The organism is Specibacter sp. BI4 (assembly GCF_056680095.1).
On sequence record NZ_CM155265.1, the window covers coordinates 4,300,774 to 4,416,116 of the forward strand.

Here is a 115,343-nt window from a genome sequence, read left to right on the forward strand (position 1 = left end):
CAGCTTCGCCACAACCTCCAGCACGCGGTGCCTCGCTTCGTCGCCGATGCGGGCACCGGGCTTGTTGTTGACGACCACCGATACCGTGGCGACGGAAACCCCGGCCGCCTTGGCGACATCCCGCATCGTCACGGTGTGGGCACCCTTGCCCTGTTCTACGCTGGTCATCCCTTGGTTGCTCCGCTCTCGAGGCCGCTGATCATGGCTTTGTTCAGGACAAGGAACACCAACAGCAGCGGCGTGACTGTTACGCAGACGGCGGCGAAAGTCGCTGTCCAGTCGGTATTGCCCATCGCTCCAATGTAGTTCTGCAAACCCAGTGGAATGGTCTTCAGCCCGTCGGAGAGCACAAACGTGTTGGCAAAGATGAAGTCGTTCCAGATAAAGATGCTGTTGACCAGCACCACTGTGATGATTGTATTCACCGACAGCGGGAACGTGATCTGGCCGAAAATGCGGAACGGGCCGGCGCCGTCCAGGGATGCCGCCTCATACAGTTCCCGCGGGATGTACTCATAGAACGAGCTGAACAAGTACACGGCCATGGGCATCGCAAACGCAGCGAGCGGGATGATCATGGACATGTGCGTGTCCAACAGGCCGATCTTGGAATAGTCGATGAACAGCGGGACGAGTGCAATCTGCACCGGAACAATGATGCCAAGGAGGAAAAGTGCGCGCACCAGGCCGCTGAGGCGGAAGCCAAGAACCTGCAGGGCGTAGGCCGCCATCATGCCGGCAACGACGATCAACACACTCGAGCCGAGCGTGACGATGAAGCTGTTGAGAATGTTCAGCCACAAGTTGCCCGTGGCAAAGGCGCGGGAGTAGTTTTCCAGCGTGAATTCCGAGGGCAGCGCAAACGGATTCCCGGAAGCAAAATCCGAGGCCGTTCGAAAGCTTGTCAGGAACAGCCACGCCATGGGATAAACCTGCACAACAACTATCAACACAATCGTCGCCGTCAGGAGCACCCGCTGCACGCGAATCCGCCTGGGCTTCCTGGCTTGCACGCGTGGCTTTACCGGCATGGGCGTGGTGGGCGCGGTGAGAACTGGCGCACTCATGAGTCGTCCCTTCGACGAAGGAGTAGGAAGATCAGGCCGACGGCGATGAGGCACTCAACAACAATGAAGACCGAAATCGCGCTGGCGTAGCCATAGTCGGTGTGCACAAAGGCTGTCTTGTACATGTAGGTGGTCAGCAGCTCCGAGGACTGGCCGGGGCCTCCGCTGGTGAGGAGGTAGGGGATGTCGAAGCCGCGCAGCGCAAAGGTCGTTGCCATGATCGTGGTCGTGATCCAGACGGGCCGGATGTACTGGAAACGGATCCGCCAAAATACCTGCCACCATGAGGCACCATCCAGGCGCGCCGCTTCCTCGAGCTCACGGGGAACGGCCAGCAGTGCTGCATAAATGATGAGCATGTACAGGCCGGTGAAGCGCCACCCTTCGGGAATGGATACCGCGGCAAGGACCGTCTGGACGTTGGAGAGCCAGGCTGTTTGCATCCCGCCCAGTCCAACCCATTCCAAGACCTGGTTGAGCAGGCCCACCGGTTCCAGCGAGTAGATGCGTTGGAATAAAAAGGCGATGGCGACGGTGGAGATGACGGCGGGGAGCAGGTAGAGCGTCTTGACGAGTTCGCGGGCCCGCCGGATTCCTGTCAGGAGCCCGGCCACCATGAGTGCCCCGCCCAATTGCAGCACCAGGCAGATCACCAGGTAGCCGATGGCGTTGCCGAAGGCCGTCCAGAACACGTCGTCGCGGGTGAACATCTTGGCGTAGTTGTCCAGCCCGATGAACTTCATGTCGGTAATGCCGTCCCAGCGGAAGAAGCTCAGGAACAGCGACTGCACGATGGGGAGCAGGACCGCCAGCCCGTACAGCACCAGGGGCGGGATGAGGAAGACGGCAACGGCGAGTTTGGATCGGCCCGGCAGCATGGTGGCCATGGGCTTGCCTTGCCGCGGTGGCCGGAGGGCCTTTCGGACCCGGCTTGTCTGGGCTGTACTAGCCATTGTTGTTCTCCGCCAGGCTTGCATCCATGGTGGCGATGAACTTCTCGGGCGTGATGTCGCCCTGGGCGAGGAGGGTCAGTTCCTGCTGCAGGCGGGTGTTCGTGGCCGGGTCCAGCTGGGTGTCCCACGGCATGGCGATGGCTTTGCCCACGGAGTTGGCTTGTTCGACGGATCGCTTGTACAGGTCTGTGGCGTCGGCAGGGATCGTGGTCTCGGCCGTCGTCGTCGGGGAAAGCGCACCGGTGCCGGCATAAACTTCCGGGTACTTCTTCAGGGCGAAGGCCAGGAAGTCGCGCACCAGCGGGTCGTAGGTCTTGGCATTGATGGCCATGCCAATGCCCGACGGCGTCACGTACTCGTTTGCCTCGGTGACGGCTCCGTCGATGCCGGGAAGGGTGAAGTAGTCCACGGAATCACGGACGCCGGCGTCAAGTTTTTCCGTGGCGAGGTTGCCCAATTCCCACGTTCCGGTGTTGTACACGGCCGCCTTGCCCGAGGTGAAGAGTGCCTGCGCATCGGCGTAACCGGTGGATGAGAAGCCTTCCTGGAAGCACCCTGCCTGGCCCAGGCTGTACAACCATTCCGCGGCTGCCTTGCCTGCCGGATCGGAGAACTTGGCTTTGCCGTTCTTCAGGTTCTGGATGAATTCGGGGCCGGCCATCCGGAACGGGTAGTAGGCCATGTAGCGTTCCAGCGGCCACTGGTCCTGCCCGTCCAGGGCGATGGGCGTGATGCCCTTCGCGCGGAGTGCCTTGCACATCTGCGGGAAATCATCGAGGGACTTGGGGGTTTCAACACCTGCACTCTTTAACAGTGCGGAGTTGTACCAAAAGAACTCGAGCTGGAATTCAAAGGGAACCATGTACAGGGAGCCGTCATCGAAGCGCTGGTAATCCAGGGCTGCGGGCCTGAAGTCCTTTGCCATGTCAAGGTCCTTCAGCAGCGTGTCAACATCGATCATGCGGTCCTGGCCGGCCAGCTTCTGTGCAAACGGCGTGGCGTCCGTGTCGAAGAGTTCGGGCAGCTTGTTCGCGGCCGCCAGCGTCTCGTACTTTTGAATGTACGAGGGCCGGTCGGGGGTGGTGATGAGGTTGAGGGAGAATCCCGGATGGTCTGTGGCGTACTCGGCGGCAATTTCCTTCATGGCCGCGATGACGCCGCCGTCGGCGGGCCGGGACAGGAGCCAGGAAATTTCGCGGGGAACAATCTCGCCCTGGGGGTCGACGTCGGTGGGCTGGGTGCCGCTGGCCGCTCCCGAACAGCTGGCGAGGGCCAGCGCGGCGGCAACGGCGGCGGCCAATAGGGCTGTCTTGCGCTTGGTAATTGTCATGGTCGTAATCTCCATTGATTGATCGATGCACAGTTGATGAAACGTGGGGTGGGTCTAGCTCAGGGAGGCGGCAAGCTCGGTTTCCGGGGAGGGTGAAGCCGGGGCGGAGCCGCGGATGAACAGTGAAAACTCGGTGACGGTGACGTCTCCCTCGCCGACGAACACACCAACGCGGCCTGTTGGCCGGTCGTAGATGCGGGTGCTCAGGACCGCGGTGTTGTCAACGGTTGCCACGCACAGGTCGCCGTCGACGATGACTTCCAGTTCGTGTTCGCCAGGTTCAAGGGTGACGGGCCGCTCAAGTTCGATGGAGTGCGGAACGTCGCCGGAGATCTGCCATTGTTCGGTGCCGGTGGAACGGCGCGGCCAACGGTCGAAGACAAGCCGCCCACGCTTTGGTTCCAGGCGCAGGCTGTACCCTTCATCGCCGTCGGCACTGGCCCGCAGGAGGATGCCGCATTCGCTCGTTTGCTCGGCAAGGTCAAAGCGGGCCACAACCCTGAATGCATCCGGGGCGTCCTCGTCAGTGAGGATGTCCGCGTAGCTGTCGGGGGCGGTGAGTTGGGCTGCGAAGGGGCTGCCTTCCATCTGTTCGGTGAAGGTCTCCCGCAGTTCCTGCGCCGGATGGAACGCCAGCGTGCCGTCTTTGCGCTGCTCGGCTTCAAGGACGGACATGGTGCCGGCCCATTGCCAGGCGCCGTCGTCGGTGGCGCCTTCACGGGATGCGATCCAGCCAAAGAAGAAGCGGCGTCCGTCCCGGGCGGCCGACTTGGCGGCATAGAAGGCGCGCCCGTCCAGCGAATCGTGCTCCGGCACAATCCAGGGGCCGGCCAGGCTTCGGGCCATGCGGTAGCGCGTTGTGAACGCCTCGCTGAATTCCGAATAGACGAGGTACCACCACTCCCCCCACTGAAACACCTCGGGGCATTCGTGGGCAATGTAGCGGCGCGGGTCCCAGAAGGGTGGGGCCGGCTTCCACTGGTTCAGGTCCTCGGACGTGCATTGGGCAATCACGCCACGACGCCGGGCCGGGCCATCGTTGTGGCGTGCGGTAATGAGCATCCGCCACAGTTGGGCGTCTTCGTCCCAGAAGACGAACGGGTCGCGCCAGTCTGCTGTTTCGTAGCCTGCGGTGGCTCCGAAGGTGTGTTCTTCGTGCCGCTGCCAGGACGCCATGCCATCGCTGCTGCTCGCATGCATCACGAGTTGGAGCGCCAAGCCGTCCTCCCCCGTGTTGCCCGGGTTTTGGCCCGTGTAGAAGGCGTGGTGCACGCCGGTTGCATCGAGCACAATGCTTCCGGTGTAAATGTTGAAGTCCGCAGATGCCGGCCCGTTCGATGCGATCGATTCACCGGTTTCGCGGAAATCAACAACATTTTCCGTCACTACGCGATGCCATGGCATGCCCTCCTTGGGGCTCCGGCGTGACTCGTGCAGGTAGAACAGGTGGAAGACGCCGTCCTCCTGCCAGGGGATCACATCCCCCACCCACGCCTCGGTTGGTTTGTAAAAGCCGCGCTGCTTCATAGTCGCCTCAAAATAGTTGGTTAACCGCTTATTCACGACCATAAGGGCACTCAGAGAAGTTGGTCAAGCGGTTAAGCAAGTATTTCTCCGAAAGATTTTTATCCGCTCGATGTGATTCACGCCATCTGCACGGAGGCCGGCCGCGGCGCCCGGCACGGCACGGCACCAAATCGTCATCACGTGACCGGCAGATTCAAACCCGTCAGGCCCTGGACCGCAAGTCCAAATATTCAGATCCGTCCAACCGGCGGGGAACCCCATGACACCCCCTTGACCCCATCCGTGACGCCGACAAGTGGACCAGCTCGCCCCTGCCATGCGCCTGGGCACCGTGGCAGGTGTGCAGCCCATCACTCACTCCCATCAACTGGCCGCTCTCGTCTTGATCAGATCATCAATCCAAACCGAACAGCCGCACCGGGCCCAGAAGTCCGAGACTTCAGTTCCCGTCCAAACGGGCAGGCGACTGCGTTGGTTGACCATGAAGTGCTTGGCAAAATCTTCATCCCCGCCGCCGCCTCGGAATGCCTTGCATCGCCTGAGCCATGGCCCGCAGGCGCCCTGGTCTGCAGACTTGGCCCCGGAACTGCAGGCTGAACGACGCTTCCCGAGCAAGAAGTGACGCGCCAGGATGGCAGCGGCATCAACTTGCTCTGGATCGAGTGAGTTCCCCCAGCCAAGAGTGGGCATGGCTTTTTTAGGTAGCAAAAACGGGTAGGTTCCGGATTGCAGAAATTGCGTCGAATGCGCATTGTGGGGTGGGTTGGGTTGGTTTGTGTGATGTGAGTCTCGTTGTGAGCGGTGGTTTTTGGGGGGTGAGCGGGTGGGTGTTGGGGGTGGGCGGTTGCCTGTGGTGGTGGGGTTGGGGTGGGAATATGGTTGTCTTTCAGCTGGCCCGGATGGGCGGGTGGACTCGTATTTTGCTTGGTGCGGCGGAGTTGCTGTGGTGGGCAGGCGGGTTCTTGATGGAGGAGGTGTGTAGTGACGGTTGCTGAAGAAGTGAAAACTGACGAGCGGTCTGAATTGCTGGCTTTGTATGGTCTGGATGGCCAGAACAAGGCCTCGATGGGTCGTGTGTTGTCAACGGGGACGATAGCTGCGGCGACAGAGCGTGCTGACGGGGTGATGGAGGCGACGATCAGGATCAAGGAAGACTCGGTCGCTTGGGAACCGGCAATTTTGGTGCTGCCTCGTGGCGGTGTCCTTGAGCTGACGGTCATCAATGATGACACGAACACGCATTCATGTTTGTTGCCCAGCAATGGGGATCAAAAGTTCTTGTGGCTGCTCAATCATTCCAAGGGCAAGGCCAGGCTCGTTCTGGACGGTCCCGGCTATTACTGGTACTCCTCCCCGGGTGGCAACGACGAGGGCCGTGGCTTGACGGCCGCGATTGTTGTCAAGGGCGAAGTGCCTCCTGAAGCACGGCTGGATCGACCCGAGCAGCCTCGACCGTAGAAAGGGATTGAACTAATGACTATTGAAGTTGAATATGTAGATGCTGGCGAAGCGGTCAACCACAGTGCACTCAGTGCTGTGCCGGGGATCGCGCCGGCGGTAACGAACGATGTCAATTACGACCGTCTCCTGAACGCCCGTTCAGAGTCGCATAACTGGCTTACTTATTACGGTAGCTACGACGGCCAGCGGTACAGCCTGCTGGATCAGATCAATACCGAGAATGTCACTAAGCTCACCCCGGCCTGGATCTTCCAGGCCGGTCAGTCAGGCCAGATCGCTGGCGCGTCTACGTACGCGTTTGAGACCTGCCCGTTGATCGTTGACGGTGTCATGTATGTCACCGGCTGGGATGGCTGGTTCTGGGCCCTGGATGCAGTCTCCGGCCGGGAACTGTGGCGCTACAAGCACGCCGTGCCTTTTGATGTGTCGCTGTGTTGCGGCAACGTCAACCGTGGTTCCGCGGTCGCCAACGGCAAGGTTTACTTCGTGACCCCGAACGCCCAGTTGCTGGCCCTGGATGCCACCAACGGCGACCTGGTCTGGCAGAAGACCATCGGCGATGTGCGTGCCGGTGAAAGTGCTTCGCTGGCTCCGACGGTCATCAAGGACATGCTCATCACCGGCAGTGCCGGCGGCGAGTTCGGTGTCCGCGGCCATGTCGATGCCTGGGACCTGGAAACCGGTGAACAGCGCTGGCGGACCTACATGGTGCCCAAGCCCGGGGAGCCCGGCTCGGAGACCTGGCCGGCCGACGGTGAGGCCTGGCAGCGCGGTGGCGGAAACCACTGGGTTACCGGCACCTACGACCCGGAAACGAACCTGTACTACGCCGGTACCGGCAACCCGGCACCGGACTTCGATGGTGAAGTCCGCAAGGGCGACAACCTCTACACCGATAGTGTCGTGGCACTGAACGTCGATACAGGCGCGATTACCTGGCACTACCAGTTCACCCCGCACGATCTGTGGGACTACGACTCCACCATGGAAATGACCCTGTTCGAGCGTGATGGCAAGAAGTTGATGGGCCACTTCGATAAGAACGGCTACTTCTTCGTCCTGGACCGCACCAACGGCGAACTCCAGCACGTGACCCCCTTCGTGGACCGCATCGACTGGGGAGTCATCACCCGCGACGGTAAAGTCACCCCGCGCAAGTACCCGGACAAAGAAGGCGAGCCCGTTCACTTCTACCCCGGCCCGGCCGGTGCCAAGGAATGGACGCACGCCGCGTACAGTCCCAAGACCGAAATGTTCTACGTGCCCGTCGCCGACGTCGGCGCCACCGCGACCCGGCGACGCCGCGAGTTCAAAGAAAGCATGCCGTATTGGGGTGCTGCTGTTCAGGTCGACATCGACGACATGGCCGGCTCCGTCAGTGCCTTCGACACCTATGGTGAAGAGAAGTGGCGCTGGCGCATCGATTACCCGATGGCTGCTTCCATCCTGGCCACTGCTGGAGACCTCGTCTTCGCAGGCACCCCGACCGGTGAGTTCGTCGCTCTGGACGCCAACACCGGAGAGAAGCTCTGGGAGTTCCAGTGTGGCAGCGGCCACCACGGCTCCTCCTCGACCTACAGCGTTGACGGCAAGCAGTACGTCGTCGTCCCTGTCGGTTGGGGCGGCTGGCTCGAAGGCATCATCCCCGGCATGCTCGGCGCAGGCCACGGCAGCGCCCTGATCGCCTTCGCCCTCCCCAGCTAAACCACACCCAACACAAGAAAAGGACAACACCATTATGAACAACACAACAACCACCTGGGAAACACCCACACTCAAGGAAATCCGGGTCTCCGCCGAGGTAACCGCCTACGTGGACACCATGGACAAATAAGTCCATACAAACAATAAGCAATAAATAAGCAACACCAGTGGGGTGCCGGGCCAAAAGGCCCGGCGCCCCACACCCCAATCCACGAAAGAACCCCCCAGTGACCCGGGCACACACGCGGAAGCGCAGCCGCCTCCCGTTGTCCATTGTGATGTACGCTAACAAGCAACGATGCCTCCCAGCGGACATCTCGCTGGGCATTCTTTCCACTTAGAGTCATTGGAGACTCACAGAGGAGTAGCCATGTCGGGAAACCCTGATGCCTACGTCGACCGTACTTACGGCCAGACCGTCACAGCGCGTCGCTCGTCCACCCGAGAGAGCCGTCCCGCGGACGCCGGGAGGCCAAATGAATGGTGGCGTCATGGGCTGGACCTGAGAACTTTGGCCCGCCCCCGGCGCTCCGCGAATCCGCTGGGCGAGGATTTTGACTACGCCAAGGAATTTCTCACCCTGGACCTTGATGATCTGGCACGCGATGTGGACGAGGTGATGACGACCTCACAAGACTGGTGGCCGGCAGATTTTGGGCACTACGGCCCGCTTATGCTTCGGATGGCCTGGCACAGCGCCGGCACCTACCGCGTAGGTGACGGCCGTGGAGGCGCCGCTGCAGGCATGCAGCGCTTCGCCCCATTGAACGGGTGGCCAGACAACCGAAACCTTGACAAGGCACGCCGCCTCCTGTGGCCGGTTAAGCAAAAATACGGCAACAAGATCTCCTGGTCAGATCTCATGATCTTCGCAGGCAACCGCGCTCTGGAATCGATGGGCCTGAAAACTTTCGGTTTCGGCGGTGGCCGGGAGGACGTGTGGGAGCCCGACGAGACCTACTGGGGTCCGGAAGACAAATGGTTCTCCGACGAGCGGCACAGCGGCATCCGGGATCTGCATGAGCCTCTGGCAGCAAGCGAGATGGGGCTTATTTATGCCGACCCGCAGGGCCCGGCCACGATGCCCGATCCTATCGGCTCTGCCCGCGACATTCGTCAAACGTTCCGTCGCATGGGCATGGACGACGCCGAAACTGTCGCACTGATTGCAGGCGGGCACACGTTCGGAAAGACGCACGGAGTGGCTGACCCGAGCTCTTGTTTGGGGCCCGAGCCCGATGCCGCACCAATTGAGAAACAAGGGCTGGGTTGGGGGTGTCCCTTCGGGGCAGGCTCTGGCGCCGAAACAACCACCAGCGGGCTCGAAGGAATCTGGACGCCCACGCCTATTACATGGGACAACAGTTTCCTGGAGACCCTGTTCGCCTATGAATGGGAGGTGGCTCTCAGTCCTGCCGGGATGTGGCAATGGATCCCGAGCAACGGGGAAGGTGCGGGCACTGTCCCGGACGCCCATGACCCTGACAAGACCCACGTGCCGACAGTGCTCACCACGGATCTGGCGCTAATCGAGGATCCGGCGTTCAAGGAGATCGCGTTGCGATTCCTCCACAATCCAGACCAGATGGAGGATGCGTTCACACGGGCATGGTTCAAGCTCACGCACCTCGATATGGGTCCCACCAGCCGCTATCTGGGGGCGCTAGTGCCCACCGAACCGCTGATGTGGCAGGACCCCCTGCCCGAGGTTGATCATGAGCTCATCGATGCTGAAGACATGGCTGCGCTGAAGCGCCAGCTGCTGGAATCTAGTCTGACGGTGGGCCAACTGGTCTCCACGGCGTGGGCTTCAGCAGCAACGTTTCGAAACAGCGATAAACGGGGTGGGACAGATGGTGCACACATCCGTCTGGAACCGGAGCGAGGCTGGGACGTCAACGAGCCTGCTGCACTGGCAGCTGTGCTGGACAAGCTCGAGCAGATACAGGCGGAATTCAACGAATCCCAGCACGGTGGCAAGCGGGTTTCTCTCGCTGACCTGATTGTGCTGGGCGGGTGCGCTGGAATAGAACAAGCAGCGGCCAGGGCGGGTCATCAGCTCGATGTCCCGTTCCGCCCGGGACGCACCGATGCGACGCAGGAGTGGACCGAGCCCGAGTGGTTCGCCGTGCTGGAACCGAAGGCCGACGCATTCCGGGGCTACCACGGCGACGGCGTCAAACTACCGTCGGAGGTTCTGCTCGTCGAGCGGGCCGCCCAAATGACACTCAGTGCCCCTGAAATGACTGTGCTGTTCGGTGGCCTGCGTGTGATTGGCATCAACAACAAGCAATCCACCGTGGGGGTCCTCACCACAGCACCTGGCGCGCTCAGCAACGACTATTTCGTCAACCTGCTCGACATGGGCACGACATGGGCCCCGACAGTGGGTGATGCCGCGGCGGAGGCTGGCTACGAAGGCCGCGACCGCCACACCGGCGAGCTCAGGTGGGTCGCAAATCGCACGGACCTCATTTTTTCGAGCAGCGCCGAGCTTCGTGCCATATCGGAGGTCTACGCGAGCCAGGAGGCCGGCGACAGGTTCAGGAGGGACTTCGTGTCTGCATGGGCCAAGGTCATGGATCTTGGCCGGTTTGACCGGTAATCATCATTTCTGCCCTTTGTGCGGGCTGGCTGGCCTTGCGGCTGGCCAGCCCGCACTCGTCTGGTGCCTCAGCCCTGCGGGATAGTCGGTTTGGTTTTTGAGGGGTTGGGCAGTGACTGGTCATTGCAGATCCTTCGTGACGACGTGCGCCAATGCTGTTGCCGCTTGTAGCCCGTTGCTGTCGGTGCGGGTTCTTCACCTGCTGTAGACGACTTCAATACACCCATGGTCACCCGTCTGGCGTCTTGACGGGTGACCATGCGGCTGTGGTGCCAGGACCCGTTTTCAATCGTCGAGAAGACGGGCTCGGCCAAGCTCGGCAAGCTGAGCGTCGCACCGTCCCGGCGACTTCCGGCAGCTCCCATGAACTGGTGGATGCTAATTCCAGCGCACCAGTCCCCGAATCTTTTGGCGGTGATGTTGCGCGTGAACGCCATGACCCGTGGTGGGTTTCCACGTCGGTTATGATTTCCATCATCTCGCCGGGTCAACGTCCCAGCGCCGATGGATGGTGGATGTCGTTCTCCATTTCCTAGTGGCCCCGGTCCAAAGAACCAATGAGTTCTGGACTCCCTTGCGCCGGCATCAGTGAGAGATGACGATGTGGACGGTCACGGGCGACCAGCTCTTGGTCGTACGTGGCCTGGAATTGCGGGTGATCCGGGCCCACCTAAGCTACGTGCCAAAATTAGAGTCCCGCCTCCACGCTGACGCACTTGACCGTCCACTCTTTTCCCACGGCCATTGGCAGTTTCGCGGGTCTTGTTCCCGGCCCGGACATCCTTCCACGGCAGGGCGCACTATTGCCTTCCAGGAGCGCTTTGAAATAAGTGTTCTCATTGTTCTTTTCGGACACATTGACCTGCGCCAGTACGGCCCCAGAACTGTGTTCAATGCCGACGAGCAAGTGGAATACTGTGCTGCTGCCATTCTTGGCACCTCGGACTTCCTTCTATCAATGGCTGCTGCATCCACGGTCATTTGGCTTTCTACCCACGCCCCGGCATTCTGTCCATGGCACCGCATCCGGATGCTGCGGGCCCCGGACAGCGTCGTCAGGTGCACGGGCACCGTTACCGCCCGCAGCGAGCTGGCTTCGTTCAGCGTCGGGAGCCATTCCGACGTTTCCACCATCGTCGTCACCCCGGTCACCAACGAGCAGTCCGTGACGACCAACAGAGGTGAGATTCGGTGCCGATATCCGCGTTTCATTCGTGGGTCGGGCAACTCACACAGTGCGGCCAGGATCTTGCCCGGGTCATTCTCCGCCGGCCCGATCCTGGTGAATTCGTCAATGAACAAGACGAGATGAGAGGACGGCATGCGAGAACTCCTGTTAATACAGAGGATTAGACACCTACTGTACTAACAGGAGTTCTAACTTCTTGACGGCCTTGGCCCCGTCCGTCTCACAAGTTAGGACATTGAATCTTCGTCCAGGACCTTGCAGAAGCACTGAGTCCATAAGAGGCACGGCATATGCTGGGACTGCCGTCGCCGAGTCTTTTCGCCTCTGAGGATCGTGCTCTACCACCCCAGCTTTGACCACCGCCAATACTCCAGGCTGGCCAACATTCACTATGTGGAAGCCTGCTGAAATCGCAGCGGCAACGCGCCCACAACGACGGGCTGCCGCTGGCAAGTGCCATGACCAACTTCAAAGGCCAAGCCGGCAACGACTCTCTGCTGCCTAACTCAAAACAAATCACTCACGTCCAAGGTCCCTGACACCCCAAGCATCGGTCCTCACGGCCGTCACTAATATGGAACCTTTTCCAGATCAGCGGCTTCGTGATCTGGAGAGTGAGCAGCGAGTGCCTTGTTTTTCGCGCGTCTCGATTCGTGTTGGGAATAGAACCAAATGGGTACGTATAGCACCAGTACGGTAAGGGCAACCCAAGTGGGAGCCCAGCCGATTTCCAGACTGTTCAGGTAAATCACACCGATAACACACAGCGGTACGTTGAACAGGCCAAAGACCAGGCCGACATGTTTCCAACCCCTGGGCGCCTTGAAGGGCCTTTCCACATTGGCAAAAGCCGGGTCTTTTTTAGATTTGACGTAGGCGAGGAGGGTGAGGCCGTGCGCAATGGTGTATCCAATTGCGGAGGCCCCAAGAACTGCCGAGGCGTTTCCCATGGAAATCAGCGCCAGGTTGAAGGCTGCGATGACCAGCAGGGCAACAAAGGGAGTTCCGTGGCGGTTTGTGTGACCGAATATCTTGGGAAGGTTGCCTTCACGAGACATGGAGTGCATGGCGCGGGAAGATCCCAGGAAAGCCGTTTGGATGATCAGGACCATGGCGGCCATCAACAGGATGATGGTGATGATGGAACCGGCGTGGCCGAAGACCGCCTCGGCGACCGGAATTAGAGGCGACACAGGTTCTGCAAGCACACCGTCAATACCCAGTACGCCGATCACTGACGATTGCAGCAGGACGAACAAGAAAAAGCAGATGATGCCGCAGGCAAACAACGCTTTCGGGGCATCCTTGGACGGTTTTTTGTACTCAGGGCCGTACATGGCTGCGGTTTCCCAGGCACAGGCACTCCAATGCGCAATTCCAAAGACGCCAAAGAGAATCAGGATATGGTGCAGATCCCAAGCCCAGTCAGTCGGCCACCAACTGCCGGTGATATTGGTCAGATCGACGTGTCCGGTGGCAAAAGGGGTCACGGCCAGGATGATCAGGGGAATCAAGGATATAGCCGCCAGGATGTAACCCAGGATGGCGCCTTCTTTCAGACCGAACCAGTTGACCACGAACAATCCGGTGAAAATCACCACACCTGCCATCAAAGACAGCTGATATTCAGTAAAGGTCTCGCCCAGCACAGGAAACAGCCCATGGAGGTAGCCACCGACGAGGATGGAAAAGATTGCCAATATGGGGTTCCAGCCAAACCAGTAGCTCCAGGCGGTGAATCCGCCAAGTAACTTGCCCTTGTTGTACCGCCTCTCGTGGTCTTCGGCATATATATGCTGGGCGAAACCTGGCACCCCTGAAACCTTGGGAAAGGCGGTGGCCATTTCAGCGTAGGCAGTGTTCTGCATGAAACCCTGCAGAACCGATAGCCCCCAGATCAGAATAGCTGCAGCAGACACATACATCGGGAGATACCCCAAAGACGGCAGAATTAGCAAGGGCACACCCAACGCAATGGCCATGCCCTGCTTCCAGTCAATGGACCTTTTCAGGTCATCGGATCCATCCAGACTATTTTTACTCATAACAATCTCCTTTGAACAACTTAATGTTGTTTGATTCTTTAGTTATGTAATTTGGTCCGTGAACTCCCATATAGCAGTGAAAGATGCCGCAACACGCCTGCCGGCAAGTGAAATTGGGGTGGCTTGCCATTGCTCTGCGGGGTTATTGGGACTGGTAGATTCAGGAAGCTGTGAATTCTGTGGCAGCTAGTACCGGGATGCATGAATGTGGGTTTCCCGTGGTTATGTCGTCATGGTGGCGAACATGAGGGCCATGATGGTGGCGGCGAGTGCTTCGAGTCCGTGTTCTAGGCGGGTGGATAGTTTGGGGGTTGGGTGTTTGTGGTGGGTGGTTTTCGTGGTCCGGGAACGTAGTAGAAGGATGATGAATACTATTGCGGCGGTTCCGAAGAACACTGTGAGGGGGATGGCGAGCTCGGGTGAGTGACTCATTGTTGCTGTGGGCGTGTTGGGGATGGGGGTTGCCATTGCGTGGTGGTGGTGGGACATGGCCATTGCGTCTTGGGGGGCGGTTTGATAGCCGTTGGTGGTGATTTGGCCCATCATGGCGATCATGAGGGCGGCACCGGCCATCGTGAGGCTGTGGTAGACGCATTTGAGGCGGCCGTGGCTGGCTGCGCAGAGTGTTTTGAGCTCGGGCCGGGCGATTGCTTGAAGGATGAACCACCAGGCAGCGCCGGTGAGCACTGCGATTTGAGCCAGCATGATCGTTGATCCGAGGTGCCACAACATGGCTGCCATCAGGACGTGCATGAGGGCGTGGAGGGTGTTGTTGATCTGCTCGGTGAGTTGGCGTGATCTGGTGGCTTGCAGGATCTGGTAGCCGCTGCTTAGTAGCAGGGCGGTCGTGAGGATCCAGGTTATTGCGGGGGTATTGAACATTTCGATCACGCCCTCACTACTGGTTGTGGGTTTGATTTAGGGACTGGTTCGGTCCCCGATGCGGCTGCCGACAGCATTGGCATCGGGGACCACCAGTGTGGAACTATTCCTTCTTCACTTCACTTCACTTCAGTTCGTTTGTTAGTTCTGGGTGCAGCAGTGTGTGGTGGTGGTGGTTTCGGTGGTGGTGGTGGTTTCCGAGCTGGGCAGGTTCAGGGTTGGGTTCTGGTCGAAGAAGCCGTGGGGTTCGAGCATGAAGCCGATGTTCTGGCGGGGCATGACGGGCCAGTCTTCGAGGCGGACGACGTGGTGCATGCCGAAGGTGTACCAGACCACGAGGTCTTCATCGACGATGTTTCGGTCTGCGCTGGTCCATGCGGGAAGGCCGTCATCGCCGCCGGTGCTCTGGTTCGGGAATTCCCCGGCCGCGAAGCGTTCGCTCCGGTTGTAAGGGGTGACCCAGAGATTGTTGCGGGCAAATTGTGCGCGTTGGCTCACGTATGACTGGTCGCCAGCGGCCAGGGTGATGCCGTTGGTGGGGATGAGGCGGTAGGCGACCGGTTCGTTCACGACGTTCTTGCTGTCGTGGTTGACGACCTTCCAGAAGCGGTGTTTGGACACGTCCGCCTTGCGGATTGCTGCTTGTTCGGTTTCCAGAAGCCGATCGACCGCACGGAAAGCGGTGTGGGTGGGGTTGTCTTCGGGGATTTCCATGTCGACTTCGTAGACGGCGTTGCGCGGACCGTCGACCTCGAAGTCCATCCTGACGTTGAACATGTGCTGGTGGATGGGCCCGTAGAGTCCTTCGTTGTTCAGTGCCTGCCCGTACGGGGTTTTCTCTCCCGGGTGCTGGGCTGCCGTGGAAAGGATTCCGGTGGCCTTGACCAGGAACTCGATGCTCCCGTCAAGGTAGAGGTGCCAGTAGAAGCCGTATTCGTAGTTGGCAACGGTGGCGATGAAGGAGATCACGAGCTTGCGGCTGCGTCGGACTTCAGCAGTGCCCTCGCGGAAGTCGAAGTGTTTCCACATGATGCTGTCGTCTTCTTCGTGCATGCAGATGGCATTGGCGATGGTCATCGGGTTGCCGTGGCTGTCAGTGGTGATGCCGTCGAAGTACTTGATCTCGCCCAGGCAGTCGCAGCCGAGCTTGAGGGAATTGGCCATGTTGCCGATATTGTATTCCCCGGAATCGAAGGCGTTTTTCTTCGCCTGCACAGGAGCCGGGTCGCCATAGGGGACGACCATCTCCGACAATGACGCCCTGTTGATAACGGGCCGGTCGGTGTCCTTGTCACGGAAACGCAGCTGGTGAAGGACGAGGCCTTCCCTGGGGGTGAAACCAACACGGAAGGACCAGTCGGCCCACCGGACATGGTTTCCCGTGACCTCGAAGGAAGGACCCTCGGGCTGGGTGATGGCAATCGGCTTCAGGTCCGTGCGGGCCGGCCCGACGTACTCGGGCAGGTAGTTCCCGCTGGCACTGGGTACCGGGATGGACTCGTTGTCCTCGACCTTAACAACCTCCCCGGAACTGAGGTCGTAAAAGACAACGAAGTTCTCGATCGGGTGCGCATAGGGACTGTCGGTAGGATTGTCGCGAACGAAAACCAGTGCGCGCATCAAACGCCGCCCCTGGGCGTCTTCTCCGAAATAACCGACCGACCAAGGCTCAAAGCAGACAAGATCCAGATCGGTCAGGCCCCGCTTGGCGAGGGCCTCAATGACGTTCGGATCCTGCCGGCAGGCGTCCTCACACTCGGCAAACTCATCCAACATAAACGGCGGCTGAACACCCGAAGCCAACTGCGTCCACCCCGTAACAATGCCAGCATCAAGATCAACAACGGCCTCGTACGCGTTTCCCGCGCCACGATCAACCAAGACCGCGTCAGCCTCACGCACCGTTTCACTGCCAGACCTCAACAACTCCTTAGACGGCTCACGCAACTCAACGCTAATAAAACGGAACGACTCCGCAGCAGCCTGGCCAGCCTTCAAAAGCGCGACCGCCCGAGAAATCTCGGCACGGGAAAGCGGATCCAAAGGATGCGCTACCCCTACAACAGAGTGAACTTCAGTATTGATAGACATATTATTCTCCTTGATTCTTCATTCAGGATGAGGGACCGGCCAGATTAGCCGGCCAGCAACCAGTCAGATGTGGATTTGCGGTAGCGAATATGGCCTGTGTAGTCGGCCATGATCACGACGTGGTTTCTACGTCCGATGCCGGGTGGATCCCGGCCCAACGCGCCACGCAAGGTGGCACTGATACTCTTTGGCCCACTCGCACCAGGACTTGATCTCGAGCCCAGTCCTGCAGCCGACATTGCCGCTTCTAGACCAAGTAGGCGTAAAGACCCTGGGATTGAATTGTCAGAACAGTTCCTTTTTGGGTGAAATTGAACAGTTCTGAAGATTGAGCCGAAACCCCTGTGGGGGCTTCGGGAGGGACAGCCCGTGAACTCGACATTCTCTAATTTGTAGAGGGTTAGCCGGGCTCTGCTCCGAGTCCAGCGGTCGTGATGCCAGTCACGTTCTTTTGTTCCTGACAGCAAAGCTACGTCACGGAATTCATTTATGCGAGCCTTTTTATGAACATTAATGTGAGAACTTTGGGGCCCTATTTTTCCATTGCAGTTAACATGTTGGAAACATTTGAAAATATATTCGCGACTGTTGTGACCCCGGCTGCGAGTGCTAGTGTTTTGCACTTCGGGCCGATGGTTTGCATGCCACATCAGCAAGGCGAGCCTGCCCAACGCATGGAAAGTCGGTTCCTAATGCCTGACCACGGTGATCGCTATATCACTGCCCGTTCTCCGGTAGAGGGCTTAAGACGGCGGAAACTTTCCTTCTTGCCCGTCTTCGCGCAATCCGTGGCCGCAGTGGCGCCTGCCGGCGCCATGTCCGTCATTCCCGCACTGATCCTTCCTGCTCTTTACTTTGGACCTACAGGACCAAACCTTGTGCTGATATTCGGTGCAGCCATGGCGATCATGGCGCTGGTCTCCTTCTGTCTGAGACCGATGGCAAAGCGCATGGCTGCCATCAGCGGTCTCTACAGCTACACGGCCAAGGGACTTGGGCAGCGGACGGCAATCACCGTCGGTTGGTCAGCCATATTCGGCTATTCCCTTGTGGCCATGGCCGCGCTGTTGGTTGTTGGCATCTATGTCGTTGAGCTGTTCACCAATTTTGGCGTCCCCATGGCGGATCCCAGCGTTACCGCGGTTCTGGTCATTCTTGCCGCCGCGGGTGCCGCCTGTTTACTCATGGTGAGGGGGATCCGGATATCCACGTGGTCCACATTGTTGATGGAGGCTGTTTCAATTGGAATCCTGGCTGTCCTGATGATTGTCTACCTCACCTTCACCGCGCCGAAGGTGAGTGTCGGGAGTGTTTTTGCCTGGGACGGAGATTTTGATGCCTTGTCGATCGGAATCGTCGTGGCTGTTAGTGCCTTTGTCGGCTTCGAGAGCCCGACCACACTAGGGGGCGAAGCATACAAACCCTTCGTCAGCATCCCGCGGGCCGTCACGTGGACCCCTCTCGTGACAGGCGTGCTTTATCTTCTTGCCGTGATCACCCAGGACCTCGCACTCAAAGAGGCACCACTAAACATTACGGCCAGTTCCACTCCTTTGTCTGACCTGTTTGCCATGAACTCCCCGGTGTTCGCCGCAGTCCTTGACCTGGGAATCGCAGCATCGTGGTTTGCGTGCGCGATTGCCTCGGTTAACGCCTTGGCCAGGATACTTTTTTGTATGGGCAGAGAAGGCGTTGCACCGCGAATACTCGGCCGAACCCATCGCGTCTTTCGAACTCCCTCATCGGCAATCGTGGCCGCAATGCCGGTAATTGCCATCGTTCCCATTGTCGTCATGATGTCCGGTGTCAATCCTGTGCAGGGCCTAATACACCTCTTCATGCTAGGTGCCTACGGATACCTTGGGGCCTACATACTTACCAGTGCGTCCCTGCCCTTCTTTCTGCACCGGATAGGGGAGAATACATACGCCAGCTGGGTACTCGGAGCCGTGACCTCCCTGACCCTCGGGCTCGTGCTCTGGAAGGCTGCGACGGTATCGATTCACTCAGGCAATCTGGAGATCTTCATCTACGGCGGAGTCCTCCTCGCCAGCGTCCTTTACTCCTCGTTCCTCCGTCTCCGCTTCCCGGAGCGGCTTGCGTCCGTGGGCATCTACGATGAGACCCGGGACTCAGACTTGTTTCATGGCAGGCCTACCCCATGAGCCTAAGGACCGCACACCACCGGCCGAGCACAGCGTCAAACTCGCTCAGAATTTTGGAGACTGTGGCACAACTCGGCACCGGGACAACGGCAAAAGAGATCACCGACGCCCTGCAGATGCCCTCGGCGACCGCCTATCGGCTGCTGAATTCGCTTGTCGGGGATGAATATCTGGCCCGCACCTCTGACCTCCGCGGATTCGCACTCGGACACGCAATCTCAGGCCTGATAACGGCTGCCAGCCCACCGACCGTTTCCACCGCAGCTCACACCGCAATGGCAGAGTTCCGAGGTGCGACGCGTTTCGCAGTGCACCTGATCATGTTCAGAAACGCTTCCCTCAGAATCGGTGATGAAGATCCGGATCATCCACTCCAATCGGCATTCGAAATGCTCCGGTACCCGCACGCCTCCGCCCCAGGGAAGCTGATGCTCGCTGAACTTGGCAGTTTGCCCCTTACTCTCCGGAGAGGGCCGTTGATGAAGCTGACACAGCACACCATCACAGACAAGGGGAAATTAGAAGAGCAACTCGCGAAAATACGGCTCAAAGACGAGGCCTCGGAACTCAATGAATTGGAACCAGGATCGGCCACGCTGGCACTTCCGGTAAGACGGCCTGATGGGACCGCTGGCGCAGCCCTTTGCCTCAGCGGTCCCTCAGATCGGTTCGCTGCTATCTGCGAACATGCCGAACCCGCCCGTGTTCTAAAGTCACGACTGGAACCTCTCTTGTTCTGATTGAAAACCGGCCCCCTCCCCCGCAGCGGCCACTTTTACACGCACCGTGCCGTCCCCAAAATAGTACCTTCCACTGTCTGGTAGACGGCCCGCACCTTTTAAAAGTCAGCTCGGATGTCGAGTGCCCGTCAGCAGGGCACGGGCGGCCAACCCCTGGTAGCACGAGGACCGCGACACTTGTAGAAGCCGCCCATCCAATCGATCTTGCCTCCGGCCACCTCCTGCTGGACAAGACGGCAGATGGTACCTGCCGTTGGTCCTTCGTGACGTGAGCCGACACTTTTTCAGGAATTCATTCTCCGTTTTCGCGTCCCGCAACCAGGCGTCCAGAGCCTGCCGCTTCGTCAGATTCCGGCACCGGCCTTATCTGCCGGCCAAATGAATCCACCAACGCGACAGCATCGACTCTGAACTCATCGCCACTACGTTGCCCGGGAAGAGAAGTAAACAACCCATTCAGGGACTGTCCCACAGCAGCGGTGAAGCTCAACGCTGCCATTACCCGCCCTGTCAGTTCCGGCACCTTGACCGGACAAGTCTTCGCGGATAAAACAGCACCAATCCTAAAGGGTAGGTAGAACCATCAGAAAACAGAGTTTCAACTACCCGATTGCTTCGGCAAGATGGATATCAACCAGGAAGCATCCAAGCGGCCCCTACAGGCCGATGACTGAAACGAATGGGACAAGACGTGAATCCAACAACTAGCACGATGCCCACAGTGCAGACCACAGCAGGTGACATTCGCGGCAATGTGACTATGGTCAGGGACGAGATCGCCGCCACTGCAGCCAAGATCAACGATGAAGAGATGGCCCGCCTGGCCGATCACCTCGGCCAGCCCGGCCGGATCTTCATTGCCGGGGCGGGGCGAAGCGGCCTGGTCCTGCGCATGGCAGGCATGAGGCTCATGCACTTGGGCCTGACCGTCCATGTAGCCGGCGACACCACGACTCCCGCCATCGGTGCCGGTGACGTCCTCTTGGTGGCCTCCGGATCGGGAACAACCTCCGGTGTGGTCAAGTCAGCGGAAACAGCTGCCAAGGTCGGGGCGCGCGTTGCCGCCTTCACCACAAACGCTGACTCACCGCTCGCGAAGCTTACCGACGCCCTGGTGATCATCCCCGCAGCTCAAAAAACCGACCACGGATCCAGCGTTTCACACCAATACTCCGGGTCGCTCTTCGAGCAGGTGCTCTTCCTCGCCACTGAAGCCATCTTCCAGTCGCTGTGGGACACCACCGACGAATCTGCCGAACAACTCTGGCCCAGGCACGCCAACCTCGAATAACCGAGGCCTCAGATTTCCACTTTCACCGCGGTACCCTACAGAAAGAAGAAAAATCATGAAACTCCAAGTAGCTATGGACCTCCTCACAGTCGAAGACGCCCTTGTACTGGCCGGCCAGGTCGCCGAATACGTTGACATCATCGAACTCGGCACCCCCTTGATCAAGGCTGCAGGACTCTCCGCCGTCACCGCCGTCAAGAAGGCACACCCGGACAAGATCGTTTTTGCTGACATGAAGACCATGGACGCCGGTGAGCTTGAGGCCGACATCGCCTTCAAGGCAGGCGCTGATCTTGTGACCATCCTGGGCTCCGCCGACGACTCAACCATTGCCGGTGCGGTCAAGGCAGCCAAGGCCCACAACAAGGGCATCGTCGTTGACCTCATCGGCGTGGCAGACAAGGTCACCCGCGCCCGCGAAGTCCGTGCACTGGGTGCCAAGTTCGTCGAGATGCACGCTGGTCTGGACGAGCAAGCCCAGCCCGGTTACGACCTCAACGGCCTGCTTCGCTCCGGTGAAGAAGCCCGCGTTCCGTTCTCCGTAGCCGGCGGCGTGAACATCTCAACCATCGCAGCCGTTCAGGCTGCCGGTGCTGAAGTTGCCGTGGCTGGCGGTGCCATCTACGGTGCTGCCGATCCCGCCTTGGCAGCCAAGCAGCTCCGCGCCGCCATCAGCTAGTCCCCGATCCACGGTGGCGTCCCGCAACTTTCGAGTCGCGGGACGCCACCTTCGGCTCCAGCACCCATAGCTTCAGAGGGCCCTACTCACAGTTGCGAACATTCATGACCGGGACCCAAAACTTTGGAAGGAAACTGATTATTTTGCGTAGCCAAGCCACTGCAAGCAGGGAGGTCCTCGTTACCGAACCTGGCCAACGTCAGGAGTTGTTCAACGAGGCTGAGACGGAGCTCCAACAGATAGCGATGGTTGAGCGATGCGCCGGCATCCTGGCCACCCGTCACACTCCCGGCAGGTACACCTTTGAACTCAGCACTACGGTTCCCTATGGGGAGACTTGGGAGCAGACACTCTCTTAACCTCATTAATGCGCGACGAAAGAACGTGGAGAACGCCATGCTTGTGTACTTGCCCGGCACCGCGACCTCGAAAATCGCCCAAGAAATTGCATTGCTGCGCCAGCAGGGCGCCGCGACGTCCTTGGGACGCGTGCTGACCCTGGTGATCATCACGCAGTTGGGGAGCGAGGAAGAGGCCCTCGAGGCTGCCTATCATGTCAGCCAGGACCGCCCCTTCCGGATCATCGTCCATGTCGACGCCGGCGTCGACGCCCCGAACCGGCTGGACGCCCAGCTCCGCATGGGCGGTGACGCCGGCCCGTCGGAAGTGATAGTGCTTTACGGGTATGGCGAGCTCGCCAGGGGAAGCGGTTCGCTCGTTGCAGCCCTCCTGCCTCCCGACGCGCCCATCGTCGCCTGGTGGCCCGGCAACGCACCTGACAACGTCGGCGACACCTCAATCGGGCGCATCGCCCATCGCAGGATCACCGACGCCGGCAACCAGGCCCAGCCTCACACCGCCCTGAAGAACATCCGGGACAGCTACAGGGCGGGTGACACCGACTTGGCCTGGACCAGATTGACCAACTGGCGGATCCAGCTCGCCGCAGTCCTGGACCAGGCCGATGGCACCCCGATCACTGCCGTTACCGTTGAAGGTGCCGTCGACGCCCCCAGCACCATGCTGCTCGCGACCTGGCTCACCGAGGCCCTAAACGCCGCAGTCACCATCGTTGATGCCCCCGACTCCACAGGGATCCGATCCGTTCAGCTCCACAAGATGTCCGGCGACGTTCGAATCTGCCGTCTTGGACCCGTCGCAGCCGAACTCACGCTCCCGGGTCAAGACACGCAATTCATCCCGTTCCCCAGCCGTACGCTGAGGGATTGTTTGGCCGAGGAACTGCGCCGCCTTGAACCAGACCAGGTGTTCGGCGAAACAATTCAGAGCCTTGATATTGTCCAGATGCGGATGCAAAGTCTCGCACCAATCACACGGAGCACCCTGCCGGCAAGGGAGCAGGCCAGGGCGTCACTGCTCCCCGTTTAGCAGGATCTCACCGGAGTCCATGGCTGTGCGCCAGTGCGATTGCCTCCGTGCGGGAGCCGACCTCGAGCTTCTTGAACAGGTTGCGCACGTGGAACTTGACCGTGTTCTCGCTGATGTGCAGTGTTCCCGCAATGGTGCGATTGCGTTGTCCGGCAGCCAGATACTGAAGCACCTCGAGTTCCCGAGGAGCAAGATTCCAGCCGGCAACGTCCCCTGAGGGGCGTGCCGGAAGGTCCAGGGGAAGCGTGACGAATACGTCAGCACCCCAGCCCGCCATGACGTCGACCTGCAAGTGTCCGGTGAGCGCCTGAACCCGCCGGTCCAGACGGGCGATGCTCGGCGCGTCAGGCGCCAGCTCCCCGCCGCCGTCGTCGCGGACATTGATCAGCAGGTTTTCCCCGTCGCAGTCCCACTGCGTCCGGACCCGGCTAACGGCGGGCTGTTCCATCATGGCCAGCAGAAGTCCCCGGACAATTGCCCGTGCCGCATGGGCAACTTCACCGGGCAGGTCCCGGCCGTTGAGGGGTGGTTCGATGAATTCCACCTCAATGCCGCTGAAGCGCGTCAGCGGTCGCAGATCCTCCCGCAGACGTTCAAAAGCTGTGGCAACCGGCTCCTTCACCAGGTCGGTGGTCCGGTCGCTGAGAGTGCGGATCCCGACCAAGGCCTTGGTGGCGAGGTCAATAACGGTTGTGCGCGCCGCTGCATCGTCCAAGGAGGACGAGCGCAGGGCTGCCAGAAGGGTCTCAAGGTTGGTGGAGTGCAAATCCGTCAGTTCCGCCGTCACCCGGACGCGCTCAGCCGAGGCCGCACGCGATTCCAGCAAGTACGACGGCGGCGCATCAACCACCTTCTCCTGGATGCGCAGGGCAGCAATGCGCCACAGATACTTCACAAGCTCCAGTCCGGAACTGCTGTCCGGATCGGTGGGGTTCGGATCCGTCAAGACGAGCAGTGCTTGGCTGGAGGCGTGTTTCAGCGCCAAGACAGTGCGGGGGCTCCCTGCCAGCACGGCCTCCCCGCTCCAAGGCAACTCATCCGAAAGGATAGTCCTAAGATCTTCAAGTTCAGTGATGGAAACCTTGGAAATGATCTCTTCCTCGCCCGCAGTTTTCTGCGGCCGCCCCGTACAGTCTTCGGTAAAGATCACCAAGGCGCTGCTTCGCAGGTAGGGGTAGGCGGCCTCACGCAGCCGCTCCGCTATCTTCAGCAATGGCGCATCGGCCAAGGCCGCAACTGACTGCAAAAGAGGCCATGGCAGTTCTGGGAGGGGCATAGCAGAATTCTTCAGGGGTTGGTTAGTTACTGCACTCATTCGCCCAGTGTACCCGGGACAAAATCCCATACCAACCCTTAAGGGTAGTTAGAACCGTCAGAAAACAGTATTACCCCTACCCGTTTACTTGGCAATGATGAGTATCAACCAGAAAAGATCCATGCGGTCACTCTGGACCGATGACCATATCAAAGGGGATAAATCGTGAATCCGACAGCAAATGCCACCGAGACCTTGTCCGGTGCAACAGCTTCAGCAACAACTCCCAAGTCAGCAACACTGACTTGGACGTCCGAGGATCAACGCGCAGTGGATACTGCCCGGGTATTGTCCGCGGACGCCGTCGAAAAGGTTGGCAATGGTCACCCAGGGACAGCCATGAGCCTTGCCCCGGCCGCCTACCTTCTCTTTCAGAAGGTCATGCGCCACGACCCGAAGCACCCCGACTGGACGGGCCGGGACCGCTTCATTCTCTCCCCCGGGCACAGCTCGCTGACCTTGTACATCCAGTTGTTCCTGTCCGGTTGCGGTCTGGAGCTCAGCGATCTGCAGGCCTTGCGCACCTGGGGCGCGTTGACGCCCGGACACCCGGAGTACAAGCACACCAAGGGCGTGGAAATCACGACCGGTCCCCTGGGCCAGGGTCTTGCCTCCTCGGTGGGCTTCGCCTACTCACAGCGCCGCATGCGCGGCCTCATGGACCCTGACGCCGAACTCGGCACCAGCCCCTTTGACCACACCATCTGGGTTATTGCCTCCGACGGCGACATCCAGGAAGGCGTCACAGCCGAGGCCTCATCCCTGGCCGGGCACCAGGAATTGGGCAACCTCGTGGTGGTATACGACGAGAACCATATTTCCATCGAGGACGACACCGACATCGCCTTCACTGAGGATGTGCTCACGCGTTACGAGGCCTATGGCTGGCACACGCAGCGTGTGGATTGGACCGAGACCGGCGAATACGTCGAAGACGTCCAGGCGCTCTACACGGCCCTGCTGGCTGCCAAGGCTGAAACGTCCAAACCTTCCATCATCTCGCTGCGCACCATCATCGGTTACCCGGCGCCGAAGAAGCAGAACACGGGTGCCATCCACGGATCGGCCCTGGGGGCTGACGAAGTTGCCGGGCTGAAGACAGTGCTCGGCTTCGACCCCGAGAAGAACTTCGACGTCGACCCGGCCATCCTTGCCCATGCTCGCAAGGTCATCGACCGCGGCGCCGAGACCCGGGCGGCATGGACCACCGAGTTCAACGCCTGGAAGTCCGCCAACCCGGAAAACGCGGCGTTGCTGGAGCGCATCGAAAAGAAGGAGCTTCCGGCCGGCTGGGAATCAAACCTGCCTTCCTTTGAGGCCGGCAAGGACGTCTCCACCCGGGCGGCTTCCGGAAAGGTTCTCAACGGGATCGGCGGGGTGCTCCCGGAACTTTGGGGCGGCTCCTGTGACCTCGCCGGTTCCAACAACACGACCATTGACGGATATGGCTCGTTTGTGCCAGCGTCGAAGCAGACCGATACCTGGTCCGGCGGCCCCTACGGCCGGGTGCTGCACTTCGGCATCCGCGAGCACGCGGCCGCATCCATCGTCAACGGCATTCACCTGGGCGGCCCAACCCGGGCCTTCTCGGGAACATTCCTGATCTTCAGTGACTACCAACGCCCTGCCATCCGTCTCAGCGCCCTGATGGGCGTCCCCTCCATCTATGTGTGGTCACACGACTCCATTGGACTGGGCGAGGACGGCCCCACACACCAGCCAGTGGAGCAGCTCGCCACCCTGCGTGCCATTCCGGGGCTGGACGTGGTCCGCCCCGGCGATGCCAACGAGGTTTCCACCGCATGGAAGAAGATCCTGGAAACCACTGACAACCCGGCAGGCATTATCCTGACCCGCCAGAATGTCCCCACTTATCCTCGAGGCACCGGCACGGCTACCGCCACTGAATTTGCCTCCGCAGACGGAGTGGCCAAGGGCGGCTATGTGATGGCTGAAGCCACGTCCATCGGCGCCGTCACCACCGCTCAGGTGATCTTGATCGCGACCGGTTCCGAGCTCCAGCTCGCCATTGAAGCCCGCGAAGCACTCCAGGCCAAGGGCATCGCCACCCGCGTGGTCTCCATGCCGTGCGTCGAGTGGTTCAACGCGCAGAGTGCCGAATACCGCGAATCGGTTCTTCCGGCCGCAGTCAAGGCGCGTGTCTCGGTGGAAGCCGGGCTGGCTCTGGGCTGGAAGGAATTCGTCGGTGACGCCGGCCGTTCCATCAGCCTTGAACACTTCGGGGCTTCAGCGGACTACAAGCGCCTGTTCACGGAGTTTGGCATCACCACCGAGGCCGTCGTCACTGCCGCCAAGGAATCCCGCACCGCTGCAGGCCAGTAGCAGCTTTTAATTGCACTGCGGTCGGCGACGCCGGGCGTCCCCGGCGTCGCCGGCCGCAGTCCCCCACCTGTCCACCATTTTTGAAGGAAGAAGCAGAAGCCATGACCAACGCAACACCCACCGCACAGCTTTCCGACGCCGGAGTGTCCATCTGGCTCGATGACCTCTCCCGCGAACGACTCGACAGCGGCAGCCTGCAGAAGCTCATCGACGAAAAGAGCGTTGTCGGGGTGACCACCAACCCCTCGATCTTCCAGGCCGCGATCACTTCCGGAACTGATTATGATGAAAAGATCGCCCAGCTTGCGGCCAAGGGGGCCAGCCTCGAGGAGACGATTTTCGAGATCACCACCACCGACGTCGCCGATGCCTGCGATCTCTTTGCCGCCATCTCCAGGGCCACCAAGGGTGTCGATGGGCGGGTCTCCATCGAAGTTGACCCCCGTCTGGCGTGGAACACGGAGGAAACCTTCGCCGAGGCCAAAAAGCTCCACAAAAGGGTCGCCAAGGACAACGTCCACATCAAGATCCCCGCAACGCTCGAAGGTCTCGCAGCCATCACCGCCACCCTGGGCGAAGGCATCAGTGTGAACGTCACCTTGATCTTCTCGCTGGACCGCTACCGCGCAGTCATTAACGCCTTCCAGTCGGGTCTTGAACTGGCCAAGAAAAACGGCCACGATCTCGCCACGATCCACTCGGTGGCATCCTTCTTTGTCTCCCGCGTGGACACCGAAATCGACAAGCGCCTCAATGCCCTTGGCACCGACGAAGCCAAGGCGCTTAAAGGCAAGGCAGGAGTTGCCAATGCACGCCTTGCCTACCAGGTGTACGAGGAGCTCTTCTCCACCGAACGCTGGACGGCCCTTGCCGCAGCTGGCGCACTCCCCCAGCGGCCGCTGTGGGCATCCACCGGCGTCAAGGACCCCGCCTACCCGGACACCCTCTACGTCACAGAGCTTGCTGCTGCCGGCGTCGTCAACACCATGCCGGAAAAGACTCTCGACGCCACCTTCGACCACGGTGTTGTCACAGGAGACACCATCACAGGCACCTACGAGGAAGCGAACGGCGTGCTCAGCGCCCTCGAAGCCCTCGGCATCTCCTACGACGAAGTTGTGGCCCAGCTGGAATTCGAAGGGCTGGACAAGTTTGTGTCGAGCTGGAACGAGCTCCTGTCCGACGTCGAAGGCGCCCTCGCAGCCGCCCGGGACGGCAGCCTCACCTCTTGATCCGCACCAACTGACAGCAACGAAAGGCAGTCACCATGTCCAATTCACATTTGCAGTGCTGCATCAACCCCAGCATCCTTTCCGCCGACTTCGCCAACCTCGAGGCCGAACTAGCCCGCATCAGCAATGCCGATGGAGTGCATGTGGATGTCATGGACAACCATTTTGTGCCCAATCTGACCATCGGCCTGCCGGTGGTGGAACGGTTGCAAAAAGTCAGTCCCGTTCCGATCGACGCGCACCTCATGATTTCCGACGCCGACCGCTGGGCTCCGCTGTATGCGGACTTGGGCCTTGACTCGGTCACGTTCCATGTGGAGGCCGCCAGCGCACCCATCAAGCTGGCCCGCGAGCTGCGGGCCAGGGGGACGAAGGCGGGCATGGCGCTGCGCCCTGCCACCAGCCTGGAGCCGTACTTGTACATGCTCACGGAGCTGGACATGCTTCTGCTCATGACCGTGGAGCCAGGTTTTGGTGGGCAGTCGTTTCTGGACTTGGTTCTGCCAAAGATCCGCCAGGCCCGTGCGGCGGTTGAAGGATCCGGGGCGCAGATAGCCATTCAGGTCGACGGCGGCATCACGGAGGAAACCATCGTCCGGGCCGCCGAAGCTGGTGCGAACGTATTCGTGGCGGGGTCTGCCGTGTACGGCAAGGCCTCGCCCGCGGACGCCATCGAATCCCTGCGGGCCAAAGGCCAGCTCGCCTTCGGCACAGCAACGTCCCAGGTCAACAGCACCGCGCGCTGACAGCACGGCGCCCCACCCACTACTGAAGGATACTCATGCGCGTTCATATCGCCACCGACCACGCCAGCATGGAGCTTAGCTCCCACCTCGTCACAGTACTGACGGCCAAAGGCTTTGAGATGGTGGACCACGGGCCCAAGGTTTACGATGCCGAGGACGATTACCCCGGTTTTTGCATCAACGCAGCTCTCGGCGTCGTAGCCGATCAGGCTGCCGGTGTGGATGCACTCGGTATTGTGCTCGGCGGATCGGGCAACGGCGAGCAGATCGCCGCGAACAAGGTCAAGGGCGCGCGGGCTGCCCTGGCCTGGAACCTGGCCACCGCCAAGCTGGCCCGTGAGCACAACAACGCCAACCTTGTGGCCGTGGGCGGGCGGCAGCACACGATAGAGGAGGCCACCTCCCTGATCGAGGCCTTTTTGGCGGAGCCTTTCAGCAATGCTGAACGCCACGAACGCCGCATAGGCAAGATCGCCGCCTATGAGGTCACCGGCGAGGTTGTCGGGTAACGTACCGCATCACATGGTTCGCGGATGCCGGCACTGACGGCATTGTTCCGGCTTGAATGCCCGGACGTTGACTAGGCGCCGTTGGGGTGGCCGGATCGGGTGTATTGACACCCGAACCGGCCATTCCTGCGTGGGGGCCGGTTTTGTTGGGGCCCGATTTCTTGGTTGCCGTGGCCTTCATGGCCGTTTACGCGGGCTCTGATGCTGCGGGAGGCTGTGTCCTGGCGCAGGCCGCGGGTGTTTCCGGCGACGGGCCACGCGACGCCAGGATCGACCATGGGCCGGTATTTCCGGCAGGCGCACCAGAAGTCCGGGCTCTTTGCAGCGGCCCGGTGGGCACGTTGGCACCCGTGAAGTTCGGTAGTGGCGATCCGCCGCACTGGCGGCCTTACGCCCGTTGTTCGAATTCGGGCAGGCCGGCGACCCGGTGTCCCGGTCGCGGGCGAAGTCGTTGAAGGTGCAGCCGCACGGAACGGCCAGGTGCAACGGCTAGTGCTTCATCAAGGCTTCGTGCCCGGCGATTCCCAGGACGTCGAGCATGCCCTAAGGAACCGCAGGCAGCATCCCCGAGAAGCTGACAATCCCCCATCCCCACCATCGTGGGTTGGGTCGCCGCCGACCAACCGTGCGCCAGGATGGAACCATCGAGGACGCCGGGACGGCGGCGGTTGCCATGTTCGACGTCGTCTGTCTTAGCTTGCTCCCACGGCGGCCAGGACCGGCACGGGCTCCCCCGCAACGTCCGCCACTGGGAAGACCGGATGCTTCACCCCGGCCATCTCTTCCATGATGCGGACCACCTGGCAGCTGTAGCCGAACTCGTTGTCGTACCAGATGTAGAGGATCAGGTTCTTCTCCGTTGAGACCGTGGCAAGGCCGTCCACAATGCCTGTTCTGCGGGATCCCACGAAGTCAGTGGAGACCACCTCGGGTGAGTCAATGTAGTCGATTTGCTCGTGGAGCTCCGAGTGCAGGGACATCTCGCGCAGATAGTCATTCACCTCGTCCCTGGTGGTTCCAGCTTCGAGGTTGAGGTTCAGGATGGCCAGGGACACGTCGGGAGTTGGCACGCGAACGGAGCTGCCCGTGAGCTTGCCCAGCAATTCCGGCAGCGCCTTGCCCACGGCAGTTGCGGCGCCTGTTTCCGAAATCACCATGTTCAGTGGGGCGGAGCGTCCGCGCCGGGGACCCTTGTGGAAGTTGTCAATCAAGTTTTGGTCATTCGTGAACGAATGAATGGTTTCCACGTGCCCGTGGATTATGCCGAACCTGTCATTGATGGCCTTCAGGACGGGCGTGACTGCGTTGGTGGTGCAAGAGGCTGCAGACACAATCTGGTCGGTGTCCTCGATGGTGCCGTGGTTGATGCCATGAACAATATTCTTCAGTGCACCCGTGCCCGGAGCAGTCAGCAGGACCCTGGCAACACCTTTGCTCTTCAAGTGCTGGGACAGCCCTTCGGCGTCTCTCCAGCGGCCGGTGTTGTCCACCACGAGGGCATTGTTGATGCCGTAGGCGGTGTAGTCGATGGTGGCCGGGTTCTCGGAGTAGATCACCTGCACCTGGACCCCGTTGGCCGTGATGACATTGGCCGCTTCGTTGATCCGGATGGTGCCCTCAAAGGGTCCGTGGATCGAATCACGGCGCAGGAGGCTGGCACGCTTGGCCAGGTCGTCGGCAGAGCCTCGACGGACCACAATGGCGCGCAGGCGCAGGCCATGGCCACCTCCTGCTTCCTCTATGAGGAGGCGGGCGAGGAGACGTCCAATCCGGCCGAAGCCGTAGAGCACGACGTCGGTACTGTTGCGTGCTGCTTCGCCGTGCCGGTCAACTATGCTGGCGAGTTCGGTGCGAAGAAATTCCTCAAGGGTGGCACCGTTGCCCTCTTGCTTGAATTTATGGTTCAGGCGCGCGATGTCGATCGCGGCGGCGCCGAGCTCCAGCCCCGCCAGAGCATTCAACAGCGGAGCAGTCTCTTCAAGGAGCAATTCCGTTTTGCTGATTCGGCGGGCAAAGCGGTGTGCCTTGAGTATGCTCATGGTCGATTTGTTGATCAAGCTCCGGCCATGAATGCTGGTAACCACGTTATTGTGTCGGTACAGCTGGCCGATCACCGGAATCATGGCTTCGGCGAGGGCCTCCCGGCCCATCCACGTATCAAGGTACGAATCTGAGGTTTGTATCATCGGACTGCCTTCCAAAAAGGGTTGACCTAACCTCCATCCTCCTGCCTTTTTGGGGTGGGGGGAACGCCAAATTGAGACGGTTAAAACCACCCTTTTGAGTAGGCGCACCTCCCGCGAGACGGCACAGAAAAGACCGGGCTCGATGAGCGGGCCCGGTCTTGACTGCTGAATCCCCGAAGCGGTGCGCCAAGGAGCTCCGCTGGGGGTTTTATTTGCCCCAGGCCTTGAGCCCAGCTTCAGCCACGGACTGATCCTGATCCCCGGATCCTCCGCTGACACCCAGGGCACCGACAACCTCGCCGTCGACAGTAATCGGGATGCCGCCGGCAAAGATGATGACCCGAAGATTGTTGCTGGCCTGAATGCCATAGAACTGCTGGTTCGGCTGGGAGTTGTCACCTAGTTCTTTTGTCGCAATGTCGAAAGCACGGGACGTATAGGCCTTGTTGATTGAAACGTCGATGCCACCCAGCCAGGCTCCGTCCATCCGGACGTGGGAGATGAGGTTCCCACCAGCGTCAACGACGGCGATGTTCATGGGCTGGCCGATTTTCGCGGCCTTGGCTTCGGCTGCTGCGGTGAGTTTACGGGCGTCTGCAAGGTTCAATGTCATGATTGTTCTCCTCGATCAGGTGCTGGCAGCGGACGGGTTCCGCTGCTGTTTGTTTGAAAGCGACACGCACACCCACCAAAAATCGGTGTTGTTATGCTGGGCGCCCGCTTACATCTTGTGGAGGGGTTGCTTCCAGCCCGGCGGCGCGCCTAGGCAAGTGCTCCCATGGGGTCCCAGGCAGGCAGCACGATGGGTGTGGTGTCCAAGGCCTTCTGCAGTTCCGGGGACAGCCGCGCCTTGTTGACAACCACTTCGAAGACGTATTCGTCGAACCAGTTGTCGGCCATGGTGAAGAACCCCTGTTGGCCGGCGTCTTCACCCCAGCTGTTCTCTACACGCCAGCGACGCGCTTCACCATCGCGCACGTCAACGCCTGTCAGGAGCATGGCGTGGGTCATGGCCGACTCGCCGAAGCGGACACGCGACTCCTTGTCCATGCCCCAGTCGGCATCATAGAGTCCCGCGTAGTCGTAGAGCCGGGCATCCCAGATGCCGTCCTTGCGGACCATGTGCGGGCCAACGTCACATCCGAACCAGACCGGTTCCCCCTCAACAATGGCGTCCTTGGCCAGCTGCTTGGCCAGGTTTATGTCGACATTGAGGTAGAGCACCGGATCGGCGTCGATAACGTTGCCGAGATGCTCCACAGTCAGGGTGGCTCCCTTCGCATGCTCCTGCCGGGGGTCGTCTACCAGGCAGACGTAGTCTTCGAGGTCAATGGCGGCGTACTTGCCCAGGAATTGTTGGGGCGTGAGCAGGCCTTCGCTGTGGAAAACCTTCTCATCGTCGGTGTAGTCCCAGTCGATCTCGGTCGGCGGCGTGCCCAGGTGCAGGGTGAGTATGCGGTGGACGTCGGCGATGATCCGTGCCTGGGCAATTTCCTGCCCGCCGGTGTCACCGTCGTGGCGGAGCTCGCGCAACTCCTGGGCGCCGCGGCGCAACACAGAGCGCAGGACGGAGTTCATCCGCCCCGTGTTGGACGAAGACTCGGTTTCCGGCATGGCCGACTTCGGCACGGCCCCGTATTTGCGGAAGATGTTCACTGCCATGTTCCACTGGCCGCCGTCGCTCACGACGTTCTGCAACAGGAATTGGACCAAACGGTCGCCCTCGTCCAATTCGGCGGTCTCAAGAATGGAAGCCAGAAAGTAGTTGGCGCGCTCCAGTTTGTCGAAATACATGGCGTAGTTCTGGGAGAACTCGAATTCCTTGACGCCCAAGGTTTGTTTGGCGCCGGCCCGCAGCAGATTCAGTGCCGCGAACAGCCAGCAACGGCCGGACTTCTTCTGGTGGGTGACTTTCCAGTCGTCAATGCGGTTTGAGACCGTGGTGGACAGGGCTGTGGCCCGCTGGTGGTCAATTGCGAGCTCATCAACACTGATGCGGACAATTGCATTTTGCTTCTGTTTTAGGGCGGGGTCAGCCGCGAAGGCCTCGTGCAGGGCGGTGAGCCGTGCTTGGGTCAGGCACGCGACGGTCTGGTCCAAGGAAATAGTCATGTCTTCCGTTGTATCCCGATAGGCACACGTTTGCAATGGTCTGGCAGGATTGCTCGCAATTGGTCGTATTTGGTCGGATGGTGATGTGCATCACGGGAATTGACCTGCTACCCTACAGCGCTGAAGTAACGGCTGTTACAATTACAGCTGTGACGCAAAATATTGAATGGCTGTTGATTCTGCCGCAAATCCCATCCGAACCATCCCGACACCGGGTGGCCGTGTGGCGCCAGCTGCGCAAGGCCGGCGCCGTACCCGTCTCCCCCGGCGTTTGGTTGCTGCCTGCCAGTCCGGCCTTCCAAGCAGATCTGGACCGCGCCGGTGAACTGTGCCGCAGGGGCGGTGGCACGTTTGCCGTCATTGACGCTTCCCCACGGGACCAGGCCACGGTGGATATGCTCCGGGACGTGTTCGCTGCGGCGCGCGTGGATGAGTGGGCCGAGTTCACCGCCGACTGCGGCAATTTCGAAGCGGAGATTGCCAAGGAGTTCCGGAAGCAGAAATTCACTTTTGCTGAACTCGAAGAGGAGGAGCAAAGCCTGGAACGGCTGCGGCGCTGGTACAGGGACCTCAAACGGCGTGACGTCCTGGAATTGCCGGAGGCAAGGGCCGCCGATGCGCGCTTCCGTGCGTGCGTCGCCGTTTTGGAGGGCTACGCAGAACAGGTCTATCAGGTCGTCCATGCAGCGTCCGGTGATGACGATTCCAGCCTGTCCGGCACCGCTTTGGATGACGTTCCGCAGGAGCAGGAAGGCCTGCGCGCATGAGAGTCCGCCAGAGTCCCAACAAATCGACGGCAACTGCGACGACAGCGCCGGGCCCCACCTCCAGGGCCCTGGCGCCGCTCTACGCCGCGGGATTTACCACAGCATTCGGCGCCCACAGCATAGCTGCAGGGCTCGGGGCCGAGAGCGGCGGCATCGGAATGGGGCTGCTGACTTTTGGTGTGCTGCTTGCCTTGTACGACGTCGCAGAGATAATCCTCAAGCCGCTTTTCGGCACCTTGAGTGACAAAATCGGCGCAAAACCCGTGATCGTGGCCGGCCTGCTCGGCTTTGCGCTTGCCTCGCTATTAGGTACGACGTCGGCCACCCCCCTCATGCTTGGTCTGGCCAGGCTGGGCCAGGGTGCGGCTGCCTCGGCCTTCTCCCCGGCGTCGTCGGCGGCAGTGGCACGGTTGGCGGGCCCAGCCGCGGTGGGCCGCTATTTCGGCAAGTACGGCTCATGGAAGGGGCTGGGCTACGTTTTCGGCCCGCTTTTGGGGGCCGGACTCATCTGGGTGGGCGGCTTCCCCGCGCTGTTCATGTCAATGGCAGTCGTCTCGGCGATAGCGGCGGGGTGGGTCTGGATCGCCATGCCCGCACTGCCGCCCCTCCCCCGTCCCCGCTACACACTGGCCGAGACGGTGCGTCAAAGCACCCGTCGTTCCTTCCTGGTGCCCACCCTGGCGCTGGCTGGTGCAACAGGAGCCCTGGGCGTCGCAGTGGGATTCCTGCCGCTGATGGGCCAGAGCCTGCACCTGGGCCTGTTCGCCAGCATGGCTGTGGTTTCAATCCTGGCATTGTCCTCCACCCTTACCCAGCCCGTGGTCGGCCGCCTGCGTGATCGCGGGCGGATATCCGCCCCCGCAGGAATGGGTTTTGGCTTGGCCTTGATTGCGGCCGGAATCATCTTGCTCGCCATCTTCCCCATGCCGGCAACGCTGTACCTGGCCGCATTGGTGGCCGGCTCAGGAATTGGTATCACCACGCCCCTTGGATTCGCCCACATCGCAAGCACGACGCCGGGAGAACGGATGGGCCGCACCATGGGCGCCGCGGAGATCGGACGGGAATTCGGCGACGCCGGCGGACCGCTGCTGGTCGGGGCTATCGCCACGGTGGCAAGTGTCGCCGCCGGCATGGCTACGCTGGGGATCCTGGTGGCCATCATGGCCGTCCTATGTGCCACGCTCCTGCGCCGACGCCCCATCAGCGAGGAAGATTACGATGAGTAGACCCGCACCCTTGCTAAAGCGGTTAGTTCGCAATATGATCATGCATTACACCAATGACACGTGTTCGTTGGATGCCTCGCGGGAACAACCCCGTCACCCACAGCTCCTATCCGGAGCTAAAAATTGGTCTGGACCAGCGCTGCCTGTCTGCGAAACTCGGTTGGCTGCAGGTAACTGGCAAACGGGGCAGACCGAGCGATTTTATGAATAACTCTAAGGTGGCCCCCATCTCAGTTCAACAGCATCTCCAGCCAATGACCCCCAACACGAACAGTACCGTTGTCCACGAAGCGTGGGAACGTTTTGTTCAGGGCGAGGATGACATCTACGGCGTGCGGCCGGAGGTGGCGATTTCGTGGCAGCGTTCCCGGGATCAATACAATATTGACCCGTATCTGTCCGAGGTGCCGAATGCTGTCTCCCCCGTCGCCCACTCCCAAGATCAGGATGTGGTTTTCGCAGAGCTGGGCTTTTGTGCTGCCACCATGGCGCACGAGGTCGCGAACGCCGGAGGGGTTGTCACCGTCGCTGACGCGAACGGACGGGTACTTACAGCGTGGGGCGACAAAAACACCCGCGCAGTAGCTACGGCGAACGGACTCGCCCCATGGTACAGCTGGTCCGAGGGCTCGGTGGGCACAAACAGCATGGGCACCGCACTCGAGACCCGGCGGGCGGTCATGATCCGGCGATCGGAACACTGGGCCAAGGCCTTCCATGAATGGTCCTGCGGGGCCATAGCGGTGAGGGACGTGGTTACCGGGGATCCGCTCGCCGTCCTGAATATCTCGTGTTGGCGCAGCGAACTTCCACTCTCCGCACGCAAGTGGTTGGAGAGCTCCTTCACCCACACCCAGAACAGTTTGCGCAAACGTGCCCACGACAGCGGCAGTGAACTGCTCGCCGCCTACGACCACGCCCGGCGGCGTTCAAACGAGCCCCTGGTGGCCGTCGACACAGCGGGCGCGGTAGTTATCGCCGATGACACCGCAAGCATCATCCTTGGTGTTCCCGCAAACACGCCCGCGGTTGACCCCGTGGTGCGCTGGACCCCGCAGCTCCCGCCGCTGATCCACGCCGCCCGATATGCCACCAAACGCGCCAACGCCGACGCCGGATGGACCGGTTCAACACAGATTTTTACGACTCTCTCTGACGAACCCTCAACCATCGGGATTAACCCCGTGTTCTATTATGGAAATCTGGTGGGCCACCTCATTTCGTTCGGCGACTTCAGTGGTGAACAGTTTTCCCAGGCAACACAAGGTGGGGTCCTGCTCGGAAAATCCCGTCGAATCATTGCACTCCGGGAAGAGAACCGGATGGTGTTGCTGGACACGGCCGAAGTCACAGTCGCCGAGGCTGACGGCAACGAAGTGTGGTTGCATGCCGATGACGGCAAACTGCGGGCTGCTTTGTCCGGGCTGGACAAACTCGAAAACGATTTGGCAGATACCGGCATTTTCCTGCGGGTACACCGTCAATATCTCGTCAACATGAGCCGCATCAGGGAAGTCGAGCGTCGGGAAAAAGGCGAGCTTGTCCTGATAATGGGCGACCCCGCGCATACGAGGGTCCCCGTGTCACGGCGAAACGCGCGGGCAGTGCGGGGAGCACTGAGCATCTGAGTCATTGGACTGGGCAGGGGAATACGCTCCCCTGCCCACTTCCATTCAGTGTTGGTGCACTTCGCAGGCGCAGTACATGTTCCTGCATGTGTAGCAGGCGGGCATTTGCTTGCAGCGTGGACAGACGGCCTCGCAGTCAACCAGGTCCGTATGCCTGCCGGCATCCTGGGAATCGTAGGACTCCCAGCAGTGATAGCACAGCGGCCTCTCGTTTTGGACGCCCTGAGCGTGAACTTCAGTGTTCGGCATCAGGCGTCACCCACGCCTACAACAACCAGACCAGCCATCACCAGGAAAGCGATTCCGGTTATCAAATCGGTGCGGATGCGGGGAATGAAGCTTGCAATCGTGCGGCCGATCTGATGTCCAGCTACCGACATCACGAAGGTGACCCCAGCGAACAGGACGGGGGCAAGCCATGGAGAGAAGCCTGCCAGGCCCAGCGCCGCGCCCGCAGCCAGGTTGTCCAGAGCCAACGGCAGTGGCAGCCAGCGCCGCGCAGTCTTCATATCCATGTCGGCATGATCGGGTGACCGAAGCGCCTTGACGGTGATCCACAAGCCGTATCCGGCAAGGACGACCACGGCGATCGTTTCGGCAATCTCAGAAATCCCGGTATGGGACATCTGCGCACCTAAGTACCCACCCCCGAGCATTCCGATGAGCGGTGTCAAGCCGTCCCAGGCAGCGAAAACCAGAGACGTCCTGACCGATTGGCGCCAAGTGGGTTTGAGCCCCCCGAGCACAATGGACGTCCGGAAGTTATCTAGGCCCAGGCCAAATCCGAGTGTGAGCAGAGCAATCATCACTTACCTTTCAGTTCGGTTGTCAGCAACGAGACGGGAATTGGCCCCGTCCCGTCTGTTACTGCAGAAGTGCCCCTTTGGCGCGCCCCAGAGTCGAGAAATCAACGGGCCAGGCGGCGGCCGATGAGGGTCGTTTGCTGCCGCTTCAACCAGCCCGTGGTCCGGGGAAAGCTGACAAACCAGGTTGGTCTTGGACGCCTCGCGGTGCCAACCGCCGCCGTTCGAATGGCAGATTCGTCCCAGTCGTTCAGGATGGTTGGCCGATACAAGCACCGTAAACGTTCCGAAGCGTTCAGCACTTGTGCATCCCCGCCGCACCCCCAAGGGGTGGCGCCGCGGACACGCAACCTCGAGGCCCTGCCCAGCAGCGCCGTCCGCGCGGTTCTTGCCGTCAACCATCGTCATGCTCTCCGTCAGTCCATCTCGATCGGCACAACGCCGAGTCCGAAGAAGGTCAGCGCCCAGTAACAGACGTACAGGCCCAGCAGGACGAATCCGTGCCATCGCCGGAGCTGACCCGTGGAGAGGAAGTAAGCACCGAGCGCGGTCAGCACGATTAGTGCGGGCAGGTGCCATGTGAGCACATAGGCATCGAGGACGAGGCTGCCGAGCAGCAGAATGATGCCCAGCTTGCCGGTGACCGAGAAGACGGCGCTGCCGATAACGTTCGCGACGCCGATCTCCGGCGCACCCTTGCGTGCCGGCGCCACCGACAGGAAGATGTCCTCGATGGTCAGGACGGCGGTGGCGATGGTCGCGCCGAAGACTGTTTCCTCGAGCCCGAATTGCTCCAGGATGCCCTCGGTTCCCATACCAGTCAGAGAAGCGCCAGCGATCACGCCGGCCAGTGCTATGACGGCCAGCAGTATCCACTTCCAGCCGGATCGCTCATGCAGGTTGGCGAACGGAATATTCTCGGAGAACTCCCTCCGTTCGCTCGCCCCGGAGGATCCTCCACCAGCTCCGCTACGTGTGGTTGGACGTTCCAAAACGGCAGTGCCGCCTCTGACCTCACGGGCCTGGGCATAGGCTTCGTACATCTCCGCATCCCGGAAGACCGGCCGGTCCGCTCGGGACTCCCGGACCGCAACATAGGTAATGAAGGCTACGAAGAGCCCAATCAATATGATGCCGTCAACGATGGTCATCGGTGGTGTCAGGATGAACGGGACCATGATGAGGGGTGAGAGCGCGAAAATCAGCAGGTAGTCGCGCGGTATGTTCACCTTGGACGGCGTGATGATCGCCATGAGCGCGAGCACGATTCCAATCATCGACAGCCCAGTCCCGAAAACGATGCCCACGGCAACCCCGTCCATGTCCTCAAGATTGAGGACAGCACCGAGAAAGATGTCATCGAATTCAATGCCGGTGAACACGATGGCGAGCAGGAACACCGAGACCCTGAGTCCACGCGCTATTCCAACCAGGTAGCCAATGAGCTTTTCGGCGGAGTAGATGAGCAGCACTGCCCCGAGGGCGAAGAGAAGAATCGAAGTCATGGCTTGGCTCCCTGTGTCACGGTCTCCCCTTGTGGAGCTGTGGTCCCCTGACCAGTGCTTGCCACCGGCGGGCGGGTCATCAACGAGACGGGAATTGGCCCCTTCCCATCTTTTGCTGCAGAAGTTCCTCGTTTAGTGCGTCCCATCTGCGGGCGGGGAATCAACGGGCCGGGCGGCGGCCGGTGCGGGTCGTTTGCTGCCGTTACGGCCGCTTCCACCAGCCCATGGTCCGGGGAAAGGTGACAAACCGGGTCGGTCCTGGACGCGTCGCCAGTGAGCGCAAAGGCCTGGCAGCGGCAACCGCCGAAGTCGATTTCCTTGCGGTCACAGCTGCGGCACGGGTCCGGCATCCATGCGTCGCCGCGGTACTCCTGAAACAGTGGCGACTCCTCCCAAATCCACTTCAGCGAGTGCTCTCGAATGGTGGCAGGGGGTAGATTCAGTCCGCGAGCCAGCTCATGGGCAGCCGGGCAGGGCAGCGCCTCGCCGTTGGGCACCACTGTGAACTGGCGGCTGGCCCAGCCGTCCATGCAGGGCTTCGGGAATTTGCTGTAGTAGTCGGGGACGACGTAAATGATTTCCATCTGGTCCCCGAGCTCCTCCCGCGCCGCCCGCACTACTGCTTCTGCGCGCTCCAGCTGGTCCCTGGTCGGCAGCAGCTCGGCCTGGTTGGGCCCGGCCCAGCCCGCATACTGGGTGTTGGCCAGCTCGATCCGGTCTGCACCCATCGTCGTCGCCATTTTGAGGATGCCGTCCATGCGGTCAATGTTTTGCCGATGCAGTACGACGTTGAGGGTTAGCGGCCACCCCAATTTCTTGACGCGCCGTGCGACTTCTTGTTTGCGCTCAAAGGAGGGGGTCCCGGCGATCTCGTCGGACAGGCCCTCCTCATCGGACTGAATGCTGAGCTGGACGTGGTCGAGCCCCGCCGCGCGGAGTTGTTCGGCGCGCCGGGTCGACAACCCGATCCCGCTGGTGATCAGGTTTGTATAGAGGCCAAGGTCGTGGGCAGTTTGCACCAATTCGACTATGTCGCGGCGTTGAAGTGGCTCGCCGCCCGAGAGATGCAGCTGAAGCACTCCCAGTCCGGCGGCCTCGGTGAACACCCGCTGCCACTCCTCTGTCGTCAGCTCGTTGTTATAGTCATCGAGTTGGAGCGGATTGGAACAGTATGCGCAATGTAGCGGACACGTATATGTGAGCTCAGCCAGCAGCCCGTACGGTTTATCCATGTTCTACCTCCATGCCGCGCTTGGTGACGAGTTCGGCCACGAAGCGTTGAACGTCGCCTTCGGCGACTAAGTCGTATCGGCCGCGCAGCTCGGCCGTGATTTCTGCGATAGTCCGCTGGCCGTCACACAACTCAACGATGGTGGCGCCAGTGGCGTTAATGGCCCAAATTCTCTCAGGTGAAAGCAGGGCATGTTCTTGGCGTGCGGTGTTGAAGACCATCCGCACGTGCGGGGCCAGTCGAGGCCGGGCGGACGGATCAGGGTTTTCCATAGCCCTGATCAATCGCATCGAGCATGCTCCACAACACGTCACACTTGAACGACAACGCCGCTATGGCGGCTGCCTGTGTTTCCACGGTGACGCAGTGCTTGCGTACAATCTCAAGACCGTGTTCCGAGTCCAACGGCGCCTGGGTGATGCGGGCTCGAAAGTAGGCAAGCCCCTGTGGGTCGATCCAGGTGTAGTAGCGTTCGAACGCGGCGAGCCTCTCGGCCATGAGGCTTGGTGCGAACAACTCGGTCAGCGAGGATGCCACTGCCTCCACCCAGGGGCGGGTGCGCGTGAAATTGACGTAGGCGTCGACGGCGAATCGCACGCTGGGAAGCAGGTGTCGGGAGTCCTCCACCTCCTCACGGGTCAGCCCAACAGCTTCGCTGAGCCGGAGCCATGACTCGATTCCACCAGTTCCCTCAGTTGTACCGTCATGGTCGATGACGCGCTGGATCCAGCGGCGCCGCACTTCGCGGTCCGGGCAGTTGCTGAGGATGTTACCGTCCTTGCGGGGGATGTTCAGCTGGTAGTAAAAGCGGTTGGCCACCCATCCGCGGATCTCCTCCGGGGTGGATTGTCCCTCATTCATCCGCTGGTGGAAGGGATGTTCGCTGTGGTACTGCTGGGCGTGCTGGCGGAGCGCTTCCTCAAGTTCATCGGGTGTGAGTACTGCCGTCATCATTGCTCCTTAAAATTCTATTTCCAGCCCGTCCACGGCGACTTCCATGCCATGCCGGTCCAGGTGCAGCCGTTCCGGTGAGTCGTCGAGCAAGATTGGATTGGTGTTGTTGATGTGGATGTAGATTTTGCGATCAATGGGTAAGGTCGAAAGCAGTTCAAGGCTGCCGCCCGGCCCATCGATTGGTACATGCCCCATGTCGCGCGAGGTCTTGCTGGCCAGGCCCAGGCTTGGCATTTCGTCATCCCGCCAGCAGGTGCCGTCCACCAGCAGAACAGCGGAGCCAGCCAGCTCCGCGAGGATGTCGGGGGTGATCGCCTGTACACACGGAAGATAAACCAGACTTCGTTGACTGGTGGTATCGGTGATGCGGTAGCCAACTACCCGACCATGTTCCTCGGCCCCCGGGAAGCGCATCCGTTTCTTGGTTGGGACGTCAAACGCGCGGTACGTCATCCCCTCCCCCAGTGCCACCTCTGCGCCGGGGACCACCTCCCGCCATGTGACTGGACAGTATGCTTCGAGGGTTTTCAGGATCCCTGTTCCCGTGGTGAGTGTTTGGTATACCGAGGCCGTGGCATGCACCTCGAGCCCGCGTCCCTCCCTCATGAGGAGCAGACCAAGCGTGTGATCGAGTTCCGCGTCCGTGAGCAGCACTGCCTGCATCCGGGCCACACTGCCATCGTCGGAGTGCAATGCCGGGAAAGCCTCTATTTGTGACTGGATGTCCGGAGAAGCATTAAGCAGGAACCACTGCTGCCGGTCAGCGCTCACCGCAATGGACGACTGTGTCCGTGGGGTGCTGGGTCGCGAACCGCTCCGTACAGCACGGCACGAAGGGCAGGCACAGTTCCACTGCGGGAACCCTCCGCCGGCTGCGCTTCCGAGTGTGTGTGCCCAGGTCACTGGTGTGGTCCTTTCGTGGATTGGGGTGTGGGGCGCCGGGCCTTTTGGCCCGGCACCCCACTGGTGTTGCTTATTTATTGCTTATTGTTTGTATGGACTTATTTGTCCATGGTGTCCACGTAGGCGGTTACCTCGGCGGAGACCCGGATTTCCTTGAGTGTGGGTGTTTCCCAGGTGGTTGTTGTGTTGTTCATAATGGTGTTGTCCTTTTCTTGTGTTGGGGTGTGGTTTAGCTGGGGAGGGCGAAGGCGATCAGGGCGCTGCCGTGGCCTGCGCCGAGCATGCCCGGGATGATGCCTTCGAGCCAGCCGCCCCAACCGACAGGGACGACGACGTACTGCTTGCCGTCAACGCTGTAGGTCGAGGAGGAGCCGTGGTGGCCGCTGCCACACTGGAACTCCCAGAGCTTCTCACCGGTGTTGGCGTCCAGAGCGACGAACTCACCGGTCGGGGTGCCTGCGAAGACGAGGTCTCCAGCAGTGGCCAGGATGGAAGCAGCCATCGGGTAATCGATGCGCCAGCGCCACTTCTCTTCACCATAGGTGTCGAAGGCACTGACGGAGCCGGCCATGTCGTCGATGTCGACCTGAACAGCAGCACCCCAATACGGCATGCTTTCTTTGAACTCGCGGCGTCGCCGGGTCGCGGTGGCGCCGACGTCGGCGACGGGCACGTAGAACATTTCGGTCTTGGGACTGTACGCGGCGTGCGTCCATTCCTTGGCACCGGCCGGGCCGGGGTAGAAGTGAACGGGCTCGCCTTCTTTGTCCGGGTACTTGCGCGGGGTGACTTTACCGTCGCGGGTGATGACTCCCCAGTCGATGCGGTCCACGAAGGGGGTCACGTGCTGGAGTTCGCCGTTGGTGCGGTCCAGGACGAAGAAGTAGCCGTTCTTATCGAAGTGGCCCATCAACTTCTTGCCATCACGCTCGAACAGGGTCATTTCCATGGTGGAGTCGTAGTCCCACAGATCGTGCGGGGTGAACTGGTAGTGCCAGGTAATCGCGCCTGTATCGACGTTCAGTGCCACGACACTGTCGGTGTAGAGGTTGTCGCCCTTGCGGACTTCACCATCGAAGTCCGGTGCCGGGTTGCCGGTACCGGCGTAGTACAGGTTTGTTTCCGGGTCGTAGGTGCCGGTAACCCAGTGGTTTCCGCCACCGCGCTGCCAGGCCTCACCGTCGGCCGGCCAGGTTTCCGAGCCGGGTTCCCCGGGCTTGGGCACCATGTAGGTCCGCCAGCGCTGTTCACCGGTTTCCAGGTCCCAGGCATCGACATGGCCGCGGACACCGAACTCGCCGCCGGCACTGCCGGTGATGAGCATGTCCTTGATGACCGTCGGAGCCAGCGAAGCACTTTCACCGGCACGCACATCGCCGATGGTGCGTTGCCAGACCAGGTCGCCGTTGGTGGCATCCAGGGCCAGCAACTGGGCGTTCGGGGTCACGAAGTAAACCTTGCCGTTGGCGACCGCGGAACCACGGTTGACGTTGCCGCAACACAGCGACACATCAAAAGGCACGGCGTGCTTGTAGCGCCACAGTTCCCGGCCGGAGACTGCATCCAGGGCCCAGAACCAGCCATCCCAGCCGGTGACATACATGACACCGTCAACGATCAACGGGCAGGTCTCAAACGCGTACGTAGACGCGCCAGCGATCTGGCCTGACTGACCGGCCTGGAAGATCCAGGCCGGGGTGAGCTTAGTGACGTTCTCGGTATTGATCTGATCCAGCAGGCTGTACCGCTGGCCGTCGTAGCTACCGTAATAAGTAAGCCAGTTATGCGACTCTGAACGGGCGTTCAGGAGACGGTCGTAATTGACATCGTTCGTTACCGCCGGCGCGATCCCCGGCACAGCACTGAGTGCACTGTGGTTGACCGCTTCGCCAGCATCTACATATTCAACTTCAATAGTCATTAGTTCAATCCCTTTCTACGGTCGAGGCTGCTCGGGTCGATCCAGCCGTGCTTCAGGAGGCACTTCGCCCTTGACAACAATCGCGGCCGTCAAGCCACGGCCCTCGTCGTTGCCACCCGGGGAGGAGTACCAGTAATAGCCGGGACCGTCCAGAACGAGCCTGGCCTTGCCCTTGGAATGATTGAGCAGCCACAAGAACTTTTGATCCCCATTGCTGGGCAACAAACATGAATGCGTGTTCGTGTCATCATTGATGACCGTCAGCTCCAGGACACCGCCACGAGGCAGCACCAAAATTGCCGGTTCCCAAGCGACCGAGTCTTCCTTGATCCTGATCGTCGCCTCCATCACCCCGTCAGCACGCTCTGTCGCCGCAGCTATCGTCCCCGTTGACAACACACGACCCATCGAGGCCTTGTTCTGGCCATCCAGACCATACAAAGCCAGCAATTCAGACCGCTCGTCAGTTTTCACTTCTTCAGCAACCGTCACTACACACCTCCTCCATCAAGAACCCGCCTGCCCACCACAGCAACTCCGCCGCACCAAGCAAAATACGAGTCCACCCGCCCATCCGGGCCAGCTGAAAGACAACCATATTCCCACCCCAACCCCACCACCACAGGCAACCGCCCACCCCCAACACCCACCCGCTCACCCCCCAAAAACCACCGCTCACAACGAGACTCACATCACACAAACCAACCCAACCCACCCAGGCCCGAAGACATCACGCAAGGCTGGAATCGCCGAGATCTAGGCGTCTTCGCCACGCCAAGCCAGGTGGCTGCATTAAGAAGAAATTCCCCTGGGGCGATCCCCCTGAAGAGTTGGACGACGGTATCGACCTCATCGCTGTCACCAGAACCACCCGCGGCGGAGCCGGAATCCAGGACCACCCAAAGACTTGGCACGGCATGCGCCAGCTCACGGTCCCTGACTTATGGGTCCGGCAAATTCGCGAACAGCACTCCGCCAAAAAGATCAGGGGCACTCCCGCATCGACGTCCACCCTCCCGTTCCTATCTGAGCGCCAGCCACGGGCGTTGCATGAAGTCTAGGTTTGTCCAAGGCCGCGCCGCGACAGCGATCTGATTTTGAAGCGTGAGTCCGGTCGACCGGATCGTAGCAAAGGTATAGCGGGACGTTTATGTGTTGTGTTCGGGCGGCTCCGGGAGGGCGCACCCCTCCCGGAGAGCAGCCAGGTACGAGACGGTCCTGGCTACTCTCCGGCGTCATAGCCGGCGAGAGTACGGGCAAGGCAAGCAACCGCCATCTGCACACAGTATTCGTATTGATCTGGCTCGTCGCTCTTACAAACCTTGGCACGAAGTAGGAACACAACACCTACCATTAGACGCGTCATGCGGACAGTCTAAGCAGAGGCCCCAGGTTTGAAACTGAGAAAAGGACTCTGGGACTGGCCCGGCATTCAGTGACTTTGATCGATCACCTTCAAACCGATCACGCAACCCACCAGCCCAAGAATGAGCAACACCTTAATCACTGAGGTGGACTCGCCGCCGAAAATCATCGCGTAGCTGACGGTGATCGAGGCCCCGATGCCCACCCACACGGCATATGCCGTTCCAATAGGGATCTCGCGCATAGCAAGGGCCAGGCCGACCATGCTGGCTAAAATGGTAACGGCAAAAATTATGGTCGGTCCAAGTTTACTGAAGCCCTCGGACTTACCGAGAGCAGTGGCCCAAACAGCTTCCAAAACACCCGATGCAACAAGAATGATCCACGCCATGATTATTTGTCCTTCAACTCTCCTGACAAAAGCCTGGGGTCAGGTACTAGGGGGCCTAGCGCCGGTTCTGTCACGTAAGATCTGAAACCTTTTCCAGATCTACAGACTTATGATCTGAAGTGAGAGCAGTGGCCGCTTTGTTTTTGGTGCGTCTCGATTCATGCTGGGAATACATCCAGATGGGGATGTAGAGCGCCAAAACGAGGAAGGCAACCCAAGTTGAGGTCCAGCCGATTTCCAGGCTGTTGAGGTAGACCACACCGACCAGGCACAGAGGCAGGTTGAACAGGCCGAATATTATGGCCACATTTTTCCATCCCTTGGGTGCTTTGAAAGGTCGTTCCAGATTCGCAAAGGACGGGTGTTTTTTGGCCTTGACATAGGCGAAGAGGCTGATGCCGTTGGCGCAGGTGTAACCAATCGCCGAGGCTGCAAGAATTGCCGCAGGGGTTCCCATGGAAATCAGGACCAGGTTGAAGGCTCCGATGACCAGCATGGCAAGGAACGGGGTTCCGTGGCGGTTCGTCTTCCCGAAGGCCTTGGGAAGGTTGCCTTCCGTGGACATGGAGTGCATGGCACGGGAAGAACCCAGGTAGGCCGTCTGGATGATCAAGATCATGGCGAAGATCAACAAGACGATGGTGATCATGGAACCGGCTTGCCCAAAGACAGCCTGGGCGACTGGAATCAGGGGCGAAACGGGCTCCGCCAGCACACCATCAACACCCAGCACGCCGATCACTGAAGATTGCACCAGTATGAACAAGACGAGACAGATGATGCCGCAGGTAAACAGCGCCTTGGGGATGTCCTTGGACGGGTTTTTGTACTCAGGGCCGTAGATGGCTGCTGTTTCCCAAGCACAGGCACTCCATTGTGCCATCGCAAAGAGGCCAAAGAGAATCAGGATATGATGCATGTCCCAGGCCCAGTCAGCCGGCATCCAGCTGCCGGTGATATTGCCGAGCTCAACTTTTCCGGTTGCAAAGGGAGCAACAGAAAGGACAACCAACGGAATCAGAGCAAAGGCACCCAGGATGTAGCCGAGGATGGCGCCGTCCTTGAGCCCGAACCAGTTGACCAAGAACAATCCGGTGAAAATCACTACACCTGACATCAACGCGAGCTGATATTCGCTAAATGTCTCTCCCAGCACCGGAAACAAACCGTGCAGATAACCGCCGACCAAGATGGAAAAGATTGCCATTACCGGGTTCCAGGCAAACCAGTAGCTCCAGGCGCTGAAGCCACCGATCAGCTTGCCCTTGTCATACTTACCTTGGTAGTTTTCGGTCCGAAATACATGCTGGGCAAAACCAGGCAGGCCGGAAGCTTTGGGAAAGGCGGTGGCCATTTCAGCGTACGCGGTGTTCTGCATAAATCCCTGAAGGACTGATAGTCCCCAGATAAGAATTGCTGCACCAGACACCCACAGCGGCAGATAGCCCAAAGACGGCAGAATCAGCAAGGGCACACCAAGCGCAATGGCCAGACCCTGTTTCCAGTCGATCGACCTTTCCAGGTGATCGCCTCCATCCAAACTCTTTTTACTCATCAAACTCTCCCTAGAAACGTATAATCATCAGTTTTTCTGTTATGTAACTTGGTTCGCGAATCATTCACTTAGCAGTGAAATGCACACAACGTCCATGCCGGCAGGTGACACTCGTATGGCCTGCCATTGATCCGCGGGATCACTAGAGCTGATTGCTTGAGAATGCAGTACATTCTGCGGATGCTTGGATGTCGGCTGTGGATCCTATGAAGACGAGCCGGTAGCAACGCGCAAATGTCTGATCGCAGCCCTAGGGTCCGGGCGTGTTTCAGGGTTTGCATTATCGAAGTGAATGCCATGCCCTTGACCGCTGTAGTGGTCCGCCATGAGGAATCGGTCTTTCCAAACGACACACAGATGAGGCCACGGAAGCCCGGCTCACAGTGGGCGCCTTCTGGCGCAGTCAAGAATGCGCCAGAAGGCGCCTGGGAGGGGCTTTAGGGTGCGAAGGAGCGGTGTCCGGCGAAGAACCCCAGCGCGTAATCGGGGGTTTCGAACTTCACTGTTGTTCCCTTGGGGAAGAACAGGACATCGCGTTCCTTCGCGTGCGTTACATCCCCTGTCGTCTGGTCGGTGAGGATGAACTCACCTGTGATGACGACCTTCATTTCGTCGTACGTGTACGTGTAGATCAAGGGATCGGAGGCCTTTAGCTCGAAGAATCCAGAGCTCATGACCGACCCCTCGGGGTTATGGAGGGAGTCGCCGATAGCCGCGTCAACTCCAGGCTCGTTCATCGAGGGCAACCCGATGTAGCCGTTTTCTACTTTGTGGATGGATCCGGCCTTGGTGAGTTTTCCTGTGAGGGTTTCCATGATTTTCTCCTACAAATAGTGTTGTGAAAGTATGATTCATCGTTGGATACATGCGGAACTACGCTGAAGATCAGGCAGGAACCCTCCGCTTGGGGCTTCGGAAGGGACCACCCGCCACTCCCCTTCTAGGGGCCAGCCGGGTTCTACTCCAAACCCTGCCATCGTGATGCATGTCACGTGCACTTCTTCCTGACTGCAAAGCTACGCCGCATAATTCATATAGTCCAGTCTTTTTTTAAAACAAATCTCCTAGAATTCATTTGATTAACCCATCAGCAAGGTGGCACTTAGGATCCGAGGGATAGCCGCTTTACCTTGCCATCCCGCGAAAAATGCCCATCACTGCCCGCTCCCCTGCGGAGAGTCTGAGGCGTCAGAAACTTACTTTTCTGCTAGTTTTCTTGCAAGTATTTTGCTGGCAGGCGCATGGATACAGCGGTCATAGGCCTCGCTGCCATCGCCGGCATGATGGTCATTGGCACATCCGTCATTGAAGTCTTCGCCAGCCGTGGGCCCCGTCGGATCCCGGTGCGTTCCTGGTAGTGCCTTGCTGGATGGGTTGAGGGTATGGACAATGGCCCCATGACAGCCGATTGATGACTCAGCGTCCCGCTCGTGAAAGCTGCCAGTGGCTGGCCAGGTGGATGCCGGGCGCGTCAGGAACCGGAAGCTGCCCTTCTTTCGACGTTCGGCGCCGCCTCGCTACGAAGAAAATAACTGCATTGGGAGAACCTCAGTTCCTAAAAAGACTCGACTCACAGCATGATGTTTTGCCTGCGAGGGGCAGGCGTTCGTGGAGGATCTCCAGAAAGAAAACGGTGAACGCTTCAGCTCGGTGTTGAGGGGGAAAAGGACGGCCATGCGGCTCGGGCTGATGTTGTGAGAGTCGCACGTCCGGTTCGGCGAGCAGCCACGGCCAAGTGCAATCCAGAATTGGGACACGGGTGCACCGTCGCTGCCCTACGAAATAACCAGGTGGTAGAGGGTTTAGACGCCGGCTTTTATCAGCAGGGCGTCGACCATCATGAAGAACTGAGCACGGCAATCGACCGCCCCCGGGGCGGTCATATATTGAATTGCTGCTCCGTCGAAGATCATAAGAAAGCACCTGACCAGAGTGTCGAAATCTAAGAGGCATAGCTCGCCACTGCTCTTGGCTGCGGAAGAGAATGTATTTCCCAGCTCCGCTTCGTAAGCCGGATAGATATTCGCGGCCAGCGGGCTGACAGCGGCGTTTCGTGTTGCCCACAGGATAAGTTCGATCTCAGCGAGTATGTTCGCGGGATCTTCCTCTAGTGCCTTCCAATACCCTGCGGCCACCTCTTCCACGGTCTTTCGAAGTCCCAGATGCTCCGGGATTTCGCTGGAAAAGCGACGCAGGTTCTTGAACCAAGCCTCGGCTGACGCCTCCATAAGCTCTTCTTTATTGCTAAAGCAGTAATGCGCCGTAGCCAAGGGGGCCTTTGCTTCTTTGGCTATAGCCCGCATAGTCACTGACTGAACACCCTCACGACGCATAATTTCAACTGTCGCTGAAATCAGCTGTTCTTTCCGTTCTTCTGAGGATACCCGCATAGCATAATCTCCAGTCTCCCGATTGCGGCCCGCCAGAGCAATTTTCTTACAGTAAGACTACTGCGGCTCGTAGCCCTGTCATCGATGAATGCTTCAGAGCATCCATCGATGACAGGGCTACGAGCCACTTTCGGTCAAGGACACGAAATCGTCATTCACCGCAAACGACTCCGAGATGCAGAGCCAGACAATATCCGGCCTTGGACTCAAAGGGCCGCGCTGTAGTCAGACCAGTGTCCGCCCCTCACGTTTGGCATCGCGGATGTCCTGGATGAGGGCCTTGCTTAGGACATACATCACCCCGACCACAATAATTGGCCAAACCAGTACATATAGTGTCAACAAAAGAACACTCATGGGTTTCTCCTACGCTTTCTTCTCGAGGACCAAATCATCCGGCGTGTCGTCGCCGGAGGGTTCTTCACGTGTGTCAAAGTCCCCTAGGCGGTCCTTGATCGTGTCAAAGTCAAAGGATGCCTTGTTACGGAAGCACATGAGGTAGCAAATGACGGTGCTCACCGAGTAGGCCACCAGGGAGCCGGACAGCACCGGGTAACCGTGCAGGAATCCGACGGCGAACGGCGCTACCGCCAGCATTGCCACGACGGCGACAACCTTGGCGGTCTTCAAACCGAAGAAGCCAAACGCCATCAAGCCCAGCACAACACCAACCCCAACAATGGACAAGATGTCCACGGCGATCCCCATGACCCCCGTCGTGGGGATCCATTCGAACCGGACGGGGATGAAGACGGCCAGTGCCACCATCACCGAAACCGTGAACGCCTTGTTGGTGACTTTTTGCCAGTAGAAGCTGGCGATGACCGGGAATACTAGGGCACCCCACAAGGCGCCAACAAACACCAGCAGGTCTAGGATGTTCAACTGGCCGCTGGCGAAATACAGGCCAGCGCCGGTGGCCACAATCATGGTGATGCGACCAACGAGCAGCATGGTTTTAGGATTTGCTTGGCCCTTTTTAGCAATGTTCTGGCCATAGACGTCGGCCATCATAATGGACGACATGGCAGCAAGATCCGAATCAGCGGTGGATGACAAGGCACCAATAATCATTATCAGGAAGACACCCAACAAGATGGGGCTCAAATACGTCGCGGCCATCTGCGGGATCAAGTTGTTTGTATCCCCGTCCAACGGGACAATGCCCGCGTAGAGGGCGATAACGCCGAGCATGCCAATGCCGATGATGGTGGCACCATAACCAACCGTGGCGGTGATGAAGGTCTTCTTGATCAGGTCTTCGCGCACGGCAAAGAGCCTCTGTGCGATGGTCTGGTTGCCGATGGCATAGGCCAGCACCGCAGCAATGTAAGGGGCACCCTGGTTCATGAATGCTTCGGAGGAGAAGAAGTTGGACTGTTGCGGTGTCAGGTTCGCAGCTCCCGTGACAAACATGTCGGGGCCGCCGGCGGCAAAGAACACCACCGGGATGATGATCACCACGGCGCCGAGCATGGCAGCCACCTGCGCGGCGTCAGTGAGCACCGACGCCCGAAAGCCTGACCAGAGGGAGTACAGCAGGATCCCGCCGCCAATAAACACGATGCCTTGAGTGAAGCTAAACGGTGACAATAGTGCAATCAAGGCACCACCGGCGATGAAGTTGGAGGTGATGCTGATCATCGAGCCAACAATGTTGGATCCGGCCAGCATCAACTGACTGGATTTTCCGTGGCGAGCGTACATGACTTCGGCCAGGGTGTGGGCCTTGGGTGCGACGGCGCGGATCCGCTTGCCGAAGGGATAGATGAAAAGGATCATCAACGCGCCCCACAAGCCATAGTGGATCGGCCCGGAAATTCCGTAGGTGTAGCCAGATGTCGCCGACGCGTACATGGACGCAGCCCAAATCCAGGTTGCGGTCATACTGGCAGCGGATACTCCAAAACCCACCTTGTTGCCGGCGGTCATGTAGCCGTCGGCGTTCTCGTTCTTCTTGCCAATAAAAAAGGTCATCAGCAGTGTGCCGCCATAAAACACCACCAAAAGCCCGATAATGAGAAAACTATTTAATTGATTGAGATCTGAACCATCTAGCGCCATAATATACCTCTCGCTGGGAGTGAATTCACCGGTATCCAATCGAATTCAGCGCGCACGACCCATACAAAGGTTCATAAACATCCGGTGACGGACTGCATTGGCGCGCTTCCCCGCCCGGACTGGTCGCATGCAACAAGCAGAATTATCTACTTGGACGGCCTGGAGTGAATCGCAGACAAGGCGATAATTCACTTCCGGAAAATCAACGACTGACGCTCAGCCGTTAACGGGGATATATCTGTTCCTGGGCAACGTAAAGTTCCCAGGCTGAGCTACCAGGCCTTTGCGACCGTAGTAGCCAATGGCACTAGGGCCCCGAAACGCCAAGCTTAGGCTGACATGGAGCCGTGGGCGGTGAAGAACCCCAGGCCGTAGTCGGGGGTTTCAAAGGTGATTTCTGATCCCTTGGGGAAGAACAGGACATCTCGTTCCTTGGCGTGTGTTACTTCCCCTGTAACCCGGTCGGTGAGGATGAATTCACCCTTGATGACGACCTTCATCTCATCGCATTCGTACGTGTACACCAAGGGCTCGGAGGCCTTCAGCTCGAAGAATCCGGAACTCATGACCGACCCTGCAGGGTGGGTGAGGGAATCGCCGATTACGGCGTCGACTCCGGGGACGTTCATGGACGGCAGTCCGATAAAGCCGTTTTCTACCTTGTGGATGGATCCGGCCTTGGTCAGTGTTCCTAGTGTTGTGGTTTCCATGATTTTCTCCTAAAAATAGTGGGTGTTAATGTAAAATTTGCCTTCGTATGAATTTCAATTTGAGGTACTAGTTGTTTCAGCGCACTCAAAGCAGCTCTCTTGATCACTGAAATGTCAGGTGCGGGTCGATAGTCTTCCAATGCGGAAGGCCCACTCCCGGCGTGTTAGAAGATTACGTAGAGTTTGCGGAGTGTCTCGTGAAGCTCCCAGTTGCCGCTCCAGCCTCGAGGGATGAAGACTGTATCTCCGGGGCCCACGAGCTCAGGCTCGCCGCCGTCGGGAGTAATTGTCATCGATCCGGATAGGACATGCACAAATTCGTTTGTTTCAAGGACCCAGCGAGAGGGTCCTGCGGTGCATTCCCAGATGCCGGATTCGGCACCATTCCCGTCCTTCCACAGGTATATTCCGCGAGTTTCCATCCGGTACCCAGTTGCTTCTGGGCAAGGACCCCAATTGTCCAGCTCCGTAATGCTCTCTGCATCGCGGATCAAGCTGGTGGAGATGGAAGCTGTCTTTGCAGTCATTGCGTTTGCCTTTCGTATGGGTTATCAGGCGTTTCTGCCGATAGAGGTTTATGTTTTTATTTCGTTACAGTCCATTCGTGCCCCTAGGCACGGCCCTCACGACATTCCGCGTTGTACCAAAAATCCGCTAATCCATGCATTAAACCGACTACGGCCACCGCATGGAAGAGCATGCTGATTCCGTAGTCAAATCCGGATACCAGCGTCCGCCTCACCCGCTAGGCGATTGGCTAGGTGGCCAGCCTGTTCAGGGAAGGAGAGCCAGCAGAGGTCTTGCGGGAGGTATGTCTCGGGGTTCAGAGATCGGAGTATTGGAAGGAATGCGATTCCAGGCCTTCGGGGTTGGGGCCGTAAATAGTGACCATTCGGGCGTAGACAGGTGCCCAGTACCGGCCCAGGCGGCCGGGATTGACACGCGCCGAATCACCCGGCTTCAGAATGACAGTCTGGCCGTCGCTCTCGATATGGAGTTCACCTTCCAGCACGAATGCAGTCTCACTGTGGGGGTGAAAGTCCTCCCAGGCACAGGCCTTCAGCTCCCACTCCGAGAGTATGAAGTCGTCCCAGCGACCCACGGGTTTCGAAGTTATGAATCTGCAGCGCAATCGCTGCCATTCGCCGTCCATGGGCGCTAGGGACATCGCCGGCCAGAAGTCGATCGCTTCCCCCGTCGCCAGTGCCGAGGGCTGAGTGGTGGTTGTAGCCATTGCTTTAACCGTTTCTCTAGGGGGAACCTGCGTTGCGGTTTGCTTGGGTGAATCTAAGACCCGTCGTACTTTCGTGATGTAGGTCACTGTGTTTTAAAACTTTGACATTAACATTTGTTCAAGTCAATCGTTCGAGTTGAATTCTTTTAAATTTCTCGAAACTGCCCGAAAATACAGCTCATATGGCCGAAATTGCACCAAAACCTACCCGAGAGGATAGGAAGAACCACTCGTTCTGGTATTTTACCTACCAGAACAGGCGGAAAGCTGTATGCCCATTCATCTACTTCAGCTGTAAATGCAGGCAAATTGCACAAGGAACTGCAAGATTCCTGGGACACCGCTGAACCTGAAGTTCAAGCACGTACACCCCTTTCGCACAGGAACTCCGATGACACAACCTCAAGGCGCACCGTTTCGCGCGTCGGATCAATAAGGACGAATTGCGCCTGGAGGAGACTGCACCGTTGCTGGACACGTTGGCGCAAGTGCGGCTCGGCTCAGCCGCGATCGACATCGGGCACCTGGACCAGAAGCTCAAGGAACAAGAAGACGGTGCCACCCTGACGGAATTCCGTCGTGATGAGCCCGCTGAGATCGTCGGCAAGCACGGCGATGAAGAGCGAACCAGCACGGACGTTGTGCTCTACGACTTCGGCAGAATCGGCCGGCGGCAGGCCCGCCTCCTGATCGAAAGGCCCCGTATTGGCCACGGCCTACGCCTGCGCGCCATTGTGGCCTGTCGCGGGTCCGACAACGACCTTGACAAGCGCGCCGGCCTGCTGCGCCGCGACTCGGTCCATGGTTCCTTGAAGGGCACCATCCGGATCAACGAGGGTACCAACACCATCACGACCAACGGGGTGCAAGTGCAGGTAATCTACTCGGACAACCCGGCCACCATTGACTACACCGCCTACGGCATCAGCAATGCCCTGGTGGTGGACACTACCGGCCCGCTGACGTGACGCTGAAGGACTGTCCCAGCATCTGCAGAGCAGGGAGTTGCACGGGTAGTGTTGACTGCCTCGGGTAGGGGTGAGCTGTAGTACATCGTCCACGGCGTGAACCACGACACCATCAAGGAGACGGACCAGATCGTGTCCACGGCGTCCTGCACTACAAACGCCATCATTCCGGTTCTGAAAGCCGGAAGAACGCCATCTGCCTGGGACACGACGCCATCACCGGCTGCATCAACTCCGACAGAGGGATAAAACCGATGAAGTGGTTCATCTGCAGGGGGTGCTCCTGATGTGTCCAGAAAATGTGGTGCGGTAACTACATTTACCCGCGTCAGAGGCATCCTTCAGGCTTGAATTACGAAGTCAGGTCACACCGCCATGAAATCTCGTGGTTAGTCATCAGAGTGGGACGGGTGACTGGAACGATCCCTGCACGTAGACAGGCTGCCGCGCGGAGTCGGCCATGACGCGGGCCTTCCCGGTCTTGAAGCTGAAAATGGGTCGGGTTGAAACTCGGAGTATTGAAGGTTTTGTTTGAATAGACCCTCTGTATCAGTCAAATCCTCTAAATACTGCCCGGACGGCTTAGTATTAACACAACCCATAGTCCATTTTTCGGAGCGAAGACTCTTGGCCTCACCGACCCCATTCCAATCGCAAATCTATCGGCCCTTGCCCGAAATTGAAAGGGCCGATGCGATCGTCGAAAGAATTAGCAAGGCCATCGCCCTTGGGCTGCTCGGCGTAGGGGAACGCCTGCCCCCCGAAGCTGCACTGTCGGACATGTTTGGGGTTGGCGGCGCGACACTTCGCGAAGCCTTGGGGGCGCTGCGTGAGCGGGGCGTCGTCGAGACTCGCAGAGGTCGCAGCGGGGGAACCTTTGTCGTCAACCAGCCTCAGCCTCAAACCGACACCATGCGGGATTGGTTTCTCACGACATCCATTTCGGAAATACGCGACCTCGGAGACGAACATTCGGCTATATCGGCCGCGACAGTCCGACTGGCCTGTGAACGCGCTGAAGCACACAACCTCGACCGTCTTCAAGATCTTGCGCGAGCGTTGGTTCTGGCAACGACCGCCGAAGTGCGTGCTTCTGCTGACAGCCGCTTCCACATCGAGTTAGCGGTATCGGCGCAATCGCCCAGGCTTACCGCTGCCGAAATTCGGCTTCAAGAAGAATCCGTCCAACAGCTTTGGGCCCCCCTCACGCTGGCATTTGACCCGGAATCGGCAACCGGTGAACATTTGGAATTGGTCCGGGCAGTGGCCCACGACCAACCCGATAGGGCACAAAGCCTGGTGCTGGAGCACATCAGGCGAAACATCTTCCATCTCATCGACACGAAACTCACCCTCGGTTACACCCAAGCAGTTCGAGATGGCCAATGAGGCTGTTCGCTTTTCGTCGTTGATACCTACTCGATAAGACCATTTCATGTCACCGTCCGGGCAGCACGTCTCAACAGGACATGTTTTCAGTACTTGGTTGATATGCGGAACTCGCGGATCATGCTTCTTGTGGTTTCGATCATGGTGTTGCTGCCTCGACTTTGGCGGTGGTCACCCGTGTCGCCCAACAGAGTTTGGCTCTCGGACCACTTCTTCAGCACCGTAACCCTTGGACGGTAAATTTTCGACATGGCTGCGGCACTGACCTAGGGCTAGGACTCACTTCGTTCTTGAATTTGCAGTTCGGAGCCGTAGTGGTGGTTGTCAGTTCCCAATGCCTTATGGCCGGAGGAGATCACTGCATCCTCGCCGTGTGTCCTTCAACCGTGAAGTGAACCGCGCGATTCCCGGCACCTGCGCCGGAGGAGTCACAAAGAGCTTTCCAGTCGTAACGCATACGTCCACGCCACAGAAACCTCACATGCCGGAGACAAGGGCGTCACGAACCCACTGGTTTCGGCACGAAGGCATCAGGAATGCAGCTCAGGCACGCCGCCTGAAGCCTCAGGTGACCGTGACCGGACGTCGGCGGCGTCGATGTCATTCACGGCAGTAACACACGGCAGAGATGAAAAACAGATCTATCAAATTGAAGAGTAACGTGGTCGAATACGAGGATGGCTCAGTAAGCTGGATCACAGCTCGTGATTCCTGAACTGGGAAAATGTTAGACCTCTCCATTTTCGGCGCAGGCAACGAGCCCCTGTCCTGCCACTACCCGAACCACGATTCGCCACCAACCGGGAAGACCCGCCAATGAGCCCCGCTGCTGAAGTCGTCCATGCTGCCAATGCCCTCACTTCGTGGCTTAGCGGAGTTTCCACCGAGATCGACAAACTCTCCAGAAACGTTTCCGCGAGGCTTGAAGAAAACCTCCACGGCAAGTCCAAGGTTGATAAGACTGCACTGGTCGGTTTGGACGGGTTAGCACGGGATTTCCTGACGAGGAACACTTTTGCTGTCGGCGCCGGGGCATTCTTCGCTGCGGATTCTGTTGAAGAAGGTAGCCGAACGGTGGAATGGTGGTCCCGTAAGAAATCCGGCGCCATCGGCAGGCTCGACTTTGACCTGACTCCAGGCAGTCAGCGATATTACGATTACGAAAAGCTGCCGTTCTTCTCAACTGCGGCCACCACAGGTGAACACACCATTTGGGGCCCATATGTGGACTATCTCGGTTTCGAGGAATACGTCCTTACGTTCGCGTCGCCGTTTTCCGTCTGTGGAAACTTTGCGGGGGTGGCGGGATGCGACATTCGGGTCAAAGACTTGGACCCTCTCATCATGCCTAATCTGAGCGGCATCGCCAGCGATGCCGCTCTCGTCAATGCCAGCAACCGCGTCGTTCTCGGCAACTCCGGGATGTACTTGGTTGGCGAGCGGATCAAACCTGGATCTCCAGACCTGCATCAACTGGCCCTGGACATTCCCCACTTGGGACTCTCATTGGTCTACACAACCTAGCTTCGGAGCTGCTGAAGTAAACAGGGATCCGACTTGGTGGGAATGTGAATATCTCGATGCCCACGCGGTTCATGGCTAACACTTGTTTTCCCGCGGCCTTGAGACGCTAGACGCCATCACCACTGGCTTTGTCGCACTCGTTCCACTGATGATAAATATTGGTCAGTCTTCCATCCTTACGATACATTCCAGCATTAGATTCGTCCTGACCTATCAGGCGTCTGGCACCCACATCCGCAAGTAAGAACCTATTTGGCAGAGGCGCGTAAAAGCGGAGAAGTGCCCCTCACCGTGCAAGCCCAACCGCTACGGGTTTGCGCCGTCACGCCAATACAGGTGGCGTCTCGGTCTGGACCGACAACGACGCTGCCGTTTTCGCTGGTATGCGCCGATATCGGATGTCCCAGCAGAGGTCGGGGTTGCCGGACCAGCACCAGGGCTTCGAGTGTTGTCATGCCACCCGAGACCCTGGGCTAGTGTCCTGCGCCGGTAGTTCGTTGTAGAGGTCGCTTGAGGGATTCAAGGATTTTTTCCGCGATCTTGGTCCAGATGAATGGCTTCGGTCTCTCGTTCCATTCCTTGCCCCATTTGTGGATGTCGGAGTCCAACGATTGAACGGCGCGGTGGCCTGAGTCCTGAAAATGAGAGCTGTGGTGACGTAGGCAAGGAACCCCTCGACCTGGTTGACCCATGACGAGTACATCGGGGGAATGCATGTGGAAGCGGGGATGGGATTCAAGCCGTTTCACGCTCGGAGGACTCTTGTGCGTGCTGTAATTTTCGCAGGAAGGTGCACGTCCAAATACCCCGTGGCCTCGGTATTGATCCAGTTCAAGTGCAGTTTGAACGGGAGGGCCCGGTGCCGTCGGTGAATGCTGGAAATGACGGCGCCTCCCTGGGTGTTGAACGCGACAGGCAAGCTGAGTGTCTGATTTGGGCACGGTGCCCGGCCCGGATACTGACAGGCAACAATGTGGGTCCTGATGCCTGGTGTATGGCTCAGCCCTGAATTTCTGTGGCTTGAAAGCCATGAGCGCAGATATGCCCGGCGATCATCGTCGGCTGGCAGTGGCCAGATGCTCGGAGAAGCCGGCGGTGATGGCCGGTCATGATGGTCCCGTGGCAGATCGAGACGCCTCTTTGTGACCGGTCTTGGCGAGACGGAAGGCGTGCTCCGTCGTTACCGCGGATGTTCAACTCGCTGCCCCTGCCGGCCAATCAAACATACAGCGTCCGAACTTTTCCAAGTTCCAGCTGACAGTCCTCCGATACTCAGGGCTGTCTTGCCGACGAAGAAATTAATGGAACTTAATGACATTTGTTTTTAAAAAGACTGGACTATATGAATTATTCGGCGTAGCTTTGCAGTCAGGAAGAAACGCACGTGACTCGCATCACAATGGCAGGGTTCGCAGCAGAACCCGGCTGGCCCATAGAAATGGGGGGCTGATGGGCTGGCGGGCGATCACTTCCGGAGCCCCAAGCGAAGGGTTCCTGCCTGATCTTCGGCATAGTTCCTCATGCATCCAACGATCAATCATACTTTCAAGACTCTATTTATAGGAGAAAATCATGGAAACCACAACACTAGGAACACTGACCAAGGCCGGATCCATCCACAAGGTAGAAAACGGCTTTATCGGACTGCCGTCCATGAACGTCCCCGGAGTCGACGCCGTAATCGGCGATTCCCTCACCCACCCTGCAGGGTCGGTCATGAGTTCCGGATTCTTCGAGCTGAAGGCCTCCGAGCCCTTGGTGTACACGTACGAATGCGATGAGATGAAGGTCGTCATCAAGGGTGAATTCATCCTCACCGACCGGGTTACAGGGGAAGTAACACACGCCAAGGAACGAGATGTCCTGTTCTTCCCCAAGGGATCAGAAATCACCTTTGAAACCCCCGACTACGGCCTGGGGTTCTTCACCGCCCACGGCTCCATGTCAGCCTAAGACCCTCCCATGCGTCCCGCATCCATGACTGTGCCAGCTGGCACACACTGTGAGCCAGGTTTCCGTGGCCTCATCTGTGTGTCGTTTGGAAAAGCCGATTCCCTCACGGCGTACTACGACAACGGTAGTCAGCGGAGGCACGCCATTCACTTCGATTATGCCAACCCGGCGACCCTCTCCCAACTTAGATCCGTAATAGAGCAGGCCTGTGTAGGCGTCCGTCTCGTACTCATAGGTCCCACCACCGACATCAATGCGGCGGCGGCTGTTGCCGCGGATTGTGGGCTGGTCGAAGAGGAAGTGACGCTCGTGAGCGACGGATCCGATTTTCGCAGCGTCTTCTGTGCGCATTGCCGCACGACCAACTCAACCGTTGAGCCGATCGGTTCCGAGTTGGAATGCCAAGGATGCGTCACCATCCTAGCGATCACTGACCATTTTTCCCGCCGAAAGAGCGCATACCTGGGATATGCCGCTCATGCCGAGGAGGCAGCATGACAGCGACAACACTCCAGGCCGAGGTCCACCCTGCGGTAAAGGATGGCCTTCAGCTGGAGGTGACAAACGTTCATCTTCAGACCGATTCCATTATGAGCATCACCTTCGCTGACCCGTCAGGGGCGCTGCTTCCTGCCTATGTACCGGGGAGCCATCTCGTGGTGCAATACGGGACGGGCGCCAACGCATACTCACTGACCGGTTCAGGCGCGGCTCCTTCCGAATACACCGTCTCGGTCCTCCAAGTCGAAGACGGTGCCGGCGGCTCCCTTGCCATGCACCGGCTCAGCATCGGAGACCGTATACATGTTTCGCGTCCCCGCAGCGCCTTTGCCCCAACAGCCATGGCTACGCATTTCCTGCTGGTCGCGGCAGGAATCGGGATCACCCCAGTTCTTTCACACGCCCGCTCCGCTGCCGAATCGGGCACGGCAACGGACCTGATCTACGTACACCGACCTGGTGCCGGAGCCCACGTAACCGAAGCAAAGGAGTTGCTGGGACCCGCTCTGACAGAATGCGGCGATCGGGTCAGTTTCCAGAAAGCACTGAAAGAAAAGCTAACAACCCAGCCACTCGGAACACACCTCTACGTCTGCGGGCCGCTCGTCTTCATGGATACAGTCATGGACCAAGCGAAGGAGCTTGGATGGCCAACGACCCGGTTGCATTCAGAAGCCTTTGGCGCAGCCGAGCTGGACGATGGCGAACCATTCACAGTCAACCTGGCCCGCAGTGGCATCAAATTGGAAGTTCCGGCCGGAGTTTCCTTGCTGGAAACTCTCGAAAAAGCGGGCAAAAACATCCCCAACATGTGCCGAAAAGGCATCTGCGGGGAATGCACCCTCCCGGTACTTCGCGGGAGACCACAGCACCGGGATCTTTACCTAAGCGACCAGGAAAAGGCCGAAAACACCACCATGACGTGCTGCGTCTCACGCAGCCTGGATGATGAATTGGAGTTGGACCTTTGAGTACCACCATCACTGACAAAGACATGGACACCACTGTCCTCCCGGAACGGATCAAACACTTTCCCTTTCCGTTTTCCGCCGACAGCTACCGCTACAGCACCAATGTCGAGCCCTCCCGCAAAACAGTGCAGACAGTGGCCGGCTCCTGGGGGTCCTGCCTGATAGACATCGACGAACACTACCTTCCAGACCTACAGGAACGCGCCGTAGTGCTGGAGAAGGACCCCTCACGCACACAGGTCCTCCCCCACATGCGACTCGCCGTCTGGGACGCAATCACGACTCTGCTGCCCGCCATGGCCCAAGACCACCCGGGCACAATGTCCTACCACCGAAACGGAAATAACTGCCGCTGGACCAACACCCTGCAGAACCTGGATCTGGAATTCACCATCGGCGACGACAAATCACTCCCCATGGGCCCTCTGCAGTTCCTAGGCAGCCAAATCCAGGACGACATCGTTTTTCTTGACCCCCGCGAAGAAACTCTCTGGCTCGACGCAGGACTTGTCACCTTCGCCGCCGACTGGTCCTTCGGATTCGACGTAGGCATGAAATTCATGGAAGTCCACACCCCCGTCCCCCGAGTTCAAACAGAACCCGTCATCAACCGGGCCCACCAATTCCTCCTACGGCTGCAACCCGGGGAAGAATACCGAAGAACCAACTGGACAATGACCGTAGACCGGCGCCTGGACACCTCCACCGAGACCTACCCAGACTGGGCCCAAGACCGCAGCACCATAACAACAGACCCCGACCTCCCCAACAGGCTCCATCTGCGGGTGGAAGTACAACACATGATCTGCCTCCCACACACCGGAGCCGTGCTATTCCTAGTCCGAACCTACCTCCTGCCCCTCACCGACATCGCCCAAGTACCCCCCTGGCGCGAACGCCTAGGCCACGTTCTGGCAGAACTTCCGGAAGATATGGCCGAATACAAAGGCATCATCCGCTACCGCAAAGCAGCATCCGATTGGCTACTAACCGGCACAGCCCCCGCTCCACCTGTTCCTGCCCCTCTCACGTAACACCTCAACGTCCCAGCCGCATGGTCCCTCATCCTGAATGAAGAATCAAGGAGAATAATATGTCTATCAATACTGAAGTTCACTCTGTTGTAGGGGTAGCGCATCCTTTGGATCCGCTTTCCCGTGCCGAGATTTCTCGGGCGGTCGCGCTTTTGAAGGCTGGCCAGGCTGCTGCGGAGTCGTTCCGTTTTATTAGCGTTGAGTTGCGTGAGCCGTCTAAGGAGTTGTTGAGGTCTGGCAGTGAAACGGTGCGTGAGGCTGACGCGGTCTTGGTTGATCGTGGCGCGGGAAACGCGTACGAGGCCGTTGTTGATCTTGATGCTGGCATTGTTACGGGGTGGACGCAGTTGGCTTCGGGTGTTCAGCCGCCGTTTATGTTGGATGAGTTTGCCGAGTGTGAGGACGCCTGCCGGCAGGATCCGAACGTCATTGAGGCCCTCGCCAAGCGAGGCCTGACCGATCTGGATCTTGTCTGCTTTGAGCCTTGGTCGGTCGGTTATTTCGGAGAAGACGCCCAGGGGCGGCGTTTGATGCGCGCACTGGTTTTCGTCCGCGACAATCCTACCGACAGTCCCTATGCGCACCCGATCGAGAACTTCGTTGTCTTCTACGACCTCAGCTCCGGGGAGGTTGTTAAGGTCGAGGACAACGAGTCCATCCCGGTACCCAGTGCCAGCGGGAACTACCTGCCCGAGTACGTCGGGCCGGCCCGCACGGACCTGAAGCCGATTGCCATCACCCAGCCCGAGGGTCCTTCCTTCGAGGTCACGGGAAACCATGTCCGGTGGGCCGACTGGTCCTTCCGTGTTGGTTTCACCCCCAGGGAAGGCCTCGTCCTTCACCAGCTGCGTTTCCGTGACAAGGACACCGACCGGCCCGTTATCAACAGGGCGTCATTGTCGGAGATGGTCGTCCCCTATGGCGACCCGGCTCCTGTGCAGGCGAAGAAAAACGCCTTCGATTCCGGGGAATACAATATCGGCAACATGGCCAATTCCCTCAAGCTCGGCTGCGACTGCCTGGGCGAGATCAAGTACTTCGACGGCATCACCACTGACAGCCACGGCAACCCGATGACCATCGCCAATGCCATCTGCATGCACGAAGAAGACGACAGCATCATGTGGAAACACTTCGACTTCCGCGAGGGCACTGCTGAAGTCCGACGCAGCCGCAAGCTCGTGATCTCCTTCATCGCCACCGTTGCCAACTACGAATACGGCTTCTACTGGCACCTCTACCTTGACGGGAGCATCGAGTTCCTGGTCAAGGCCACCGGAATCCTTTCCACGGCAGCCCAGCACCCGGGAGAGAAAACCCCGTACGGGCAGGCACTGAACAACGAAGGACTCTACGGGCCCATCCACCAGCACATGTTCAACGTCAGGATGGACTTCGAGGTCGACGGTCCGCGCAACGCCGTCTACGAAGTCGACATGGAAATCCCCGAAGACAACCCCACCCACACCGCTTTCCGTGCGGTCGATCGGCTTCTGGAAACCGAACAAGCAGCAATCCGCAAGGCGGACGTGTCCAAACACCGCTTCTGGAAGGTCGTCAACCACGACAGCAAGAACGTCGTGAACGAACCGGTCGCCTACCGCCTCATCCCCACCAACGGCATCACCCTGGCCGCTGGCGACCAGTCATACGTGAGCCAACGCGCACAATTTGCCCGCAACAATCTCTGGGTCACCCCTTACAACCGGAGCGAACGCTTCGCGGCCGGGGAATTCCCGAACCAGAGCACCGGCGGCGATGACGGCCTTCCCGCATGGACCAGCGCAGACCGAAACATCGTCGATGAAGACCTCGTGGTCTGGTACACCTTCGGCATGCACCACGTCGTCCGCCTCGAAGACTGGCCCGTCATGCCCCGCCAGAACATCGGCTTCATGCTCGAACCCCACGGCTTCTTCGACCAGAACCCAACCCTGAACCTGCCCAGCTCGGAAACCACCACCACCACCGAAACCACCACCACCACACACTGCTGCACCCAGAACTAACAAACGAACTGAAGTGAAGTGAAGTGAAGAAGGAATAGTTCCACACTGGTGGTCCCCGATGCCAATGCTGTCGGCAGCCGCATCGGGGACCGAACCAGTCCCTAAATCAAACCCACAACCAGTAGTGAGGGCGTGATCGAAATGTTCAATACCCCCGCAATAACCTGGATCCTCACGACCGCCCTGCTACTAAGCCTTGATCCACCGATCCGGTTTGGAGATTGTCTGAATCTCAGTTCTTGACGGTTTGGCGTTTTTGGGCAGCGGTGGGTGGCGGCCTCGCTGCCGGTGGTGTTCCACTTTTGGTTCCTTGGGTTGGGCCGGGTTCGGCTTGGTTGACGGGCTTTATGCGGCTTGTGGTGGTGCGTGGGTGGCGGTGAAGAGGTTCACCCACTCGGTTTTCCAGGGCCAGTGGTGGGGTAAGTGCAGCTGTTGGCGTCGTGCGCTGGAGGCTATTCGGGCCGGGACGTTAATGATCTTGCGGCGGATCGTGCCGGTCCTGGCCTTGGCGAAGTGGCCGGAAGCGAGGACCCCGGTGGTGCGGGTGAGGTTGTAAGCCATGACCGCTGCCACCAGCCATGCCGAGTTCGCCGCGAACTTGCCCGAGGGCAGATGGGCCAGTGCACTGTCTTTGAGATCTGCGTTGACCTGCTCGATTCGAGCATGTTTGCGATGAACCTTGTCGGCAGCAACCGCGTCAAGCTTGTCTTCGGCAATGGTGGTGAAAAAGGCATGGAACCGGTACGTGTCAAAGAGTGCCGGCTGCCCGGCTGTGGCTTTGGGGTTCAGCTCGGGGATGCGGCGCACGACCAGGCGCCCGGGGACCCGCTCGCTGCTCTTTCTGGAGGAAAACGCGGTGAACGGGATCTCCGCGACTTCAGCCACAGACACCCATGCTTGGGTGTCTTCGTCATAGATGGCGTTGGTGTACTTAATGGGCGTCCACGCATCCTGTGCGATCTCCGTGATCGCGCGTTTGACGGCCTTGTTCATCGGGACCGTGACCGTAACATCGGCCCCACCGGCCAACGCTGCACTGACGGAGGGGTAGCCGTAGTAGGCCGAATCAAAACGACACACCACCGGCCCCGGCGTCTTGGTTCGCTTGAGAGTGCCCAGTGCTTCCGTGACGAACTTGTTCGCACCGCGGGCGGAGTTCGCAGCCCCTTTCCGCAGGCGCTGGCCAATGATGACGGGGGCAGTGTCTTCCCGGGACGCGGTCGCCAACACGGCATTCAGGCCCCGGACCTTGGAATAGCCATAACCGGAACCCTGCTTCAAGTACCCATGAACTTCGACGATCGTGTCGTCAACATCAACAAAGACGAACTCGCCGTCCCCGGCCGGGGCACCGAACAAGGGTGCTTTCAGTGCCAGATTGACCAGAAACCGGGAGGCGACAGCATCGAGTTGTTTCACATGCCCGAACGTGAAGGAGCGCAGGAACGAGCCCAGCGTTGACGGGGCGTAGCAACCCTTGAAGGATTTCTTCATCCCGCCGTGGCGCAGCACGGCCATGTCATCAATGGAATCGGCCCCGGCAACCATGCCCGCCACCAGTGCAGCGACCTTCAACCCGGAGTTCGCTCCCTTGTCCGACGGGACCGTGAGCCACTCATCAGCCAGGGAATGCAGGCCCGCATCCTGGGCCAAACGCATCACCGGAACCAGTCCCGTGGACGACACAAGGTTCTCCTCATCAAAGGAAACTGACACGGCCGTGCGGGTATGGGAAACTAACATCTACGAGATGTCCTCTTTTAGGTATGAAAATTTGACTGTGGTAAGCCATATTTTCCCCTAAAAGACGGGCATTTCGTGTTTAAACCGCCGAGCAACCCCCAAAACCTATCGGTGGATCAAGGCTAAGCAGCGGCTACCAGATCCTGCAAGCCACCAGATCACGCCAACTCACCGAGCAGATCAACAACACCCTCCACGCCCTCATGCACGTCCTGATGGCAGCCATGTTGTGGCACCTCGGATCAACGATCATGCTGGCTCAAATCGCAGTGCTCACCGGCGCTGCCTGGTGGTTCATCCTTCAAGCAATCGCCCGGCCCGAGCTCAAAACGCTCTGCGCAGCCAGCCACGGCCGCCTCAAATGCGTCTACCACAGCCTCACGATGGCCGGTGCCGCCCTCATGATCGCCATGATGGGCCAAATCACCACCAACGGCTATCAAACCGCCCCCACAGACGCAATCGCCACGTCCCACAACCACCACGCAATGGCAACCCCCATCCCCAACACGCCCACAGCAACAATGAGTCACTCACCCGAGCTCGCCATCCCCCTCACAGTGTTCTTCGGAACCGCCGCAATAGTATTCATCATCCTTCTACTACGTTCCCGGACCACGAAAACCACCCACCACAAACACCCAACCCCCAAACTATCCACCCGCCTAGAACACGGACTCGAAGCACTCGCCGCCACCATCATGGCCCTCATGTTCGCCACCATGACGACATAACCACGGGAAACCCGCATTGCGGTCATGGACTACATCGAGTCTTGGTACAACCGACTCCGCCCCCACACCTACAACTTGGGGCGGCCGCCGGCACGAGCCGTGGTCGAGTACCAGAATCAGATCGAACAGGCAGCAGCGTAGCAAGAAAAATCAATCAACGTCTCAAGAACTTGACGGGCGCAGAGCTCCTCGACGGCTGCGAGCGCGAGAACGTCGCTTACTCCCCTGCCGGCGTCTGACTCATGGCCAGCACAATACAAGTACTGAAATCCCCATCGGTGGACACAGAAGAAGACGCCGTGAGCATGTGCCTTCCGGCCATCAGCTCAAGGCGCCTTCTTCTCGATAACCTCGGGGGGACTAGCGCTTGATTTCGTCCAGGTGCAGCATGCGGGAGAGCACTATGTCGAGCTCGTCGTCGAGGAAGATCTTTTTCCAGTCTTCCTTGATGATGGATTCGCGGCCGTAGTCCATCGCGATCAGGCAGGCTTCACTGAACGGGTTGTCGCCGTTCAGTGAGTTTGCCAGTGCGACCTGGGTGTGGCCGAGCAGGATGGCGCGGGCCGCGGGTTCCGGAACCCCCATGGTGTGTACTGCTTCGTGGAGGGATTCCTTGAGAAGGCTGCCGATCATGCAGGCAATCGTCTCTACCAGGGTCGGCTCAAGCTGTGCGAGTTGCTTGACAGTTACCCAGTGCACGTCGATGACGGGTGCATAGATCACCCGGATGGCTGTCTCGGCTATCTGTTTCTTGCTGTTGTCGTCGGTTTCGACGGCTGCGATGACGTCCTGGGGTGCTGCGATGCCGCCGAAGGTGTCCGCATACTCTTCCGCAGTGTGGCGCTGCAGGAAGATTGACGGGTGGCACGGGTGGGCGACGGCGAATACGATGTCGTCGCGCTTTGCAAGGAGTCCCGCATAGGCGGCAGCCGGGTCGAGGGTGAGCAGTACCGCTCCGATCTTGAGCTGCGGGACCACTGATGCGGAGACACTTGCGAGGGCGAGGTCCGGGACGGCCAGCACAACGACGTCGGCGTCTGCGACGGCGACAGCTGTATCCGTGAGACTGCGGCCCGTTGCGGTCACGCGCTCTTGGCCTGCAGGTGAGTTCTCCACGTAGTAGGCGGTGTGGTCGGTCTTTACCAGGTTGTTGGACACGCGCATGCCCATTTTTCCGCCCGCACCGATGATCGCGATGGTGAGGTTTTCAGTCAATACAGCAGTCATGATTATTTGCTCCTAAGGTAGTTCAAGTTGTGTTCTGTCCAGGCCTTTTCGGTCTGGATTGTTTCTTCGATGGTGTCCAGCATGGGCAGCCAGTGTTCGATGACCTGGTTTATGCCGTGTTCGTCGGGACGGACCTGTTCGATCATGTAGTCGTACGGCAGCATCCCTTCACCCATGGGAGCGCCCACAAGGCTGAACCCGACCCAGCCGTCCTTGCGGCTGAATGTGAAGTCCTTGACGTGGATGTTCACGACGTGGGGTGCAGCCACATCAATGACCCCTCGCGGATGTTCCAGCCGGGCGACGGTGTTGGCCGGGTCGAGGCAGATTCCAAGATTTGGGCTGCCCACCTTCTGGACCAGTTCGACCAGGTCGCTGGTGCTGACCTGTTCGTAGGTTTCCAGTGCGATTGTGACCCCGGCCTGTTCGTATGCGGGGAGGGCTGCGGCCAGCAATTCCGTGGCTTCGTCCTGCGTCGGCTGGTGGAAGGTCGTGTTGAGCATGGAACGCACCAGTTTCACGTTAAGTATTTCGGCAATGCGCAGGTAGTTCGCCAGATGGCCCCCGGAGATCCCCCGGGTGCCCAGTTCCAAGGTGATCCCGAGTCCATCGGAGAGTGCACGAATATCCACCAGTTCGGAATCTTCCATGTGTTCCAATGGTCCGTAGTCGCAGATCTGGAACAGGCGTACATTGTGCTCCTTGGTGCGGCGAAGCATTCCGGCGAGGTCCAGTGGTTTCGGGGCGTCAATGGAGTGCTGCCAGAAGAACGCGTAGGTGCTGAGGCCGATCATTTGGCTACTCCTTTCGAGAGGGCGAGGGCTTCGTCAAGGATCGATTCGAGCGCGGCCGGATCATGGGCAAATCGTCCGAGGAAGAGTCCGTCCACCGCATGGCCGATCTGGCTGAGCAGTCCGGGGCCGGCACTGCCGCCGTAGATTACCCGGCTGCCGGCCAGTTCGACGTCGGCACCTAGCGCGGTGCGGAGGTGGCTTGCGACCTCGATGATGTAGCTGGGGTCGGCCGGTTCCGCAGCACCGATCGCCCACTGCGGTTCGTAGGCCAGCAGGACTGGTCCGGTCGGGCCGGCCATGCGGCTGTCCGCCAGTGCCGCATCGAGTTGGCGCACGCACTCTGCTGCCGCAGCGTGTGGTTTTTGTTTAGTGAGTTCGCCGATGCAGAGGAGCGGTGTGAGGCCGTTGCGGTAGGCGGCGTGGGTTTTGGCTGCGACGACGGCGTCTGTCTCACCAAAGATCCTGCGCCGCTCAGCATGGCCGATCTCAACCAGCTCGCAGCCGATCTCGGTGAGCTCGCTCCCGCTCACCTCGCCGGTGTATGCGCCGTTGTCCTCCCAGAACAGGTCTTGGGCGCCCACCCGGGCCCTGGTGGGTGACAACAGTTCTACCGAAGCAGCCAGGGAAGTGAATCCCGGCACGATGAACAAGTCAGCTGCCCCCTCGGTGACGGCTGGATGACTCGCAGCCACCTTCGCGATCCGGCTGACCCATTCGAGGGTCTGCTGGTGGCCGAAGTACATTTTCAAGCTGACGCCGATGGCGAGCCCGGCCTGTTCGGGTTGGACAGTCATGGCTCTCAGCAGCTTCCCGTGAGTTCGTAGTCCGAGAGGACCTTGACCTTGTCAGCGGAGGCGCTTGCCTCATCGAACCGGTAGCTGAGCCACTCCCGAACAAGGCGGCGTGCCAATTCAATGCCGATGACTCGCTGTCCCATGGTCAGCACCTGTGCATTGTTGCTCAGGACGGAGCGTTCCACTGAAAAGCTGTCGTGGGCAGTGACTGCGCGAATGCCGTCGACCTTGTTTGCGGCGATGGCCACGCCGAGGCCGGTGCCGCAGAAGAGCAGGGCTCGGTCTGCCTGGCCGGATGCGACGAGTTCGGCTGCGGCGATGGCGACGCGTGGATACGCGGTGTGTCCGTCAGCGCCAACCCCGACATCGGTGACCGACGACACGAGGCCGCTGGCCATCAGGTCGGCCTTCAGCACCTGCTTGTAATCGAAGCCGGCATCATCTGAACCAATAACGATTCGAAGGGTATTGCTCATCGTGTGGTCTCCTTGCTGGTTTGGGTGGATCCGGGCTGTGCGGTGGAGGGAAGGGCGGCCAGTATGGTGCCCACTGTCTGAGTAATGAGGGCGAGCGACAGTGCACCGGCATCGACGGTGCCCAGGCTTTTTTCGGCGTGCGGCCTGGCCCTCCCCATTCGGGGCAGCAGTGCAGCGGTTGCGTCGGCGGCCGTTGTTGCTACGTCTGCGGCAGCAGCCCACGACTGCCGCAGACCGGTTCCGGCGTCGACTTCCCGACTGAGGGTTTCGGCAAATGGCACAAGCACGTCGACCATGGTTTTGTCCCCGAGCTCCGCCTTGCCAAACGACATGATGCCGTTCGTAGCTGCCTGTGCACCCGCGGCGACGGAGTGGGCATTCGGGGCCAGCTCGTCACCGATCTCGCTGCCGATAGCGCGTAGGGCGACTCCCCAGAGCGCACCGGAGGTGCCGCCGGCCCGGTGTGCCCAGGCATCGGATGCACGGATCAGCACGGTGCCGGCGCCAGCGCCAAGCTGGATCGCTTCCAGGGCTGCCGCCGTGGCTGCCCGTGCTCCGCGTTGCATGCCAATGCCGTGGTCGCCATCTCCGGCGACGGCGTCAATGCGTCCGAGTTCCCCGGCGTGCTCATCAATGACGTTGCTGATGGCTTCGACGATCGTAAATACCGTTCGGCCCGCATCTTGTGACGCGGCAGATGCGTCCGGAATGGCCACGGCGACGTCGTCAACGACATCGCTGGCCGTGATGCGCTGCGCGGGCTGGACTGATCCTTTTCGAAATCCGGGGGCATCGGCGGGCGCCTGCCAGAAGCCGTTGAGTTCTTCGTTGAGCCAGAACAAAGTGAAGGAGGCGCCGGCCATGTCGAAGCTGGTGACCAGCTCTCCAACTTCGGGGTCGACAATCTCGATGCCGGCTTCGTCGAGCAGCTGGGCGATGCGGCGATAGACGACGAACAGCTCCTCGTATTTGATCGATCCCAGGCCGTTGAGGATGACGGCGGCCCTGCTTCCACGGATCTGATCAACCTGTTTGGGGACTTCAGCAAGCACCTTCTCGACAAAGAGTTCGGCCAGGCCGTCGGCCGTCGGAACGTCCGCCTCGCCGATGCCGGGTTCGCCGTGAATTCCGAGGCCGAGAGCCATGCGGCCCTTCGGCACTGAAAACAGCGGCTCCGAGGCACCCGGCAGGGTGCACCCACCGAACGCCACACCAAATGATCGGGTGCGTGCGTTTGCCTCCCGCGCAACACGTACGACGTCGTCAAGGGAGTAGCCTGCTTCAGCCGCCGCAGCAGCCGCCTTGAAAACAGCCAGATCGCCGGCGATCCCCCGGCGCTTGGCCATTTCCTCGGGCGCCGCACTCGCGATGTCGTCGGTCACGACGACTGTCTGGCAGGGAATGCCGTCCGCAATCAGCCGTTCCTGGGCCTGGGTGAAGTGCAAAACATCGCCAGCATAGTTGCCGTAAGTGAGCAGCACTCCGCGGCCCTGATTCGCGGCCTTGGCCACCGAGTACACCTGCTGGGCAGACGGTGATGCGAAGAGGTTCCCCATCGCGGCACCGTGTGCCAGTCCCTGTCCGACGAGGCCGCCGAAGGCCGGGTAGTGGCCGGAGCCCCCACCAGTGACGACGGCGACTGTGGGTGAGGCGCTGCGGGTGCTGCGCACCACCCCGCCGGGAACCGGGAGAACCCAGCGGCGATTGGCGGCAGCAAATCCTTCGATAAGTTCGTCCGAGAAGTCTGACGGGTCATTGAAAAGGAGGGTCATGATGGCAGGCTCCAGATGGATCGGGTGGAACAGGGAGTGAAACAGATGAATCGGGGCGGGTACCCTCGCGGGCATCCGCCAAGACGGTCTAGTCCGAAACCAGGGCGGGGCTGGAAGTCGAAGCGATCTCTGGTCCTGCCTTGCTCTTGCGAGCGAGAAGGACCATCAGAATTGCGGAGAGCAGCATGAAACCGCCGACGACGAACAGTGGCACGATGTAGCCTCCAGTCGCGTCCTTGAGCGCACCGGTGATGTAACCGGCGCTAAAGCCGGCCAAGTTTCCGACGGTGTTGATCAACGCGACGCCTGCGGCAGCGGCAGCCCCGGTGAGGAACTGTGTCGGCAGGGTCCAGAAGTTCGGCAGAGCCGCAAAGATCGCCATGGCGGTCACGGTGATGACCGCGATCGTCGCGGCGGGAGACCCGGCGAAGAGCGCCAGGGGGATGCTCACCGCACCGACAAGAGCCGGGACTGCAATATGCCATGTTTTCAGGCCGCGTTTGGTGGCGTCCTTCGACCAGAAGTACAGCGCGAACGCGGCTGGCAGGTACGGGATCGCCGTGATCAGGCCCTTTTGGAAGACATCGAAGCTGGTGCCGTACTGCTCTTCGAATCCACCGATGATGGTCGGGAGGAAGAAGCCCAGGGCATACAGGCCGTAGATGAAGCCGAAGTAGATCAGTGACAGCATCCAGACTCGACCGTTGGTGAACACGCTGCGGACGCTGGCGTGCTTGTGTGTTGATTCGGTCGCGGACTTCTCCTTGGCCAGTTCGGCGGTAAGCCAGGTCTTCTCGTCATTCGTGAGCCATTTCGCCTTGGCCGGGTTATCGGCAAGAAGGAACCAGGCGAGGATTCCGATGACGATCGCCGGGATCGATACGCCGAGGAACATGACACGCCAGCCTTCGAGGCCGAAGAGTCCGTGGGCCTGAATCAGGGCGCCAGCCAAGGGTGCACCGATCACCGTGGTCAGCGGCTGGGCCAGGTAGAAAAGCGCGAGAATCTTGCTGCGGTGGCGCGCCGGTACCCAGAGGCTTAGGAAAAGGATCGCCCCTGGGAAGAACCCGGCTTCTGCGACACCGAGGATGAACCGGAGCGCATAAAGCTGTTCGACGTTGCCTACCCAAACGAACAGCAGCGAGACAATGCCCCAACTAACCATGATGCGGGCGAGCCACTTGCGCGCACCGAACTTGTGCAGGGCGAGGTTGCTCGGAATTTCGAGCAGGATGTAGCCAATGAAGAACACTCCGGAGGCGAAGCCGAACTGCGCTGCCGTGAGCGCCAGGTCATCGTTCATGCCGTTCGGGCCGGCGAAGGAGATCGCCGTGCGGTCCAGATAGTTGATAAAGAACATCAGTGCCACGAAGGGCACCAAACGAATGGCCACCTTTCGGATGGCTGATTTCTCCACGGCGGCGTTGCCGCGCCCAGTGGTTGAGACGGTGTCCACTTTGACTCCATTCTGTTGGATCGTAACTGCGTTGTCGAGATCACATGGAGTCACGTAGGGCCCCATTTGGCTTCAAGTATTGGCCATTCAAACGCACCTGTCAACCGGTTGACCAATTATGTCGATGGATCTCCCAACCGTCTCAGTTGATAACATGGGGCACATCATGCCGACTTCCTCGAACAACGCCTCAGCCGAAATGAACAGCGCTCTCGGGAGTCTGCCCAGCGGCAGCGTGGTGACTGCTGTTGCCACCAAACTGCTCGACTATTTCACCAGCGGCGCCATCGAACCCGGGACCCGACTGCCTTCAGAACGCCAACTGTCCGCAACGTTGAAAGTGGGCCGATCGGCCGTGCGCGAAGCATTGGCGGCATTGGAGATCCTCGGCATCGTGGATGTTCGCCCTGGCTCCGGAACTTATCTGCGCGGAAGCTCTTCAGAACTCCTACCTCAGACTTTGAGCTGGGGAATGATGCTCGGAGAACCGCGCACACTTGAGTTGATCGAAGTTCGTGGACAACTGGAAGTGTTCGCAGTTCAGCTCGCCGCCGAACGCATCGCTGACCAGGAGCTCGACCTCCTGGAAACCAATCTGGCAACCATGAAGGCCAACCTCCACAATCTAGAAGAATTCATTGAAGCAGATGTTCAATTCCACGTGCAGATAGCCAAGAGTGCAGGGAACGTTGTCCTGCTGGACCTCCTGCAGAGCATCCGATCACTGCTCCGAATTTGGGTTGAACGCAGACTTCAAGAGGAGGGAGAAGCACTGCTTGCATACGAGGAGCACCGCCGAGTCTACGAGGCCCTCCTGAAACACGATCCAAGTGCGGCCGCCGTTGCAATGGGCTACCACATGAATACCGCTGGAAAAAGGCTTGCTCAGTCAATTGGCCGGAGCGACAGGTAAGGCGCCTGCTGCAGGCTTTCAGGGCCTTCTACTGCAACACACGTCCAGAAGTCGAGTCCTCCGCAGTCGCGCACACCCCGGTACTTGGGCCGCACACCACTTTCCGAAGCGGGCCTCGCTTCTACAACAACGAGCCCGACAACATCGACTGCTCCCCCGCCGGCGCCGAGTTCATGGCCAGCACAGCCCAAGTCCTCAAATCCAGACGCTTCGCTCACGCCGGAGCATTCACCTAACCAGCGCCCTTCACCATGTTCGACGACGACCACCTCACCAATGTTCGCGGCCCACCTCATTTGGCAATAACTTGCTGTGAAACCACGACGGCGAAGTTGTGGCCTCTTTGGTCATGCCCGATTGAACGCCTTCGCCCAACCCCTACGTGTCAGGCTGGAGCGGTACCACGGTGACAGAGCAAGTCAGCTCGATCGCGTAGGGCGAGAATCAGGAAACCCATCGTTATGTCTAATCTAGTTTTGGCTGAAGTACGCCAAGATGGATCTATGAGTAGTTCCGGACCGCGTGCCGGTCGACCGACGCCTCGTAGGTCGTTTACCCCCGCGCAGAAACTTGAATTGTTGGCCCAGTATGAGGAAGCCTGCGCCTGCCACGAAGGTGGTGCGTTCCTGCGGGAGCAGGGGTTGCATTCCTCCCAGATGACCGAATGGCGCAAGCTACGCGATGCAGGTGTACTGCAGGGAAAGGAAGCCGGCGAGAAGATCGGGAAGCTGTCCGGTGAGCAGGCAGAGATCGCTCGTCTGCGCCGCCAGTTGGAGGTGAGTGAGAGCCGGTTGAAGCGATCCGAGGCAGCTCTTGGGGTGATGGGAAAACTACACGCGTTCTAGGAGACTCTCTCCGAGGACACGAACGACGATCCAACGTCCAAGAAGCGTTGATGGCCGCCTACGGGCAGCTGGTTGACGTTGCCGTTCCGACGCGGCAGGCCGCGGCCCTACTTGGGCTGTCCCGCACCGCGGTCTACCGCAAACCAACCATGCCGGAGTACTGCGAACCGGTGGAACCACCGAACAAACTCAGCACCGCGGAGCGGGCAGAGATCCTGGCCGCTTTGAACTCGCCAGAGTTCGTCGACCTGGCACCGCTGCAGGTCTATGCGAAGCTGCTCGATGCCGGCATCTGCCTGGGCTCGGTCTCCACGTTCTACCGGGTGCTGGAGGAGAATACGCAGGTTAAGGAACGCCGTAAACTGGCCAAGCATCCGGCCCGGGCGATTCCGGAGCTGGTGGCCACGGCACCAGGTCAGGTGCTCTCGTGGGATATTAACAAGCTGGCCGGTCCGGTCAAGGGCAAGTATTTTGATTGCTATCTGATGATCGATATCCATTCGAGGTTCGTTGTTGGGGCGCACCCGCACGCCACCGAATCAGCAATCCTGGCCGTGGAAATGATGAAGGAAATCTTCGGTATCCACGGCATCCCGCAGGTGGTGCATGCCGACCGCGGGACGTCGATGACGCCCAAGACGGTGGCTGCGTTACTCTCGGATTTGGAGGTCACCCGCTCCCATTCCAGGCCCCGGGTGAGCAACGACAATCCCTACTCGGAAAGCCTTTTTAAGACGATGAAATATGGGCCGACGTTCCCTGAGCGCTTCGGCTCGTTAGGCGACGCGCGTGCCTTCATTAACAACTTCGTGGACTGGTGCAACCACCAACATCAGCACTCCGGAATAGGGTTCCATACTCCGGCCAACGTGCACTACGGCTTCTCTGACGGGGTTGCGTGGAAACGTTCGCAGACGCTGGCCGAGTCCAGAGCCAAAAACCCCACCGATTCAGCACGAGCACCGACCCCAAGATCCTGGCCCTACCGGGGCCGACATGGATTAACGAACCCAAGGAAACCACCGAAAAACAAGCAGCCTAACGGCTGCCTAACTCACCTTGGTACCGCTTGACTTGAAAAATTCCGCCTGCCCCGGCAAGACCCGACTGTCGGAATCCTCGTGTGCGGATCCAAGAATGAGCGCACCGTGCGCTACGCGCTCGACGGTTCATCCCAACCCCTGACCGCCACGTCCTACACCTACGAAGCTCTCCTGCCAATGAGCAAGCCACTCTGCCTTCCCCCGAAGCAATCACCGCAGCCCTCGGGCAAGATCACACGGCCGCCTCCGACCTGTAACGATGAAACCGGCAACACAGACTATTTTGTAGCGTCTTGTAACGCATGGGTTATGAGGCACTTAGGTTATGAGACACACGACGTGTGGAGTTCGCCGCTAAATGGCGGCGTTCTGAGGCAGCTTGGGTCGGCGGAGGTAGGCTCGGAACGGGTACTCTATTGCGATTTGTTCTATGGTTGAGACCACAACCATAGATAGTTGTCGATCTTCTTGCTCGCCAGAGTTTCCTGGTGTACGTCTCTGAGTTCAGTGCTAAGAGGTGCAAACCGTGACTTACGTGATCGCACAGCCGTGCGTCGACGTGGTTGACCGTGCTTGTGTAGACGAATGCCCGGTGGACTGTATTTACGAGGGGGAACGTGCCCTCTATATCCAACCGGATGAGTGCATTGACTGCGCTGCGTGCGAACCTGTTTGCCCGGTCGAGGCGATCTATTACGAAGATGATCTGCCAACGGAATGGTCTGAGTACTTAAACGATAATGTCAGCTTTTTCGCAGATACGCTCCCCGGCCGGGTAGCTCCAGTGGGTTCCCCTGGTGGAGCTCTCAAGTTTGGCCCTGCTGGGGTAGACACGCCGCTGGTCACAGCTCAACCTCAACGAGGTCAATGACGGTTAACGTTCCACTCATCCCCCTGAAACATACGAGGTAAGGACTTAGAAATATCCAAGTTCACTGAAAAAATCGCTTCACTATTCAATCTAAAGCGGCCCATACCAGCCGAGGATGCAGCTGAGATCGCGGACTGGGTAGGTGAAGGTGGTGCTGTCGATCCCGATGGCCCACCTCGAGTGATCAATAAGCGTGATGAGGACAGCTAGACGTGCCACTGCTGACTCTAGAGAACATGACGAATACGCTCGGTTTCTAGTATATTCCAGCCTTATTTGACGACCGTGTCAGTCACGATTGATACTCATGGCTACTGGCGGACATACTCTAAACTCAATATAGTTGCACGACTAGTTGAAGCCTTGGTAGCAGAAACTTCACTGGCTTAGTGGCGCCAATTGGCTTCATCGAGCGGACGAGGGATTCCGGCATCTCGATGCCAAAAACCGGTCGCGGCACCTATTGCCACTGGACCCGACTTCTCGCAGTCAATTCCCCCGTCTTGCAAAGACTCCTTGGACGCCGGGCTTCTTCGTCCATCCGATCACTCGTGTTCTCTGCGATTCACTGCATGCAGCTTCCAGTGCCCTATTGGACTCACCTTTCAGGCAGGGGACGATGTCAAGCTCCAGCGAGGACACTCCGGACCTAAGCCTTGATCCACCGATAGGTTTTGGGGGTTGCTCGGCGGTTTAAACACGAAATGCCCGTCTTTTAGGGGAAAATATGGCTTACCACAGTCAAATTTTCATACCTAAAAGAGGACATCTCGTAGATGTTAGTTTCCCATACCCGCACGGCCGTGTCAGTTTCCTTTGATGAGGAGAACCTTGTGTCGTCCACGGGACTGGTTCCGGTGATGCGTTTGGCCCAGGATGCGGGCCTGCATTCCCTGGCTGATGAGTGGCTCACGGTCCCGTCGGACAAGGGAGCGAACTCCGGGTTGAAGGTCGCTGCACTGGTGGCGGGCATGGTTGCCGGGGCCGATTCCATTGATGACATGGCCGTGCTGCGCCACGGCGGGATGAAGAAATCCTTCAAGGGTTGCTACGCCCCGTCAACGCTGGGCTCGTTCCTGCGCTCCTTCACGTTCGGGCATGTGAAACAACTCGATGCTGTCGCCTCCCGGTTTCTGGTCAATCTGGCACTGAAAGCACCCTTGTTCGGTGCCCCGGCCGGGGACGGCGAGTTCGTCTTTGTTGATGTTGACGACACGATCGTCGAAGTTCATGGGTACTTGAAGCAGGGTTCCGGTTATGGCTATTCCAAGGTCCGGGGCCTGAATGCCGTGTTGGCGACCGCGTCCCGGGAAGACACTGCCCCCGTCATCATTGGCCAGCGCCTGCGGAAAGGGGCTGCGAACTCCGCCCGCGGTGCGAACAAGTTCGTCACGGAAGCACTGGGCACTCTCAAGCGAACCAAGACGCCGGGGCCGGTGGTGTGTCGTTTTGATTCGGCCTACTACGGCTACCCCTCCGTCAGTGCAGCGTTGGCCGGTGGGGCCGATGTTACGGTCACGGTCCCGATGAACAAGGCCGTCAAACGCGCGATCACGGAGATCGCACAGGATGCGTGGACGCCCATTAAGTACACCAACGCCATCTATGACGAAGACACCCAAGCATGGGTGTCTGTGGCTGAAGTCGCGGAGATCCCGTTCACCGCGTTTTCCTCCAGAAAGAGCAGCGAGCGGGTCCCCGGGCGCCTGGTCGTGCGCCGCATCCCCGAGCTGAACCCCAAAGCCACAGCCGGGCAGCCGGCACTCTTTGACACGTACCGGTTCCATGCCTTTTTCACCACCATTGCCGAAGACAAGCTTGACGCGGTTGCTGCCGACAAGGTTCATCGCAAACATGCTCGAATCGAGCAGGTCAACGCAGATCTCAAAGACAGTGCACTGGCCCATCTGCCCTCGGGCAAGTTCGCGGCGAACTCGGCATGGCTGGTGGCAGCGGTCATGGCTTACAACCTCACCCGCACCACCGGGGTCCTCGCTTCCGGCCACTTCGCCAAGGCCAGGACCGGCACGATCCGCCGCAAGATCATTAACGTCCCGGCCCGAATAGCCTCCAGCGCACGACGCCAACAGCTGCACTTACCCCACCACTGGCCCTGGAAAACCGAGTGGGTGAACCTCTTCACCGCCACCCACGCACCACCACAAGCCGCATAAAGCCCGTCAACCAAGCCGAACCCGGCCCAACCCAAGGAACCAAAAGTGGAACACCACCGGCAGCGAGGCCGCCACCCACCGCTGCCCAAAAACGCCAAACCGTCAAGAACTGAGATTCAGACAATCTCCAAACCGGATCGGTGGATCAAGGCTAAGTCTCATAAGCCTATGGATCTGAAGCACCTCACTGGCCGGGGTGACCCTCGGGTTCGTAGTCCTGTGGATCGACCGGGGTCGTGCAAACGTTTCTGCGGTTGGCTATTCTCCTAACTACGCCTCAAGACTTCTTGCTTCGGCGTCGGTACAACCTTCCTCATCGATACCGTCACGTTCCAGCCTGACGACACCGTTCGACGGCGCCGCTGTCACTTGCGATGACAGGGGCGCCGCCGCGTTGGGGCGGCGTCACCGACCTACTTTGCCAAATAGCTGCGCAATGGGCGCCCAGACCAGTGGCCTGGAGGCGAACACCGCACCGGCCATGACCAGCGTGGAGGCGAAGAAGATCCAGAATCCGATCCAGCTGCCGGTGTCCTGCATTGCGAACATGTGATTGAGATTGTGCAGGGCGCCTGTCGCCATGACGAGGGTGACATGGGCAATCACGAACAAAACGAAGTACAGCATGACCGGAAAATGGATGGCCCGGGCCACTTCCATGGGGTACAGCTTGTTCAGGCGGGTGGCCTTCATTGGCCAGGCGTCTGACATCCGGAATCCGGTGATCGCGGCCAACGGCGCCGCAACAAAGATGGTCAAAAAGTACGCCAGCAGCTGCAGGCTGTTGTAGTTGACCCAACCATTGTCCATCGGCCAGTCCAACGACAAGTACTGCAGCGCAGCAGAAAGGGCATTCGGGAAGACGTCCCACGACGTAGGAGTCACCCGCATCCACTGCCCCGTCGCGAACAACACCACGATAAAGACAATGCCATTGATGACCCACAACGCATCCAAACTCAGGTGTGCCCAGAGCGTGAGGCTGATCTTCTTGGGCGGATTCTTAGTCTTGATGAAGCCACTGTTGTTGCGCGTCCATGAGGCTGGGGCGCGTTTTTGCGTGCGGACCTGCCACCCGGTGCGGATGATCAACACGAGGAAGAAGGCATTGAGAAAATGTTGCCATCCCAGCCACGCAGGAAGTCCCACGGGTGCGTTGGCTGGCAAATGACTTTCACCTGGGTAGGTGATGAGGAAGTCCTGCATGGAATCCAAGGTCACCAGCCAGCGGGATGCCAGCACGACGACGGCAACGACCACCAAGAGCCCTGCCGCTGCCACAGCCAGACCACGGGGACTTTTCAGGAACGCCGTCTTGTCGAACTTCACGGCTGCCGGCGCCGAGGCTTGATCTGCCTGCCGGCGCCGTGACGTGGTTTGCGTCAGGGGTTGCCGCGCAGTCACGGCAGGTCGTTCCGTCGCGGTTACAGATGGCGCCGCATTGCTGGCCGGGGCGGTTGCAGCTGCAGGCGCCGTTGCTACGGCCGTAGTTGCGGTCGAAGCAGCTTCGGCGTTCGCCGTCGCGGTGTTGATCCCATCCGCGGTCCTGGGCAGGCCCCGCCGTCGCGCCGGGCCCGCACTTGCTGCGAGCGCGGAAGCCGGAGCTGCGTCGGGGGCGGGCGCGGCACTTTCGGGCGCGGGAGCGATGGGACGTTGTGGTGCAACGTCCGGCATAGCGGCCGAACTGTTCACGGCAGCCACCTGGCCGTCGGTTCCTGCCACTCGGGGTAGGCCGCGGCGCACCTTGAGGGGTGGCGCCTGGCCTGCTTCCTCACTCATGCGCTGACTACTTTCCTTGCTTCAAGGCCGGCAATCAGAGCGGGAACCACGGTGAAGACGTCTCCCACGATCCCGAAGTCGGCGATCTCAAACAGCGGCGCATCGGCGTCCTTGTTGATCACCACAATGGTTTTGGCCGTCTGCATGCCCGCCCTGTGCTGAATGGCCCCGGAAATTCCAAGCGCCACGTAAAGCTGGGGCGACACTGAAACCCCTGTCTGCCCCACCTGGTGGGTTTGCGGAATGTAGCCGGCGTCGACGGCGGCACGGGAGGCCCCCACCGCCGCGCCAAGAGCGTCGGCCAGCTCTCCCACGAGCGAGAATTGCTCTTCAGAGCCGAGCCCGCGCCCTCCGGAGACGACCTTGCTGGCGCCACGGAGTTCCGGCCGGCTGGAGTTCGACGTGGCCGCACTGAAGCTCGTAATCTGGGCTGCCGGCGCCTGCGACGGGGGCACCTCGAGGGATTCCACGATCGCGTCGCGAGCCTCTGCGCGAGCATCGATGGCACCTTGGCGCACGGTGATGACGGGAGCACCCACGCTGACGGCTGCGTCAACGTTGTATGCGCCTCCATAGACAGAGTGTTTGCTGAGGATGCCTTCTTCGTCGCGTTCAATGGCCACCGCGTCCACATTCAAGCCGCTGCGTGACCGTGCCGCGAATCGGCCGGCAACATCCCGGCCGTCTTCGGAATTGGAGATGAGGATGGCCTCGGGTTTGACGAGTTCGACGGCGGCGCTCAAGGCATCAAGCACCGGCCGGGTCACGGTGGTGGCCACGTCCGTGGCTTCCACCACCAGCACCCTGGCGGCACCCCAACGCCCGAGTGCGGCTGCAGCGTCGGCTCCGGCGCCGGGCGCCGTAACCACCAGGGCCACGGCGGCACCTACCTCGGCGGCAGCTCCCAACAGGGCGGCGGCACTTGGACGAACTATTCCGGCGTGGTCCACATCGGCCACGACCAGAATTGAGGTGTTGGAAAACTCCATGATGATGCTCCTTAGGCCAGTCGGTTCGAGACAAGGAAGTCCAGCAATTGCCCGGCGGCGGCGCCGTCGTCAGTGATCTTGACGCCAGCTGACCGCGCAGCCCGCTCGGCAACCGCAACAACAATTGAACGTCCCGCCTTTTCGTCCCCGGCATCGACGCCAAGGTCTGCCAGTGTCAGGACGTCCAGGGGCTTCTTTTTGGCTGCCATGATGCCGCGGAAATTCGGGAACCTGCCTGTCGGCAGTGCCTCGGTCACGGACACCACTGCAGGGAGAGTGGCCTGCACGTTGGCAAGCCCGGATTCCGTGATCCGCTCGCCCCTAACCTGTGATTCGGAAATAGTTACCGTGGACAGGCCCGAGAGCTGCGCTGTGTTGAGATGTTCCGCCACCATTGCGGCCAGGACGCCTCCGGAACCATCCGTGGACAGGTTTCCAGCCAGCACCAGATCAAACGCTCCGCGCCGCAGCGCCGCTGAGAGCACCTCGGCAGTGAGCGAAAGGTCGGCGCCAACAAGTCCGTCATCAAGAATGTGGACGGCCTTGTCTGCACCCATGGACAGCGCCTTGCGCAACGTTGCCGTCACAGTTTCAGGCCCCATCGACAACACCGTTACCTCCGTACCGGCATGGGCATCGGCATGGGTGAGAGCCACCTCCAGGGCACGCTCCCCAATCTCATCCAACACCGCATCGTTGACCGCGCGATCGGCCAGCCCCGTCGTCGCATTGAGCTTGCGCTCACCATAGGTGTCGGGAACTTCCTTGAGCAAGACTGCTATTTTCATCGATTCAACATTCCTCTTCAAGCTCGTTGAGATTTCAGTAACGGCGCTGGCCGGCTTGTAAATGCCGGCAGGTAGGCAGCACTAATCCGGGTCGGGTTCGATCGGTCCCTTCTCGCCCGGGCAATCGGGCCGCTCCGGGTGGAGACAATCGTCGGCAATTTTGGGAATGTCCACTGACAGTCTTCTTGAATTGCGCAGCAACCGTGCCATAACGCATTCGGCTAGTCACTACTTTTGCCGGCCACATGTTCGGCAGCCAGGAAGGCCAGCCCGAGAGCAGGGAGAAGTCCATTGCCCGCCAGATAGCCGCCGGCCCCATGTCCAGAAATTCCCATTGCCGCGCCACCTGAGGCATACAGTCCAGCTATCTCGACGCCAGAACTGTCCAGAACCCGCGCATGCCTGTCCACCCGCAACCCGCCCTGTGTGTGAAATAGTGCCGGGCGGACGGCGATGGCGCCGATTCTGCCTTCAAGGGGGGCTTCCCAATAGGTTCGGTTGAATGCATCGCCAGCGTGGCCAAGGGCCGACTCACAGGCGTCTGAAAGCGTCGTTTCCAGACCGTTGGCATTCATCCCCGCTGCGGCCGCAAGTTCGGTGACAGAGTCCGCCCATCGCACGCCGCCCGAGGACTCAGTGTCTCGAAAGTCCTGAAATGCTTGGCAAGCATCCCGTATGCGCTCGTCAATAATGATCCAGGCTTGGCCATCGGCATGCTCCAATGATTCGCGTGCGTATTCGGAGTAGCCCACGGTTTCATTGCCGAAACGCTTTCCCTCCTTATTGACAAGGAAGCCGCCGTGCATGACCGTGGCCCATCCAGCGAGAGTAGCCGAAGGCATTGCCAGAGCAGCATGTCCTTGGTAGGCGTCAATAAAGGCAATTGCCGCCCCGAGTTTCTCCCCAATGCGAAGGGCATCACCTTTCGACCACTCGCTTCCGTGATAAATGGCATCGGCAATCTCGGGAATGTGACGGTGCATTAGTGTCTCATTCGCGCCGAAGCCGTTCGTAGCCAGCAAGACCGCGCGCGTGGGGATTTCCTCGATGCCTTCCCGTGTTCTGACAACCACTGCACTTACCACTCCGTCAGTCAGGATCACATCGTCCAGTTGGGCCGGAACATAGACGTCAATATTGGGCGATGCGCGTACTTGTTCGTAGATCATGTCCAGCATGGCCGTGCCTATGCGTCCGGGAACTGTGTGACAGCGAAAATTTGAATGCCCGGGATAGGGAAAATCAGTCACCAGAGACATCGGCATCTTCAGGTCATCGGCCATCCACTCGACGAGGCGATGGCTGACATTAGCCAAGGCCACGGCGAGCTCCGTATCTGCTTCACCTTTAGTCTTCGCCAAGATGTCTTGAACAAATTTTTCCGGAGAGTCGTCGATTCCGGCCGCAACCTGCCAACGGCTCCCTGCTCCCGGTATCATTGCAGTCGACATGGCGGTGTTGTTGCCTCGGCGGAAGTGTTCGTTGGCTTCAACGACCAATACGGACAATCCCAGTTCCGCGGCACGCAGTGCGGCGATTAAGCCGCCGCCGGCACCCGCGACAACGAGATCGGGACCCTCATATTCAGTGTCAGTCATGATGCTTCCTTAGGCATAGAGGCCACACAATGGCGGCGGGTTGGATAGTTTTTGCGACCGATACGACTGGATGTTGGTTTAGACGTCCCTGAGCATTGACAGTGTGCTTCGAGCATCCACGCTCCCCGGCAGTGCCGCCACAATCATCTGGATTTGAGCCGCATCTCGGTCGCCAATCAGGGATTGGAGTTTGCTCTGAATCTCAGCCGCCCCGAGAGGGTAATAGTCCACGTCACCGATTGGATTGGGCTGGGACGTCATCATCGATGTTCCGTCAAGAAAGGTAATCCGCACCTCTGTCCAACGTTCGGCGGGCAACAAGGTGTCAAAATCATCAGATACTTCCATGACAACTTTTGTGCTGAAGGCATTTGCTTCAGCGAATTTCTGGTTCTCAGGGTCCATCACGTCCGGTCCCACCGAGGTATTTAGGATGGCCGTGCTCACCACGAACGGAAATGAGAACATGGCGGCGAGCCTGTTGTGGGGATTGGGGCCAAAGAGGGGTTTCGCCAGGGAATGAGTCCGCACGCGAACAGTAGCTATCTGGTCGATATCAAAGGATTCTTGCGCCTTGAACATCTGGACAATGTCCACTGCTGCGTGTGTGTACGAGCATGCGGAATGCCGCTTGCTGTAGCCCTGGGCGACGAGCCATTCCTCTCCCAGCGACTCGGTCAAGGAGCCGGTATCAATTGAGCCCACGATTTCACCCAGTGAATGAACTGCGGCACCAGCATTCGTTGTCAATCCGCTCATGGCCAACCGAGCGGCGTTCAGCCCTGCAATATTGGAGCCCGCGACCCAAAAATTGCGCACAAAATTGCCGGCCAACACGGTATTCCAGGGCGTCACGTGCATCAACGCCGTGGAGGCGTCTATGGCGGCGGCAAGCTGTTCCCGATTTGCACCTGCGATTAGGGCCGCGGCGCAGGCGGCTCCCGTGGAACCCCAATGCCCGTGCGTATGCCACGCCGCATTGCGATGAAGCGCGCGACCAAATCGTGCTGCGACTTCATAGCCAGCGGCGATGGCAGTCAGAAACAGTTGTCCGCTAATTTCGTGCTTTGACTGTTGCGTGGCAGCCATTGCGGCAAACAATACCTGCACCGCCGGATGGCCCTGCGCATGTTTATTGCCCTCGTCAAGCTCCAAGGAGCATGCTGCCACAGCATTGAGGTAGGCAGCCGTTTCGGGGCATGTTGCTTCCGAACGGCCCACCAGGGGCGCCGCACCTGGCGGGCACTGCCAGCTCCGAAGCAACTTGTCGAATTCCGGAGTGCGGGCCCCGGCCGCTGTTACTCCGAGCAGGTCCACGATCATCACGCTCAACCGGGCGCGAACTGCCTCGGGCATATTCGCATAGGTGAGCCCGACGGCAAATTCTGCCAACGCATCAACGGCCGAGATTTGTTGCTGTAAGGCGTTCACCGTTCCTTCCTCCCCCCGGGGAAGGCATCCGCTGCATCGATCAAACTCAGGACCTGCAAGCCCATCGCCGTCGGGTCGATGATGGTTGTTCGGGTCCGTACATCGGCAATTTCGACAGCGGAACAGCCGTTGATGACGTAGTCCGCAGTTACCGACTGCAAATGAGTGGATAGTGCATCAGCCCAAACCCTGTCATCGGCTATGTCTTGGACCGAAAGTCCCAACACTGACGTAGTTCCGTGAGGAACACCCAGACCGTAGGCGGCAAACTTTCGATCCAGTTCCCGCGCGATAGGTTCATTGCGGGCGACTGCACCAACTGTGGCCCCCAGGCTGACGAGCAGGTGTGAGGACAGCTGGAGCAATCCGAATATTGGCGTGTCAAGACCGGTGTCGTTCCGTCCCACAACCGGGTCGAGAACGCAATCGGGCAGAAAGCCATCTACCTGTCCGTACCGATCACTGGACTCTGCTTCTCGGAACCGTTCAAGCAAAGCCGCTTCTGAGGCTTCAATATCTTCCTGGGTATTGAGTGCCCTCGGAATATGGGACTCGTTGCCCAGGTTGAGAAGTTTGACGTCGATACTCTGGGGAGCGAGCCGGTTGTAACGAATTTGGCGTCGGGTGAGCTCCGCGTCGTCCACGCATAGCGGGGTGATGGCCAGCAAGTGAATCATATTTTCCGTTCTGCCTTAATTTCCTGCGGGAGGATGCCCAGCGCACGGGGGTCGTTCGGATGTTCCGCAAGTGCGTGGACTTCGATCCGCATCCAGGGAAAGAGTGGGAGGGACGTTAACGCTTCGTGCAGTTCGGTTGCATCACGAACGTCGTACAAACTCCAGTTGGCCCAACGGCCGGGGATACGCCAAATTCTCCGTAGTTTTCCTTCGCGGGCCAGGAGTTGGCCTTGGGCCAGCTCCTTTTCCGTGATCGACGCGCGTGCCGCGTCATCGCTCTCCGGCGGCCAATCGATGTCTATGTTGACGAGGAATTCCATCCCTGATCCTTTCGGTCACAAACCCAAGTACGCTTTTCGCACTTCCGGACTGTCAGCCAATTCCTGTCCGCTTCCTTCCAACACAATGGCCCCGCTTTCCATCACGTAGGCTCGATCGGAGATAGCCAATGCCTGAGATGCGTTTTGTTCCACGATCAGGACGGTCACCCCGGCGTCGCGGATCTTGGTGATGGCGCCCAGGACCTGCGCTACGAGGTTTGGTGCCAATCCAATCGATGGTTCGTCCAAGGTCAGGCATTTGGGTTGAGCCATTAGGGCACGCCCGATGGCCAGCATTTGTTGCTGTCCCCCAGACATCGTGTCGGCACGCTGGGTTCTCCTGTCGCGCAGGATCGGAAAGAGCTCAAAAACCTGCTCCAACGAGCCTCGAATGGTTGATTTTGGTTGCGTGTAGGCGCCCATGATCAGATTTTCGATCACTTCAAGTCCGCCGAATAGTGCTCGGTTTTCTGCCACGTGCACGAGTCCTGCGTTGACAACCTGGTCTGGTCGCAGTGACGTGATTTCTTTGCCGTCGAAGATGATTTGGCCACTTTTCGCTGGGATCAGCCCTGCCAGCGCACGCAACGCAGTCGTCTTGCCGGCACCGTTGGCACCAATGACCGATACTATTTCTCCTTTTTCAAGGTGAATGTTCAGGTCGTGAAGAATCTGAAGTTTTCGGTACCCGGCGCTTACATCCTTCATTTGAAGAATCATGAATAGTCCTCTCCTAGGTACGCCTCGATGACCTTGGGATCCTGAATGACATCTTCGGGCAATCCCACCATCAGCTGTTGTCCTTCATGCATGACCAGCAGGCGCTCAGAAAGGGCCATTACTGCCGCCATGATGTGTTCCACAAACATGACAGTTACGCCATCGCTGTGGATACTGCGGAGCAGCTCGATGATGGGGGCTCGCTCAGACGGGACCAAGCCTGCTAAGACTTCGTCCAACAAAAGCAGCTGGGGTTCCAATGCCAGTGCGCGGGCCAGTTCAAGGCGTTTAAGGCCCGCAGTGGGCAATGTTCCAGACATTGAATTCATGTATTTCCCGAGGCCAACGCGCTCAATCACCTCTTCGGCGTGGGCGCGGGCCTTGGCGATGGACCTGTGCCTGTTATGTGAGGCCACCGCCACATTTTCCAGAACAGTCATGCTTTCAAAGGGACGCATGAGCTGGAAGGTTCGAACCAGCCCATGCGCTGCGACCTTGTTCGCTGGCCAGCCGGTGATGTTCTCACCATTAAAGGTGATCTTTCCCGAAGTCGGCGCAAGTTGCCCTGACAGGACCGAGAACAGTGTGGTTTTTCCAGCCCCATTGGGTCCAATAATGCCCAGGAACTCATTCTCCGGCAGCTCAATATCCACCTCCCTGAGGGCGTGAAGTCCACCGAATGACTTAAAGAGTCCTTCGACGCGCAGCAAACTCATTTGCGAAACCTCTCACGAATAGTCCCATAGATTCCCTTAGGGAGGAAAATGACGATGACAATCAGCAGAACTGCGTAAATCGCAACATCGAGTCCGCTGGTGCCTTGTAAGAACTCCAGAAACGGCGGCGGGTTCCGCAATACGCCGGCCACGATTTCGGAGAGTGGTCCAATGACCACTGCACCGATTAGGGGGCCCCAGATCGTACCCATTCCACCCACAACTGCTGGGATGAGGGCGTCGGTGGAGACGTGCATGCCGAACGCTTGATCCGGCCCGACAAAGAGGTAGTACTGCGTATAGTAGGTCCCCGCAATTGCGGTAACTGCGCAGCTGAGCGCCACGGCAATGAGCCTGTTCTTCATGACGTTGATGCCAAGCGATTCAGCGGCCGTGGCATCGTCACGTATAGCTTGAATGAACTGCCCTGGCCGTGAGTAGACGTACCTGATGGTAACGGCAAGAACTATGGCAAGGAGGACCAGCGGGATCCAGTAGTAGTTGTTGCTGTCTTGGTCGAACTGCATCATGACCCAAGATTCTTCCTGGAGGAGGGGGATGTTGATTCCCTCAGTTTTGTGCAGAAATTCCAGATTCTGAGTTAGCAGGAGGAACATTTGGGCAAAAGCGAAGGTCGCCAATGCAAAATATGAACCCGCCAATTTATATCTGAGACATAGGTACGCAATGAGCACGCCCACCGCCGCAGAAAATATGGCTCCGATTATCATCGAGATCCATGGCGAGAAGCCAAATTCCGTCAGCAGGAAGGCGTTGGTGTAGGCGCCGATCCCAAAGAATGCCGCGTGTCCAAAGCTGAACATTCCCCCGAACCCACTCATCAGGTTCCAGCCCACGGCCATGATTGCAAAAATGAGTGTCCGTACGACCACTGGCTGCGCCGAATCGGGAAGAATGAAAGGTAGGAAGATGAAGGCGGCAAAACCCACCACAAGGATTAGGTATTGGCGTTGGGCGCCGCTGTTCGGCACTCGGACCTTTGCGCTGGTCTGCGCGGGCTTTTGTTCTGTGGAAGTCATTGCTTAGCCCCGAAAAGTCCTTGTGGACGAAGAAACAAGATGAGAACGAACATTGCGAAAACGAGGAGAAGGGACCCGCTGCCAGGCAAGAACAATGAACCGACAGTTTGCAGCAACCCGACAAATATGCCGCCGATGACTGCTCCCGGGATGCTGCCGAGGCCGCCAAGTACCACGATGACAAAAGCCAATGTCGTATATTGTTCTCCGGCTGACGGAATGAGGCTGGTGAAAGGGGTCATGAGCCCACCAGCCACAGCGACGGCTGCTGCTCCCAACCCAAACGTCATCGCATAGATCCGGTTCACATTGACCCCCACGAGTGATGCGCCGGTTGCACTGGCGGCCACCGCCCGGACTGCCAGGCCAAGAGAGCTCTTCTTCAACAGGACGGCAAGACCGGCTGCCACGAGTACTGCACCGCCGAATGCCACTAATCTGGGGACATCCACTATCGCCCCCAAAACAGGTATCGTCCCCTCCAGCGATGACTCCACATTGAGCGGGCGTCCACCAAAGATCATCAATAGTGAATTGATGATCAACAGAGACATTCCCAGTGTGACCATCAGTGGGCGCTCATGTCCGGCGTCCTGGGTCAGGCGGTTCATTAGAACTGCCTGGACCGTCCACCCGAAGATGAACATGATGGGGATGGTGAATAGTACGCCCAGATATACGTTGATACCCAAGGATGACACCAAAAAATACACAATGAACATGGACATGGTGAGCATTGCCCCATGGGCAAAATTGACGATTCCAAGTACGCCGAAGATTAGGGTCAGTCCTAACGACACGAGCCCGTAGACGCCGCCCAGGAGCAAACCGGTGACAATCGATTGAGTAATCAGTGTGGTGTTCACACCACTGAAAATGTAGATGAGCACCAACGCTGCAACTACCAGAAGTGCCATGCCAAAAGAGATTTTCCATTCGGCCGTGCCGAATATTTTGCGCAGCCGGGCCAAACGGGGAGCTGCCCCCACATCCAAGTGTGGCGATGTGACGCTCATAGCATCAACTACTTTCCTGGGGTCGGGAAGATGAGGTCTTTGGTTGCGAATTCCTTCGGGAAGACCTGTTCCACTGCACCATTTTGTACCTGCATGACGATTACGGTTGCGTTCTTGTTCTGCCCTCGATCGTCAAATTCGATTGGACCGTCAAAGGCCAAGAGCGGATCGGCGATTGAGACGCCGGCAATTGCATCGCGGATTTTGGCCGGCTCTTCGGAACCACTTTCTTCAATTCCGGCAGCAATGACTTCCACGGCTTGGTAGGAGAGCATTGAAGCGGTCTCCATGGGTTTGCCATACTTCTCTTCAAAGCGTTTGCGGATATCGGCGGCCCGGCTGCTGGTTGCAGCGTAGTGATAGTTGGCGCTCAAGATATTGTCAGCGGCGGGGCCGGCATCAACGGGAAACGCATTGTCGTCAAAAGCACCACTGGCGATTCCAAAGACAGCTTCGATGTCCGGATTGATCGCATGAATCGCCTTGGCAACAAGGAGGTTGTCAGGGTAATACCCGGTGACAACGACGACGTCGGGATTCACGGAGAGCGCTTCGGTAACCTGAGTGGTGGCATCGGAGAAGCTGGCACCGGAATAGGTGACTTCCTTGGCCACCGTGATGCCTTGTGCTTTGGCTTCTTTCTGAAACGCTGCAAACACGCTTCCGCCGAACGCGCCCTCAATGTGGATGTACGAGACAGTCTTTATGTCAGTCTTGGTTTCCGCGCCCATTGCGGCCAAGGCTTTGGCTCCGGACTCACCCATGCTGCTTGCGTCCGGTTGAATCCTGAAGGTGTTTTTGTAGCCCTGCGCCAAGATTTTGTCGTCCACAGCAACGTCAATCACCAGCGGGACTTTGGCACGTTCCGCAACGGAGGCAACATTCTGAGTGACATCGGACTGGTACGTGCCCACGAGTGCCACAGCACCATCGCTAATGAGCCTCTGGGCTTCACTTTGTCCTGTCTGGGCGTTTCCTTGGCTGTCGCCCTCATCGAGCTTGAGCTTCGTGCCGCCCAGGGATTTGATGCCTCCGGCGGCATTAATGTCTTCCACGGCAAGCTGGGCTCCATTGTTCATGAGGCCGCCAACGCCAGCAAGATTCCCGCTAAGCGGATGAACGGCACCAATGGCGATGGTTTTACCGCCGCCGTCCGTCCCGGCATCGGTTCCTCCAGAGCTCCCACACGCTGTCAGCCCCAAAAGAGCGAAGGCAAGTGTCACGGTCAGAATTTTCCTAGTCATGATGTTCCCCGATGACCTTTCGTCGTTGTAGAGGGTTCGAGCCGTGTTCCGCTCGAAGGAATGAGTGTCTCGTTATCTGTTCCGGTCAACGGACCACTAGATCTACATCACACCGGCTTCGTTTCATCATTGAACCATGATTTGCCATAGAAATACTAGGTTCGTGCATCGAAATTTCGGAGCAAACCATTCCGCTCAGCGAAAAAACGTGATGAAATAGGAGTCTGCAGGGAGAAACTTTGTCCAAACATGAAAGGCACAAGATGGCAGGTTACGATCGAATCGATGTCAAAACGAGCGACGGCGGGACAGAATCGGCAGACCGTGTAGCCGACGTTTTGCTCTTATTCAGCCGCGCTGATGGCCCACTTGGTGTCTCAGAGATAGCCCGCAGCCTGTCCCTCAGCAAGGCAGTCGTTCATCGAATTTTGCGTTCCCTGAGCTCACGCGGGCTCCTTCAAACGTTGCCCTCGACGTCGAGCTACGTGCTGGGACCAGCGGCCATCGGCATGGGGAACAATGCTTGGACACAGTCAGATTTTCGCGCACTGGTGGGTCCCGTCGTCCGCAGCTTGCGCGACAAGACCCAAGAAACAGCCACCCTGTCGGTGCTGTCAAGCCATTCCAGGATCTATTTGGATCAATACGAGAGCCCTCAACTTATTAAGATGGTCGTTGAACTCGGCATTCGGCATCCACTGCATTCCGGTGCATCCAGCCGAGCCATCTTGGCGTACCTCCCGCCGAGTTACACGGACGAGGCTGTTGCCCAGCTGGCAAAACTGCACACAGACTTCGATGAGGCAAGCTACCGACATAAGCTGGAGCATGTGAAGGTGGACAGCTATGCTCTCTCACTTAACGAAAGGGACACCGGCGCAGCCTCGGTCGCTTCACCATTCTTTGGAAAAGCTGGGAACGTACTTGGTTCGATTAGTTCTTGCGGTCCGATCTTCCGCTACACAGATGCTGAAGTAAGTGAGCATGCAAAAAAGGTGTCCGCTGCCGCCCGGCAAATAACAGCTCTTTTGAGTCGCTGACGTGGACGCCGTACGCCCTGAAGTGCTGCCCAGGTCCTTTCTGTATGTGCCTGCCAATCAACCCGGGTTGTTTCCCAAGGCCTCGGCCGGGCCGGCTGACGCCTTGATTTTTGATCTTGAGGATGCAGTGCCATTTGCAGAGAAGCCGGTGGCAAGGAAAGCCCTACGCCACTGGCTCGGGAGCTCGGATCGACGCGCGAAGCAGGCGACAGCGCAAGTCCGAGAGCCACAAATGTGGGTGAGAATTAGCGCCGATAGCATCGGAGAAGACCTTGCTGCCGTGGTTGGGCCGGCCTTGGCCGGGGTCTTCCTAGCCAAATGTACCGGGGCCGCGATAGCCGAGACCGACAGAGAACTTGCCCTGCTTGAACATCGGCACGGCCTTGTCTCGGGTTCCATCGGCATCATCGGGTTGCTCGAAAGTGCGCAAGCACTAAACACTATTGACGCATTGTTCAGCTGCCAACGATTGCTGACGTTGGCAATTGGTGAGGTGGATTTGATGGCGGACCTTCGTATGGCTCGAAACGAAAGAACTGAAGGCGCTCTGGATTCCATCCGCTCCCGCATCGTCATTGCCTGTGCCGCCGCTGGGCTGCTTCCGCCCGTTGCTCCAACTTCCACGGCTATCCGCGAACTGGGCGCATTCGAAGAATCCAGCCAAAAGATGCATGACTTGGGGTTCCGATCACGTACGGCTATTCACCCAAGCCAGGTCAATCCCATACACACCGTTTTCACTCCGAGCCAAGACCAAGTTGTATCGGCTCAGGACGTAATTCACCGATTCGACCAATCTGGGGGCGGGGTAGCACTCGACGCGGCAGGAAGACTCATTGATGCCGCTGTGGTTAGAGGAGCCCAGGAAACCATCCAGAGGGCAGTCAGCGTCAACTAGCCGCCGGCAGTGAGGATGGTGTGGCCGATTCAGTCGTGGTGCCAGATCGCGGCAGTCATGGTCAACAGCGAGAGGTGCTAAATGGCGCCTGCCTGGGGCATTTACCATGCTGCGCGAGGTCTATTTGGCTCCGGGCGTGCCGCTGAAGGATTCCATGATTCAGTCAAAGATTTACAAGGCCGACTCTGAGCCTGGCATTCTCGCCCTTGCGGTCCGGACGGAGCAGCCATTTCCCTGCACGGTCCCCACCTCCCTCGGGTAAGGGTCATAGCTGTTCTTATCCTTGGATGGGAATGCGGTGCTCGTCATCTCGAACTGGTTCATATTCCAAGTTCGGCAAGGGTGTCCGGGAAGGCGTGGCCCTTATCAATCTCGCACCGGTCAGTGCCTACTCGGCTGGGAAGCCGTGCCGGGTCGCGACAGGCATGCCCCCCGCCCCCAAACAATTAGGGGGCGGGAGGCGTCACCGCCCGAAGACTGGCCGTCCAACCGTCAGTGCTCCGTCAAGGTCCGGATCCACCAGTTCACCCTCCCACCGGGCCGAAACAGTCGCTTGTTGCAGCCGTATCGTTCTGGCAAGTACGGGGTGCCACTCCGGGGCGGGTACGGAAACCGCCCCGGATGAGCCTCCAACAAATCGTCGACAGTCAGACTGAACGCGGTGACGAGGGCGACCAGATGGGGAGGGTACACCTGTTCCGGGCACCACTGCCTCAAAAATCGCTAAGCCGCAATGGACACCACGGATTCGTTCGGCTAGTTGCCGGACCGTTTGACGAACTGGCCTCGCGGTTCACCGATCATGTCGCCGTCGCGGAAGATCAGGTTCCCCCGCAGATAGGTGTCGGTGACCGCAGCAGTGAGTTCGTATCCTTCAAACGGCGTGTATTCCTGCGTCGACAATGATTCTTCGGCACGAACCACATTGCTGACAGTGTCATCAACGAGGCAGAAGTCTGCATCGTAACCGACAGCCAGATTGCCCTTCCCCGTCAAGCCGAATCGTTCCGCTGGGTTCTTGGCCACGAGCTTGGCAATGCTGTTGTACGACAGCCCGCGCTTGCGTCCTTCAGATATCATGCCAGGCAGCAAGTATTCTGCTCCGCCGAACCCTGATTTTGCCAGGAAGACGTCTTCCTTTGGATCACCAAACTTCGTTTCCTCTTTACAGCACGCATGATCCGAGCTCACCCACGAGAAATGTCCGTCGAGCAAGTGCTCCCACATGGCTTCCACATCAGCACGCGGACGTAGTGGCGGGTTCACTTTTCCGCCTACCCCCGCCGTCTCACAGTCCGCCAGGAGATGGCCCACTGTCACTTCCCGACGGAAGTTGATGTGGGGGAAAGTTTGTTGCATGAGCATGGCCGCCTCAATGGCCTTCTTTGAGGTCAGGTGAAGCAAGTTGATGTTCGGCAATTCAGTTTCGTAGGCCAGGTATGAGGCGATGGTGATCGCCAGACCTTCCGAATGCGGGGGCCGCGACGCGCTGTACGCCTCGAGGCCGGTCAGCTTCCCTTCTTCTTCGACCAACTTCGTGTACGCACGCATGATTTCAGCCGTCTCACAGTGCAACGACAGGGAGATCTGGTCCTTGACGTCGGCGTACTTGGGATCCCGGCGGGCCTTCTCGATTCCACGCATGATGAATTCAAAGTGTGCATAGTCGTAGGATTCGTCTTCCGGGATCATCAGGAACTTGCCCTGGTCGGAGGAACGCCCGTGCAGGCCGTGAATTCCGTAGAACATGAAGACCTTGAACGATGGAACCCCCATATCGAGAAGGTCCGGGATCTCCTCAATGTGTTCCTTGAGGATGGGTGCCACATGAAACCCGTAATCGATATAGGCCCGGCCTTCAGCGGTCCTGAGAATCTCGGGGAAGATTTCCTTGTAGGGGCCTGATTTGTTCAGGTAGTAGGCCCCGGTGCGCACGTACGTCAGCCCGCTTGTCACTCCGCCTTGAGCGCTGGCCCGGCTCTCACTCTCAGTATCCGCACCGAGCTCGTTGTAGATGCCCCAATGCTGGTGGGCGTCAACTACGCCCGGGAACAGGTGTTTCCCCTGGCCGTCGAGTACTTCTGTCCCCTCCGACGCATCGATGGTTGCGGTAAAGGCGGCAAACTTCCCGTCCTTCACTGCTACGTCCATGGACTCCACGACGTCTTGGTCTGGACGAACAACATTGACATTCTTGATCACGAGGTCATATGTAGACATATCGTGCCCTTCTTTCCCTTGATCGGCGCCTTGAACAGCAGCCGTGGCATTTACGAGTTGATAGTTTGAATTGTGGGTAAAAGCGGCATCCCGGATGAATCCGCGACGACCAGGTCGGTGAAGATGGAGGCAATATCTGTCGTCTGTTCCAAATGACGGCAGTGACTCTGCAGTCGGTCCATGGCCGCAGCGCTCATTGCCCGTCTGGCGTTATCCCGGAATTTACTGGTGAGCTCGTCAAATGTCAGCGGCCGTGCCGGCCCTCCACGGTTTGTGAGGATTTCGCTGACCTTGGTGGAACCATCCTTCATGCGCACGGTCAGGACCGCAGGGAATTGCATGGGAAAAATGGCCGAACACTTCTCGTTGGGGACTACGTCGACCTTGGCCATCAGAGAGCGCCTGTAGGTGTCCGTCGCCAGGGCATCGGTGTAGTCATCCAACCCCACTTCAAGCCCGTCACCTCCAAGCAGTCCCGCAACTACAGCGTAGGGACCAGAAAATTGCGCCATATAGCCGGTCTCCGGACGCCGCTTGACCTCGATGGGTTCACCGATTGTCCTCACGATCGGGGCTGGCACCCCGAGCACCATGGAGTCGATATCCTCGGGCCTGAGGCCTGAACGACGCAGGTCTGCCGCGGCATCAACTGCCGCATGGGTGAAATGATTGGCCGGATATGGCTTGAAAAAGATGTCTTGGATTGACCAGCGCGTACCTAGACCATCAGTAATTTCATCTGCGTTGAACTGCCCGTGCAACCAGGCCTGGAAAAACCCGAAACGTCCTTCAAGGACAGTTGGTGGTCCAGTCAGCCCATATCTGACAAGATTTACGGCACTGACCGCTGAGTGGGCAGCCCAGCCACAATGAATCCGTTTGACTGTTCCACCCGTCCGATTGGCTTCGATAATTCCCGAGGCCATTGAAGCTGCCACGCCCAAGGAATCACAAATCATGTCCTCGCCGCCATAAAGCGAGGCAACCGCTGCCGCTGCACCCATGGCCCCGCAGATGGATGTTGCGTGCTGTCCATGCTCAAAGAACGTGGAATTCTGCTTGTCCCTGTCATACCCTGCCATGCCCAGCCGAACGCAGACTTCCAAACCGATGGCAATGGCGCGAATCAGCTCCTTGCCATTCGCCCCCCGCGCTTGAGCCGCGGCAAGAACCGCCGGAACGATGCTGGCACTCGGGTGCAACACTGAAGGTAGGTGAGTGTCGTCATAGTCCAGAGAGTGGGCAAGCACCCCATTTACGAAAGCCGCCAGTGAAGCAGGCAACGCCTCCGTGACTCCCACGGCGCTGGACTCGGGAACTCCTCCCTGATCCATGGCCCACTGCCGTGCACCCCTGCTGGTGTCCAGTGAAGCAGCAGCAGCGCAGATGCCCAGAATATCCAGCACTCGGGATTTGATGCTATCTACGACATCCAGGGGTAGGTCTTCATAAGTCACCCCGGCGGCGAAAGCGGCAAGTTGCTGTGCCAATGTTCCATTGTTTTTCTTGCTCATGCCGGCACCACGGCCAAAGGCCTGACGGGCGACCCGGTAGCTCCAAAAATATTTAGCGGAACCAGTATGAAGGTGAACTCATAAAGCTCTCGTCGAGCGAGCTCCTCCAAATCCAATGCTTCAACGATGTAAATCCCGTTCTCAACCAAGAAGACGCGGTGCGCAGGAAGCTGGGCGTGTCCACTGCCTGGAGCTATGCGTTCAAAGGCGATGGTATCCGCTCCCGCAGCGTGGATGCCATGTTCGGCGAGCCAGCTCGCGCCTGCCTCGCTAATACCGGGGACTCCTGATGGTCCTCCCACATACGCCGCACCCTCGACAAATTTCTTGCCCCACCCCGAGCGGATCAAGACCACGTCCCCAGGGTTGATGGAGATCCCCTGTTGCTGCACCGAGCGCTTCAAATCAGCGACAGAAATTTCGTACCCACCGGGAAGATCATCCAATCCCAAACAAGCGGGGATATCCAGCAATACTCCCCGTCGAATCATGGGCGCGATGGTATGTACGCCGTGCTCAACGTACTTTCCGCCCAAGCAAGATTCTCCAGCATCGGCATCCCCGAACAGTTTCCCGTCCTGGCTCACATGTGCCAATGCATCGATATGCGTTCCCACATGCGTGCCCGTAGTGATCATGTCATTGGCGGCGCTTCCACCATCGGATCGCACCATGTCACCATGTCTACGCGGCAGCGTGTGCCAGAACTGGGGGTGATTGGGTGATTGCGGCATCCCGACCTTCAATTGCCGGCCGAGGTCCACTATCTCAAGCCCCCCGGCTACGACGTCGATTAATTTGTCGCTCACTTGACTGCTCCGTTTTCTCTCAAAAGTGCGATCTGATCGTTCTTATAGCCAAGTTCAACGAGAATGCTCTCACTGTCTTCTCCCAAGTCACGGCCCGTGAATTTGATGCTGCCCGGTGACCTGCTCATCCGCCACATCACGTTATGTTGAAGGACGCTGCCAAAATCTCGGTCTGGGACATCAACGAGCATCTCGGTGGCTCGCACATGCGGATCCTCGACCAGGTCCTTAGCATCGTAAACAGCTGCCACGGCGGCCCCAGCCTCGGAAAAGATTTCCATCACTTCAGCACGGTTCTTGTTTCTGATCCAGGAACCTACATATTCGTCGAGCAGCTCCACATGCTGTACTCGACTGTTGCCGGTGGCAAACCAGTCTTCGTCGATGACCTCGGCATGCCCAACAATGCGCATCACCCGTTCCGCGATGCTTTGCGCGCTTGTAGAGATAGCTACCCACCGATCATCCTTGGTCAAATAGGTGTTGCGCGGCGCATTGTTCGTGGAACGATTACCGTTGCGCTGTCCAATAATTCCCAGCTGGTCATACACGGACGGAGCAGGTCCAACTGCCGTCATGATGGGTTCCAGGATGCTGATGTCCACGACTTGACCTTCACCCGTCTGATCTTTGTGGCGCAGAGCCATCAAGACAGCGGAGGAAGCCGCGATCCCACAAATACTGTCGGCAAGTCCGAACGCCGGCAACGTGGGCGGCCCGTCAGCGGCACCGGTGAGGTGAGCAAAACCGCTCATCGCCTCAGCCAACGTTCCAAACCCTGCTCGCGATGAATAAGGCCCTTCTTGGCCAAAACCAGTCAACCGAACCAGGACCAACCCCGGGTTGATGGCGTGGAGCACTTCCGGACCAATCCCCCACTTCTCCAAGGTGCCAGGCCGAAAGTTCTCCACCACCACGTCAGCAGTCTTGACCAACTCCTTGAAAACTTCGCCACCGTCGGGGGAACTTAGGCTCAAGGCCAAGGCACGCTTGTTGCGGGCAACTTCCTTCCACCAAATGGGGATACCGTTCTTGCTCTCCCCGTGCCCACGCATGCTATCCCCTTTGATGGGGTGTTCGATCTTAATGACATCGGCACCATAGTCGCCCAATATCTGGCAGCACAGTGGGCCGGCGAGGATGGTTGACGCATCCAAGACTCGAACCCCTGCAAGAGGTTCTTGAAACTTAACCAAATCGACTCGTTCCGCTGAGTGAAACACTAATTTCTTCAACACTAGCGAGAAAAGGTGCACTTGAGAAGTCCTTTTCACAACTAAATTCAACAAACAAGGTCAAATAACCTAACTTCTAGCCATCAGAGAGTCGACCAGCTGACCAACAGCAACAATCTTTGTTTCGCCCAGAGGAACGTTTTAGTAGGGTCTGGAATTCACACTCTTCAGACTGGGCGTCATGCGCGCGCGGATGAGGCGTCGAGCCGCAGGCTGCTGGACCGCATGCCTTCGATGTCGCCGTCGCCCTATTGCTTAGAGCCAGGAAAAGAGCCGGGTTGCCAATGTCCATGCCCTGGTCACGACAGGGGCAATAGTGAGAGATACCGCGAGTCACTCAACGTGCCCGTCAAGTTAGTGGACTAGACGGGCGTTCTTGCCACACTGCGGCTTGCTCCGTTTGATTTAGGTACAACCCCAGGGACCGCACCGGAAGCAGCCCCTACTTGATGGCATGGGGTCGACGCTTGTTGCACCAGGAATCGATGCACACCATGACAGCGGTCGCCTGAAGCAAATACGGTTGGCCAATGTCGCGGTGACGGACGTTCTGGCGATCGCCGAGCTCGAAGAGGCTCACACTCCAGTTCGGGGCGATGCCCCCTCACCGCCATTCTCCCTATCGCCGCAATAGCTTCGGACCAAAGCGCCAGGTGGTTGCTGATCTCAAATAGGCCAGCTGAGCAAGCGAACGACTCAAGCACAGTCACCACTATCCGGTGACAGGCGATCAGCAAAGTACGGATTTGAAATAAATGTGAACTGTTGACAGTTTACAGTTCACTGAGGTTTACTATGAACTGCGCCACATTCCACCTCCCTCTCCCCGTCAGGCTAAGGAACGATTATGAGCACTGAAGCCACCTCCAGAATCTCAACTGAACAGCAAAAGATATCCCCCAGAGTCGTCTTGGCTGGCGCCGTAGGGTCGATCGTTGAATACTTCGACTTCGGCATCTATGGGTACGTAGCCACGATCCTGGCCGTCCACTTCTTCGCCGCCGGCGAACCCGTAGTCGCCTTGCTCGCAACGTTGGCCACATTCGCCATTGCTTTTGTGCTCCGCCCCGTGGGTGCCCTGCTTTTCGGACATTTTGGTGACAAGTTCGGCCGAAAGAATGCCCTTGCTGCCACGGTGGTCCTTATGGCCGTCGCCAGCGGCTTGATTGGCATCCTGCCTACCTACGCCGCGATTGGTTTGGGGTCGACCCTGCTGCTCGTGCTCGCCCGGTGTTTGCAGGGTCTGGCCGCCGGAGGCGAACTCGGTGGTGCCGCATCATTCGTGGCCGAAAAATCACCAAACGCCAATCGCGGACTGCTCTGCTCAACAACGCAGATGGGCGCTCTGGTTGGTTCATTGATTGCTTCTTTGACGGTGTTCATTCTCAACCTGACTCTCGGCAGCGAAACTATGATGGAGTGGGGCTGGCGCCTGCCATTCCTGATCGCAATCCCGCTGGGGCTCTTCGGTCTGTGGATTCGCAATGGACTTGAAGAGTCTGAGGAATTCCAGGCGGTCAAGGAAACCACTCCTGTGGCCAAGCAGGCTCCGATCCGTGTCATGTTTACCAAGTACCCCAAGGTGGTCCTCCATGTTGTCGGACTGTCCATCCTGCTCTTCTCGGCCTACTACGTTGCCTACGTCTATGTGAACATTCACATGCAAAGGGTCCTGGGCTTCGATTCCAACTTCGCATATCTATCCACCACACTGACACTGCTGGTTTCCGTCATTGCCATGCCGATGTTCGGGGCACTCTCGGACAAGGTTGGCCGTCGCCCCATTTTCATCGGGGCAACCATTGCTGCCATGGTTCTGTCCGTTCCTGCCTTCCTGCTTTTTGAACATGGAGGTGTCACAGCAATCGTCGCCCATATCCTGCTCGGCCTGGTTGACGCCGCACTTATGGGCGTGGCTCTGTCCACGTTCGCCGAAATGTTTCCCACGGAAATTCGGTATACCGGCATTGCGTTCGGCTTCAGCGTTGGTGCTGCCGTGGCCGGTGGCACCGCTCCCTACATCTGTACTTGGCTCACCGAAACAACGGGCACCGCCCTCGCCCCTGCTTTCTTCGTAATAGCCACGGCACTCATCACCCTGGTGCCCGCGCTGAGGTTGAAAGAGACCAAGGGCATTGATTTGGGAGAGGTCAAATAATGTCGCCCGCACCTACCGAGGGGCAGGAGGGAACGATCCGCCGAGAATCCACCATCTCCCGCCAAATCGAATCCATTGTCCGTGACATGGTCCTCAATGGCACCCTTGTCGCGGGGGAACGCCTGAATGAAGTGTCACTCTCAGAATCCATAGGCGTCAGTCGAGGTCCGCTGCGTGAAGCCATCCAGAAACTGGCTGGGGAAGGGCTCTTGGAACTCAAAAGCCACCGGGGCGCGTTTGTGCGAGAGTACAAGCCTCAGGAGATCGTCGAAATCTACGAAATGCGTATCGCTCTCGAGCTCTACGCCGTGCGCCTTGTGATTGCCCGTGCCAGCGATGAAGACCTGGCGGACTTGGATACAGTCATCGCCGACCACACGGCCCAGGGACTTGGAACCGACACCGCGTCGACACCCAAGTCATCCGGGCCCTACGTCGCCGAGCTGGACTTCCACCAGCGCATGGTGGCCCTTGCCGGAAATCAAGCAATCAGCGCGGCCTGCCTCGAGGCAAACCACCGCCTCTATCTGGCTTTGTCCGACAGAGAGCAATCGGGCACACGCAAACGCCATGCCAGCGGAGAACACCTCGACGTGTTGCAAGCACTGCGGTCGCGCGATGTCCTCGCAGCAACGACCGTCTTGGAGGCCCATCTGGAGGCTTCCTTGAAGAATACGCTGGCTGTTCTTGGCCTCGAAAGTCGGACCACCCTCAACGACTAATCAGTGCCACATGCATGACCGGGCCACTGTGCCTCATTCAATAACAACAGGAGTTTTTTGTGACTACTTTCGATCTGTGCCTTCGCGGCGGCCAAGCGATGCTTCCGGGCATTGGACTTACCTCAGCCGACATCTACGTTAAGGACGGTAAAATCGCGGCGTTCAGTTCACCGGAAACGACTTTTGACGCGGTGGAGACAGTCGACGTCGATGGTCGTTGGATTCTGCCGGGAGTCATTGACGCCCATGTTCACCTTGGGCAAGATATCTCCGCACCCAAAACTGTTGCGGATGCAGAACGGGAAACTGCCTCCGCGGCGGCTGGCGGCGTGACCACCATGCTGGCCTACCTCATGAGTCCGAAGCCGTACCAAGACGTGTACCCCGGGGCCAAGGACGTCATGGCGGCGAACTCCCACACGGACTTTGGCTTCCACTTCTGCGTGGTGACCCCCGAACAGGTCCGGGACATCGGCAGCTATGCCGAGGACATGGGTGTCTCAAGCTTTAAGGTCTTCACGAACTTCCGCGGCGCGGAGGGCGCATATCTTGGCCTTCCCGGCAACGACGATTCCTTCTTATTTGATGCCTTGGAGGCGGCCGCTGAATCCGGAAGCCTGATCGCCCAGCACGCCGAGAACATCGAGCTGGTCTGGCGCCTGCGTGAAAATACAGTGCAGGATCCCGATGGTGGGCTGCCTGCCTGGAATGCGATCCGGCCTGCCTATGTGGAAGCAGAAGCCGAAGGACGCGTCGGCTACCTGGCCAGTGTCACCGGCGCCTCAGCCTATGCCGTGCACGTCACCAGCCCTGACTCCCTGGCGGCCATCGATCGGCAGAAGAGCCACTACCCAAACCTCTTTGTCGAGACCTGCCCCCACTACCTAACCTTGAACATCGACTCCCCCGTAGGTTCCCGAGGCAAAGTGAATCCGCCCTTGCGCGAATCCGCAGCCAACGAGGCCCTGTGGGAAGCCATCCGCCACGGGCGCATCGACGTTCTCGGCTCCGACCATGTGCCGCGTCACTTCAGCGCCAAAGACAAAGACATTTGGAGCGCGTCGGCCGGTTTCCCGGGCACCGGCACGATGTTCCCCCTGTTCCTATCCGAGTCAATCCGCCGGGGCATCCCGTTGGAAACCGTCGTCAACATGACGTCCACTCGTCCGGCACAAATTTTTGGCATGGGCGCGAGAAAAGGCGCCCTACGGCTGGGGTTCGACGCTGACTTCGTCGTTGTGAACCCTCACGAGGGCTTCGATGTCACCGCAGCCACGCAGCACTCCGGCGCAGAATATAGCGTTTGGGAAGGCTGGGCCTCGGACATCAGCATCGATCACACGATTGTGCAGGGACGCTTTGCTGTACGCGATGGTGAATTGACCACCACAACCGGGCAGTTCATTCCCCGCCGCCACAGCGGACACCAGGCTCTGGCCGAACTGCTCTAAACCTCGTCCACGAACCCCGAGAACTCAGGAGACACCATGAACCAACAGGCACAACCCACCAACCCCTGGCACGGTGTAATCACCGCCGACGACGAGAAACGCTACGAAGCGGCCGGCTTCGGGCAGCCGGTGGGGGCAGGCAAGCGGCCCGCTCTGCTGATCATCGATGCCCAATACCGCACGGTAGGCATGACTCCCAAGCCGTTCTTCCAATCAGTGGAAGAGGAGTTCACCACCAGCTGTGGCGACTCGGGCTGGGAGGCCTTGGCCAACGTTGCAGAACTGCTCCCGGTCTTCCGCCGAAATGGCTGGCCCGTCATATACCCGCATGTTGCACCGAAGCAGTCATTCGACGGCGGGCGCCTGGGCGCTAAAGTCCCCGGCATCATGAACATCGCCGAAAAAGGGTACGAATTCGTTCCAACGATCGCACCTGAGCCCGGTGAAATTCTACTTCCGAAGCGACACCCCAGCGCCTTCTTCGGGACCCCGCTGCTGAGCTACCTCATCGAACGCCAGATCGACACCCTCGTGGTGACCGGGGCAACCACCAGCGGTTGCGTACGCGGCACCGTCGTCGATGGTTTCTCCTACAACTTCAGGGTCCTCGTCCCCCACGATGCCGTGTACGACCGCACCGAGACGGTCCACAAAGCCAACTTGTTCGACATGGCCCAGAAATACGCGGACGTCTCCTCCACTCAAGAGGTCTTGGTCCAACTCGCACAGATTCCACAGTCCTAACCGGGCGCAAAACGACGTAAGGAAGCTTGCCTTGACCTACACCCCAGCCACCACTGCAACACAGGAATACGACCTTGTCATCGTCGGGGCAGGCGCTTGCGGCATGGTCGCGGCCCTGGCCGCCAGCGACGCCGGAAAATCAGTCCTAATCCTGGAGAAGCAAGGCCAACCCGGCGGTAACAGCACGCTAAGCACCGGATCCGTCCCAGGAGCCGGCACACGTTTTCAGCGGGAGGCCGGCATTAATGACGACCCCATCGCCATGACACGGGACCTCCTGGAAACCAGCGGGCCGCATGAAGCGGCAGACCTGGTCACATGGATGGCCGAGTCATCCGCCGCGATCATTGAATGGCTCGTGGACACCCATGACATCGGCCTGTACCTCATTACAGACTACAAACATGTTGGCCACTCTGTCCCACGCCTGCATGCGCCTTCCGACCGCAACGGGGCAAACCTGACGCTCGACCTGCAGCATGCCTGTGAAGCGGCGGGAGTGGAGATCAGGGTCAACACGCCCGTTACCGGCCTACTTGAAGACAATGGAACCATCACCGGGGTGACCATACAAGCACCTTCCGGCGGAGTGCAGGATGTTAGCGCCCAAGCCGTGCTGCTTGCCTCCAATGGGTTTGGCAACAGCAAAGATTTGCTCGCACGATGGATCCCCGAAATGGTCCACACCCCCTACTTTGGCGCAGCAGGGTCCACCGGTGAGGCTATCCTCTGGGCAGAGGATCTGGGTGCCGGCCTAGCCAACATCAGCGCCTACCAGGCGTACGCGTCGGTGGCCACCAACGCCGGGGACATCCTGTCCTGGACCACCGTGGAGCTGGGTGCCGTGATCGTCGGTCCCGACGGTAAGCGCTTCGGAAACGAAGCCATAGGCTACTCGGCCTTTGCCGAGGTCGTAGCGGGCCAAAGCGAGGAGAGCTACACGATCATGGATCGGAAGATCTACGACTATGTGGCGAAGAATGAACCGCGCTTCGTCAAGATCATCAACCTCGGCTGCGTGCAGGAAGCCGCTGGCATCCAGGCGTTGGCGGCCTACATCGGCTGCGATGCCTCAAACTTGGAGTCAACACTCGCTGCCAGCCGGGCAGCTGCGGTGGGTGAACAGGCTGACGAATTCGGCCGGACAGACTTCGGGCTCGGAGCACTGGAGGGAAGCTACTTCATCTGCCGCACTGTGCCGGGCATGTTCCACACCCAAGGGGGCGTGCAGGTCGACCGCAACGCACGCGCCTTGGACGGTAACGGCACCCCCATCCCCGGTCTCTATGCCGGTGGTGGCGTCGCCGCAGGCATTTCCGGTCTGCAAGGTGCCGACGGTTACGCCTCGGGCAATGGCTTGCTGACCGCCGTCGGACTCGGCTATGCAGCCGGACGCGACGTGGCCGGGTACAGCTAGCGGGCATTCTCATCCCTCTAGGCCATAAGCTATTTGGCCGGAGCGGAAGGGAACTCAACGAAGACTCGCGGGTACCGGCCCATAAGTACGGACTGTGCTGCAGAAAGTTAACGCAAGCGCCCGCAGAGGCGCAGGATCGATACCCAGCCTGCGCCTCTGCCAACCGAACCAGCCAAGGCGTCCCACGTCCAGGACACCTCGCCAGATAGCCAGGCGATTGCGTTTGGAAACTGCGTCGAGACCATGACGAAATCACCTAAGGCCGAGGGCCGCACCGTGTCCCATGAAGCGACTTACTGGGGGATCTACGCCCTGCCCGAAGGCAAGCCCGCACCGTCGATGCAGAAGCGCGGCAGTCCAATCACTAGTGAACGTTGGGATTTCAACCGACATTTCCGAGTGCGGTAGCCAGGCTAAATTGCCTAGTGGAACTCAAAAGGCAAACTATCGACGCCGGTCAGACTCACATTCACCGACTCGCGCATGCCGCCCGTTGTCAACGTTTGTAGCCCCGCTGTCCCGTCAGGGGTCGATTTCCAGCTCTCAAAGGGTCGTTTTGACCTGTTTTTGCATAATGCGCTTGCAACAATAAGTGATACTAAATACTCTCCACTTTGCACTGATTAGGATGAGTTTCGTACGACGTGATGGGAACTCCCGCCTACGGCTAAGCGGCCTCGAATGCAGTGGATCGGCCATCAACGTGGTGCTTGTCATTTTACTCTCGATACATCCCCAGCTGCCCGGGCGAGACTCACAGTTCGGGTTGCTTTTCCCTTGAGTCCCCCGCATGTGACACCGGAGGGTCACGGGTATGTAGGTTCTGTGTGGGCAATCCAGCAACCGTAGCGAGTCTCTGTGTCGATTGAGACCACGGTGAAATGTGATGTTTCCGCACCATTTGCCATCCGTTGATGCTAGTGCAGAATCTATGGAGCATGTCCTGCATCTTCATGCCTCCGCGCTTTGCCGACCACAAAGCCCACCTCAGCGACGGCTGGACTATAGGTGGCTGTGTGGGTGGTAATGCGTTGCTGGTTCAGTGGAGCATTTCAGGAGTGACAACCGCCCGCCTATGATTCGAACATGGACGCTACCTCGTTCGCTGCAATCGCCACCGCCACCTCAGCCGCCGTCATCGGCCTAGTGTGAACGCCCCGACCGCAGCCCCATCGTGGTTGCTGGTGCCAAGGAGGCCAGAAAATCAGAAATTCTGTGCGGCCTGAGCTCGGCATAAATTTTGAACCATTGAGCCTTGTTCGTCTACTGCGACCAATTCACTGCCATCGTCCGTTCTCGACACCTGCTCCCCAGGAATTCTGTGGCCGGCGCCCTGTCGATGATGCCACATGACGACCAGTGCGGTGTTAGGACCAAGCGGAGCGCCCGATAGCCGTATTCCACGGACCCAACGTCATCCCTGGTGCGAGTCGGGACGTGCCAGGCCCAAATTCTCCCGCAGGGTGCTCCCCTGATAGGAGGAACGGAAGATCCCCCGTTCCTGCAGGATTGGCACCACCAATTCCACAAAATTCCTGAGTGATTCAGGGTAGGCGGGGCACATGAGGTTGAATCCGTCGCAGGCGCCCGATTCAAACCAGGCCTGTATCTCATCCGCGACTTCGTTGGCGGTTCCCATCATGGTGGCGTGCCCACCCCCGGCGGCCAAAAAGCCCAACAATTCTCGCAAGGTAGGTTGCATCGTCGCAATGATGCGCTGCACCGTGAGGTATCGGCCCTGAGGCCCCGTGAATGTTGCGGCAGGGGGCAGCGGGGCCACGAGGTGATCGAGTCCGTGTCCGCTGTAGTCCATTCCGGTGAAAATATTGAGCTGGCCGATGGCTGTGTCAATGTCCAGGTAGGCGTCCAGTGCCCGTTTTTTCTCCATGGCTTGCTCACTGGTGGCGGCGACATAGGTGACAAGGCCGGGAAGAATCGGGACCGTGGTCCCGTCTCGGCCGGCAGCAGCCAGGCGGGTCCGCATGTCAGTGGCGAATTCGATTGCGGAGTCCTTGTCCCACGACACCGAATAGATGGCTTCGGCAAATTGCGCAGCAAAATCTCGTCCGGCCTCCGAGGAACCCGCTTGGAACAGCACCGGCCTCCCCTGCGGGGAACGGGGGACATTCAGTGGCCCCGCCACGGAGAAATACTTCCCGGCGTGGTTGATCGGCTGGATCTGTTCCGGATCAATAAATGTTCCCAGCTCCCGGTCCTTGGGCAATGCCTGGTCCGACCAGGAATCCCAGAGCCGCTGGATCACCCGGACGAATTCATCCGCCCGCTCATAGCGTTCGGCGTGCGTGGGCAGGGCCGCGAACCCGTGGTTTTGCGCCTCGGCGTCGAACATGGAGGTGACTATGTTTGCGCCCACTCGGCCGCCGCTGATGTGGTCCAGGGAGGCCAGCATGCGGGAGGCGTGGAAGGGTGTGTAGAAGCTGGAGGAGACGGTGGTGACCAGGCCAATGTGTTTCGTGGCCCGGGCAAGGGCACTCAGTGCCGTGATCGGTTCCAAGAGCGAGGGCACACCGGCGGAATACTGCCGGTTGACGCTGTGACCGTCGGCGAAGAAAACCGCGTCAAAGCATCCGCTTTCAGCCAGCTGGGCCAGCTCCTCGAAATAGGCTATGTCCCCGACACGGTCGGCGCTGGAATCCGGATGCCGCCAGCCCATGGTGTGGTGCCCTGCACCGAAGAGGAAGGCGTTGATGTGCATTTGCCGCGTGTTGGTGACGCCGTCAGTTGCCATCACTAGTTCATCACCAGTCCGCCGTCGACCACGAGGTTTTGTCCCGTCACTGCCCGGGACCAGGGTGATGCGAAGAACAGCACTGCATCAGCAAATTCAGCTGGTGTGGTGACCTTGCGCAGAGGTGTTCCGCCAGCGATCAAGTCGAAGACCTGCTCAGGTGTGGCGGCAGAGGCGTCGGTGGTGCGCAGCAGTCCCCCGGAGACCATGTTCACTCGAATTTTGGACGGGCCCAGGTCGGCAGCGAAGGTGCGTGTCAGTGCCAGTAGGGCAGCCTTGGCCGCGGTGTAGTCGTGGTAGGGCACCACCGGGTTTTGGAAAAGGTTGGTGCCAATGTTCACGATGACACCGAACCCGGCGTCTTTCATGCCCGGCAGCACCTCCTGAATCGTGTTCAGCGCACCGCCCACAACGCCGGAAAACTGGGCCGTAAATTCGTCGTAGCCAATGCCGTCCGCCTTTGACCGCGCGTCACCGTTAAAGGAAAAATCGGGCAAGGCGTTATTGATGACGGTGGTAATGGTCGCACCAAAATGCTCAGCTGCGGCAGTCACCATGGCTTGGACCTCGTCGGGGCGGGTGACATCGGCGCGCAAGGCAACGGCTTGTTCAGATCCGATGTCAGCGGCCAGTTCCCGTGCCGCCGCGTCACTGTTGCGGTAGTTCAGCACCACCCTGGCACCTTCCCGGGCGAAGGAACGGGCCACATCGGCACCTAGTCCGCGGCCTGCTCCGGTAATCAGTACGATCTGGTCTTTGATTTGCATGTCATACACCTTTCAGCGGAGCGAAAGGATGCCAGGAATGCACGAAGGTCTGGCTCGAGGGGACACATCGTCATTGCTGCAGGACCGGCATCCCTTCGCTCGGATTATCGAGATCAGGTTCAACGGGTCTAGCTCTCAGCCGCCAGGCGGCACCCCGTGTCGTGTCCTCGGCCAAACTACCACGGTTCGGACGGCGGCACGCAACGCCGTGTCCTCCCTCTTCGACTCAGCGCTGCAAAGTGTTGCCGTAGCTGCCCACATGGAAAATGGAGAGCTTCTGACCGGCTGATTGCCGGCTACTCTGAGTAATTCCACGGGTTGTGTGCGCCGGCCTGTCCGCCGCTCCAAAGAACTAATACGAGACCGCGCCCAACCTGCGGGCGCCACCCTCCAGCCGTGCCCGGGCCCTCATCTGTACCGGAGCCCCGGTAACAGATGACGCAACAGAGCCCTACGAAGTATCGATCTCCTGTACAGATGTATTTGCGACCGAGCGAAAAACGTTCGACTCTCTAGAAGAGGCTCGAGCTGACACGCGCCGGCGCGTTTATGGTGCCTCAAGATGCTCTTAGGGCTCACGTTGAAATTGGTTCTTGTTGTTCGGGCGTGTCGTTTTCTCCTTGGGGGCGGCGGTTACGGTGTAGTTCCAGTCGCCGTGGAAGTCGTGCCGGTGCAGGCGGGTCGCTTCGAAGGTTTTCATTTGTTGGTCGGTGATCCTGGTGCCTTTGGGGTAGGTGTTGGTGTCGCGCATTGACTCGATGGTGAGCCCGGATTTGTTGGTGGTTGCCGCGATGGTCTGGACGGCGACTTCGTGGGTTTGAAGGGGCCGGTCGCGCCAGTTCATGGTGATGGCGGAGAACATCCGGTGCTCAATCTTGTTCCACTTGGACGTTTCCGGGGGCAGGTGGCAGACGGTGATTTGAAGCCCGGTCTCGGCGGCCAGAGCGGCGAGTTCGGTTTTCCACAGCCGCGGCGGGACCCGTTGGATCCGCCGCCGTCCGCGGTGACCAGCAGCCTCTTCGCGTCCGGGTAGGCGGGGTGGCCGACTATTGTCCACCAGCGGCGGATCGACTCGACGGCGAAGGCGCCGGTTTCGGAGCCGACGTTGACGAGCCCGGTGTTCGCCCCGACGTCATAGATTCCGTAGGGCACCGCCTTGCCCTCCTTGCCGATGAAGTCGTAGATGGCATGCTCGGCCGTTGCCGTGCGAACGGCTTCCTCCCACACAGTTCCGGCCAAGCGCAGGGCCTGCTCAGTGATAGTGGCCAGCGTCGCGGCGCTCTTCGACCCGGCACTCTCACGCTCAGCCCGCCATTCCTTCGAGAACCGGGTCGCATCCGCGTTGGACACCCCGGCGGCCTTCCGCACGCACGAGGAAGCCGCGGCAGGCACAACTGACTTCGCGGCTGTGGCTGCGCGCAGGGGCACAGCCGTCGCGTAAGTCCCCACCGCTGAGTGCTGTTCGTTCGTGTCGGGAATCCGGTACGAACAGCACAGACGCAGGGGAAAGTTCCTAGGATGGGAGATGTGGTGGCAGATTCTCCCGGGGTGGTTCGTCAGCAAAATCTCCCCGACGAACCCGGTCGCCACGTCTACTACCAGCCGACCGGCAACGGCCACGAGCACTCCGTGCGGGAGCCTCTGAACAAGATTCAAAAGATCATCAAGGAGATGAATCCATGACCCAAGACGAGCAACAGCGCGCACTCCTGAACGATCACCTAGAGCGCATACAGGCCCGAGTGCACAAACTCGAAGCTGACCTCACCGCGGTGGTTCGTACCCGTCGCAACCAGTCCGACGATGATGAACACGATCCCGAAGGTGAAACCCTCTCTTCCCTTTGGTCCATGCAGGCAGGCCTCCTTGAAGCCGCACGTGTAGACGCCAGTCAGGCCAAAGACGCGATGCAGCGCCTCGAGGCAGGCACCTACGGCATCTGCATCTCCTGTCTCGAGCCCATCCCCATCGGCCAACTCGAAGTACGCCCCTTTCGAGAACGCTGCGTGCCATGCACAAGCTAAACACCCACCCGTGCCCGGAGACGCAGATAGTGAACCCCGTCGAGGGGTCAGGTGGCCCGGTATCGCCAAACCCCCTCACCACCCAGGCTAGAGTCCTAAGTCCGGCCTCGAGCACAGTTCTGATGCGTCGTGGTGGTGTCTTGCTCTCATGCCGCACTGGACCGACAGTCATGTCACCAATGGAACAAAACAACTACCGACAAACCTTGTTTTACTCCTGCTTCGGATGCTAAGCCTTGAGGGCGGAATGATCGCCGGGAGGCCTGGCACCGGCGGGAAGATCCCTCACGAAACCGAAGGAGCAGCTATGACGGACTATGACGATGAAAAGCGTGCCTTGGACGATTGGAGCCACCGGCTCTTGCATGCCTTGCAGATCCTGGACCTGGAAGCGGACGCTGAGTTGATCCTTAAGGTGGCTGAGAAATCATCCCGTTCGGTGAGCCCGTCTGCCGGCCCGATCGGCGCCTTCTATGTCGGCTACGCTGCGGCTTTGGCCACCACCAGCGGCGGCGTAGATACTCAGACGGCCGTGACCAACGCTGCAGAGAAGGTCATGAAGCTGTGCGAGGCAGTCAACGAGGGGGGTCCCGAAGGCGGTGGCTGGACAGAAACCGCCCAGTAGGCCGGAGCCAGGGCCTGGTGTTTTCCTTTTGGAATCGCCCGGTCCCGGTCCTGCCCAGCCCGGGTCAGACCGTGACCGAGGCCCCGGTCCCCCCACCCTCTACTCCCTCGCCGTTGCGGGCTGGCTCCAGCCGGACCACGACTTGTTTGGACACCGGGGTGTTGCTTCCTTCCGCCACGAACTCCAGTGGAACCAGTACATTCGCTTCCGGATAGTATGCGGCCGCGCAGCCCCGGGCACTGGGGTAGGCCACCACCCGGTAATTGCGTAATATGCGTTCTTTGTTGTCCTCATATTCGCCGTGGATATCGACGTACTGGCCGTCGGCAAGGCCGAGTTCGGCCAGGTCTTCAAGGTTGACGAAGACGACCTGGCGGCCTTTTTTGATACCTCGGTAGCGGTCGTCGTGGCCGTAGATCGTGGTGTTGAACTGGTCGTGTGAACGCATGGTTTGCAGGATCAGTCGTCCCGGCGGGCATTCCACGTGTTCCAGGTCGTTGACGGTGAATATGGCCTTGCCGGTGGCGGTGTGGAAGGTCCGTGAGTCGCGGGGGCCGTTTGCCATCACAAAGCCGCCTTCTTGGCGGATCCGCTGGTTGTAGTTCTCGCAGCCGTCCACCACGTGCGAGATGTGCTCGCGGATCAGGTCGTAGTTCTTCTCGAAGCCTGCCCAGTCCACGCTCACTTTCTCGCCCAATGTGGCCCGGGCCAGCCGGGAGACGATGGCGACCTCGGAGAGCAGATTCGGGGCCACCGGCTCCACCTTGCCCCAGGACGGATGTACGGCACAAACAGAGTCCTCCACGGAGACGAACTGGTCTCCGCTTCCCTGCCGGTCGATTTCTGTTCGGCCCATGGTGGGCAGTATCAGGGCCTCCTGGCCCACCACTGTGTGGGACCTGTTCAGCTTGGTGGAGATCTGGACCGTCATCTCCAGGTTCTCCATCGCCGCCTCCGCGGCGTGGGTGTCCGAAATGGCCGCCACAAGGTTCCCGCCCATGGCCACGAAAACCTTCATGTCGCCGTCGCGCATTTTCTGGATCGCCTGGACCGCGTCGGTGCCATGCTCCCGGGGCGGATTGAAGCCGAACTCCTTCTCGACCGCGTCCAGGAACACCGGGGGCATCTGTTCCCAGATGCCCATGGTGCGATCACCCTGGACGTTGCTGTGCCCGCGGATCGGGGACGCGCCGGCGCCGGGCTTGCCGATGTTGCCGCGCAGCAACAGCAAGTTGACGATCTCCTTTATGGTGGCCACCCCCTTCTTCTGCTGGGTCAGGCCCATGGCCCAGGTGATGATGACACGGTCCGCCCTGAGGTAGCGGGCGGCCAGCTCGTCGATCTCCTCCCGGGCCAGTCCCGTGGATTCCAGCACCGCGTCTTCATCCAGCCGGGCCAGATGGGCCTTGAGTTCCTCCAACCCTTCGCAGTGATCCTGGATGAATTGCCGGTCCAGCACCGTTCCCGGGTGAGTTTCCTCCGCTTCAAGGACCCGCTTGGAGACCGCCTGCAGCAGCGCCATGTCGCCGCCCAGGCGTATTTGCATGAACTGGTTCGCAATGTCGGTGCCGTGCCCGACGATGCCCTTAACCTCCTGCGGGTTTTTGTAACGCCGCAGGCCAGCCTCGGGCAGCGGATTGACGGCGACAATCGCGGCACCGTTGTTCTTGGCCTCTTCCAGGGCCGTGAGCATCCTAGGATGGTTGGTGCCCGGGTTCTGGCCCATGATGATGATCAGCTCGGACTTGCCAAAGTCATCGTAGGAGATGGTGCTCTTGCCGATGCCCAGGGTCTGACCCATGGCCCAGCCCGTGGACTCATGGCACATATTGGAGCAGTCCGGCAGGTTGTTGGTGCCGAACGCGCGCACGAACAGCTGGTACGCGAAGGCCGCCTCGTTGGAAGTACGTCCGCTGGTGTAGAAGACTGCCTCATCCGGGGATGCCAGGCTGTTCAGCTTCGCGCCGAGAATCGAGAACGCCTTCTCCCAGCTGACTGGTTGGTAGTGGTCTTCGCCGGCGGGCTTGTACACCGGCTCGGTCAGTCGGCCCTGTTGCCCCAGCCAGTACTCCGACTTCTGGCGCAGTTCGCTGACCGGATGTTCCGCCCAAAAGTCCGTGTCCACCGTGATCGGTGTGGCTTCCCACGTGACAGCCTTGGCCCCGTTCTCACAAAACTCAAAAGTCGAGCGGTGGTCGGGGTCCGGCCACGCACAACTCATGCAGTCAAAGCCGTCCCGTTGGTTCATCGCCAGAAGCGTCTTACGGCTCCTGTCCACGCCCATATCCCGCAGGGCCGGACCCATCGAATGCATAACCCCAGGCACGCCCGCCGCCCAGCTTTTCGGCTTGCCAACCTCAATGTCATTCCTGTCCGGCTCGTCAACCCGGGGAGAATTCTTGCGCGCCATTTCGAGCTTCCCTTCGTTCACCACTGCCTGTGCCCGCGATGATGCGTCATCCGTGACTTCAGACACTTATCTAGGCCTAACAGTTATTTGCACACGCCGCAAGCAAGGCACGTGCTTTCAATCCACAGGTACTGCACCAGCCCGGAACGACACCAGAGCCCGATGACCAGCGGCCCCCATACGGACGCCACGCCCCGGGATCCGAGGACGCGCTCCTGCACAATCCCCTCACCACTGGGCCGAGAACACATCAACCTCACCAGGGACTACCTCTGGCGCAACAGCGCCAGGCCCGACACAGGCAAATTCAGGCTGCTGCGCCCCGCCATCCCTGCCCTAGCATACGATTTTTCCCGTTTTCAGTATTCAGACCACAGGTCGTCTCGTCGGACGCCGGCAGCCAGGAAATCCGCCCGCTGGAGGTCGGTGGACTGCTGCCGCGTCGAAACGCGTACGTAGCCGATCAGTTGCGTCATGGGCTGCTCCGATGCGTTTCGTAACTCACGGTGGATACACCGATTCAACCGCACGGTTGCAAGACATGGTTACGAGAATCGCTGGCCGCTGACGAACCGTCACCATTCCGCGAAAATTGGAGCATTGCCGCCGCAGTGCTCACTCGGCCGGTGAGTCGTCTCGTATCCCTAGCGTTTCAAGAGCCGGCAGAAGCAGAACGCTGATATGTCTGCCGATGGGGCCGCGTTCTGCACCTTTAGAATGATCAGCTGAGGGTCAGCGATGTTGACACTTAGCGCTGCCAAAAAACCGCCACTTAGCGCTGCAATTCACAGCGGTGAAGATCCAGAATGCTCAGCGGCACAGTCAATGTGGGATTCATTT

93 protein-coding genes, 3 pseudogenes and 1 riboswitch (1 of these 97 running past the window's edge) are annotated in these 115,343 nt (G+C 59.2%); of the genes and pseudogenes, 39 read left to right on the top strand and 57 right to left on the bottom strand.

Annotated features, from left to right (window positions below; translation table 11 throughout):
• The 5 genes from AC1L6K_RS19455 to AC1L6K_RS19475 all read right to left on the bottom strand — a co-directional run.
• Positions 1 to 168, bottom strand: the 5' end (the start) of a protein-coding gene (locus tag AC1L6K_RS19455) for a LacI family DNA-binding transcriptional regulator (protein WP_480950478.1). Its footprint begins 852 nt before the window's first position; the window shows 168 of its 1,020 coding nt (coding positions 1-168); it begins with the start codon at positions 166 to 168; the stop codon falls past the left edge of the window.
• The gene (locus AC1L6K_RS19460; protein ID WP_480950479.1) at positions 165 to 1,067 is read right to left on the bottom strand and encodes a carbohydrate ABC transporter permease; all 903 of its coding nucleotides are present in this window, start codon (positions 1,065 to 1,067) and stop codon (positions 165 to 167) included. The genes AC1L6K_RS19455 and AC1L6K_RS19460 overlap by 4 nt, the downstream gene beginning before the upstream one ends.
• A complete protein-coding gene (locus AC1L6K_RS19465) occupies positions 1,064 to 1,945 on the bottom strand; it encodes a carbohydrate ABC transporter permease (RefSeq protein ID WP_480952827.1) in 882 nt (293 codons plus the stop codon). Before AC1L6K_RS19465 ends, AC1L6K_RS19460 begins: the two co-directional genes overlap by 4 nt.
• A 67-nt stretch (positions 1,946 to 2,012) precedes the next feature.
• Positions 2,013 to 3,350, bottom strand: coding sequence for an ABC transporter substrate-binding protein (locus AC1L6K_RS19470; protein ID WP_480950480.1), 1,338 nt, complete (start codon positions 3,348 to 3,350; stop codon positions 2,013 to 2,015).
• Positions 3,351 to 3,404: 54 nt separating this feature from the next.
• Complete coding sequence (locus tag AC1L6K_RS19475) at positions 3,405 to 4,877, bottom strand: glycoside hydrolase (protein ID WP_480952828.1); 1,473 nt, start codon at positions 4,875 to 4,877, stop codon at positions 3,405 to 3,407.
• Between the two features lie 981 nt (positions 4,878 to 5,858).
• Here AC1L6K_RS19475 and AC1L6K_RS19480 point away from each other — a divergent pair.
• The 4 genes from AC1L6K_RS19480 to katG all read left to right on the top strand — a co-directional run bounded on the left by AC1L6K_RS19480 (position 5,859) and on the right by katG (position 10,647).
• Positions 5,859 to 6,335, top strand: a complete 477-nt coding sequence (locus AC1L6K_RS19480) for an MSMEG_3727 family PQQ-associated protein (RefSeq protein WP_480950481.1) — start codon at positions 5,859 to 5,861, stop codon at positions 6,333 to 6,335.
• Between the two features lie 15 nt (positions 6,336 to 6,350).
• Complete coding sequence (locus tag AC1L6K_RS19485) at positions 6,351 to 8,042, top strand: PQQ-dependent dehydrogenase, methanol/ethanol family (protein ID WP_480950482.1); 1,692 nt, start codon at positions 6,351 to 6,353, stop codon at positions 8,040 to 8,042.
• 34 nt (positions 8,043 to 8,076) lie between these two features.
• Positions 8,077 to 8,172: a pyrroloquinoline quinone precursor peptide PqqA gene (gene pqqA, locus AC1L6K_RS19490; RefSeq protein WP_480950483.1), complete on the top strand. Its 96-nt coding sequence runs from the start codon at positions 8,077 to 8,079 to the stop codon at positions 8,170 to 8,172.
• Between the two features lie 240 nt (positions 8,173 to 8,412).
• Entirely contained in the window at positions 8,413 to 10,647 is a 2,235-nt protein-coding gene (gene katG, locus AC1L6K_RS19495) for a catalase/peroxidase HPI (protein WP_480950484.1), read from the top strand.
• Between the two features lie 1,758 nt (positions 10,648 to 12,405).
• Here katG and AC1L6K_RS19500 read toward each other — a convergent pair.
• The 3 genes from AC1L6K_RS19500 to AC1L6K_RS19510 all read right to left on the bottom strand — a co-directional run bounded on the left by AC1L6K_RS19500 (position 12,406) and on the right by AC1L6K_RS19510 (position 16,854).
• On the bottom strand, positions 12,406 to 13,881 hold the full coding sequence (locus tag AC1L6K_RS19500; RefSeq protein WP_480950485.1) for an APC family permease: 1,476 nt from the start codon (positions 13,879 to 13,881) through the stop codon (positions 12,406 to 12,408).
• Positions 13,882 to 14,103: 222 nt separating this feature from the next.
• Positions 14,104 to 14,763: a DUF5134 domain-containing protein gene (locus tag AC1L6K_RS19505; protein ID WP_480950486.1), complete on the bottom strand. Its 660-nt coding sequence runs from the start codon at positions 14,761 to 14,763 to the stop codon at positions 14,104 to 14,106.
• Positions 14,764 to 14,904: 141 nt separating this feature from the next.
• A complete protein-coding gene (locus tag AC1L6K_RS19510; protein ID WP_480950487.1) occupies positions 14,905 to 16,854 on the bottom strand; it encodes a primary-amine oxidase in 1,950 nt (649 codons plus the stop codon).
• 692 nt (positions 16,855 to 17,546) lie between these two features.
• Between AC1L6K_RS19510 and AC1L6K_RS19515 the strand changes: the two genes are divergently transcribed.
• The 5 genes from AC1L6K_RS19515 (at position 17,547) to AC1L6K_RS19535 (ending at position 23,118) form a co-directional block, all read left to right on the top strand.
• Positions 17,547 to 19,019, top strand: coding sequence for an APC family permease (locus AC1L6K_RS19515; RefSeq protein WP_480950488.1), 1,473 nt, complete (start codon positions 17,547 to 17,549; stop codon positions 19,017 to 19,019).
• Positions 19,016 to 19,759, top strand: a complete 744-nt coding sequence (locus AC1L6K_RS19520; RefSeq protein WP_480950489.1) for an IclR family transcriptional regulator — start codon at positions 19,016 to 19,018, stop codon at positions 19,757 to 19,759. Before AC1L6K_RS19515 ends, AC1L6K_RS19520 begins: the two co-directional genes overlap by 4 nt.
• Positions 19,760 to 20,471: 712 nt before the next feature.
• Positions 20,472 to 21,050 carry a 6-phospho-3-hexuloisomerase gene (gene hxlB / locus AC1L6K_RS19525; RefSeq protein ID WP_480952829.1) on the top strand — a complete coding sequence of 193 codons (579 nt, stop codon included), beginning with the start codon at positions 20,472 to 20,474 and terminating at the stop codon, positions 21,048 to 21,050.
• A gap of 55 nt (positions 21,051 to 21,105) precedes the next feature.
• Positions 21,106 to 21,729: a 3-hexulose-6-phosphate synthase gene (gene hxlA, locus AC1L6K_RS19530; protein ID WP_480950490.1), complete on the top strand. Its 624-nt coding sequence runs from the start codon at positions 21,106 to 21,108 to the stop codon at positions 21,727 to 21,729.
• A gap of 396 nt (positions 21,730 to 22,125) precedes the next feature.
• A complete protein-coding gene (locus AC1L6K_RS19535; protein ID WP_480950491.1) occupies positions 22,126 to 23,118 on the top strand; it encodes a glucose-6-phosphate dehydrogenase assembly protein OpcA in 993 nt (330 codons plus the stop codon).
• A gap of 7 nt (positions 23,119 to 23,125) precedes the next feature.
• Here the strand turns inward: AC1L6K_RS19535 and AC1L6K_RS19540 are convergent, their stop codons facing one another.
• The gene (locus AC1L6K_RS19540) at positions 23,126 to 24,394 is read right to left on the bottom strand and encodes a helix-turn-helix transcriptional regulator (RefSeq protein ID WP_480950492.1); all 1,269 of its coding nucleotides are present in this window, start codon (positions 24,392 to 24,394) and stop codon (positions 23,126 to 23,128) included.
• Between the two features lie 234 nt (positions 24,395 to 24,628).
• Between AC1L6K_RS19540 and tkt the strand changes: the two genes are divergently transcribed.
• The 4 genes from tkt (at position 24,629) to AC1L6K_RS19560 (ending at position 29,263) form a co-directional block, all read left to right on the top strand.
• A complete protein-coding gene (tkt, locus tag AC1L6K_RS19545; RefSeq protein ID WP_480952830.1) occupies positions 24,629 to 26,776 on the top strand; it encodes a transketolase in 2,148 nt (715 codons plus the stop codon).
• Between the two features lie 101 nt (positions 26,777 to 26,877).
• Positions 26,878 to 28,008: a transaldolase gene (tal, locus tag AC1L6K_RS19550; RefSeq protein ID WP_480950493.1), complete on the top strand. Its 1,131-nt coding sequence runs from the start codon at positions 26,878 to 26,880 to the stop codon at positions 28,006 to 28,008.
• A 35-nt stretch (positions 28,009 to 28,043) separates the two neighbouring features.
• Positions 28,044 to 28,754, top strand: a complete 711-nt coding sequence (rpe, locus tag AC1L6K_RS19555) for a ribulose-phosphate 3-epimerase (RefSeq protein WP_480950494.1) — start codon at positions 28,044 to 28,046, stop codon at positions 28,752 to 28,754.
• Positions 28,755 to 28,789: 35 nt separating this feature from the next.
• On the top strand, positions 28,790 to 29,263 hold the full coding sequence (locus tag AC1L6K_RS19560) for a ribose-5-phosphate isomerase (protein ID WP_480950495.1): 474 nt from the start codon (positions 28,790 to 28,792) through the stop codon (positions 29,261 to 29,263).
• A gap of 692 nt (positions 29,264 to 29,955) precedes the next feature.
• Here AC1L6K_RS19560 and AC1L6K_RS19565 read toward each other — a convergent pair.
• The 3 genes from AC1L6K_RS19565 to AC1L6K_RS19575 form a co-directional block, all read right to left on the bottom strand.
• On the bottom strand, positions 29,956 to 31,449 hold the full coding sequence (locus AC1L6K_RS19565) for a glyceraldehyde-3-phosphate dehydrogenase (RefSeq protein ID WP_480950496.1): 1,494 nt from the start codon (positions 31,447 to 31,449) through the stop codon (positions 29,956 to 29,958).
• Between the two features lie 208 nt (positions 31,450 to 31,657).
• Positions 31,658 to 32,062 carry a GlcG/HbpS family heme-binding protein gene (locus tag AC1L6K_RS19570; protein WP_480950497.1) on the bottom strand — a complete coding sequence of 135 codons (405 nt, stop codon included), beginning with the start codon at positions 32,060 to 32,062 and terminating at the stop codon, positions 31,658 to 31,660.
• Between the two features lie 149 nt (positions 32,063 to 32,211).
• The gene (locus AC1L6K_RS19575; RefSeq protein WP_480950498.1) at positions 32,212 to 33,561 is read right to left on the bottom strand and encodes a C1 family peptidase; all 1,350 of its coding nucleotides are present in this window, start codon (positions 33,559 to 33,561) and stop codon (positions 32,212 to 32,214) included.
• A 149-nt stretch (positions 33,562 to 33,710) separates the two neighbouring features.
• On the opposite strand from AC1L6K_RS19575, the gene AC1L6K_RS19580 reads away from it, so the two are divergent.
• From AC1L6K_RS19580 to AC1L6K_RS19590, 3 genes are all read left to right on the top strand, one after another.
• Positions 33,711 to 34,328 (top strand): Chromate resistance protein ChrB, encoded by a 618-nt coding sequence (locus AC1L6K_RS19580; protein ID WP_480950499.1) that lies wholly within the window; start codon positions 33,711 to 33,713, stop codon positions 34,326 to 34,328.
• The gene (locus AC1L6K_RS19585) at positions 34,325 to 35,557 is read left to right on the top strand and encodes an MFS transporter (protein ID WP_480950500.1); all 1,233 of its coding nucleotides are present in this window, start codon (positions 34,325 to 34,327) and stop codon (positions 35,555 to 35,557) included. Before AC1L6K_RS19580 ends, AC1L6K_RS19585 begins: the two co-directional genes overlap by 4 nt.
• A 254-nt stretch (positions 35,558 to 35,811) precedes the next feature.
• The gene (locus AC1L6K_RS19590; RefSeq protein WP_480950501.1) at positions 35,812 to 37,185 is read left to right on the top strand and encodes a LytTR family transcriptional regulator DNA-binding domain-containing protein; all 1,374 of its coding nucleotides are present in this window, start codon (positions 35,812 to 35,814) and stop codon (positions 37,183 to 37,185) included.
• 248 nt (positions 37,186 to 37,433) lie between these two features.
• Here AC1L6K_RS19590 and AC1L6K_RS19595 read toward each other — a convergent pair whose 3' ends face one another.
• From AC1L6K_RS19595 to AC1L6K_RS19680, 18 genes are all read right to left on the bottom strand, one after another.
• Positions 37,434 to 37,991 carry a manganese efflux pump MntP gene (locus AC1L6K_RS19595; RefSeq protein WP_480950502.1) on the bottom strand — a complete coding sequence of 186 codons (558 nt, stop codon included), beginning with the start codon at positions 37,989 to 37,991 and terminating at the stop codon, positions 37,434 to 37,436.
• 413 nt (positions 37,992 to 38,404) lie between these two features.
• The gene (locus AC1L6K_RS19600; protein WP_480950503.1) at positions 38,405 to 39,493 is read right to left on the bottom strand and encodes a sodium:calcium antiporter; all 1,089 of its coding nucleotides are present in this window, start codon (positions 39,491 to 39,493) and stop codon (positions 38,405 to 38,407) included.
• A complete protein-coding gene (gene pqqE, locus AC1L6K_RS19605; RefSeq protein WP_480950504.1) occupies positions 39,490 to 40,725 on the bottom strand; it encodes a pyrroloquinoline quinone biosynthesis protein PqqE in 1,236 nt (411 codons plus the stop codon). The genes AC1L6K_RS19600 and pqqE overlap by 4 nt, the downstream gene beginning before the upstream one ends.
• Positions 40,718 to 40,996, bottom strand: a complete 279-nt coding sequence (gene pqqD, locus AC1L6K_RS19610; protein ID WP_480950505.1) for a pyrroloquinoline quinone biosynthesis peptide chaperone PqqD — start codon at positions 40,994 to 40,996, stop codon at positions 40,718 to 40,720. Before pqqD ends, pqqE begins: the two co-directional genes overlap by 8 nt.
• On the bottom strand, positions 40,983 to 41,678 hold the full coding sequence (gene pqqC, locus AC1L6K_RS19615) for a pyrroloquinoline-quinone synthase PqqC (RefSeq protein ID WP_480950506.1): 696 nt from the start codon (positions 41,676 to 41,678) through the stop codon (positions 40,983 to 40,985). The genes pqqD and pqqC overlap by 14 nt, the downstream gene beginning before the upstream one ends.
• Before the next feature lie 6 nt (positions 41,679 to 41,684).
• The gene (gene pqqB, locus AC1L6K_RS19620; protein WP_480950507.1) at positions 41,685 to 42,581 is read right to left on the bottom strand and encodes a pyrroloquinoline quinone biosynthesis protein PqqB; all 897 of its coding nucleotides are present in this window, start codon (positions 42,579 to 42,581) and stop codon (positions 41,685 to 41,687) included.
• Positions 42,582 to 42,679: 98 nt separating this feature from the next.
• Positions 42,680 to 42,775, bottom strand: coding sequence for a pyrroloquinoline quinone precursor peptide PqqA (gene pqqA, locus AC1L6K_RS19625; protein WP_480950483.1), 96 nt, complete (start codon positions 42,773 to 42,775; stop codon positions 42,680 to 42,682).
• Between the two features lie 35 nt (positions 42,776 to 42,810).
• Positions 42,811 to 44,502, bottom strand: a complete 1,692-nt coding sequence (locus AC1L6K_RS19630; RefSeq protein ID WP_480950508.1) for a PQQ-dependent dehydrogenase, methanol/ethanol family — start codon at positions 44,500 to 44,502, stop codon at positions 42,811 to 42,813.
• A gap of 15 nt (positions 44,503 to 44,517) precedes the next feature.
• Positions 44,518 to 44,994, bottom strand: coding sequence for an MSMEG_3727 family PQQ-associated protein (locus AC1L6K_RS19635; RefSeq protein WP_480950481.1), 477 nt, complete (start codon positions 44,992 to 44,994; stop codon positions 44,518 to 44,520).
• 940 nt (positions 44,995 to 45,934) lie between these two features.
• Positions 45,935 to 46,258, bottom strand: a complete 324-nt coding sequence (locus AC1L6K_RS19640) for a DMT family transporter (RefSeq protein ID WP_480950509.1) — start codon at positions 46,256 to 46,258, stop codon at positions 45,935 to 45,937.
• 70 nt (positions 46,259 to 46,328) lie between these two features.
• Positions 46,329 to 47,813 carry an APC family permease gene (locus tag AC1L6K_RS19645; RefSeq protein WP_480950510.1) on the bottom strand — a complete coding sequence of 495 codons (1,485 nt, stop codon included), beginning with the start codon at positions 47,811 to 47,813 and terminating at the stop codon, positions 46,329 to 46,331.
• Between the two features lie 437 nt (positions 47,814 to 48,250).
• On the bottom strand, positions 48,251 to 48,628 hold the full coding sequence (locus AC1L6K_RS19650) for a cupin domain-containing protein (protein WP_480950511.1): 378 nt from the start codon (positions 48,626 to 48,628) through the stop codon (positions 48,251 to 48,253).
• Positions 48,629 to 49,615: 987 nt separating this feature from the next.
• The gene (locus AC1L6K_RS19655) at positions 49,616 to 50,203 is read right to left on the bottom strand and encodes a TetR/AcrR family transcriptional regulator (protein ID WP_480950512.1); all 588 of its coding nucleotides are present in this window, start codon (positions 50,201 to 50,203) and stop codon (positions 49,616 to 49,618) included.
• A gap of 225 nt (positions 50,204 to 50,428) precedes the next feature.
• The gene (locus AC1L6K_RS19660) at positions 50,429 to 50,560 is read right to left on the bottom strand and encodes a putative transporter small subunit (protein WP_480950513.1); all 132 of its coding nucleotides are present in this window, start codon (positions 50,558 to 50,560) and stop codon (positions 50,429 to 50,431) included.
• Positions 50,561 to 50,569: 9 nt separating this feature from the next.
• Entirely contained in the window at positions 50,570 to 52,267 is a 1,698-nt protein-coding gene (locus AC1L6K_RS19665; RefSeq protein ID WP_480950514.1) for a sodium:solute symporter family protein, read from the bottom strand.
• A 329-nt stretch (positions 52,268 to 52,596) separates the two neighbouring features.
• A complete protein-coding gene (locus AC1L6K_RS19670) occupies positions 52,597 to 52,977 on the bottom strand; it encodes a cupin domain-containing protein (protein ID WP_480950515.1) in 381 nt (126 codons plus the stop codon).
• Positions 52,978 to 53,141: 164 nt separating this feature from the next.
• Positions 53,142 to 53,504, bottom strand: coding sequence for a cupin domain-containing protein (locus tag AC1L6K_RS19675; protein ID WP_480950516.1), 363 nt, complete (start codon positions 53,502 to 53,504; stop codon positions 53,142 to 53,144).
• A 296-nt stretch (positions 53,505 to 53,800) separates the two neighbouring features.
• The gene (locus AC1L6K_RS19680; protein ID WP_480950517.1) at positions 53,801 to 54,211 is read right to left on the bottom strand and encodes a cupin domain-containing protein; all 411 of its coding nucleotides are present in this window, start codon (positions 54,209 to 54,211) and stop codon (positions 53,801 to 53,803) included.
• 401 nt (positions 54,212 to 54,612) lie between these two features.
• On the opposite strand from AC1L6K_RS19680, the pseudogene AC1L6K_RS19685 reads away from it, so the two are divergent.
• From AC1L6K_RS19685 to AC1L6K_RS19720, 8 genes and pseudogenes are all read left to right on the top strand, one after another.
• Positions 54,613 to 55,362 (top strand): annotated as a pseudogene (locus tag AC1L6K_RS19685) (glyceraldehyde 3-phosphate dehydrogenase NAD-binding domain-containing protein); the annotation flags it as partial.
• 486 nt (positions 55,363 to 55,848) lie between these two features.
• The gene (locus tag AC1L6K_RS19690; RefSeq protein ID WP_480950518.1) at positions 55,849 to 56,568 is read left to right on the top strand and encodes a FadR/GntR family transcriptional regulator; all 720 of its coding nucleotides are present in this window, start codon (positions 55,849 to 55,851) and stop codon (positions 56,566 to 56,568) included.
• A gap of 816 nt (positions 56,569 to 57,384) precedes the next feature.
• A complete protein-coding gene (locus AC1L6K_RS19695; RefSeq protein ID WP_480950519.1) occupies positions 57,385 to 58,092 on the top strand; it encodes a cache domain-containing protein in 708 nt (235 codons plus the stop codon).
• A 1,572-nt stretch (positions 58,093 to 59,664) separates the two neighbouring features.
• Positions 59,665 to 60,045 carry a cupin domain-containing protein gene (locus AC1L6K_RS19700; protein ID WP_480950515.1) on the top strand — a complete coding sequence of 127 codons (381 nt, stop codon included), beginning with the start codon at positions 59,665 to 59,667 and terminating at the stop codon, positions 60,043 to 60,045.
• Positions 60,046 to 60,123: 78 nt separating this feature from the next.
• Complete coding sequence (locus AC1L6K_RS19705; RefSeq protein WP_480950520.1) at positions 60,124 to 60,543, top strand: dimethylamine monooxygenase subunit DmmA family protein; 420 nt, start codon at positions 60,124 to 60,126, stop codon at positions 60,541 to 60,543.
• Positions 60,540 to 61,517 (top strand): PDR/VanB family oxidoreductase, encoded by a 978-nt coding sequence (locus AC1L6K_RS19710; protein WP_480950521.1) that lies wholly within the window; start codon positions 60,540 to 60,542, stop codon positions 61,515 to 61,517. The genes AC1L6K_RS19705 and AC1L6K_RS19710 overlap by 4 nt, the downstream gene beginning before the upstream one ends.
• A complete protein-coding gene (locus AC1L6K_RS19715) occupies positions 61,514 to 62,551 on the top strand; it encodes a heme-dependent oxidative N-demethylase family protein (RefSeq protein WP_480950522.1) in 1,038 nt (345 codons plus the stop codon). Before AC1L6K_RS19710 ends, AC1L6K_RS19715 begins: the two co-directional genes overlap by 4 nt.
• A 59-nt stretch (positions 62,552 to 62,610) precedes the next feature.
• The gene (locus AC1L6K_RS19720) at positions 62,611 to 64,560 is read left to right on the top strand and encodes a primary-amine oxidase (RefSeq protein ID WP_480950487.1); all 1,950 of its coding nucleotides are present in this window, start codon (positions 62,611 to 62,613) and stop codon (positions 64,558 to 64,560) included.
• A 345-nt stretch (positions 64,561 to 64,905) separates the two neighbouring features.
• On the opposite strand, the gene AC1L6K_RS19725 is transcribed toward AC1L6K_RS19720, so the two are convergent.
• Entirely contained in the window at positions 64,906 to 66,303 is a 1,398-nt protein-coding gene (locus AC1L6K_RS19725; RefSeq protein ID WP_480949419.1) for an IS1380 family transposase, read from the bottom strand.
• Positions 66,304 to 66,482: 179 nt separating this feature from the next.
• On the opposite strand from AC1L6K_RS19725, the gene AC1L6K_RS19730 reads away from it, so the two are divergent.
• Positions 66,483 to 67,037, top strand: a complete 555-nt coding sequence (locus AC1L6K_RS19730) for a DUF5134 domain-containing protein (RefSeq protein ID WP_480952831.1) — start codon at positions 66,483 to 66,485, stop codon at positions 67,035 to 67,037.
• A 360-nt stretch (positions 67,038 to 67,397) separates the two neighbouring features.
• Here AC1L6K_RS19730 and AC1L6K_RS19735 read toward each other — a convergent pair whose 3' ends face one another.
• From AC1L6K_RS19735 to AC1L6K_RS19760, 6 genes are all read right to left on the bottom strand, one after another.
• Positions 67,398 to 68,264 carry a phosphogluconate dehydrogenase C-terminal domain-containing protein gene (locus AC1L6K_RS19735; protein WP_480950523.1) on the bottom strand — a complete coding sequence of 289 codons (867 nt, stop codon included), beginning with the start codon at positions 68,262 to 68,264 and terminating at the stop codon, positions 67,398 to 67,400.
• A gap of 2 nt (positions 68,265 to 68,266) precedes the next feature.
• Positions 68,267 to 69,058 (bottom strand): sugar phosphate isomerase/epimerase family protein, encoded by a 792-nt coding sequence (locus AC1L6K_RS19740; RefSeq protein WP_480950524.1) that lies wholly within the window; start codon positions 69,056 to 69,058, stop codon positions 68,267 to 68,269.
• On the bottom strand, positions 69,055 to 69,852 hold the full coding sequence (locus AC1L6K_RS19745; RefSeq protein ID WP_480950525.1) for a triose-phosphate isomerase family protein: 798 nt from the start codon (positions 69,850 to 69,852) through the stop codon (positions 69,055 to 69,057). Before AC1L6K_RS19745 ends, AC1L6K_RS19740 begins: the two co-directional genes overlap by 4 nt.
• Before the next feature lie 5 nt (positions 69,853 to 69,857).
• On the bottom strand, positions 69,858 to 70,328 hold the full coding sequence (locus AC1L6K_RS19750) for a ribose-5-phosphate isomerase (protein WP_480950526.1): 471 nt from the start codon (positions 70,326 to 70,328) through the stop codon (positions 69,858 to 69,860).
• A complete protein-coding gene (locus AC1L6K_RS19755) occupies positions 70,325 to 72,100 on the bottom strand; it encodes a dihydroxyacetone kinase family protein (protein WP_480950527.1) in 1,776 nt (591 codons plus the stop codon). Before AC1L6K_RS19755 ends, AC1L6K_RS19750 begins: the two co-directional genes overlap by 4 nt.
• A gap of 88 nt (positions 72,101 to 72,188) precedes the next feature.
• Entirely contained in the window at positions 72,189 to 73,460 is a 1,272-nt protein-coding gene (locus AC1L6K_RS19760) for an MFS transporter (RefSeq protein ID WP_480952832.1), read from the bottom strand.
• Positions 73,461 to 73,680: 220 nt separating this feature from the next.
• Here AC1L6K_RS19760 and AC1L6K_RS19765 point away from each other — a divergent pair, with 220 nt between their 5' ends.
• The 4 genes and pseudogenes from AC1L6K_RS19765 (at position 73,681) to AC1L6K_RS19780 (ending at position 79,402) form a co-directional block, all read left to right on the top strand.
• Positions 73,681 to 74,469 carry a FadR/GntR family transcriptional regulator gene (locus AC1L6K_RS19765; RefSeq protein WP_480950528.1) on the top strand — a complete coding sequence of 263 codons (789 nt, stop codon included), beginning with the start codon at positions 73,681 to 73,683 and terminating at the stop codon, positions 74,467 to 74,469.
• A gap of 503 nt (positions 74,470 to 74,972) precedes the next feature.
• A pseudogene (locus AC1L6K_RS19770) lies at positions 74,973 to 76,356 on the top strand (DDE-type integrase/transposase/recombinase).
• A gap of 527 nt (positions 76,357 to 76,883) precedes the next feature.
• Entirely contained in the window at positions 76,884 to 77,228 is a 345-nt protein-coding gene (gene fdxA / locus AC1L6K_RS19775; protein ID WP_480950529.1) for a ferredoxin, read from the top strand.
• Positions 77,229 to 78,004: 776 nt separating this feature from the next.
• Positions 78,005 to 79,402 carry an IS1380 family transposase gene (locus tag AC1L6K_RS19780; RefSeq protein ID WP_480949419.1) on the top strand — a complete coding sequence of 466 codons (1,398 nt, stop codon included), beginning with the start codon at positions 78,005 to 78,007 and terminating at the stop codon, positions 79,400 to 79,402.
• A gap of 405 nt (positions 79,403 to 79,807) precedes the next feature.
• Here AC1L6K_RS19780 and AC1L6K_RS19785 read toward each other — a convergent pair whose 3' ends face one another.
• The 12 genes from AC1L6K_RS19785 to AC1L6K_RS19840 form a co-directional block, all read right to left on the bottom strand.
• On the bottom strand, positions 79,808 to 80,707 hold the full coding sequence (locus AC1L6K_RS19785; protein WP_480952833.1) for a cytochrome b/b6 domain-containing protein: 900 nt from the start codon (positions 80,705 to 80,707) through the stop codon (positions 79,808 to 79,810).
• Positions 80,708 to 81,177: 470 nt separating this feature from the next.
• Positions 81,178 to 82,170, bottom strand: a complete 993-nt coding sequence (locus tag AC1L6K_RS19790; protein WP_480950530.1) for an electron transfer flavoprotein subunit alpha/FixB family protein — start codon at positions 82,168 to 82,170, stop codon at positions 81,178 to 81,180.
• 11 nt (positions 82,171 to 82,181) lie between these two features.
• Positions 82,182 to 82,958, bottom strand: coding sequence for an electron transfer flavoprotein subunit beta/FixA family protein (locus tag AC1L6K_RS19795; RefSeq protein ID WP_480950531.1), 777 nt, complete (start codon positions 82,956 to 82,958; stop codon positions 82,182 to 82,184).
• Between the two features lie 221 nt (positions 82,959 to 83,179).
• Entirely contained in the window at positions 83,180 to 84,556 is a 1,377-nt protein-coding gene (locus AC1L6K_RS19800) for an FAD-dependent oxidoreductase (RefSeq protein WP_480950532.1), read from the bottom strand.
• 78 nt (positions 84,557 to 84,634) lie between these two features.
• Positions 84,635 to 85,987, bottom strand: a complete 1,353-nt coding sequence (locus AC1L6K_RS19805; protein ID WP_480950533.1) for an MmgE/PrpD family protein — start codon at positions 85,985 to 85,987, stop codon at positions 84,635 to 84,637.
• Positions 85,984 to 86,664, bottom strand: a complete 681-nt coding sequence (locus AC1L6K_RS19810; RefSeq protein WP_480950534.1) for an aspartate/glutamate racemase family protein — start codon at positions 86,662 to 86,664, stop codon at positions 85,984 to 85,986. The genes AC1L6K_RS19805 and AC1L6K_RS19810 overlap by 4 nt, the downstream gene beginning before the upstream one ends.
• Positions 86,661 to 86,984, bottom strand: a complete 324-nt coding sequence (locus AC1L6K_RS19815) for a muconolactone Delta-isomerase (protein ID WP_480950535.1) — start codon at positions 86,982 to 86,984, stop codon at positions 86,661 to 86,663. The genes AC1L6K_RS19810 and AC1L6K_RS19815 overlap by 4 nt, the downstream gene beginning before the upstream one ends.
• A 15-nt stretch (positions 86,985 to 86,999) precedes the next feature.
• Positions 87,000 to 87,704, bottom strand: a complete 705-nt coding sequence (locus AC1L6K_RS19820; protein ID WP_480950536.1) for an ABC transporter ATP-binding protein — start codon at positions 87,702 to 87,704, stop codon at positions 87,000 to 87,002.
• The gene (locus AC1L6K_RS19825) at positions 87,701 to 88,420 is read right to left on the bottom strand and encodes an ABC transporter ATP-binding protein (RefSeq protein ID WP_480950537.1); all 720 of its coding nucleotides are present in this window, start codon (positions 88,418 to 88,420) and stop codon (positions 87,701 to 87,703) included. Before AC1L6K_RS19825 ends, AC1L6K_RS19820 begins: the two co-directional genes overlap by 4 nt.
• Positions 88,417 to 89,460, bottom strand: a complete 1,044-nt coding sequence (locus tag AC1L6K_RS19830) for a branched-chain amino acid ABC transporter permease (protein ID WP_480950538.1) — start codon at positions 89,458 to 89,460, stop codon at positions 88,417 to 88,419. Before AC1L6K_RS19830 ends, AC1L6K_RS19825 begins: the two co-directional genes overlap by 4 nt.
• Positions 89,457 to 90,476 (bottom strand): branched-chain amino acid ABC transporter permease, encoded by a 1,020-nt coding sequence (locus tag AC1L6K_RS19835; protein WP_480950539.1) that lies wholly within the window; start codon positions 90,474 to 90,476, stop codon positions 89,457 to 89,459. Before AC1L6K_RS19835 ends, AC1L6K_RS19830 begins: the two co-directional genes overlap by 4 nt.
• A gap of 8 nt (positions 90,477 to 90,484) precedes the next feature.
• A complete protein-coding gene (locus tag AC1L6K_RS19840; protein WP_480950540.1) occupies positions 90,485 to 91,699 on the bottom strand; it encodes an ABC transporter substrate-binding protein in 1,215 nt (404 codons plus the stop codon).
• 260 nt (positions 91,700 to 91,959) lie between these two features.
• Here AC1L6K_RS19840 and AC1L6K_RS19845 point away from each other — a divergent pair, with 260 nt between their 5' ends.
• Both AC1L6K_RS19845 and AC1L6K_RS19850 read left to right on the top strand, forming a co-directional pair.
• On the top strand, positions 91,960 to 92,760 hold the full coding sequence (locus AC1L6K_RS19845; protein ID WP_480950541.1) for an IclR family transcriptional regulator: 801 nt from the start codon (positions 91,960 to 91,962) through the stop codon (positions 92,758 to 92,760).
• 1 nt (position 92,761) lies between these two features.
• Positions 92,762 to 93,658, top strand: coding sequence for an HpcH/HpaI aldolase/citrate lyase family protein (locus AC1L6K_RS19850; RefSeq protein WP_480950542.1), 897 nt, complete (start codon positions 92,762 to 92,764; stop codon positions 93,656 to 93,658).
• Between the two features lie 756 nt (positions 93,659 to 94,414).
• Here the strand turns inward: AC1L6K_RS19850 and AC1L6K_RS19855 are convergent.
• The 4 genes from AC1L6K_RS19855 to AC1L6K_RS19870 are packed head-to-tail and all read right to left on the bottom strand — an operon-like array spanning position 94,415 to position 99,457.
• Positions 94,415 to 95,878, bottom strand: coding sequence for a dihydroorotase (locus AC1L6K_RS19855; protein ID WP_480950543.1), 1,464 nt, complete (start codon positions 95,876 to 95,878; stop codon positions 94,415 to 94,417).
• Between the two features lie 50 nt (positions 95,879 to 95,928).
• Positions 95,929 to 97,392, bottom strand: coding sequence for an MmgE/PrpD family protein (locus tag AC1L6K_RS19860; RefSeq protein ID WP_480950544.1), 1,464 nt, complete (start codon positions 97,390 to 97,392; stop codon positions 95,929 to 95,931).
• Positions 97,389 to 98,201: a cyclase family protein gene (locus AC1L6K_RS19865; protein WP_480950545.1), complete on the bottom strand. Its 813-nt coding sequence runs from the start codon at positions 98,199 to 98,201 to the stop codon at positions 97,389 to 97,391. The genes AC1L6K_RS19860 and AC1L6K_RS19865 overlap by 4 nt, the downstream gene beginning before the upstream one ends.
• The gene (locus AC1L6K_RS19870; protein WP_480950546.1) at positions 98,198 to 99,457 is read right to left on the bottom strand and encodes a CaiB/BaiF CoA transferase family protein; all 1,260 of its coding nucleotides are present in this window, start codon (positions 99,455 to 99,457) and stop codon (positions 98,198 to 98,200) included. Before AC1L6K_RS19870 ends, AC1L6K_RS19865 begins: the two co-directional genes overlap by 4 nt.
• Positions 99,458 to 100,283: 826 nt before the next feature.
• On the opposite strand from AC1L6K_RS19870, the gene AC1L6K_RS19875 reads away from it, so the two are divergent.
• The 5 genes from AC1L6K_RS19875 to AC1L6K_RS19895 are packed head-to-tail and all read left to right on the top strand — an operon-like array spanning position 100,284 to position 105,928.
• The gene (locus tag AC1L6K_RS19875) at positions 100,284 to 101,594 is read left to right on the top strand and encodes an MFS transporter (protein ID WP_480950547.1); all 1,311 of its coding nucleotides are present in this window, start codon (positions 100,284 to 100,286) and stop codon (positions 101,592 to 101,594) included.
• The gene (locus AC1L6K_RS19880) at positions 101,594 to 102,316 is read left to right on the top strand and encodes a GntR family transcriptional regulator (RefSeq protein WP_480950548.1); all 723 of its coding nucleotides are present in this window, start codon (positions 101,594 to 101,596) and stop codon (positions 102,314 to 102,316) included. The genes AC1L6K_RS19875 and AC1L6K_RS19880 overlap by 1 nt, the downstream gene beginning before the upstream one ends.
• A gap of 59 nt (positions 102,317 to 102,375) precedes the next feature.
• The gene (locus tag AC1L6K_RS19885; protein ID WP_480950549.1) at positions 102,376 to 103,767 is read left to right on the top strand and encodes a dihydroorotase; all 1,392 of its coding nucleotides are present in this window, start codon (positions 102,376 to 102,378) and stop codon (positions 103,765 to 103,767) included.
• Positions 103,768 to 103,803: 36 nt separating this feature from the next.
• Entirely contained in the window at positions 103,804 to 104,511 is a 708-nt protein-coding gene (locus AC1L6K_RS19890; RefSeq protein WP_480950550.1) for an isochorismatase family protein, read from the top strand.
• A gap of 31 nt (positions 104,512 to 104,542) precedes the next feature.
• Positions 104,543 to 105,928 (top strand): FAD-dependent oxidoreductase, encoded by a 1,386-nt coding sequence (locus AC1L6K_RS19895; RefSeq protein WP_480950551.1) that lies wholly within the window; start codon positions 104,543 to 104,545, stop codon positions 105,926 to 105,928.
• A gap of 1,414 nt (positions 105,929 to 107,342) precedes the next feature.
• Here the strand turns inward: AC1L6K_RS19895 and AC1L6K_RS19900 are convergent.
• From AC1L6K_RS19900 to AC1L6K_RS19910, 3 genes and pseudogenes are all read right to left on the bottom strand, one after another.
• Positions 107,343 to 108,677 carry an LLM class flavin-dependent oxidoreductase gene (locus tag AC1L6K_RS19900; protein WP_480950552.1) on the bottom strand — a complete coding sequence of 445 codons (1,335 nt, stop codon included), beginning with the start codon at positions 108,675 to 108,677 and terminating at the stop codon, positions 107,343 to 107,345.
• Between the two features lie 2 nt (positions 108,678 to 108,679).
• Positions 108,680 to 109,444 carry a 3-oxoacyl-ACP reductase gene (locus tag AC1L6K_RS19905; RefSeq protein ID WP_480950553.1) on the bottom strand — a complete coding sequence of 255 codons (765 nt, stop codon included), beginning with the start codon at positions 109,442 to 109,444 and terminating at the stop codon, positions 108,680 to 108,682.
• Positions 109,445 to 109,517: 73 nt separating this feature from the next.
• A riboswitch (TPP riboswitch) is annotated at positions 109,518 to 109,611 on the bottom strand.
• 401 nt (positions 109,612 to 110,012) lie between these two features.
• A pseudogene (locus AC1L6K_RS19910) lies at positions 110,013 to 110,626 on the bottom strand (ISAzo13 family transposase); the annotation flags it as partial.
• A 348-nt stretch (positions 110,627 to 110,974) separates the two neighbouring features.
• Between AC1L6K_RS19910 and AC1L6K_RS19915 the strand changes: the two are divergent.
• The 3 genes from AC1L6K_RS19915 to AC1L6K_RS19925 all read left to right on the top strand — a co-directional run bounded on the left by AC1L6K_RS19915 (position 110,975) and on the right by AC1L6K_RS19925 (position 112,093).
• Positions 110,975 to 111,127 carry a hypothetical protein gene (locus tag AC1L6K_RS19915; protein WP_480950554.1) on the top strand — a complete coding sequence of 51 codons (153 nt, stop codon included), beginning with the start codon at positions 110,975 to 110,977 and terminating at the stop codon, positions 111,125 to 111,127.
• The gene (locus AC1L6K_RS19920; RefSeq protein ID WP_480950555.1) at positions 111,124 to 111,468 is read left to right on the top strand and encodes a TraR/DksA family transcriptional regulator; all 345 of its coding nucleotides are present in this window, start codon (positions 111,124 to 111,126) and stop codon (positions 111,466 to 111,468) included. Before AC1L6K_RS19915 ends, AC1L6K_RS19920 begins: the two co-directional genes overlap by 4 nt.
• Before the next feature lie 307 nt (positions 111,469 to 111,775).
• Complete coding sequence (locus AC1L6K_RS19925) at positions 111,776 to 112,093, top strand: DUF6457 domain-containing protein (RefSeq protein ID WP_480950556.1); 318 nt, start codon at positions 111,776 to 111,778, stop codon at positions 112,091 to 112,093.
• 64 nt (positions 112,094 to 112,157) lie between these two features.
• Here AC1L6K_RS19925 and AC1L6K_RS19930 read toward each other — a convergent pair whose 3' ends face one another.
• A complete protein-coding gene (locus AC1L6K_RS19930; protein ID WP_480952834.1) occupies positions 112,158 to 114,503 on the bottom strand; it encodes an FdhF/YdeP family oxidoreductase in 2,346 nt (781 codons plus the stop codon).
• Positions 114,504 to 115,343 lie beyond the last annotated feature (840 nt).

What these genes read in the sequence shown, in the direction of transcription:
- AC1L6K_RS19875 (WP_480950547.1), top strand. Translation starts at nt 100,284, where the DNA reads ATGAGCACTGAAGCCACCTCCAGAATCTCAACTGAACAGCAAAAGATA.
- AC1L6K_RS19585 (WP_480950500.1), top strand. Translation starts at nt 34,325, where the DNA reads ATGAGAGTCCGCCAGAGTCCCAACAAATCGACGGCAACTGCGACGACA.
- AC1L6K_RS19855 (WP_480950543.1), bottom strand. Translation starts at nt 95,878, where the DNA reads ATGTCTACATATGACCTCGTGATCAAGAATGTCAATGTTGTTCGTCCA.
- AC1L6K_RS19780 (WP_480949419.1), top strand. Translation starts at nt 78,005, where the DNA reads ATGTTAGTTTCCCATACCCGCACGGCCGTGTCAGTTTCCTTTGATGAG.
- AC1L6K_RS19695 (WP_480950519.1), top strand. Translation starts at nt 57,385, where the DNA reads ATGAGCCCCGCTGCTGAAGTCGTCCATGCTGCCAATGCCCTCACTTCG.
- AC1L6K_RS19860 (WP_480950544.1), bottom strand. Translation starts at nt 97,392, where the DNA reads ATGAGCAAGAAAAACAATGGAACATTGGCACAGCAACTTGCCGCTTTC.
- AC1L6K_RS19640 (WP_480950509.1), bottom strand. Translation starts at nt 46,258, where the DNA reads ATGGCGTGGATCATTCTTGTTGCATCGGGTGTTTTGGAAGCTGTTTGG.
- AC1L6K_RS19595 (WP_480950502.1), bottom strand. Translation starts at nt 37,991, where the DNA reads ATGATTGCTCTGCTCACACTCGGATTTGGCCTGGGCCTAGATAACTTC.
- rpe (WP_480950494.1), top strand. Translation starts at nt 28,044, where the DNA reads ATGTCCAATTCACATTTGCAGTGCTGCATCAACCCCAGCATCCTTTCC.
- AC1L6K_RS19900 (WP_480950552.1), bottom strand. Translation starts at nt 108,677, where the DNA reads ATGGCAACTGACGGCGTCACCAACACGCGGCAAATGCACATCAACGCC.
- pqqE (WP_480950504.1), bottom strand. Translation starts at nt 40,725, where the DNA reads ATGGATAAACCGTACGGGCTGCTGGCTGAGCTCACATATACGTGTCCG.
- AC1L6K_RS19540 (WP_480950492.1), bottom strand. Translation starts at nt 24,394, where the DNA reads ATGCCCCTCCCAGAACTGCCATGGCCTCTTTTGCAGTCAGTTGCGGCC.
- AC1L6K_RS19710 (WP_480950521.1), top strand. Translation starts at nt 60,540, where the DNA reads ATGACAGCGACAACACTCCAGGCCGAGGTCCACCCTGCGGTAAAGGAT.
- AC1L6K_RS19510 (WP_480950487.1), bottom strand. Translation starts at nt 16,854, where the DNA reads ATGTCTATCAATACTGAAGTTCACTCTGTTGTAGGGGTAGCGCATCCT.
- hxlA (WP_480950490.1), top strand. Translation starts at nt 21,106, where the DNA reads ATGAAACTCCAAGTAGCTATGGACCTCCTCACAGTCGAAGACGCCCTT.
- AC1L6K_RS19680 (WP_480950517.1), bottom strand. Translation starts at nt 54,211, where the DNA reads ATGGCTACAACCACCACTCAGCCCTCGGCACTGGCGACGGGGGAAGCG.
- AC1L6K_RS19665 (WP_480950514.1), bottom strand. Translation starts at nt 52,267, where the DNA reads ATGGCGCTAGATGGTTCAGATCTCAATCAATTAAATAGTTTTCTCATT.
- AC1L6K_RS19660 (WP_480950513.1), bottom strand. Translation starts at nt 50,560, where the DNA reads ATGAGTGTTCTTTTGTTGACACTATATGTACTGGTTTGGCCAATTATT.
- pqqD (WP_480950505.1), bottom strand. Translation starts at nt 40,996, where the DNA reads ATGGAAAACCCTGATCCGTCCGCCCGGCCTCGACTGGCCCCGCACGTG.
- pqqA (WP_480950483.1), bottom strand. Translation starts at nt 42,775, where the DNA reads ATGAACAACACAACAACCACCTGGGAAACACCCACACTCAAGGAAATC.
- AC1L6K_RS19810 (WP_480950534.1), bottom strand. Translation starts at nt 86,664, where the DNA reads ATGATTCACTTGCTGGCCATCACCCCGCTATGCGTGGACGACGCGGAG.
- AC1L6K_RS19575 (WP_480950498.1), bottom strand. Translation starts at nt 33,561, where the DNA reads ATGACTATTTCCTTGGACCAGACCGTCGCGTGCCTGACCCAAGCACGG.
- AC1L6K_RS19465 (WP_480952827.1), bottom strand. Translation starts at nt 1,945, where the DNA reads ATGCTGCCGGGCCGATCCAAACTCGCCGTTGCCGTCTTCCTCATCCCG.
- AC1L6K_RS19750 (WP_480950526.1), bottom strand. Translation starts at nt 70,328, where the DNA reads ATGAGCAATACCCTTCGAATCGTTATTGGTTCAGATGATGCCGGCTTC.
- AC1L6K_RS19925 (WP_480950556.1), top strand. Translation starts at nt 111,776, where the DNA reads ATGACGGACTATGACGATGAAAAGCGTGCCTTGGACGATTGGAGCCAC.
- AC1L6K_RS19630 (WP_480950508.1), bottom strand. Translation starts at nt 44,502, where the DNA reads ATGACTATTGAAGTTGAATATGTAGATGCTGGCGAAGCGGTCAACCAC.
- tal (WP_480950493.1), top strand. Translation starts at nt 26,878, where the DNA reads ATGACCAACGCAACACCCACCGCACAGCTTTCCGACGCCGGAGTGTCC.
- AC1L6K_RS19560 (WP_480950495.1), top strand. Translation starts at nt 28,790, where the DNA reads ATGCGCGTTCATATCGCCACCGACCACGCCAGCATGGAGCTTAGCTCC.
- AC1L6K_RS19815 (WP_480950535.1), bottom strand. Translation starts at nt 86,984, where the DNA reads ATGGAATTCCTCGTCAACATAGACATCGATTGGCCGCCGGAGAGCGAT.
- AC1L6K_RS19725 (WP_480949419.1), bottom strand. Translation starts at nt 66,303, where the DNA reads ATGTTAGTTTCCCATACCCGCACGGCCGTGTCAGTTTCCTTTGATGAG.
- AC1L6K_RS19760 (WP_480952832.1), bottom strand. Translation starts at nt 73,460, where the DNA reads ATGTTCTTTATCAACTATCTGGACCGCACGGCGATCTCCTTCGCCGGC.
- AC1L6K_RS19790 (WP_480950530.1), bottom strand. Translation starts at nt 82,170, where the DNA reads ATGGAGTTTTCCAACACCTCAATTCTGGTCGTGGCCGATGTGGACCAC.
- katG (WP_480950484.1), top strand. Translation starts at nt 8,413, where the DNA reads ATGTCGGGAAACCCTGATGCCTACGTCGACCGTACTTACGGCCAGACC.
- AC1L6K_RS19600 (WP_480950503.1), bottom strand. Translation starts at nt 39,493, where the DNA reads ATGACTTCGATTCTTCTCTTCGCCCTCGGGGCAGTGCTGCTCATCTAC.
- AC1L6K_RS19745 (WP_480950525.1), bottom strand. Translation starts at nt 69,852, where the DNA reads ATGACTGTCCAACCCGAACAGGCCGGGCTCGCCATCGGCGTCAGCTTG.
- AC1L6K_RS19655 (WP_480950512.1), bottom strand. Translation starts at nt 50,203, where the DNA reads ATGCGGGTATCCTCAGAAGAACGGAAAGAACAGCTGATTTCAGCGACA.
- AC1L6K_RS19795 (WP_480950531.1), bottom strand. Translation starts at nt 82,958, where the DNA reads ATGAAAATAGCAGTCTTGCTCAAGGAAGTTCCCGACACCTATGGTGAG.
- AC1L6K_RS19645 (WP_480950510.1), bottom strand. Translation starts at nt 47,813, where the DNA reads ATGAGTAAAAAGAGTTTGGATGGAGGCGATCACCTGGAAAGGTCGATC.
- AC1L6K_RS19470 (WP_480950480.1), bottom strand. Translation starts at nt 3,350, where the DNA reads ATGACAATTACCAAGCGCAAGACAGCCCTATTGGCCGCCGCCGTTGCC.
- AC1L6K_RS19570 (WP_480950497.1), bottom strand. Translation starts at nt 32,062, where the DNA reads ATGACATTGAACCTTGCAGACGCCCGTAAACTCACCGCAGCAGCCGAA.
- AC1L6K_RS19765 (WP_480950528.1), top strand. Translation starts at nt 73,681, where the DNA reads ATGGATCTCCCAACCGTCTCAGTTGATAACATGGGGCACATCATGCCG.
- AC1L6K_RS19720 (WP_480950487.1), top strand. Translation starts at nt 62,611, where the DNA reads ATGTCTATCAATACTGAAGTTCACTCTGTTGTAGGGGTAGCGCATCCT.
- AC1L6K_RS19485 (WP_480950482.1), top strand. Translation starts at nt 6,351, where the DNA reads ATGACTATTGAAGTTGAATATGTAGATGCTGGCGAAGCGGTCAACCAC.
- AC1L6K_RS19515 (WP_480950488.1), top strand. Translation starts at nt 17,547, where the DNA reads ATGCCTGACCACGGTGATCGCTATATCACTGCCCGTTCTCCGGTAGAG.
- AC1L6K_RS19670 (WP_480950515.1), bottom strand. Translation starts at nt 52,977, where the DNA reads ATGGAAACCACAACACTAGGAACACTGACCAAGGCCGGATCCATCCAC.
- AC1L6K_RS19700 (WP_480950515.1), top strand. Translation starts at nt 59,665, where the DNA reads ATGGAAACCACAACACTAGGAACACTGACCAAGGCCGGATCCATCCAC.
- AC1L6K_RS19890 (WP_480950550.1), top strand. Translation starts at nt 103,804, where the DNA reads ATGAACCAACAGGCACAACCCACCAACCCCTGGCACGGTGTAATCACC.
- AC1L6K_RS19520 (WP_480950489.1), top strand. Translation starts at nt 19,016, where the DNA reads ATGAGCCTAAGGACCGCACACCACCGGCCGAGCACAGCGTCAAACTCG.
- AC1L6K_RS19735 (WP_480950523.1), bottom strand. Translation starts at nt 68,264, where the DNA reads ATGACTGCTGTATTGACTGAAAACCTCACCATCGCGATCATCGGTGCG.
- AC1L6K_RS19755 (WP_480950527.1), bottom strand. Translation starts at nt 72,100, where the DNA reads ATGACCCTCCTTTTCAATGACCCGTCAGACTTCTCGGACGAACTTATC.
- AC1L6K_RS19880 (WP_480950548.1), top strand. Translation starts at nt 101,594, where the DNA reads ATGTCGCCCGCACCTACCGAGGGGCAGGAGGGAACGATCCGCCGAGAA.
- hxlB (WP_480952829.1), top strand. Translation starts at nt 20,472, where the DNA reads ATGCCCACAGTGCAGACCACAGCAGGTGACATTCGCGGCAATGTGACT.
- AC1L6K_RS19565 (WP_480950496.1), bottom strand. Translation starts at nt 31,449, where the DNA reads ATGATACAAACCTCAGATTCGTACCTTGATACGTGGATGGGCCGGGAG.
- AC1L6K_RS19835 (WP_480950539.1), bottom strand. Translation starts at nt 90,476, where the DNA reads ATGAGCGTCACATCGCCACACTTGGATGTGGGGGCAGCTCCCCGTTTG.
- AC1L6K_RS19460 (WP_480950479.1), bottom strand. Translation starts at nt 1,067, where the DNA reads ATGAGTGCGCCAGTTCTCACCGCGCCCACCACGCCCATGCCGGTAAAG.
- AC1L6K_RS19830 (WP_480950538.1), bottom strand. Translation starts at nt 89,460, where the DNA reads ATGACTTCCACAGAACAAAAGCCCGCGCAGACCAGCGCAAAGGTCCGA.
- AC1L6K_RS19920 (WP_480950555.1), top strand. Translation starts at nt 111,124, where the DNA reads ATGACCCAAGACGAGCAACAGCGCGCACTCCTGAACGATCACCTAGAG.
- pqqC (WP_480950506.1), bottom strand. Translation starts at nt 41,678, where the DNA reads ATGATGACGGCAGTACTCACACCCGATGAACTTGAGGAAGCGCTCCGC.
- AC1L6K_RS19590 (WP_480950501.1), top strand. Translation starts at nt 35,812, where the DNA reads ATGACCCCCAACACGAACAGTACCGTTGTCCACGAAGCGTGGGAACGT.
- AC1L6K_RS19535 (WP_480950491.1), top strand. Translation starts at nt 22,126, where the DNA reads ATGCTTGTGTACTTGCCCGGCACCGCGACCTCGAAAATCGCCCAAGAA.
- AC1L6K_RS19475 (WP_480952828.1), bottom strand. Translation starts at nt 4,877, where the DNA reads ATGAAGCAGCGCGGCTTTTACAAACCAACCGAGGCGTGGGTGGGGGAT.
- AC1L6K_RS19500 (WP_480950485.1), bottom strand. Translation starts at nt 13,881, where the DNA reads ATGAGTAAAAATAGTCTGGATGGATCCGATGACCTGAAAAGGTCCATT.
- AC1L6K_RS19905 (WP_480950553.1), bottom strand. Translation starts at nt 109,444, where the DNA reads ATGCAAATCAAAGACCAGATCGTACTGATTACCGGAGCAGGCCGCGGA.
- AC1L6K_RS19930 (WP_480952834.1), bottom strand. Translation starts at nt 114,503, where the DNA reads ATGGCGCGCAAGAATTCTCCCCGGGTTGACGAGCCGGACAGGAATGAC.
- pqqA (WP_480950483.1), top strand. Translation starts at nt 8,077, where the DNA reads ATGAACAACACAACAACCACCTGGGAAACACCCACACTCAAGGAAATC.
- AC1L6K_RS19825 (WP_480950537.1), bottom strand. Translation starts at nt 88,420, where the DNA reads ATGAGTTTGCTGCGCGTCGAAGGACTCTTTAAGTCATTCGGTGGACTT.
- AC1L6K_RS19505 (WP_480950486.1), bottom strand. Translation starts at nt 14,763, where the DNA reads ATGTTCAATACCCCCGCAATAACCTGGATCCTCACGACCGCCCTGCTA.
- AC1L6K_RS19800 (WP_480950532.1), bottom strand. Translation starts at nt 84,556, where the DNA reads ATGACTGACACTGAATATGAGGGTCCCGATCTCGTTGTCGCGGGTGCC.
- AC1L6K_RS19820 (WP_480950536.1), bottom strand. Translation starts at nt 87,704, where the DNA reads ATGATTCTTCAAATGAAGGATGTAAGCGCCGGGTACCGAAAACTTCAG.
- AC1L6K_RS19650 (WP_480950511.1), bottom strand. Translation starts at nt 48,628, where the DNA reads ATGGAAACCCTCACAGGAAAACTCACCAAGGCCGGATCCATCCACAAA.
- AC1L6K_RS19740 (WP_480950524.1), bottom strand. Translation starts at nt 69,058, where the DNA reads ATGATCGGCCTCAGCACCTACGCGTTCTTCTGGCAGCACTCCATTGAC.
- AC1L6K_RS19675 (WP_480950516.1), bottom strand. Translation starts at nt 53,504, where the DNA reads ATGACTGCAAAGACAGCTTCCATCTCCACCAGCTTGATCCGCGATGCA.